At 62.4% G+C, this 115,343-nt stretch carries 97 protein-coding genes, 1 tRNA gene and 1 other RNA gene (1 of these 99 cut by a window edge); 58 read left to right on the plus strand and 41 right to left on the minus strand.

The window, feature by feature from the left end; genetic code table 11:
- Window positions 1–24: 24 nt before the first annotated feature.
- The 4 genes from rplI (at window position 25) to KHO31_RS05955 (ending at window position 3,774) form a co-directional block, all read left to right on the plus strand.
- A complete protein-coding gene (gene rplI / locus KHO31_RS05940) occupies window positions 25–477 on the plus strand; it encodes a 50S ribosomal protein L9 (RefSeq protein ID WP_063495981.1) in 453 nt (150 codons plus the stop codon).
- Between the two features lie 147 nt (window positions 478–624).
- Complete coding sequence (locus KHO31_RS05945) at window positions 625–2,010, plus strand: replicative DNA helicase (protein ID WP_063495982.1); 1,386 nt, start codon at window positions 625–627, stop codon at window positions 2,008–2,010.
- A 127-nt stretch (window positions 2,011–2,137) separates the two neighbouring features.
- Complete coding sequence (locus tag KHO31_RS05950; RefSeq protein ID WP_028196679.1) at window positions 2,138–2,764, plus strand: DUF47 domain-containing protein; 627 nt, start codon at window positions 2,138–2,140, stop codon at window positions 2,762–2,764.
- On the plus strand, window positions 2,764–3,774 hold the full coding sequence (locus KHO31_RS05955; RefSeq protein ID WP_201085703.1) for an inorganic phosphate transporter: 1,011 nt from the start codon (window positions 2,764–2,766) through the stop codon (window positions 3,772–3,774). The genes KHO31_RS05950 and KHO31_RS05955 overlap by 1 nt, the downstream gene beginning before the upstream one ends.
- Window positions 3,775–3,848: 74 nt before the next feature.
- Here the strand turns inward: KHO31_RS05955 and KHO31_RS05960 are convergent, their stop codons facing one another.
- From KHO31_RS05960 to KHO31_RS06015, 12 genes are all read right to left on the minus strand, one after another.
- Entirely contained in the window at window positions 3,849–4,655 is an 807-nt protein-coding gene (locus tag KHO31_RS05960) for an SDR family oxidoreductase (protein WP_201076462.1), read from the minus strand.
- Window positions 4,656–4,816: 161 nt separating this feature from the next.
- Window positions 4,817–6,025 (minus strand): C40 family peptidase, encoded by a 1,209-nt coding sequence (locus KHO31_RS05965; RefSeq protein ID WP_201085704.1) that lies wholly within the window; start codon window positions 6,023–6,025, stop codon window positions 4,817–4,819.
- Between the two features lie 205 nt (window positions 6,026–6,230).
- Window positions 6,231–8,120: a PhoH family protein gene (locus tag KHO31_RS05970; RefSeq protein WP_201076155.1), complete on the minus strand. Its 1,890-nt coding sequence runs from the start codon at window positions 8,118–8,120 to the stop codon at window positions 6,231–6,233.
- A 347-nt stretch (window positions 8,121–8,467) separates the two neighbouring features.
- Window positions 8,468–8,929, minus strand: a complete 462-nt coding sequence (locus KHO31_RS05975; RefSeq protein ID WP_201076154.1) for a peroxiredoxin — start codon at window positions 8,927–8,929, stop codon at window positions 8,468–8,470.
- 144 nt (window positions 8,930–9,073) lie between these two features.
- On the minus strand, window positions 9,074–9,967 hold the full coding sequence (locus KHO31_RS05980; protein ID WP_201076152.1) for a polysaccharide deacetylase family protein: 894 nt from the start codon (window positions 9,965–9,967) through the stop codon (window positions 9,074–9,076).
- A 10-nt stretch (window positions 9,968–9,977) separates the two neighbouring features.
- On the minus strand, window positions 9,978–11,024 hold the full coding sequence (locus KHO31_RS05985) for a bifunctional UDP-4-keto-pentose/UDP-xylose synthase (protein WP_211622894.1): 1,047 nt from the start codon (window positions 11,022–11,024) through the stop codon (window positions 9,978–9,980).
- Entirely contained in the window at window positions 11,021–11,968 is a 948-nt protein-coding gene (locus tag KHO31_RS05990) for a formyltransferase (protein ID WP_211622896.1), read from the minus strand. The genes KHO31_RS05985 and KHO31_RS05990 overlap by 4 nt, the downstream gene beginning before the upstream one ends.
- A complete protein-coding gene (locus KHO31_RS05995) occupies window positions 11,965–13,008 on the minus strand; it encodes a glycosyltransferase (protein WP_201076148.1) in 1,044 nt (347 codons plus the stop codon). Before KHO31_RS05995 ends, KHO31_RS05990 begins: the two co-directional genes overlap by 4 nt.
- A 6-nt stretch (window positions 13,009–13,014) precedes the next feature.
- Entirely contained in the window at window positions 13,015–14,166 is a 1,152-nt protein-coding gene (locus KHO31_RS06000) for a DegT/DnrJ/EryC1/StrS family aminotransferase (protein ID WP_201076146.1), read from the minus strand.
- Window positions 14,167–14,422: 256 nt separating this feature from the next.
- Window positions 14,423–14,794, minus strand: coding sequence for an EamA family transporter (locus KHO31_RS06005; protein ID WP_201076144.1), 372 nt, complete (start codon window positions 14,792–14,794; stop codon window positions 14,423–14,425).
- A 25-nt stretch (window positions 14,795–14,819) separates the two neighbouring features.
- Window positions 14,820–16,571, minus strand: a complete 1,752-nt coding sequence (locus KHO31_RS06010; protein ID WP_201076142.1) for a glycosyltransferase family 39 protein — start codon at window positions 16,569–16,571, stop codon at window positions 14,820–14,822.
- Window positions 16,572–16,783: 212 nt separating this feature from the next.
- A complete protein-coding gene (locus KHO31_RS06015; RefSeq protein WP_201076140.1) occupies window positions 16,784–17,158 on the minus strand; it encodes an Mth938-like domain-containing protein in 375 nt (124 codons plus the stop codon).
- Window positions 17,159–17,690: 532 nt separating this feature from the next.
- On the opposite strand from KHO31_RS06015, the gene KHO31_RS06020 reads away from it, so the two are divergent.
- The 6 genes from KHO31_RS06020 (at window position 17,691) to KHO31_RS06045 (ending at window position 24,310) form a co-directional block, all read left to right on the plus strand.
- Complete coding sequence (locus KHO31_RS06020; RefSeq protein ID WP_321207314.1) at window positions 17,691–18,938, plus strand: pyridoxal phosphate-dependent aminotransferase; 1,248 nt, start codon at window positions 17,691–17,693, stop codon at window positions 18,936–18,938.
- A gap of 76 nt (window positions 18,939–19,014) precedes the next feature.
- A complete protein-coding gene (locus KHO31_RS06025; protein WP_201076138.1) occupies window positions 19,015–20,346 on the plus strand; it encodes a homoserine dehydrogenase in 1,332 nt (443 codons plus the stop codon).
- Between the two features lie 8 nt (window positions 20,347–20,354).
- Window positions 20,355–21,806: a threonine synthase gene (gene thrC, locus KHO31_RS06030; protein WP_211622898.1), complete on the plus strand. Its 1,452-nt coding sequence runs from the start codon at window positions 20,355–20,357 to the stop codon at window positions 21,804–21,806.
- Between the two features lie 452 nt (window positions 21,807–22,258).
- Window positions 22,259–23,491: a molybdopterin molybdotransferase MoeA gene (locus KHO31_RS06035; RefSeq protein WP_201076460.1), complete on the plus strand. Its 1,233-nt coding sequence runs from the start codon at window positions 22,259–22,261 to the stop codon at window positions 23,489–23,491.
- Between the two features lie 26 nt (window positions 23,492–23,517).
- On the plus strand, window positions 23,518–23,775 hold the full coding sequence (gene moaD / locus KHO31_RS06040) for a molybdopterin converting factor subunit 1 (RefSeq protein WP_172171862.1): 258 nt from the start codon (window positions 23,518–23,520) through the stop codon (window positions 23,773–23,775).
- Between the two features lie 58 nt (window positions 23,776–23,833).
- The gene (locus KHO31_RS06045) at window positions 23,834–24,310 is read left to right on the plus strand and encodes a molybdenum cofactor biosynthesis protein MoaE (protein ID WP_201076136.1); all 477 of its coding nucleotides are present in this window, start codon (window positions 23,834–23,836) and stop codon (window positions 24,308–24,310) included.
- 25 nt (window positions 24,311–24,335) lie between these two features.
- Here KHO31_RS06045 and KHO31_RS06050 read toward each other — a convergent pair whose 3' ends face one another.
- On the minus strand, window positions 24,336–24,896 hold the full coding sequence (locus KHO31_RS06050) for a group III truncated hemoglobin (RefSeq protein ID WP_201076135.1): 561 nt from the start codon (window positions 24,894–24,896) through the stop codon (window positions 24,336–24,338).
- A gap of 303 nt (window positions 24,897–25,199) precedes the next feature.
- On the opposite strand from KHO31_RS06050, the gene KHO31_RS06055 reads away from it, so the two are divergent.
- Complete coding sequence (locus tag KHO31_RS06055; protein ID WP_201076133.1) at window positions 25,200–25,697, plus strand: Rrf2 family transcriptional regulator; 498 nt, start codon at window positions 25,200–25,202, stop codon at window positions 25,695–25,697.
- Between the two features lie 119 nt (window positions 25,698–25,816).
- Window positions 25,817–28,414 (plus strand): ATP-dependent chaperone ClpB, encoded by a 2,598-nt coding sequence (gene clpB, locus KHO31_RS06060; protein ID WP_201076132.1) that lies wholly within the window; start codon window positions 25,817–25,819, stop codon window positions 28,412–28,414.
- A gap of 142 nt (window positions 28,415–28,556) precedes the next feature.
- Here clpB and KHO31_RS06065 read toward each other — a convergent pair whose 3' ends face one another.
- The gene (locus tag KHO31_RS06065) at window positions 28,557–29,114 is read right to left on the minus strand and encodes a YidB family protein (protein ID WP_407945922.1); all 558 of its coding nucleotides are present in this window, start codon (window positions 29,112–29,114) and stop codon (window positions 28,557–28,559) included.
- A gap of 50 nt (window positions 29,115–29,164) precedes the next feature.
- Window positions 29,165–29,761 (minus strand): ComEA family DNA-binding protein, encoded by a 597-nt coding sequence (locus tag KHO31_RS06070; protein WP_201076128.1) that lies wholly within the window; start codon window positions 29,759–29,761, stop codon window positions 29,165–29,167.
- Window positions 29,762–30,075: 314 nt separating this feature from the next.
- Between KHO31_RS06070 and KHO31_RS06075 the strand changes: the two genes are divergently transcribed.
- A complete protein-coding gene (locus tag KHO31_RS06075; RefSeq protein WP_201076126.1) occupies window positions 30,076–30,582 on the plus strand; it encodes a MerR family transcriptional regulator in 507 nt (168 codons plus the stop codon).
- Window positions 30,534–30,962: a carboxymuconolactone decarboxylase family protein gene (locus tag KHO31_RS06080; protein ID WP_201076124.1), complete on the plus strand. Its 429-nt coding sequence runs from the start codon at window positions 30,534–30,536 to the stop codon at window positions 30,960–30,962. Before KHO31_RS06075 ends, KHO31_RS06080 begins: the two co-directional genes overlap by 49 nt.
- 215 nt (window positions 30,963–31,177) lie before the next feature.
- On the opposite strand, the gene KHO31_RS06085 is transcribed toward KHO31_RS06080, so the two are convergent.
- From KHO31_RS06085 to trxA, 8 genes are all read right to left on the minus strand, one after another.
- Window positions 31,178–32,557, minus strand: a complete 1,380-nt coding sequence (locus KHO31_RS06085) for an MATE family efflux transporter (protein ID WP_201076122.1) — start codon at window positions 32,555–32,557, stop codon at window positions 31,178–31,180.
- Between the two features lie 2 nt (window positions 32,558–32,559).
- Entirely contained in the window at window positions 32,560–34,317 is a 1,758-nt protein-coding gene (locus tag KHO31_RS06090; protein ID WP_201076121.1) for an ArnT family glycosyltransferase, read from the minus strand.
- A gap of 304 nt (window positions 34,318–34,621) precedes the next feature.
- The gene (locus tag KHO31_RS06095) at window positions 34,622–34,888 is read right to left on the minus strand and encodes a type B 50S ribosomal protein L31 (RefSeq protein ID WP_201076120.1); all 267 of its coding nucleotides are present in this window, start codon (window positions 34,886–34,888) and stop codon (window positions 34,622–34,624) included.
- 272 nt (window positions 34,889–35,160) lie between these two features.
- On the minus strand, window positions 35,161–35,994 hold the full coding sequence (locus tag KHO31_RS06100) for a M90 family metallopeptidase (protein ID WP_201076113.1): 834 nt from the start codon (window positions 35,992–35,994) through the stop codon (window positions 35,161–35,163).
- Between the two features lie 15 nt (window positions 35,995–36,009).
- Window positions 36,010–37,566: an MFS transporter gene (locus tag KHO31_RS06105; RefSeq protein WP_211622900.1), complete on the minus strand. Its 1,557-nt coding sequence runs from the start codon at window positions 37,564–37,566 to the stop codon at window positions 36,010–36,012.
- Window positions 37,563–38,111 carry a MerR family transcriptional regulator gene (locus tag KHO31_RS06110; RefSeq protein ID WP_211622901.1) on the minus strand — a complete coding sequence of 183 codons (549 nt, stop codon included), beginning with the start codon at window positions 38,109–38,111 and terminating at the stop codon, window positions 37,563–37,565. Before KHO31_RS06110 ends, KHO31_RS06105 begins: the two co-directional genes overlap by 4 nt.
- A 206-nt stretch (window positions 38,112–38,317) precedes the next feature.
- Window positions 38,318–39,586, minus strand: coding sequence for a transcription termination factor Rho (rho, locus tag KHO31_RS06115; RefSeq protein WP_006048863.1), 1,269 nt, complete (start codon window positions 39,584–39,586; stop codon window positions 38,318–38,320).
- A 237-nt stretch (window positions 39,587–39,823) separates the two neighbouring features.
- Window positions 39,824–40,150: a thioredoxin TrxA gene (gene trxA / locus KHO31_RS06120; protein WP_054039468.1), complete on the minus strand. Its 327-nt coding sequence runs from the start codon at window positions 40,148–40,150 to the stop codon at window positions 39,824–39,826.
- 444 nt (window positions 40,151–40,594) lie between these two features.
- Between trxA and ffs the strand changes: the two genes are divergently transcribed.
- From ffs to KHO31_RS06160, 8 genes are all read left to right on the plus strand, one after another.
- Window positions 40,595–40,693: signal recognition particle sRNA small type (ffs, locus tag KHO31_RS06125), an RNA gene on the plus strand.
- Window positions 40,694–40,912: 219 nt separating this feature from the next.
- Window positions 40,913–43,600: a DNA polymerase III subunit gamma/tau gene (gene dnaX / locus KHO31_RS06130; RefSeq protein WP_211622902.1), complete on the plus strand. Its 2,688-nt coding sequence runs from the start codon at window positions 40,913–40,915 to the stop codon at window positions 43,598–43,600.
- 63 nt (window positions 43,601–43,663) lie between these two features.
- Window positions 43,664–43,990, plus strand: coding sequence for a YbaB/EbfC family nucleoid-associated protein (locus tag KHO31_RS06135; RefSeq protein WP_007182071.1), 327 nt, complete (start codon window positions 43,664–43,666; stop codon window positions 43,988–43,990).
- A gap of 267 nt (window positions 43,991–44,257) precedes the next feature.
- Window positions 44,258–44,854 (plus strand): recombination mediator RecR, encoded by a 597-nt coding sequence (recR, locus tag KHO31_RS06140; protein WP_172170184.1) that lies wholly within the window; start codon window positions 44,258–44,260, stop codon window positions 44,852–44,854.
- A gap of 107 nt (window positions 44,855–44,961) precedes the next feature.
- A complete protein-coding gene (locus KHO31_RS06145) occupies window positions 44,962–46,194 on the plus strand; it encodes a CaiB/BaiF CoA transferase family protein (protein WP_201082536.1) in 1,233 nt (410 codons plus the stop codon).
- A 47-nt stretch (window positions 46,195–46,241) separates the two neighbouring features.
- On the plus strand, window positions 46,242–47,279 hold the full coding sequence (locus KHO31_RS06150) for an ABC transporter substrate-binding protein (protein WP_201082543.1): 1,038 nt from the start codon (window positions 46,242–46,244) through the stop codon (window positions 47,277–47,279).
- A gap of 105 nt (window positions 47,280–47,384) precedes the next feature.
- A complete protein-coding gene (locus KHO31_RS06155) occupies window positions 47,385–48,197 on the plus strand; it encodes an ABC transporter ATP-binding protein (RefSeq protein WP_201082545.1) in 813 nt (270 codons plus the stop codon).
- Window positions 48,198–48,283: 86 nt separating this feature from the next.
- Window positions 48,284–49,108 (plus strand): ABC transporter permease, encoded by an 825-nt coding sequence (locus tag KHO31_RS06160; RefSeq protein ID WP_201082547.1) that lies wholly within the window; start codon window positions 48,284–48,286, stop codon window positions 49,106–49,108.
- Between the two features lie 230 nt (window positions 49,109–49,338).
- On the opposite strand, the gene KHO31_RS06165 is transcribed toward KHO31_RS06160, so the two are convergent.
- Window positions 49,339–50,313, minus strand: a complete 975-nt coding sequence (locus KHO31_RS06165; protein WP_211622903.1) for an NADPH:quinone oxidoreductase family protein — start codon at window positions 50,311–50,313, stop codon at window positions 49,339–49,341.
- Window positions 50,314–50,540: 227 nt separating this feature from the next.
- On the opposite strand from KHO31_RS06165, the gene surE reads away from it, so the two are divergent.
- The 6 genes from surE (at window position 50,541) to rlmD (ending at window position 56,743) form a co-directional block, all read left to right on the plus strand.
- Window positions 50,541–51,299, plus strand: coding sequence for a 5'/3'-nucleotidase SurE (gene surE / locus KHO31_RS06170; RefSeq protein WP_201082551.1), 759 nt, complete (start codon window positions 50,541–50,543; stop codon window positions 51,297–51,299).
- Window positions 51,296–52,387: a protein-L-isoaspartate(D-aspartate) O-methyltransferase gene (locus KHO31_RS06175; protein ID WP_201082553.1), complete on the plus strand. Its 1,092-nt coding sequence runs from the start codon at window positions 51,296–51,298 to the stop codon at window positions 52,385–52,387. Before surE ends, KHO31_RS06175 begins: the two co-directional genes overlap by 4 nt.
- A gap of 5 nt (window positions 52,388–52,392) precedes the next feature.
- A complete protein-coding gene (locus KHO31_RS06180) occupies window positions 52,393–53,319 on the plus strand; it encodes a peptidoglycan DD-metalloendopeptidase family protein (protein ID WP_211622904.1) in 927 nt (308 codons plus the stop codon).
- Between the two features lie 11 nt (window positions 53,320–53,330).
- Complete coding sequence (gene rpoS, locus KHO31_RS06185; RefSeq protein ID WP_201082557.1) at window positions 53,331–54,410, plus strand: RNA polymerase sigma factor RpoS; 1,080 nt, start codon at window positions 53,331–53,333, stop codon at window positions 54,408–54,410.
- Between the two features lie 4 nt (window positions 54,411–54,414).
- Window positions 54,415–55,191, plus strand: coding sequence for a 3'-5' exonuclease (locus KHO31_RS06190; protein WP_201082559.1), 777 nt, complete (start codon window positions 54,415–54,417; stop codon window positions 55,189–55,191).
- A 133-nt stretch (window positions 55,192–55,324) separates the two neighbouring features.
- Window positions 55,325–56,743: a 23S rRNA (uracil(1939)-C(5))-methyltransferase RlmD gene (gene rlmD, locus KHO31_RS06195; RefSeq protein ID WP_201082567.1), complete on the plus strand. Its 1,419-nt coding sequence runs from the start codon at window positions 55,325–55,327 to the stop codon at window positions 56,741–56,743.
- A gap of 121 nt (window positions 56,744–56,864) precedes the next feature.
- Here rlmD and KHO31_RS06200 read toward each other — a convergent pair whose 3' ends face one another.
- The gene (locus KHO31_RS06200) at window positions 56,865–57,725 is read right to left on the minus strand and encodes an outer membrane protein assembly factor BamD (protein WP_201082569.1); all 861 of its coding nucleotides are present in this window, start codon (window positions 57,723–57,725) and stop codon (window positions 56,865–56,867) included.
- 38 nt (window positions 57,726–57,763) lie between these two features.
- Here KHO31_RS06200 and KHO31_RS06205 point away from each other — a divergent pair, with 38 nt between their 5' ends.
- The 13 genes from KHO31_RS06205 to KHO31_RS06265 all read left to right on the plus strand — a co-directional run bounded on the left by KHO31_RS06205 (window position 57,764) and on the right by KHO31_RS06265 (window position 73,085).
- Window positions 57,764–59,032: an RluA family pseudouridine synthase gene (locus KHO31_RS06205; protein WP_201082571.1), complete on the plus strand. Its 1,269-nt coding sequence runs from the start codon at window positions 57,764–57,766 to the stop codon at window positions 59,030–59,032.
- Window positions 59,029–59,886 (plus strand): peptidoglycan editing factor PgeF, encoded by an 858-nt coding sequence (gene pgeF / locus KHO31_RS06210; RefSeq protein ID WP_201082573.1) that lies wholly within the window; start codon window positions 59,029–59,031, stop codon window positions 59,884–59,886. Before KHO31_RS06205 ends, pgeF begins: the two co-directional genes overlap by 4 nt.
- A 547-nt stretch (window positions 59,887–60,433) precedes the next feature.
- Window positions 60,434–62,272 (plus strand): class I poly(R)-hydroxyalkanoic acid synthase, encoded by a 1,839-nt coding sequence (gene phaC / locus KHO31_RS06215; protein ID WP_201082664.1) that lies wholly within the window; start codon window positions 60,434–60,436, stop codon window positions 62,270–62,272.
- 136 nt (window positions 62,273–62,408) lie between these two features.
- Entirely contained in the window at window positions 62,409–63,590 is a 1,182-nt protein-coding gene (locus tag KHO31_RS06220; protein ID WP_201082574.1) for an acetyl-CoA C-acetyltransferase, read from the plus strand.
- A gap of 190 nt (window positions 63,591–63,780) precedes the next feature.
- Window positions 63,781–64,521, plus strand: a complete 741-nt coding sequence (locus KHO31_RS06225) for a 3-ketoacyl-ACP reductase (RefSeq protein ID WP_074284259.1) — start codon at window positions 63,781–63,783, stop codon at window positions 64,519–64,521.
- Window positions 64,522–64,655: 134 nt separating this feature from the next.
- Window positions 64,656–65,273: a polyhydroxyalkanoate synthesis repressor PhaR gene (phaR, locus tag KHO31_RS06230; protein ID WP_201082581.1), complete on the plus strand. Its 618-nt coding sequence runs from the start codon at window positions 64,656–64,658 to the stop codon at window positions 65,271–65,273.
- Window positions 65,274–65,657: 384 nt separating this feature from the next.
- Entirely contained in the window at window positions 65,658–66,710 is a 1,053-nt protein-coding gene (locus KHO31_RS06235) for a tRNA dihydrouridine synthase (RefSeq protein WP_201082582.1), read from the plus strand.
- 117 nt (window positions 66,711–66,827) lie between these two features.
- Window positions 66,828–68,219 carry a 30S ribosomal protein S12 methylthiotransferase RimO gene (rimO, locus tag KHO31_RS06240; protein WP_201082584.1) on the plus strand — a complete coding sequence of 464 codons (1,392 nt, stop codon included), beginning with the start codon at window positions 66,828–66,830 and terminating at the stop codon, window positions 68,217–68,219.
- Between the two features lie 3 nt (window positions 68,220–68,222).
- Window positions 68,223–69,203: a sugar kinase gene (locus KHO31_RS06245; RefSeq protein ID WP_407945923.1), complete on the plus strand. Its 981-nt coding sequence runs from the start codon at window positions 68,223–68,225 to the stop codon at window positions 69,201–69,203.
- A 77-nt stretch (window positions 69,204–69,280) separates the two neighbouring features.
- The gene (gene bktB / locus KHO31_RS06250) at window positions 69,281–70,465 is read left to right on the plus strand and encodes a beta-ketothiolase BktB (protein WP_201082586.1); all 1,185 of its coding nucleotides are present in this window, start codon (window positions 69,281–69,283) and stop codon (window positions 70,463–70,465) included.
- A 126-nt stretch (window positions 70,466–70,591) separates the two neighbouring features.
- A complete protein-coding gene (locus KHO31_RS06255; protein ID WP_201082588.1) occupies window positions 70,592–71,257 on the plus strand; it encodes a hypothetical protein in 666 nt (221 codons plus the stop codon).
- Between the two features lie 14 nt (window positions 71,258–71,271).
- On the plus strand, window positions 71,272–72,456 hold the full coding sequence (locus tag KHO31_RS06260) for a cystathionine beta-lyase (protein ID WP_201082591.1): 1,185 nt from the start codon (window positions 71,272–71,274) through the stop codon (window positions 72,454–72,456).
- 179 nt (window positions 72,457–72,635) lie between these two features.
- On the plus strand, window positions 72,636–73,085 hold the full coding sequence (locus KHO31_RS06265) for a hypothetical protein (RefSeq protein WP_201082593.1): 450 nt from the start codon (window positions 72,636–72,638) through the stop codon (window positions 73,083–73,085).
- Between the two features lie 233 nt (window positions 73,086–73,318).
- Here KHO31_RS06265 and serB read toward each other — a convergent pair whose 3' ends face one another.
- Window positions 73,319–74,158, minus strand: a complete 840-nt coding sequence (gene serB, locus KHO31_RS06270; RefSeq protein WP_201082595.1) for a phosphoserine phosphatase SerB — start codon at window positions 74,156–74,158, stop codon at window positions 73,319–73,321.
- A gap of 267 nt (window positions 74,159–74,425) precedes the next feature.
- Here serB and KHO31_RS06275 point away from each other — a divergent pair, with 267 nt between their 5' ends.
- From KHO31_RS06275 to ligD, 3 genes are all read left to right on the plus strand, one after another.
- A complete protein-coding gene (locus tag KHO31_RS06275; RefSeq protein ID WP_201082597.1) occupies window positions 74,426–75,673 on the plus strand; it encodes a cytochrome P450 in 1,248 nt (415 codons plus the stop codon).
- 173 nt (window positions 75,674–75,846) lie between these two features.
- Window positions 75,847–76,839, plus strand: a complete 993-nt coding sequence (gene ku, locus KHO31_RS06280; protein ID WP_211622905.1) for a non-homologous end joining protein Ku — start codon at window positions 75,847–75,849, stop codon at window positions 76,837–76,839.
- A 55-nt stretch (window positions 76,840–76,894) separates the two neighbouring features.
- Window positions 76,895–79,828 carry a DNA ligase D gene (ligD, locus tag KHO31_RS06285; protein ID WP_211622906.1) on the plus strand — a complete coding sequence of 978 codons (2,934 nt, stop codon included), beginning with the start codon at window positions 76,895–76,897 and terminating at the stop codon, window positions 79,826–79,828.
- A 144-nt stretch (window positions 79,829–79,972) separates the two neighbouring features.
- On the opposite strand, the gene KHO31_RS06290 is transcribed toward ligD, so the two are convergent.
- Window positions 79,973–80,938 carry a LysR family transcriptional regulator gene (locus tag KHO31_RS06290; protein WP_201082609.1) on the minus strand — a complete coding sequence of 322 codons (966 nt, stop codon included), beginning with the start codon at window positions 80,936–80,938 and terminating at the stop codon, window positions 79,973–79,975.
- A 167-nt stretch (window positions 80,939–81,105) separates the two neighbouring features.
- On the opposite strand from KHO31_RS06290, the gene KHO31_RS06295 reads away from it, so the two are divergent.
- Complete coding sequence (locus tag KHO31_RS06295; protein ID WP_201082611.1) at window positions 81,106–82,122, plus strand: zinc-binding alcohol dehydrogenase family protein; 1,017 nt, start codon at window positions 81,106–81,108, stop codon at window positions 82,120–82,122.
- A 279-nt stretch (window positions 82,123–82,401) separates the two neighbouring features.
- Window positions 82,402–82,965, plus strand: coding sequence for a DUF6013 family protein (locus KHO31_RS06300; protein ID WP_201082613.1), 564 nt, complete (start codon window positions 82,402–82,404; stop codon window positions 82,963–82,965).
- Window positions 82,966–83,159: 194 nt separating this feature from the next.
- On the opposite strand, the gene KHO31_RS06305 is transcribed toward KHO31_RS06300, so the two are convergent.
- Window positions 83,160–83,966, minus strand: coding sequence for an ABC transporter permease (locus KHO31_RS06305; RefSeq protein WP_201082615.1), 807 nt, complete (start codon window positions 83,964–83,966; stop codon window positions 83,160–83,162).
- Window positions 83,963–84,673, minus strand: coding sequence for an ABC transporter ATP-binding protein (locus KHO31_RS06310; protein ID WP_201085708.1), 711 nt, complete (start codon window positions 84,671–84,673; stop codon window positions 83,963–83,965). Before KHO31_RS06310 ends, KHO31_RS06305 begins: the two co-directional genes overlap by 4 nt.
- 185 nt (window positions 84,674–84,858) lie before the next feature.
- Here KHO31_RS06310 and KHO31_RS06315 point away from each other — a divergent pair, with 185 nt between their 5' ends.
- Window positions 84,859–87,348 (plus strand): AsmA family protein, encoded by a 2,490-nt coding sequence (locus KHO31_RS06315; RefSeq protein WP_201085709.1) that lies wholly within the window; start codon window positions 84,859–84,861, stop codon window positions 87,346–87,348.
- Between the two features lie 134 nt (window positions 87,349–87,482).
- On the opposite strand, the gene KHO31_RS06320 is transcribed toward KHO31_RS06315, so the two are convergent.
- Entirely contained in the window at window positions 87,483–87,977 is a 495-nt protein-coding gene (locus KHO31_RS06320) for a hypothetical protein (protein ID WP_201082626.1), read from the minus strand.
- Between the two features lie 391 nt (window positions 87,978–88,368).
- Here KHO31_RS06320 and KHO31_RS06325 point away from each other — a divergent pair, with 391 nt between their 5' ends.
- From KHO31_RS06325 to KHO31_RS06335, 3 genes are all read left to right on the plus strand, one after another.
- Complete coding sequence (locus KHO31_RS06325; protein ID WP_201085710.1) at window positions 88,369–89,979, plus strand: sensor histidine kinase; 1,611 nt, start codon at window positions 88,369–88,371, stop codon at window positions 89,977–89,979.
- Window positions 89,980–90,058: 79 nt separating this feature from the next.
- On the plus strand, window positions 90,059–90,538 hold the full coding sequence (locus KHO31_RS06330) for a response regulator (protein WP_201085711.1): 480 nt from the start codon (window positions 90,059–90,061) through the stop codon (window positions 90,536–90,538).
- Window positions 90,539–90,617: 79 nt separating this feature from the next.
- Window positions 90,618–92,591, plus strand: a complete 1,974-nt coding sequence (locus KHO31_RS06335; RefSeq protein WP_201082631.1) for a hybrid sensor histidine kinase/response regulator — start codon at window positions 90,618–90,620, stop codon at window positions 92,589–92,591.
- 137 nt (window positions 92,592–92,728) lie between these two features.
- On the opposite strand, the gene mscL is transcribed toward KHO31_RS06335, so the two are convergent.
- The 4 genes from mscL to mfd form a co-directional block, all read right to left on the minus strand.
- Window positions 92,729–93,175, minus strand: a complete 447-nt coding sequence (mscL, locus tag KHO31_RS06340) for a large conductance mechanosensitive channel protein MscL (protein WP_201082633.1) — start codon at window positions 93,173–93,175, stop codon at window positions 92,729–92,731.
- Between the two features lie 87 nt (window positions 93,176–93,262).
- Window positions 93,263–94,297 (minus strand): threonine/serine dehydratase, encoded by a 1,035-nt coding sequence (locus tag KHO31_RS06345; RefSeq protein ID WP_201082635.1) that lies wholly within the window; start codon window positions 94,295–94,297, stop codon window positions 93,263–93,265.
- Window positions 94,298–94,380: 83 nt separating this feature from the next.
- Window positions 94,381–95,625, minus strand: a complete 1,245-nt coding sequence (gene argE / locus KHO31_RS06350) for an acetylornithine deacetylase (protein ID WP_201082637.1) — start codon at window positions 95,623–95,625, stop codon at window positions 94,381–94,383.
- 181 nt (window positions 95,626–95,806) lie between these two features.
- Window positions 95,807–99,289, minus strand: a complete 3,483-nt coding sequence (gene mfd, locus KHO31_RS06355) for a transcription-repair coupling factor (RefSeq protein ID WP_201082639.1) — start codon at window positions 99,287–99,289, stop codon at window positions 95,807–95,809.
- A gap of 121 nt (window positions 99,290–99,410) precedes the next feature.
- Between mfd and ispD the strand changes: the two genes are divergently transcribed.
- Window positions 99,411–100,127 carry a 2-C-methyl-D-erythritol 4-phosphate cytidylyltransferase gene (gene ispD, locus KHO31_RS06360; protein ID WP_201082641.1) on the plus strand — a complete coding sequence of 239 codons (717 nt, stop codon included), beginning with the start codon at window positions 99,411–99,413 and terminating at the stop codon, window positions 100,125–100,127.
- A gap of 45 nt (window positions 100,128–100,172) precedes the next feature.
- Window positions 100,173–100,652, plus strand: coding sequence for a 2-C-methyl-D-erythritol 2,4-cyclodiphosphate synthase (ispF, locus tag KHO31_RS06365; protein WP_211622908.1), 480 nt, complete (start codon window positions 100,173–100,175; stop codon window positions 100,650–100,652).
- A gap of 464 nt (window positions 100,653–101,116) precedes the next feature.
- Here ispF and KHO31_RS06370 read toward each other — a convergent pair whose 3' ends face one another.
- The 3 genes from KHO31_RS06370 to ompR form a co-directional block, all read right to left on the minus strand.
- On the minus strand, window positions 101,117–101,665 hold the full coding sequence (locus tag KHO31_RS06370) for a peroxiredoxin (protein ID WP_201082645.1): 549 nt from the start codon (window positions 101,663–101,665) through the stop codon (window positions 101,117–101,119).
- Between the two features lie 190 nt (window positions 101,666–101,855).
- The gene (locus KHO31_RS06375; protein WP_054039512.1) at window positions 101,856–103,205 is read right to left on the minus strand and encodes an ATP-binding protein; all 1,350 of its coding nucleotides are present in this window, start codon (window positions 103,203–103,205) and stop codon (window positions 101,856–101,858) included.
- Window positions 103,206–103,249: 44 nt separating this feature from the next.
- Window positions 103,250–103,984: an osmolarity response regulator transcription factor OmpR gene (gene ompR, locus KHO31_RS06380; RefSeq protein WP_006048917.1), complete on the minus strand. Its 735-nt coding sequence runs from the start codon at window positions 103,982–103,984 to the stop codon at window positions 103,250–103,252.
- Between the two features lie 229 nt (window positions 103,985–104,213).
- Between ompR and KHO31_RS39160 the strand changes: the two genes are divergently transcribed.
- From KHO31_RS39160 to KHO31_RS06390, 3 genes are all read left to right on the plus strand, one after another.
- On the plus strand, window positions 104,214–104,546 hold the full coding sequence (locus KHO31_RS39160) for a hypothetical protein (protein ID WP_236061321.1): 333 nt from the start codon (window positions 104,214–104,216) through the stop codon (window positions 104,544–104,546).
- Window positions 104,547–104,716: 170 nt separating this feature from the next.
- Window positions 104,717–106,345, plus strand: a complete 1,629-nt coding sequence (locus tag KHO31_RS06385) for a DUF1800 domain-containing protein (RefSeq protein ID WP_201082647.1) — start codon at window positions 104,717–104,719, stop codon at window positions 106,343–106,345.
- 119 nt (window positions 106,346–106,464) lie between these two features.
- Entirely contained in the window at window positions 106,465–107,682 is a 1,218-nt protein-coding gene (locus KHO31_RS06390) for a DUF1501 domain-containing protein (protein WP_201082649.1), read from the plus strand.
- Between the two features lie 53 nt (window positions 107,683–107,735).
- On the opposite strand, the gene KHO31_RS06395 is transcribed toward KHO31_RS06390, so the two are convergent.
- Window positions 107,736–108,560 carry a squalene/phytoene synthase family protein gene (locus KHO31_RS06395; RefSeq protein ID WP_201082651.1) on the minus strand — a complete coding sequence of 275 codons (825 nt, stop codon included), beginning with the start codon at window positions 108,558–108,560 and terminating at the stop codon, window positions 107,736–107,738.
- 219 nt (window positions 108,561–108,779) lie between these two features.
- Between KHO31_RS06395 and KHO31_RS06400 the strand changes: the two genes are divergently transcribed.
- A tRNA-Leu gene (locus KHO31_RS06400) sits at window positions 108,780–108,866 on the plus strand.
- Between the two features lie 95 nt (window positions 108,867–108,961).
- Here the strand turns inward: KHO31_RS06400 and KHO31_RS06405 are convergent.
- Window positions 108,962–109,255, minus strand: coding sequence for a hypothetical protein (locus tag KHO31_RS06405; protein WP_201082653.1), 294 nt, complete (start codon window positions 109,253–109,255; stop codon window positions 108,962–108,964).
- Between the two features lie 189 nt (window positions 109,256–109,444).
- Between KHO31_RS06405 and KHO31_RS06410 the strand changes: the two genes are divergently transcribed.
- Both KHO31_RS06410 and KHO31_RS06415 read left to right on the plus strand, forming a co-directional pair.
- Window positions 109,445–112,258 carry a DUF2339 domain-containing protein gene (locus tag KHO31_RS06410; RefSeq protein ID WP_211622910.1) on the plus strand — a complete coding sequence of 938 codons (2,814 nt, stop codon included), beginning with the start codon at window positions 109,445–109,447 and terminating at the stop codon, window positions 112,256–112,258.
- Window positions 112,255–113,790, plus strand: coding sequence for a DUF3999 domain-containing protein (locus KHO31_RS06415; protein WP_201082657.1), 1,536 nt, complete (start codon window positions 112,255–112,257; stop codon window positions 113,788–113,790). Before KHO31_RS06410 ends, KHO31_RS06415 begins: the two co-directional genes overlap by 4 nt.
- Before the next feature lie 104 nt (window positions 113,791–113,894).
- Here the strand turns inward: KHO31_RS06415 and KHO31_RS06420 are convergent, their stop codons facing one another.
- Both KHO31_RS06420 and KHO31_RS06425 read right to left on the minus strand, forming a co-directional pair.
- On the minus strand, window positions 113,895–114,347 hold the full coding sequence (locus tag KHO31_RS06420; protein WP_201082659.1) for a MarR family winged helix-turn-helix transcriptional regulator: 453 nt from the start codon (window positions 114,345–114,347) through the stop codon (window positions 113,895–113,897).
- A 63-nt stretch (window positions 114,348–114,410) separates the two neighbouring features.
- A protein-coding gene (locus KHO31_RS06425; protein WP_201082660.1) for a glycerate kinase crosses the window boundary here: on the minus strand, window positions 114,411–115,343 show its 3' portion. The gene runs 213 nt beyond the window's last position; the window shows 933 of its 1,146 coding nt (coding positions 214–1,146); its start codon lies beyond the right edge, outside the window; the stop codon is at window positions 114,411–114,413.

The raw sequence follows: 115,343 nt of genomic DNA on the forward strand, positions 1-115,343 counted from the left end.
GACGACGCGATAAGGAGTATCCGAATGCAAATTATTCTTCTGGAAAAAGTCGTCAATCTGGGCAACCTGGGCGATATCGTGAAGGTCAAGGACGGTTACGCACGTAACTTCCTGATCCCGAACAAGCAAGCTCGCCGTGCAACGAAGGAAGCCCTGGCTGAATTCGAAGTTCGCCGCGCTGAACTCGAAAAGATCGCCGCTGAAAAGCTGGCTATCGCTCAAGCTCAAGGCGAAAAGCTGGCAGGCTCGACGGTTCAGATCAATCAGAAGGCTGGCGTCGACGGCCGTCTGTTTGGTTCGGTGACGAACGCCGACATCGCTGACGCTTTGGTCAAGCAAGGCTTCGCAGTGGAAAAGGCGCAAGTGCGTCTGCCGGAAGGCCCGCTGAAGCTGGTTGGCGACCACGCTGTTCAGATCTCGCTGCACACCGACGTGCTCGTCGATGTGAACGTGGCTGTGATCGGCGAACACGTCTAAGCATTTAGCAGCATCTGCCAGGTAGTTGCTGGCAAAAGGCAGGGGCCGGGTGACCGGCCCCTGCCTTTTTTATTGCCCGTTTTCGACGCATCGAAGTATCGGTTTTTGATTTCCATCCGCGCGCATTTACCCCGATAATTCCTCTCCATGAACGCACCGTCCAAAGATCCCCAAATCGAGTCGCTGAAAGTCCCGCCGCATTCGATCGAAGCCGAGCAGTCGGTGCTGGGCGGCCTGCTGCTCGACAACGCGGCATGGGACCGCATCGCCGACTTCCTGTCGCAGAGCGATTTTTACCGATACGACCACCGCATCATTTTCGAGCACATCGGCAAGCTGATCGCGGCGACGCGTCCGGCCGACGTGATTACCGTGTACGAGGCGCTCGGCACCTCGGGCAAGGCGGAAGAGGTCGGCGGTCTCGCGTACCTGAATGCGCTGGCACAGAACACGCCGAGCGCGGCCAATATCCGCCGCTACGCGGAAATCGTGCGCGATCGCGCGGTACTGCGCCGCCTCGTGTCCGTGGCCGACGAAATTTCCGCCGACGCTTTCAACCCGCAGGGTAAGGAAGTCCGCCAGTTGCTGGACGAGGCCGAATCGAAGGTGTTTTCGATCGCCGAAGACGGTGCGCGCGGTACGCAGGGCTTCCTGGAAATCGGGCCGTTGCTGACCGAGGTGGTCGAGCGAATCGACACGCTGTATCACACCGCCAATCCGAGTGACGTGACCGGCACACCGACCGGTTTTGTCGACCTGGACCGCATGACCTCCGGTATGCACGGCGGCGAGCTGATCATCGTGGCAGGTCGCCCGTCAATGGGTAAAACGGCGTTTTCGATGAACGTCGGCGAATACGTGGCGGTCGAGTATGGCCTGCCAGTCGCTGTGTTCTCCATGGAAATGCCGGGCTCGCAACTCACCATGCGTATGCTGGGCTCGGTCGGCCGGCTCGACCAGCACCGCATGCGGACCGGGCGCCTGACCGACGAGGATTGGCCGAAGCTCACGCACGCGGTGCAGAAAATGAGCGAGGCGCAGATTTTCATCGACGAAACCGGTGGCCTGAACCCGATGGAACTGCGTTCGCGCGCGCGTCGGCTGTCGCGCCAGTGCGGCAAGCTTGGCCTGATCATCATCGACTATTTGCAGCTGATGAGTGGTTCGTCGTCGGGTGAAAACCGCGCGACCGAAATCTCGGAAATCTCGCGTTCGCTGAAGAGTCTCGCCAAGGAACTCGACGTCCCCGTAATTGCGTTGTCGCAGCTCAACCGGGGTCTCGAACAGCGCCCGAACAAGCGGCCGATCATGTCCGACTTGCGCGAATCCGGCGCTATCGAGCAGGATGCGGACGTCATTCTGTTCATTTATCGCGATGAGGTGTACAACCCGGACAGCCCGGACAAAGGCACGGCGGAGATCATCATCGGTAAGCAGCGGAATGGTCCGATCGGCCCTGTTCGGCTCACGTTCCATGGGCAATTCACGAAGTTCGATAACTTTGCGGGCGCGCAGAATTTCTACAGCGAGTAAAAAATAACCGCGGAGCGAACTGCTGGACCTGTTGTAACGGCGCTTTCAGAAGCACGACATTGATCCCGGAACGGTACAATGTGGCGGTTTTATGTCAGCCATAATGTGACCAATTTCCGGGATCCCAATGTTCGGTCGTTTCATGCCCACCGAGGGCAAGTTCTTTGAAATTTTCAATGCGCACGCAACGTGCATCGTCTCGGCAAGCCGTGAACTTGAGCTGCTGATCGACAATCTGCAGGACGCGGAGACCCACAAGCAAAACGTGCAGAAGGCCGAAAAGGCCGCGGACAAGCTTACGCACGAAGCCATCGACCTGCTGCACAAGACCTTCATCACGCCGCTCGATCGCGACGAGATCCACAAGCTGATCACCACGATGGACGACATCCTCGATCTGATGGAGGACGTCGCCACCGCTATCTCGCTGTACGACGTGCAGGCGGTGACCTCTGAAGCGAGCCAGTTGGCGCACATCTGCACAGCTACCTCCGAGCGCGTGCAATTCGCCGTCAGCCTGCTGTCGGACATGAAGCAGGCGAGCCAGATTCTGAAGGCGTGCGAGGACATCGACCGTCTGGAATCGGAAGCCGACCGCGTGCTGCGCTCGGCCATGTCGAAACTTTTCCGTGAAGAAGACAACGTCAAGACGCTGATCAAGCTGAAGGCGATCTACGAACTGCTCGAAACCATCACCGACAAGTGTGAGGACGTGGCGAACATTATCGAAGGCATCGTGCTGGAAAACGCATAATGCAATCGATACAACTTGCTATCTGGGTCGTCGCCGGCCTGGTCGCCGTCGCGCTGATTTTCGATTTCATGAATGGTTTCCACGACGCGGCGAATTCGATCGCCACGGTCGTGTCGACCGGCGTGCTTAAGCCGCAGCAGGCCGTGGCCTTCGCGGCCGCGTTCAACGTTATCGCGTATTTCGTGTTCCACCTGAAAGTGGCGCAGACGGTCGGCAAAGGCACGATCGATCCGAATATCGTCGACCACTACGTCATTTTTGGGGCGTTGGTCGGGGCCATCGGCTGGAACATCATCACTTGGCATTACGGTATTCCGTCCAGTTCGTCGCATGCGCTGATCGGTGGGCTGGTGGGCGCGGCACTCGCCAAGTCGGGCTGGGGTTCGCTCAATATCGACGGATTGATGAAGACGGTTGCCTTCATTTTCATCTCGCCGCTACTCGGTTTCGTACTGGGCTCATTCTTCATGCTGGCGGTGTCGTGGATCTATTTCCGCACGCCACCGAGCAAAGTCGACCGGCGGTTCCGGCGTCTGCAACTGGTCTCCGCCGGCTTGTATAGCCTCGGTCACGGCGGTAATGACGCGCAGAAAACCATCGGTATCATCTGGATGCTGCTGATCGCGACCGGCTACGCATCCTCAATTGCAGATGCGCCGCCGCTGTGGGTGATCGGCGGCTGCTATCTGTCGATGGGTATTGGCACGTTGTTCGGCGGCTGGCGGATCGTCCGCACGATGGGCCAGAAGATCACCAAGCTGAAGCCGGTCGGCGGTTTCTGCGCGGAGACGGGCGGTGCGATCACGCTGTTCACGGCGTCCTGGCTCGGTATTCCGGTATCTACCACGCATACGATCACCGGCGCGATCGTCGGTGTCGGCGCGACGCAGAAGTTGAGCGCGGTGCGTTGGGGGGTGGCCGGCAACATCGTCTGGGCATGGATTCTGACGATCCCGGCCTCCGCGGCGCTCTCCGCGGCTGCCTGGTGGCTCGGCCACCGCTTCCTGTAAGCGCGCGGCGCGGACGGCGTGGCTGTCAAGCCGCCAGGCTGTTCGCGCTGTAAAACTGTAAAAAAGCGCGCCGCTTAGATCAGCGGCGTGCTGCCTCCATCCATCGGGACGATCGCGCCCGTCACATAGCTCGCGCGGCGGCTCGCCAGAAACAGCGCGACGTCGGCAATTTCCTCCGGTTTTGCATAGCGCCCGAGCGGCACTTTGGCTTGCCCGCGCGCCAACGCGTCCGCGCTTTCGATGCCTTGCTGCGACGCTTCCAGCTTGACCGCTTCTTCGACGCGCTCGGTCAGTGTCGAACCCGGATTGATTGCATTGATGCGAATGCCGTAGCGCGCGTAGTAGTGCGCGAGGCCGACGGTGGCGAGCATCAGTGCGGCGTTCGCGGCACCACCGGCGATATGGATGTCGCTCGCGATCTTGCCGCCCATGCCGATGATATTGACGATCGTGCCGGGTGCGGTGCCGTCCCCAGCCTTCACGCGTTCGGCCATGCGCCGCAGCACTTCCTGCTGCGGGTAGATGTAGGGGAAATACTTTGCTTCCATGGTCGCGCGAAACGCATCGGCGTCCAGCGTTTCCGGATCATAGCGGCGGGCTGCACCGGCGCTGTTGATCAGCACGTCGATGGGGCCGACCGCAGTGCTGACTTCCTCTACGATGTCCGCTGCACTGTGCGGTTCGTGCAGGTCGGCACGGGTCCGATGCACGTGCAGGCCCTCTTGCTTCAACTGTTCATAAGCGCGTGCGAGATTCGCGGGGTCGCGCGAAACGATCGCCACTTTCGCCCCTTCCAGGGCAAACGCTCGGGCGCAGGCGAGCCCGATCCCTTTGCTGCCGCCCGTGATCAACACCACTTTGTCTTTCAGCCCGAGATCCATCGTCATCACCCGCTGTCAGAAGAATATCGATGACGATAGCAGATCGGCAGCGCAGCGGGGATGGACTGGTTCGAGGTGAGCCGTGTGGGCGCTGCCGCGCGACTAACTGTAGGCGGCACGGTCACGAGTCGCGAACGAGCCGCCGGCCACGGCCCGCGCCGCTAGAAATTGCCGTTGGCGAAGCGCGCGATTGGATCGTCGGTGGTTTGCGTCGGGGCAGGGATGCCACGCGACGCCGTCGAGGCGCGCATGATCTGCACACCTGTGTTCCCATCAGTCTGCTGGGCCTGTTGGGCCTGGCGCGCTGCGACGGAAGCGGGAGGCGGCGGCTCGAATGCATCGGCAGCGGCGTCGATCGGATCCGGCGCGCGGGCGGCAACCGTTGGCGCTTCAGCGCGTACAGCCGGCGCCTGCTGATTTGTAGCGCCCGCAGCGGCATCGTACGTGCTTGCTTGAGTGGCCGGAACGGGCAGCGGAGACGCCGCGCCTGCCGCGCGCGCCTGCATCTGCGCGGCGCTCATGCCGGGCGGCGGCGGTTCGAACGGATCAGCTTGCGGTGACGATACGAAAGCCGTAGCAACCGCGGGCTGGGTGGCTGCAGTCAGCGGCACCTGACTGGTCGCCGCGACACGAGCCGACTGCTGCGGAGCCACCGGATTCGCGGCATAGCCCGAAGGCCGCGTTGCCACCGTGTTCGCCGAGGAGCCCGCAGATTGTGCCGTTACCGCGGCGCCGGCATAAACCGGTGCTGCCTGAGCCACCGGCGTGACGCGTTCGGGTTGCGGCGCCGTAGCCTGATAGCTCGGTGTATCGAACGGCGCTGGTGTCGCTGCCGGCGCTGCAACACGACGAATACCGTCGAAGCGCTTGGCCCAATAGGGATTGGTCAAATAGTCGAGACGCACGGTGCCACCCGTCGATGGCGCGTTGACAAAGCGCAGCTTGCCCACATAAATGCCGACGTGCGAATGCGCGCGCCCGGTGGTGTTGAAGAAAATCAGATCACCCGGCGCGATTTCATCCGGTTCGATCGATTCGCCGCGACCGCTCATATCCGCGGTAGTCCGCGGCAGATTCACAGAAGCGGCGCGTGACACCACGTAGCGAACCAATCCGCTGCAATCGAACCCACTATCCGGCGTATTACCACCCCAACGGTATGGAATACCGACCAGACTCATCGCCTGGATCGAGATTTCCTCGCGGCCAATGCTGTGGTCGACGAAATTCGGGAAGCCCGGCGGTGGCGGATGATAAGCGCCGTTCGTGACCACGACCGAAGAACCCGGCCCGCGCGACGTCTTTTGCGGCGTGCCGGCGCAAGCGGCGAGCAGCAAAACGGTCAGCAGCGAAAAGGCGAGTCGGCGCATGGAGACGACGGAAGCGGTAAACGCTCGTTTAATGGCGGACGATTTCGGGATGGTAGCCCGTCGAACATGGCTCAGGCAAGATTTCTTGACAAATTACTTGAAGTTTGCGCGCTAAGTGTGGCCGGAACGGAACGTGCCGCCAATGAAAAAGCCGCGTCCGGAGCAATCCGGACGCGGCTTCGCGGCAAAACTAAGGCGTTGAAACTTAAAGGATTTCCGACGCGTAATCCGCCAGACGCGAGCGTTCGCCGCGTGCCAGCGTCACATGCCCGCTATGCGCCCAGCCCTTGAAGCGGTCGACCACGTATGTCAGACCCGAGCTGCCTTCTGTCAGGTAAGGCGTATCGATCTGCGCAATGTTGCCCAGACAGATGATCTTCGTGCCCGGACCGGCACGCGTGACCAACGTCTTCATCTGCTTCGGCGTCAGGTTTTGCGCCTCGTCGATGATCAGGTACTTGTCCACGAACGTACGGCCGCGCATGAAGTTCATGCTCTTGACCTTCAGGCGCGAGCGGATCAGTTCCTGAGTCGCGGCACGGCCCCATTCGCCAGCGGCGTCGTCGGTTTTCTGCAGGACTTCGAGGTTGTCGTCGAATGCACCCATCCACGGCTGCATTTTTTCCTCTTCCGTACCCGGCAGAAAGCCGATGTCTTCACCGACCGGCACCGTTGCACGCGTCACGATGATCTCGTTGTAGCGCTTGTCGTCGAGCACCTGCGCCAAGCCGGCCGCGAGCGCGACCAGGGTCTTGCCGGTACCGGCCTGACCCAGCAGCGTGACGAAGTCGATCTCCGGATTCATCAACAGGTTCAGCGCGAAGTTCTGCTCGCGATTGCGTGCGGTGATGCCCCACACGTTGTTCTTGTGGTGGCCGTAGTCGCGCAAGGTTTGCAGCAGCGCCGTCTTGCCGTTCAACTCGCGCACCAGCGCATGAAACGTCGGCTCGCCGTTCTGCGGCTCCAGGTAGACGAACTCGTTGACCAGCATCGAGGCGCACAGCGGACCCGTCACACGGTAATACGTGGTGCCGGTTTTGGTGTCCTGCCAGCTCTCCATGCCTTTCGCGTGCTTGGTCCAGAAATCCTGCGGCAGCGCGCGGATGCCTGAGTACAGCAGATCGCTGTCTTCGAGCACCTGGTCGTTGAAGTAATCTTCCGCGGGCAGGCCTAGCGCGTGCGCCTTGATACGCATGTTGATGTCTTTCGACACCAGCACGACCTGGCGATCCATCCGGTCGCGCTGCAACGCACGCACCACGCCGAGAATCTGGTTGTCGGCCTTGCCTTCCGGCAGACCTTCGACCGGCTCGATGGCGTTGAGCTTGGTCTGGAAATACAGGCGCCCGGACGCCTCACGGCTGCCGAGACGCGCAAGCGAAATGCCGTCCGAGATGTTGCCGGCGTTCGCCACCAAGGCGTCCAGCGTGCGGCTCACCTGGCGAGCGTTACGCGCGACTTCGGACATGCCTTTCTTGTGGTTGTCGAGTTCTTCCAACGTCATCATCGGCAGATAGACGTCGTGTTCCTCGAAACGGAACAGGCAGCTTGGATCGTGCATCAGCACGTTCGTGTCGAGCACGAAAAGCTTCTGCATTTCGAGCGGGTCGGTGGACGCGCCGCGCTTCTTGCTGGTGCCGCGCGTGCTGGGTGCTACGGCTGCGGGTGTGCTTGCGGCCGGGTCTTTCGCGCTTGGCGCGCGCGCGACGACCGGCTGCGATTTGGCAGCGGGCGTGGGAACAGCAGCCGGTTCGGCTTGCGGACGGGCAGCGGGAACCGGTTGCAGCAATGCGGCGGTCTGTTTCGCTTTGCGGCCGGGAGCCGCTGTGCTGCGCGCCGGTGCAGCTTGCTCGGCGGATGCAGACGCAGCGGGGGAGGCCGACGCTGCCGGCACGGGCCGCAAGGTGGTCGCGGCATTGGCGGCGTGCGCCATCGGTGTGGCGACGTTCGCGCGGCCGTAATCGGCCGACTCTGCTGACTCCCCTCCGACTGCCTGTTTCTTCGCGGCGGAGCGCGCCGGCGTGGCGGCTTTGGCCTTGTATTCGTCAGGCGGCAGGAGATTGCCGAGCTTGCTGGGGGGGGTAGGCAAAGGCATGGTTTCCCTCGAAATAATCGGGTCACATTTCGTGCGCCGCCTGTCGCATTCTGCCGGTGCCAGTGAGTGCACACGCAGTTTGCGCCCGGAGGCGCGCATTCGGTCTAGAGATGCCGGTTCGCCTGGTTTTCGATCGGCTCCTTAACGGAAACGCGTGGCCGAGTGAACGAACGGCTGCGCGCAATTAAAAAAGCCGCCGCCCCGGCGTACGGGACAAGCGGCTCGCCTTCGGTTATCGCGTTGCGCCTCATGACTTCGACGGAACCGACAAAACGGCCGTCAAGTCTGGCGCAGTTGCGAAAAGTGTGGGGTGGACAGGCACTCATTGGAACCCAATATAACGCGCCTCAAAGCGCTTGTACAGCCTCCAGAATGTCATCGACGTGCCCTGGCACTTTCACGCCGCGCCACTCCTGGCGCAGCACGCCTTCGGCGTCGATCAGGAACGTGGAGCGTTCGATCCCACGTACTTCTTTGCCATACATTTTCTTCAATTTCATGACGCCGAAGAGCAGACACAACGTTTCTTCCGGGTCTGAGATCAACGCAAACGGCAGTTCGAGCTTTGCCTTGAAATTGTCATGCGAACGCAGGCTGTCGCGCGACACGCCGAGAATTTCCGCGCCGGCTTTTTTGAACTTCGGATACAGATCGCGGAATTGCAGACCTTCGGTCGTGCAGCCCGGCGTGTTGTCCTTCGGATAAAAATACAGCACCACCTTCTTGCCCCGCAGCTTGGACAGCGTGATATCGCCACCGGTAGCGGGGGCGGTAAAGTCGGGGATGGGTTGGTCGACTGCGATAGGCACGAGGTTCTCCGGTTGTTATGGCCGCCGGTGCCGCATGACTGCGGCACCGGCGGCCTGGCATCGAGGCTTTTGGGGAGGTCAACCGATGCGCTGCTTACTCTCGCGCGGTGGTTGGGTCGTCAGGGCCGGCGATGGATTGGCCAGTCAGGGCTGAACAATCAACTCGCCGGAGCGGCCAGGAATTTCGCCCCACGTAACAGGGTACGATGGCAGCGTGCTGCGGTCTAGCGTGGCGTAGTAATCACCCATGGTCGCGAAGGTGTGGCCTTGCGCGCGCCAGCCTTCCAGCAGCTGTTCGAAAATCGGTGCGAGCTTTTGCCCTTCGAGTTCCGCGTGCAGCGTGAACACCTGATCGTGCGGATTGTTTTCGGTGTGCTTCAGCATCCATGCGGCGACGTTGTGCTCATCTACGCCATCCACGCCCAGCACTTCATCAAGCGTGGGCAGGGTGGTGGGCATTTGCACGTGTGACAGTTGCCTGCCCCCGACCACCGGAAGATACGGCGAGTGGCCGCGCCCGTCGGACGCGTAATGCATGCCCCAGGCGTCGATCTGTTCGAACGCATGGCCATTCATCTGCCAGCCGGCCGCACCGTGCGTGACGGGCGGTGCACCGAAGATCGCGACGAAGCGGTTGAAGCTCTTCTGCATCTGCTTCTCGGTCCACTCGCGGTCTTGCGAACGCACGTTGTCCTGCCAATAAACGTGGTCCCACGTGTGAATGCCGCATTCGAAACCGGCTTCATGAATCGCGCGCATTTCTGCGGCGGTTTTCACACCGATGTCCGGTCCAGGCAGCAGCACGCCGTACATCAATTGCTTGATGCCGTAATGTTCGACCACCGACGTGCGCGACACTTTCTTCAGAAAGCCCGGCCGCAACACGCGGCGCATCGCCCAACCGGTGTGGTCGGGCCCGAGGCTGAAGAGGAAAGTGGCGCGCGCCTTGAAGCGATCGAAGATGCGCGCGAGATTCGGCACGCCTTCGCGGGTGCCGCGTAGCGTGTCGACGTCGATCTTCAGGACGATACGAGCCAAGGATCAGGCCTTATTGTTGTTCGACGAGGGCGCGAGCTTCGGCGACATGGCCACGATACGCTTCGAAAATCTTGCGCAGCGCTTCGTCGAACGTCGACTTCGGCGCCCAGCCGAGTTCCTGCATCGTGTTGTCGATCTTCGGCACGCGGTTCTGTACGTCCTGGTAGCCCGCACCGTAGTACGTGCCCGACGACGTTTCGACCAGCTGCACCTTCTTTGCGAGCTCGGCGTATTCCGGGAATTCGGCGGCCAGGGTCAGCATCTTGTGCGCGAGCTCGCGCACCGAGAAGTTGTTGGTCGGGTTGCCGATGTTATAGATCTTGCCCGTGGCGACGCCGTCCTTGTTCTCGATGATTTTCATCAGCGCGCCGATGCCGTCGTCGATATCCGTGAACGCGCGCTTTTGCGCGCCGCCGTCCACCAGACTGATGTTCTCGCCGCGCACGATGTGGCCGAGGAACTGCGTGACCACGCGCGAGCTGCCTTCCTTCGGCGTGTAGATCGAGTCGAGGCCCGGGCCGATCCAGTTGAACGGACGGAACAGCGTGAAGTTCAGGCCTTCCATGCCGTAACCCCAGATCACGCGGTCCATCAACTGCTTGGAGCACGCGTAGATCCAGCGCGGCTTGTTGATCGGACCGTACGACAGTTGCGACTCTTCCGGATCGAACTGTTCGTCCGTGCACATGCCGTAGACCTCGGAGGTCGACGGGAACACGAGGTGCTTGCCGTACTTGACGGCCGAACGCACGATCGGCAGGTTCGCTTCGAAATCCAGTTCGAACACGCGCAGCGGCTGCTTGACGTAAGTGGCGGGCGTGGCGATCGCGACCAGCGGCAGGATCACATCGCACTTCTTGATGTGATACTCGACCCACTCCTTGTTGATCGTGATGTCGCCTTCGAAGAAGTGCATCCGTTCATGATTGATGAGGTCGCCCAGACGTTCGGTCTGCATGTCCATCCCGAAGACTTCCCAATCGGTCGTTTCGAGAATGCGTTTGGACAGGTGATGGCCGATGAAGCCGTTCACACCCAGAATCAGGACTTTTTTCATGAGTAACGGGGAGTTTGGAGGGGAGTTTGGATGAGCCGGGCGAATTCGGCCGGAGCGACAACGGTTTCGTTGCCGTCATGCTGGTGCCGCAATTCGTGGATGGCGATCGAGCGGCCGTCGCCGCATATCGCAAAAACGGCATTATCGCTTACGTGCAGGCCCGGCGGCAAATCCGAGCGAAGTGCGCCGGGCGCTGCCAGACGCGCACGGGCGATGATGAAACGCTGCCCTTCGATATCGGTAAAAGCGCCGGGATAGGGCGGAGCGACCGCGCGGATCAGGTTGTAGACCTGCTGCGCGGGTTGCGTCCAGTCGATCCGGCCGTCTTCAGGCTTGCGCCCGCCGTAGTAGCTGCCGTGCGTCAGATCGTTCGGCAGATGCGGTGCTTCGCCCGCGAGCAGCGCCGGGAGCACGCGCCAGAGGGTTTGCTCGGCGGCCACCGTGACCTTGTCGAACACTTGCGCGGCGGTGTCGTCGGGCAGGATCGGCACCGGCGTTTGCGCGATGATCGCACCCGCGTCGGGCTTGGCGGCCATTTCGTGCAGCGTCGCGCCGGTTTCGGTTTCGCCGTGGATCACCGCCCAGTTGGTCGGCACGCGGCCGCGATATTTCGGCAGGAGCGAGCCGTGCATGTTGTAAGCGCCCCGTGCGGCGAGCGCCAGCAGGTCGACCGGCAACATGTGGCGGTAGTAGAACGAAAAGATGAAGTCCGGCCGCGCCGCGCTCACCGCTGCGCGCAATTCGGCGCTCTTCGGATCGGCCGGCGTGACGACCGGAATACCGTGTTCGCCCGCCACCGAGGCGACGCTGCCGAACCAGATATTTTCGGTCGGGCTGTCCTCATGCGTGACGACCAGCGCCACCTCGACACCTCGCGCGAGCAGCGTCTGCAGGCAGCGCACGCCGACGTTGTGATACGCGAATACGACGGCACGTGGCTTCATGGGTTCGGGCCCTGATCGACTAGCGGCGCGGCTTGCACGGCCTGCACAACCGCCTGGCGCGGCGCTTCGGTCACGGTGGTGCCGTCGCGCTGCTCGAGAATCGTCTGTACCAGATAACGCGGACGCGCGCGCACCTGTTGATAAATCCGGCCGATGTATTCACCCAGCAGGCCCAACGCGAAGATGATCACGCCGAGCAGGAAGAAGATGACAGCGAACAGCGTGAACACACCTTGCACTTCCGCGCCGATGATGAAGCGGCGAATCAGCAGCAGCACGAACAGCGCCGCGGACCCGAGCGACAGGATCACACCGATGAACGACAGCCATTGCAGCGGCACCACCGAGAAGCCGGTGACCAGGTCGAAATTCAAACGGATCAGCGAATACAGCGAGTACTTCGATTCGCCTGCAAAACGTTCTTCGTGCGCGACTTCGATTTCGACCGGATTCTGCGCGAATGTGTAGGCCAGCGCCGGGATGAACGTGTTGATTTCACCGCAGCGATTAATCGTGTCGATGATGTGGCGGCTGTACGCGCGCAGCATGCAACCCTGATCGGTCATCTTGATGCGCGTGATGCGCTCGCGCAGGCGGTTCATTGCGCGCGACGCCTTGCGGCGCCACAAGCTGTCCTGGCGTTGCAGACGGATCGTGCCGACGTAGTCGTAACCTTCGCGCATCTTGTTGACGAGCTTGGCGATTTCTTCCGGCGGATTTTGCAGGTCGGCGTCGAGCGTGATGACGATCTCGCCGCGCGATTGCTCGAAGCCCGCCAGAATCGCCATGTGCTGGCCGTAGTTGCCGTTCAGCAGGATCACGCGCGTCGTGTCGGGCCGCGCGCGAAACTGCTCGGCGAGCAGGGCTGCGGATTTGTCGCGGCTGCCGTCGTTGATGAAGATGACTTCATAGCCGGTGCCGAGCGCGTCGAGCGCCGGGTACAGGCGCGCGAACAGCGCGGCCAGCCCGGCTTCCTCGTTGTACACCGGGATGATGATCGACACTTCCGGTGCGACGGCGCGATGTTCCGAATAACTCATTTCCGCTTATTTTCCGTATTGTTCGCAAATTTCATTGACCGCTCGGCAGACCCGTTCCACGTCGCCTTCGTTCATCAGCGTGAAGAGCGGCAGCGTGACCGTGCTGGCGCCGTAGCGCTCCGCATGCGGGAACATGCCTTCCTTGAAGCCGCGCGCACGGTACAGCGAAAACAGATGAATCGCAGGATAGTGCACGCCCGAGCCGATGCCACGCTCTTTCAGCGCACCCATGAAGCCGGCGCGGTCGATCGAGAGCTTCTCGAGCGGCAGCGTGATCAGGAACATGTGCCAGTTGCTGTTCTCGAAGTCCGCCAATGGCAGGCCGACGCCCAGTTTGACTGCCGCGCCGCCTTCGAAGCCGGCGAAGTACGCGCGCGCCAGTTTTTTGCGCTGCGCAATGAAGCGCTCGAGATGCGGCATCTGGCCGAGGCCGACACGCGCGGCAACGTCCGTCAGGTTGTACTTGCCGCCGAGCAGATCGCAGTCCATGCCGTCGAAGCCCGTGCGCGTGATGCCTTGCAGACGGTACTTCTGCGCGAGGATGGCTTCTTCCTCGTTGTTCAGCACCAGTGCGCCGCCTTCGATCGAAGTCAGATTCTTGTTCGCGTGGAAGCTGAACGACACGATATCGCCGAGCTTGCCGATCCGCTCGCCTTTCCACGTCGAACCGAATGCCTGGGCGGCGTCTTCGATCACACGCAGTTTGTGCGCGCGGGCGATGGCATACAGACGGTCCATGTCGACCGGCAGGCCCGACAGATAGACCGGAATGAGCGCCTTGGTGCGCGGCGTGATGGCCTTTTCCAGCAGATCGAGGTCGATATTGCGGGTGGCTGGGTCGATGTCGACGAACACCGGCGTCGCGCCGACTTCGTAGATCACGTTGCTGGTCGCGACCCACGAGGCGGGCGTGGTGATGACTTCGTCGCCTTCGCCCACGCCGGCGATGCGCAGCCCGATTTCGAGCGTCGCGGTGCCGGAATTGAACGTACGCACCGGACGGCCGCCGCAAAACTCGGACAGCGCCGCTTCGAATTTCTGATTCTGCGGGCCGGTGGTGATCCAGCCGGAGCGGAGCACGTCAGCGACGCCCTGAATCGTTTCTTCATCGATTTCGGGTTTGACAAACGGCAGGAACGGGACTGTTGACTGGCTCATGAATGCTTCGCTCGATTGAAAGGGGCGCAACCCGAAGGGCGCGAAGTAAAGCACAAACTACGCGCAAACCCAAGGCCACGGCTAAAAAAGGACGCAACCGCAAAGGATACCGCGGTCAACTCTACATTCTGTCTGGCCGGAGATGAGGCCCGGCTTACGGCATCTTTTGTCGCCGGTATTCTCGCCGCGCATGCACCGGTACCGCAATAAACGGTAATAAATTGTGCCCGGCAAAGCGCTGCCGGGGCCGTGCCGCCTAGCTGCGCGCCAGGATGAATACGCCGACCAGGATGATGCCGATCCCGACCAGCTTCTGCACTGACATGACTTCGCCGAACAGATACCACGCTGCGAACGCGTTGACGACGTATCCGAGCGACAACATCGGATAGGCAATGGACACGTCCACCCGAGAGAGTCCGACCACCCAGACGCCCACGCTGATCACATAGCAGGCCAGCCCGCCGATGATCGGCGGCTGGAACGCGAGCTTCAGGCCAATGGGCAGGATGTTCGCACGGGTGAATTCGAAGTGTCCAACGGCATTCGTTCCGGCTTTGAGCAGCAACTGTGCGCAGGCGTTCAACGTGACACCTGCGAGGATGCAAAAGAGCGAAATCGGGTTCATCGAACGGTCAGATCCTGAGATGGGGTCATTGTTGTGGTTTTTCTACTGCCGCGGGTGTATTGGACGCCGGTGCGCCCTGTGCTGCGGCGCCGGATGCGGCCAGCGGCTTCATCACGACCACCCGGCGCGAGTCGCGCGCGATCACTTGCATCGGCAGTCCCTCTTTGAGCAGCCTGTCGTAAGTCTGCGGCGGGATCAGCGCGAGCGCATAGCGGTCAGCCTTCCAGCGCTCGATCCACGCGTCGACCGAAGGCACCCATTTCTGCGGTTCGACGGACACGCCGAACGCCAGTTCGTCAGGATGTTCGACCATGATCATCGTGTGGTCGACATAGAACGGCAGCGTGTGGTCGAGCACGCCGACCGAGTAGAACGGCGTATCGGCCGGCAACTTTGCGATCTCAGCCTTGATCGCGGGCGCGAGCGGCGCGCCGGAGCTCAGGCGGCCGAACACGTCGTGCCCCGTCCCGGCGATCGTGCCGAGCAGCAGCCACGCCGCGCCAAAGCTCGCGACGGCGCCGAGAGTGCCGGCGCGGCTGCGGCGGTTCAGCCACAGCGCGGCCAGCGTGAGCAAGAAGGCGACGCCGATTGCCGCCAGCACCCAGGTGCGGTATTCGACATACAGCTCGGTCGGGTTGCGCGCGTTGCCGAAGCGCGCCATGAACAGCGCGCCAAACGCCGCCACGACGAGAAACAGCGCGTAGCCGGCCAGATGGCGGCGCAGCTGGTCACGTGTGACGAGCGGCAGGTACATGCCGATCAGGAGCGCGATCGGCGGGGCGATCGGCAGCGTGTAGGACAGGAGCTTCGAGTGAGACGCGCTGAAGAACAGGAAGATGAACGCGGTCCACACCAGCATCAGCGTGACCGGCGCGAAGCCGTTGGGCTGGCGCGGCAGGCGCCACGCGTGGCGCACGCTCTGGAAGGTCACGGACAACCACGGCAGGAAGCCGACCAGCAGCACCGGCACGAAGTAATAGACTGGCCCCGGGCGGTTCTGCTCAGGCGTCAGATAGCGCTTGAACTGTTGAACGATGAAGAAGAAGTTCAGAAATTCCGGGTTGCGCTGCTGCACCAGCACGAACCACGGCGTGACGATCGCGAAGAACACGATCAGGCCGCCGATCAGATGCAGACGCTTCCAGACGGCCCAGTCGCGTGCGGCCAGGGTGTACAGCACCAGCACCGCACCCGGCAGGATGATGCCGACCAGTCCCTTGGACAGCACCGCCAGCGCCATTGCCCCCCAGCACACCCACATCCATGCCCGCACGTTGGCTGTCGGCAGGTTGGGGCGCTGCGCCAGCAGCAGTGCGCAGAGCGTCAGCTCCATCCAGAACGACAGGCCCATGTCGAGCGTGTTGAAGTGGCCCATCAGGTTCCAGTAAGGCGACGTGGCCAGCACGATCGCCGCGAACACGCCGGTCGCCGCGTTGAACACGCGCGCGCCGGTGAAGCCGATCAGCAGCACGCCGGCAAAGCCCGTCAGCGCGGTGTAGAGCCGCGCCTGCCATTCGCCGATGCCAAACCACGCGAACGTGAGCGCGTTCGTCCAGGTTTGCAGCGGCGGTTTCTCGAAATACTTGTAGCCGTTGTAGCGCGGCGTGATCCAGTCACCGGTGACGAACATTTCGCGCGCCATTTCGGCGTAGCGGCCTTCGTCGCTCGGCAGCAGATGGCGCCAGCCGAGTGGCACGAACCAGATTACGGCGAGGGCCAGCACCAGCAGCAGGATCGTGGTGCGATTGAGCGGTAGCCTCGACGGCGTATCGTTCATGGATTTCAACCTTTTGTGCGACGCGGCATGAGCAGCGAAGCGTTGTTATCTGGAAATGACGGTTGTCGGTAAGGCACCAACGGCGCGCAGTGTACGTTATCGGCCGTGACGCGGCCAGGGCGCGCGGCCGGTCGCGGCCGCGCGAACGCTGTGGGGCCGTGCGTGGGCGGCGTGCGCCTGTACGCTAACTACCCGGCGGCCGCGCGGCACCGCTATGCTTCGATCAGCAACGCGGCCGCGACCTTGCGGCCCTCGGCCATCAGAATGTTGTAGGTCCGGCAAGCAGCCTTGAAGTCCATCGTTTCGACGCCGATGCGTTTGGCGGTAAGCGCGGCGGTCAGACGCGGATGCGGGAAACGCAGCCGTTCACCGCTGCCGAACACGACCACTTCGGGCGCTGACTCCACCAGCATGGCGAAGTGCTCGGCGCTCAGGTCCTCGAACGAGGAGACCGGCCAGGCGATGACGGGCGTTTCCGGCAGCACGAGAATGCTGCCCGAATGGCGCACCAGATTGATTTCGACATAGTCGGCGCCGTAACCGGTGACGGTGTTCAGGGCGCCGCTGGAATCCTGATGTAATTTCAAATTCGTTTTCCGAAGTCGTCGTGAGACATCATGCGTGTTGGCGGCCTGACCGGGCAGAACCGAAGCAGGGCGGTTTGACGCGAGTGAGACACGCGAGTGGGACAGAAGCGGCCGAAAAGGCTTGCCGTTGCGGTTTGTGCATTGCGGAAGTCGGCCAAAATCCGCTAAATTATAACTTTTTAGCCGCCTTGCGGCGCCCCTCGCTCAAGTGCCACCTCATGCGCTGCCATAAGCCACGCTGAGGGCACGGGCGTGGCCCACCGGCTACCTGCCTCGGTTCTGCCCGCTTTTCGACTGTTTTTTGCCTGCTTTTGGTCTGCTTTGGGTCTATTTAAGGCCCACTTTGAGTCTGTTTGGCAGCTCCACCGGCGCAATCCGCCGGACGCGCGCCTAACCGGCCCGGGAAGTCAGCCCAATCGCCGTATCCGCGTCTGGCGGCCGCGCCGCGTCATAATTCCCCGTATCGGCGGACTTGCCGGGCGCGGCGTTTTTTCGCTCCCGCTTGTTCGCCCAAGCCCAACAACAGGATGAAGTGCCCGCCGTGAAACCGATTCTCAAATCCAACAAGTTGTTGAATGTCTGCTACGACATTCGCGGGCCCGTCCTCGAACATGCGAAGCGGCTCGAAGAAGAGGGCCACCGCATCATCAAGCTGAACATCGGCAATCTCGCGCCGTTCGGCTTCGACGCGCCGGATGAAATCATCCAGGACATGATTCTGAATTTGCCGGGCTCGTCCGGCTACTCGGATTCCAAGGGTGTGTTCGCCGCGCGCAAGGCGATCATGCATTACACCCAGCAAAAGGGCGTGCACGGCGTCGAACTGGACGACATCTACATCGGTAATGGCGCCTCCGAGCTGATCGTGATGGCGCTGCAGGGCCTCCTGAACGACGGCGACGAAGTGTTGCTGCCCGCGCCGGACTATCCGCTGTGGACCGCCGGCGTCAGCCTGTCGGGCGGCACGCCGGTGCATTACATCTGCGACGAATCGAACAGCTGGATGCCGGACCTGGACGACATTCGCGCGAAGATCACGCCGAATACGCGCGCGCTCGTCGTCATCAACCCGAACAACCCCACCGGCGCGCTGTACTCGGACGAACTGCTGCTCGGCCTGATCGAGATCGCCCGCCAGCATGGCCTCGTCATTTTCGCCGACGAGGTTTACGACAAGATCGTCTATGACGGCAAGAAGCACACGTCGATGGCCGCGCTCTCCGAAGACGTGCTCACCGTCACGTTCAACAGCCTGTCGAAAAGCTACCGTTCGTGCGGTTATCGCGCCGGCTGGATGTTCATCTCGGGTCTGACCGGCGAGAACCGCCGCAATGCCAAAGACTATTTCGAAGGGCTCGGGATTCTGGCCTCGATGCGCTTGTGCCCGAACGTACCCGGCCAGTACGCGATCCAGACCGCGCTCGGCGGCTATCAAAGCATCAACGACCTGATCGTGCCGAGCGGGCGCCTGTACAAACAGCGCGAACTCGCGTATGACATGTTGACGGCGATCCCCGGCGTGAGCTGCGTGAAGCCCGAAGCGGCGCTGTACATGTTCCCGCGCCTCGATCCGAAGATTTATCCGATCAAGGACGACCAGCAGTTCATCCTCGACCTTCTGCTGGAAGAACGCGTGCTGCTGGTTCAAGGCACCGGTTTCAACTGGAAGACGCCGGATCACTTCCGCGTCGTGTTCCTGCCGAACGTGGACGACCTTGCGGATTCGATCAACCGGATCGCGCGCTTCCTCGACGGCTACCGCAAACGCCACACGGCTTGAGATGGACGGCGCGCCCGGCGCGCGCCGCTGCCAGCCCCCGTTTCCTTTTAATCACTTACTCGAAAACACACGCTGCATGGAACCGATCAAAGTTGGACTGCTGGGCTTCGGCACGGTAGGCAGCGGCACCTTCACGGTACTGCGCCGCAACCAGGAAGAAATCAAACGCCGCGCGGGCCGCGGCATCGAGATCGCGCGCATTGCCGTGCGCAATCCCGCCAAGGCGACTGCGGCGCTCGGAAGCGCTGCCGGCACAGTGGCGGTGACCGATGACTTCAACGCGGTGGTCGACGATCCGTCGATCGATATCGTGGCGGAAATGATCGGCGGCACGGGCGTGGCGCGCGATCTCGTCCTGCGCGCGATCAAAAACCGCAAGCACGTGGTCACCGCCAACAAGGCGCTGCTCGCCGTGCACGGCACGGAGATTTTCGAAGCGGCGCGCGCCAACGGTGTGATGGTGTCGTTCGAGGCGGCGGTGGCGGGTGGCATTCCGATCATCAAGGCGCTGCGCGAAGGGCTGACGGCCAATCGCATCCAGTACATCGCCGGCATCATCAACGGCACGACGAACTACATCCTCTCGGAGATGCGCGACCGTGGGCTCGACTTCGCGACCGCGCTGAAGGCCGCGCAGGAACTGGGTTACGCCGAAGCCGATCCGACCTTCGACATCGAAGGTGTCGACGCCGCCCACAAGGCGACGATCATGAGCGCGATCGCATTCGGCGTACCGGTGCAATTCGACAAGGCGTACGTCGAAGGCATCAGCAAACTGGCTGCAATCGACATCAAATACGCCGAGGAACTCGGCTACCGCATCAAGCTGCTCGGCATCTCGCGCCGTACGGACAAGGGGATTGAGCTGCGCGTGCATCCCACGCTGATTCCGGAAAAACGCCTGCTGGCGAACGTCGAAGGCGCAATGAACGCGGTGGTCGTGCACGGCGACGCGGTTGGCTCCACCCTGTACTACGGCAAGGGCGCGGGCGCGGAGCCGACGGCGTCCGCCGTGGTGGCTGATCTGGTCGATGTGACGCGTTTGCATACGGCGGACCCGGAGCATCGCGTGCCGCATCTGGCATTCCAGCCGGACAGCCTGTCGAGCACGCCGATCCTGCCGATCGACGAAGTGACGAGCGGCTACTACCTGCGTCTGCGGGTGGCCGACGTGACGGGCGTGCTGGCCGACATCACGCGCATTCTGGCGGATACGGGCATCTCGATCGACGCGTTGCTGCAGAAGGAATCGGAGCAGGTCGACGCGAACGGCAAGGGCGAAACCGACATCATCCTGATTACGCACGAAACGGTTGAAAAGAACGTCAATGCCGCGATCAAGACGATCGAAGCGCTGAAGACCGTTGTCTCGCAAGTCACGAAGCTGCGCATGGAAGCGCTGAACTAGGCCGAACTATGAACTACCTTTCTACGCGCGGCGCCGGAGCCGGCGAGCACCATACCTTTTCCGAGATTCTGCTGGGTGGTCTTGCCAAAGATGGCGGCCTGTACCTGCCGGCGGAATATCCGCGCGTCACGGCTGACGAACTGGCGCGCTGGCGCACGCTGCCGTATGCGGACCTCGCCTTCGAAATCCTGTCGAAATTCAGCGACGACATTCCTGCTGAAGACCTGCGTGTACTGACACGCAAGACCTACACGGCCGAGACGTACTGCCACGTGCGCAACGACGAAAGCGCCGCACAGATCACGCCGTTGAAGACGCTGGGCGTCGAGAACGGCGCGCCGCTGTCGCTGCTGGAACTGTCGAACGGTCCGACGCTTGCGTTCAAGGACATGGCGATGCAGTTGATCGGCAACCTGTTCGAGTACGCGCTGGCGAGGCACGGCGAGACGCTGAACATTCTGGGCGCGACGTCCGGTGACACCGGCAGCGCCGCCGAATACGCGATGCGTGGCAAGAAGGGCATTAGCGTGTTCATGCTGTCACCGCACAAGAAGATGAGCGCGTTCCAGACTGCGCAGATGTACAGCCTGCAGGACCCGAACATTTTCAACATTGCGGTTGAGGGCGTGTTCGACGACGCGCAGGACATCGTGAAGGCGGTGTCGAACGATCACGCGTTCAAGGCGAAGTACAAGATTGGCACGGTCAACTCGATCAACTGGGCGCGTGTGGTGGCGCAGGTCGTGTACTACTTCAAGGGCTACTTTGCCGCGACGAAGTCGAACGACGAGCGCGTGTCGTTCACGGTGCCGTCGGGCAATTTCGGGAACGTGTGTGCGGGTCACATCGCGCGCATGATGGGTTTGCCGATTGAGAAGCTGGTGGTTGCCACGAACGAAAACGACGTGCTGGACGAGTTCTTCCGCACCGGCATTTATCGTGTGCGCAAGGCCGCTGAGACGTATCACACGAGCAGCCCGAGCATGGACATCTCGAAGGCCTCGAACTTCGAGCGTTTCGTGTTTGACCTGTTGGGCCGCGACCCGGCGCGCGTGCTGCAACTGTTCCGCGACGTCGAAGAGAAGGGTGGTTTCGACCTTGCGGCGAGTGGCGATTTTGCACGCGTGAAGGAATTCGGTTTCGTGTCGGGTCGCAGCAGCCACGAGGACCGCGTGGACGCGATCCGCGACGTCTTCGAGCGATACGACACGATGATCGACACGCACACGGCAGACGGCCTGACGGTGGCGCGCGAGCATTTGCAGGTGGGCATCCCGATGATCGTGCTGGAGACGGCGCAGCCGATCAAGTTTGGCGAGACGATCCGCGAAGCGCTGCAGCGCGAACCGGAGCGCCCGTCCGCGTTTTCGGGGCTCGAGTCGCTGCCACAGCGCTTCGAAGTGTTACCGGCTGACGTGCAGCGCGTAAAGGACTTCATCGCAGCGAACACGAGCGAGTAAAACCGTGAGTATCGAGCGCGACAGAGTCGCGCTCGATGCGACGGCGAGACTGAGAGGAAGCACCGCCACGGCGCGCGCAGCGCCGCCGGAAGTATGACTGCCTTGTCACCGGGGCTGAATGTGCGAGAGCACAGATTCCAGATGCACCACTGCCGCGACTGCGCGGGGGACCCACTTATGAGCTAGCGGTGTGAGCTGCTTTCTTTTGCCTACTTTTCTTTGCAGCAGGCAAAGAGAAGTAGGTGCCGCCCCGCACAGGGGCAACGCTAATAGACCAATAACAAATCAAGGAAAGGCCAACGCCTCAGGCACACAGCAAACCCCCACCGCCAAAGGCAAAAACCCCACCATAACCCCCACCCGCCACCGCCCATCCCAATCGACCGCTACAATATTCCTTTAACCCGCGGCTCCGAGACCAAAAGATGTCCACCCCAACGCCCCGCGCTCCGATGCTCTCCACTGCCGAAGCGTTGGCGACCCTGCTCAGCGCAGCGAGCCCGATCACCGGCACGGAATCGATCCCCACGCTGGACGCGCTCAACCGCGTGCTATCGGCAGACGTCATTTCGCCGCTCGACGTCCCTCCGATGAACACCAGTTCAATGGACGGCTACGCGATCCACGCGGACGATCTGGCGACGAATGGCAATCGCCGCCTACCGGTGTCACAACGCATTCCAGCCGGCCACGCGCCCGAGCCGCTAAAACCAGGCACGGCAGCCCGTATCTTCACAGGCGCTACGGTACCGCGAGGCGCTGACGCCATCGTGATGCAGGAGCAAACCGAGGCCGCCGGCAACGAAGTCACCATCCTCCACAGCCCGGCACCCGGTGAATGGATCACGGCCCAAGGCGCCGACATCCGCAGCGGCTCAGTCATTCTTCCAGCGGGCACGCGCCTGACGCCGCAAGCATTAGGACTCGCCGCCTCAGTCGGCTGCGCTGAGCTTCAGGTGCGCCGCCGCGTAAAAGTCGCCGTGTTCTTCACTGGCGACGAACTGACCATGCCTGGCGAGCCACTGAAGCCCGGCGCGATCTACAACTCGAATCGTTTCACGCTGCGCGGTCTGCTGGAAAAACTGGGCTGCGACGTCACCGACTACGGCATCGTCCCCGATAAACTCGACGCTACCCGCGCCACCCTGCGCGAAGCCGCGCAAGCGCACGATCTGATTCTCACCTGCGGCGGCGTGTCGGTAGGCGAGGAAGATCACGTCAAGCCGGCAGTCGAGGCGGAAGGGCGCCTGTCGATGTGGCAGATCGCGATGAAACCAGGCAAGCCGCTCGCGTTCGGCGCTGTGCGCCGTGCGGCGCAGCAGACAGATGCGGCTCCGTCGGCCGAAACCTTCTTCATCGGCCTGCCGGGCAATCCGGTGTCCAGCTTCGCGACCTTTTTGCTGTTCGTTCGCCCCTTCGTCCTGCTTCTGGCCGGCATGCGGACGGTGGCGCCGCGCGCGCTGTCGCTGCGCGCCGATTTCACGCAGAAGAAGGCCGACCGTCGCAACGAATTCCTGCGCGCGCGCATCAATGCGGCCGGCGGCCTCGATCTGTTTCCGAATCAGAGCTCGGCGGTACTGACATCGACCGTATGGGGCGACGGCCTGATCGACAATCCGCCGAACCACGCAATCAGCGTCGGCGAGACCGTGCGTTTCATCCCCTTTTCCGAATTGCTGAACTGAGGCCGGCAACGGCCGGCGGCTTACCGATGAAGATTCAACTCCGATACTTTGCAAGCGTGCGCGAAGCGCTTGAAACAGCCGACGAAACGGTCGATCTGCCCGACGGCATTGCGACCGTCGGCGACGTGCGCGCCTGGTTGCGCGTGCGCGGCGGCATCTGGGCCGACACCCTCGCCGAGGGCCGCGCGCTGCGCATGGCCTGCAACCACGTAATGACCGATGCCGGCACGCGCATCACCGAAGATTGCGAAGTCGCATTCTTTCCGCCCGTCACCGGCGGTTGAGCCGCGCCGGATCGTCGCTCAACCACGCCAAACGCGCTAAGCCGCACAGGAGCAAGAGATGCCCGTTCGCGTCCAGACGGAAGATTTCGACCTTACCGCCGAGGTTGCCGCGTTGCGCGCGCGCAATCCGAAGATCGGCGCGGTGGCCTGCTTTGTCGGCACCGTGCGCGATCTGAACGACGGCAGCGCGGTTGAAACCATGGAGCTCGAACACTATCCGGGCATGACGGAGAAGTCGCTGGAAGCCATCGTCGTGAGTGCGTGTGAACGTTGGCCGGGAATCGAAGTGCTGATCGTGCACCGGGTAGGCAAGCTTTATCCGCTTGACCAGATCGTGCTGGTGGCGACCACCGCCGCACATCGGGGCGACGCTTTCGCGTCATGTGAGTTCGTGATGGACTATCTGAAGACTCAGGCGCCGTTCTGGAAGAAAGAGAAGACTGAAGAAGGCGAGCGCTGGGTCGATGCCCGCGTCGCCGACGACGCGGCGCTGGCCAGGTGGGGTGTCGAATCAGGTAACCAGGAAGCGGACTAAGGCGCGTGCTGCTCAAGCACTCGCGTCAATCGTCTTTCGCCTTTCCGATGATCCGCGTCGGAAACGGCTCGCCAGGCGGCCGCCTCGAGACGACGCCGGCATGCCCATCGTGTGGCTCATCGTCGCGCGGGCGCCGCTTCGGCGCGACGCGCTCCAGCAATGCCTCCTGTTCCGCTGGAATCTTGTAATCCCAGCCGAAGCGGCTCAACTGCAAGCTCTGCGCGATGCGCAGCGCCGGCTCCATGAAACGGACCGCCGCAGCCGGCTCATAGCGCGACTCCACGGTGTCCAGAAACAGGTACAGCCAGCGGCTGAAATGCTGCGGCTCGACACCCTCGAGCGGTTGATGCGCCTGCTGAACATTGCCGCGATATTGCTTCGCGCCCAGAACAAGGCTTCCCCAGAACGTGCACATCTTGGGCAGGTGGTCATCCCAGCGACCCGCCAGCGTCGCTTCGAATACGGGGCCGAGCAACGGGTCGGCGCGCACGCGGTCGTAAAAGCCATAGACGAGTTCGCGAATATTCGACTCGGTGGGCTCGGCGGCGCGTTCAACAACCGGTGCGGGAGGGAAAGACGGATTCATGCAAATTCCATATATTGAAACTATTCATTATGAATCGCCACACAGCGCCACAGACCGTCACGAATGGCCTCAAACCGCGTGTAACCAAAAGAAACTAGACCACGAATACCCCGCTTTTCGTATGAATGGCCTATGCGGGAAACGTTACCATTACTGCCGAGAGACAAACATCGCCTGTCAGCGCAGAATAATAAAATATGCGTATTGCCTGCATGTTATGGCGAGGCGACGGCCCCCGCAACCCTTGCGTCGACGCGGTTATCCCCTGGATCGCGGCTTGCGCTCATCGTGACACCTGCACTTATGAGACTGACCGACTATACGGATTACTCGCTACGCGTCCTGATGTATCTCGCCGTTCGTGGCGAGGGCCTATCGACCATCCAGGATATCTCGGACGCGTACGGGATCTCCAAGAACCATTTGATGAAGGTGGTGCAGCAACTTGGCGAACTCGGCTGGGTTGAGACCGTGCGCGGGCGTAACGGCGGCCTACGGCTCGCTGAACAAACCAGCACGTTGACCGTGGGCGAGATCGTTCGGGCTACAGAAAGCGACTTTGCGCTGGTCGGCTGCTTTCCGGACCAGCAAGGTGAGCGCCGGGCCTGTGTCATTACACCGCACTGCCGTCTGCGTGGCGCGCTCGAGGCGGCGCGCAACGCGTTCCTCGCTGAACTCGACCGCCACACCATCGGCGAGGTTGCAACACCGCACGGCCCGCTGGCTGCGCTGCTTGGTTTAAGCACCGTCATCCCGATTGTGCCGGTCTCGCCTGCTGACGGCGCGGCGCCGTTCTCCTGAAATCCGCCGGCAAGTTCTCGCGCGTCAAATGTTAAATAGTTGTTGCTGATTGCAAAAAAGCGCTTGAAACCTGCGTAAAACGCCTCAATTTGGTGGTAATCGAAATTGGAGGTCTCTTGATGAGAATCGACAAACTTACCACTAAGTTCCAGGAAGCACTGGCCGATGCGCAGAGCCTCGCGGTCGGTCATGACAATCAATACATTGAACCGGTTCATGTCCTGTCGGCGCTCGTCGCCCAGCAGGATGGGTCGGCGCGCTCGCTACTGTCACGTGCCGGCGTGCATGTCCAGGCGCTGCAAACCGCGCTGAACGATGCCATTACGCGCCTGCCGCAGGTGCAGGGCACCGACGGCAACGTGCAGATCGGCCGCGAACTGACTGGTCTGCTGAATCAGGCGGATAAGGAAGCGCAAATACTCAACGACACGTTCATCGCGAGCGAGATGTTCCTGCTCGCGGTCGCCGACGATAAAGGCGAAGCAGGCCGTCTCGCTCGTCAGCACGGGCTGTCGCGCAAGTCGCTGGAAAGCGCGATTGTGGCGGTGCGCGGCGGTTCGCAAGTGCATAGCCAGGACGCCGAAAGCCAGCGTGAAGCGCTGAAGAAATACACCGTCGATCTGACCGAGCGCGCGCGGGCGGGCAAGCTCGATCCCGTGATCGGCCGTGACGACGAAATTCGCCGTTCGATCCAGATCCTGCAGCGTCGCACCAAGAACAATCCGGTGCTGATCGGCGAGCCGGGTGTGGGTAAGACCGCGATCGTCGAAGGCCTCGCGCAGCGTATCGTCAACGGCGAAGTGCCGGAAACGCTGAAAGGCAAGCGCGTGCTGTCTTTGGACATGGCGGCGTTGCTGGCCGGCGCAAAATACCGCGGCGAGTTCGAAGAACGCCTGAAGGCCGTGCTGAACGACATCGCGAAAGACGAAGGCCAGACCATCGTTTTCATTGACGAAATTCATACGATGGTCGGGGCGGGCAAAGCCGAAGGCGCAATGGACGCGGGCAATATGCTCAAACCCGCGCTCTCGCGCGGCGAACTGCATTGCGTCGGCGCCACCACGCTCGACGAATATCGCAAGTACATCGAGAAGGACGCCGCGCTCGAGCGCCGTTTCCAGAAGGTGCTGGTCGACGAACCGTCGGTCGAGGCGACCATCGCGATCCTGCGCGGTTTGCAGGAGAAGTACGAACTGCATCACGGCGTCGACATCACCGACCCGGCGATTGTCGCCGCGGCCGAACTGTCGCATCGCTACATCACGGATCGTTTCCTGCCGGACAAGGCCATCGACCTGATCGACGAAGCCGCTTCGAAGATCAAGATGGAAATCGATTCGAAGCCGGAAGAGATGGATCGGCTCGACCGTCGTTTGATCCAGTTGAAGATCGAACGCGAAGCGGTCAAGAAGGAAAAGGACGAGGCGTCGCAAAAGCGTCTGCAACTGATCGAAGAAGAAATCGAGCGGCTGGATCGTGAGTATTCGGACCTCGAAGAAATCTGGACCGCGGAAAAAGCGGCGGTGCAGGGCAGCGCGCAGTTGAAGGAAGACATCGAAAAAACGCGTGCGGAAATCATTCGCTTGCAGCGTGAAGGCAAGCTGGAGAAGGTCGCCGAGTTGCAGTACGGCAAGCTGCCGGGTCTTGAAGCGCAGTTGAAGGAAGTGACCCAGGCCGAAGCGAAAGAGCAGAACAACCCGACACGGCCGCGTTTGTTGCGCACGCAGGTGGGCGCGGAGGAAATCGCGGAAGTCGTCTCGCGTTCCACCGGCATTCCGGTGTCGCGCATGATGCAGGGCGAGCGCGAAAAACTGCTGCAGATCGAAGAGAAACTGCACGACCGCGTGGTCGGTCAGGACGAAGCGATCACCGCGGTAGCGGATGCAATTCGCCGTTCACGCGCGGGTCTGGCGGATCCGAACCGGCCGTATGGCTCGTTCCTGTTCCTCGGGCCGACCGGTGTGGGCAAGACTGAGCTGTGCAAGGCGCTGGCGTCGTTCCTGTTCGATTCGGAAGATCATCTGATCCGTATCGACATGAGCGAATTCATGGAGAAGCATAGCGTCGCGCGTTTGATCGGCGCGCCGCCGGGCTATGTCGGCTACGAGGAAGGGGGTTACCTGACCGAAGCCGTGCGCCGCAAGCCGTACAGCGTGATCCTGCTGGACGAAATCGAGAAGGCGCATCCGGACGTGTTCAACGTCCTGTTGCAAGTGCTCGACGACGGCCGCATGACCGACGGCCAGGGCCGTACTGTGGACTTCAAGAACACAGTGATCGTGATGACGTCGAACCTCGGTTCGCAAGTGATCCAGGCGATGGTCGGCGAGCCGCAGGAAGCGGTGAAGGACGCGGTCTGGGAAGAAGTGAAACTGCATTTCCGGCCCGAGTTCCTGAACCGGATCGACGACGTCGTGGTGTTCCATGCGCTCGACCGCTCGAACATCCAGTCGATCGCGCGGATTCAGCTGCAGCGTCTGCATGAACGGCTTGCCAAGCTCGATATGCAACTGGTGGTGTCGGACGCGGCCCTCGAGCACGTCGGCAAGGTTGGTTACGATCCGCTGTTCGGGGCGCGGCCGTTGAAGCGGGCAATCCAGCAGGAGATCGAGAACCCGGTCGCCAAGCTGATCCTGGCGGGCAAATTCGGTCCGAAGGATGTGATTCCGGTCGAAGTGGAAGACGGCAAGCTGGTATTCGACCGCGTCGTGCATTAAGCGAAACGCATTGAGCCTATCTACGGAACGGCAGTAGTCGGGTCGTTCCAGCCCACGTTAAAAAGCGGCAACGAAGTCACCTTCGTTGCCGCTTTTTTTCGCCCGAATTCGCCAGTTATAAGGCGGTGACGGTTGACGCTGCTTACGCGTTGCCCTTGCCGAACAGCGCTGACAGGCCGCCGAGCGCGCCCAGCACGCTCGTTGCATTCAATTGGCCCTCGGCGGGTACTTCGCCTTGGGGCGTTGCTGCGTTGACGACGTGCGGCAGAATCTGCGAGAGCAGACCGGTGACCTGGTCCGGCTGCACACCCGCTTTAGCGGCGAGGCTGGCGACAGCATCCGAGCCGAGCACGTTATGGAGTGCATCGGGTGCAATCGCCTGGTTCTCACCGTTACCGACCCACGATGAAACGACGTCGCCGAGGCCTTTTTCTTTAAAGCTGCTGATCAGGCCGTTCAGGCCACCCGGCTGGTTATTGACGAACTCCAGTGCAGCTGAAATAAGGGCTTGCTGGCCACCGCCCTCAGGCGATTTGCCAACCAGGGAACCGATAGTGTCGAGTAGGCTCATGACGGTCTCTCTTGAATGCCGACCCGTGTTCGACGAGTCAGCGGGTGAAAACGCCGCGCGGTCGCGCGGCGCCAGTGGAAGGGAGGCGGACGGGAGCGGGCGGCGCTTGTGTGTCCATCGACCACGCATGCATCACACGTGACCAGCGCTGCCGCCATGCTGCCGGCGCTCTACCCAGTTTACGCGCCGCCCGAGGCAGCCGCGGCCGATGCAGCCTTGCTCTTCTTCGCCTTCTTCTTCGACGCTTTGGTGCCGGATGCGTCGGCCGGCGCGCTGGCAGCGGCCGCCGTGGCCGGCGCGGAAGCTGCCGCTGCGTCGGACGCCGCAGCCTTGCTCTTTTTCTTCGACTTCGAAGCCTTGGTGCCGGATGCCTCGGCCGGCGCAGCCGGTGCCGCGGGTGCTGTTGTTGCGGCCGTGGTAGTCGTCGCAGGTGCGGCTGCCGGCGCTGCCTTGGTGCTTGCGGTGCTACTGGACTTCGAGGCGGCCTTGGCGCCCGAAGGCGGCGTGGACGAGCCGTTGATCGTCAAACCGGCCGCTTCGAGATTGGTCACCGATTTGGTGCCGATGCCTTTGACGCGGCTGGCGAGATCGTCGGCGTCCTTGAACGGGCCGTTCTTGGTGCGTTCGTCGATGATCGCCTTTGCATGCACCGGGCCGATACCCTTGACTGATTCGAGCGCCGCCTGATCGGCGGAATTCACTTCGACGGCCGACGCAAATCCGGCCGACAGCGACAAAGCCAAAGCAACGCAAAGCATCAAAAACTTCTTCAGCATGGCAAGCACTCCATTGAGAGGGCAAAAAAAATTAGCCGCAAAGGGAAAACTCGGGACGACGCATCCTGTCAGCAGGCGCTGCGCTTAAGCATAGAACAAATTGCGTGCCCTTATTTGCAAACGCCGACGATTTATACCGATCGATTCATGACAAGTAAATCAGGGCGGACAATATTTAAAGCTTTTGCCTGGCAATTAAGCCGATATGAGTTTATCGATCAACGTTGCTCACCGTAAATAATCGCGCCGCAGACAAATGACAGCGTCGCCCACTTGACTTAGAGTGCACTCGAAGTCCTAACCTGAGTTCAGTCATGTCGAAAATGTCAAAAGCACTCACGATCGGCGAGGTCGCCGGGACGATCGGCGTCTCCACCCATACGCTGCGTTATTACGAGCAGGCCGGGCTGATTCGGGCGGTTGGGCGCACGCAGGCGGGGCATCGCCTGTATTCGCCGGCCGATCTCGACTGGCTGCAGTTCGTGATGCGCTTGAAGGCGACGGGTATGCCGATCGCCGGGATGCAAGCGTTCGCGGCGCTGCGGGCAGCAGGTCAGCCTACAGTGGGCGAGCGCCGCGACATGCTGGTGGCGCACCGGGATGCGGTTCTGGCGCGGATCGCCGAGTTGCAGAGCAATCTCGGTGCGATCGTCGACAAAATCGCTTACTACGAAGCCGCTGAGCAATTCGCTGGGCAGATGCCCGCCACTGGCACTCCGACACGACAAATCGACGAAACCCAATCGCTTTCGCATTCGGAAAAGGACTCACCATGGAACACGCACAAAACGATCGCTACACCCGAGGCTGGAACAAACTGAAGGAAATCGACGGCTCGACGGGCGAGCAGGTGATTGCCGCGCTCGCGCCGATCGCGCCGGATTTCGGACGCCTGCTGATCGAATTCGGCTTCGGCGATATTTACAGCCGGCCGCAACTCGATCTGCGCGCGCGAGAGATCGCGACGATTGCGTCACTGGCGACGCTCGGCTGCGCGCAACCGCAGTTGAAAGTGCATATCGAGGCGGCATTGAATGTCGGCTGCACGCGCGAGGAGATTGTCGAGGTGTTCATGCAGATGGCGCTCTACGCAGGTTTTCCGGCGGCGCTGAACGCACTGTTCGCGGCGCGGGAGATTTTCGAGCGGCGTGATCAGGCGTTGGAACAGGGGCAAGCGTTGAAGGAGACGCAGGCGGCTTGAAGCAATAGAGAAGGGCGGCTGCCAGACGCAGCCGTTTTTTGCAGGCTTAAGACGCAACTAACGGTCAGCTGTTGCCTGCGACTTCGACAGGGCACCGGTGGTACAGCCTGCAACCCCAGCTAGCATAAGGGGCCATGCTCAAGCAGTCTCGCACGTTAGCTCCTGGGATTCGGCCGACCAACCCCTATCAACGCCAACCAGCCCAAGTCGTCCCGTCAAACTGCCGAATCCGCCCTGACTACCGTTTCGGCGCGCAAATACCGCTTGCTCACGCTGCGCCAGTACAGCAGCAAACCGGTGCCGGCAATCGCGAGGCTCACCGTATTGGCGACCCAGAAGCCGCGCGCACCGGTCAGCCATTCCGGCGTGGTGCCGGACACATTGAAGCCGAGCAGATACCCACCGCCGAGCCCAACGCCCCATAGGGCAACTGCATAGATGACGGTCGGAACGACCGCCACCTTGTACGCGCGCAGCACGAACGCGGTAGTGATCTGCAACGCGTCGAACAGGTGATAGCACACGACGATCAGCACCAACGGCATCGCCGCCGCCGCCACCTGCGCATTCGGCGTATAGCCTTCGATCACGTACGGCCGCAGCACCAGCACGATCGCTCCGTAACAGCAGGCGATCGCCGCGGCCATCATGATGCCGTGCCGCGACAACGTGCGCGCTGCTTCCGGGCGATGCGCGCCGAGCGCCTGGGCGACCAGCGTCGACGAAGCGATGCCGATCGACAGCGGCGTCATATAGAGCACTGCGCCGATGTTGCCGGCGATCTGGTGACCGGCGAGCGTCGTGGTGCCGAAGCGCGCAATGAAGAGCGCCATGAACGTGTACGAGGTCACTTCGATCAGGTACGACAGACCCATCGGAATGCCCAGACGCAGCTGCGCTGCCTGCCGGCGCCAGACCGGCCAGCAGAAGTGCGCAAAGATCGCGAACGGTTTGAACACGTCGACGCGCGTCAACAGCAGCATCCCAACCACGGCCAGCCCCCAGTTGATCGCGGTGCTGGCGAGCGCGCAACCTGGCCCGCCGAGCGCCGGCACACCGAGCCCGCCGAAGATGAACCACGTATTGAGCGGAACCTTGAGGAGTAGCGCGCCAATCTGCAGGATCATCACAAGCCTGGGTTTGCCGACCGCATTCGTGATCGAGCTGTAGACGCGAAAGGTGAGGCCTGCCGGCAAGCCGAACGCCAGAATCTGCAGATACGCGACCGTGCGCTCATGCAGCGCTTCAGGCACGCGCGCCAGTCGCAGGACATGCCCCGGAAAGTAGAGAATCAGAAAGCCGATCGTAGTCAACGCGAGCGCGAGCCACAAGGCCTGGCGCACTTCTTCGCCGATCTCGCTGTAGCGGCGTGCGCCGTAGAGTTGCGCGGTGATCGGTTGCAGCGCGGTCAGGATGCCGGTCAGGCCGATGTAGACGGAAATATAGATCGACGAGCCAAGGCCGAGTGCGGCGAGATCGACGGCTGAATAGCGGCCGACCATCGCCGTGTCAATTACGCCGAACGCGATGATCGCCAGTTGGCCGATCAACACGGGCCATGCGAGCCCGGCGATTTTCCGTACGTCGGCGAACATGATCAGTCCGGCTTCTTGTGCCAGTTGGGGCGTTTGACGAGCGGCGGCTTCGGACGGTCGATCCGCACGTACAGGCGGAAACGTTCGTCGCGGTCGGCCGCGCGACGGCCTTCCCACACCAGCTTCCACACGAAGTCCGACATCGCGCTCGGGTCGCCGTAGTCCTGGGTGTCCTGACGCAAGATCACGTCGCAATCCTCGTTGAACGAGAAATGCATGTCGCCAAAATAGGCGAAAGTCGCGATCTGCGCGTTACCGAGACGCACAGGCGAGATGCAGGTGTAGTCATCCGGCAAATGGCTTGCGATCTGCTCGGCGACGTCCTTGTAGGTCCGGCTGTAGTTGACGACCGGCAGCCACAGCGTCATCAGCAGCACCCACATCAACGTCGTACCGGCGCTGGAAAGCACCACGCTGCGCCACAGGACTTTCGGATGACGTGCGAGGCGCCATTGCACCAGCACGAACCAGCAGATCGTCACGGCGACTGCGCATACAAACGACAGAATCTTGAACTGCGGCGCAAAACCTGGGGCTAGACGCGCGAGGTTGCGCGCGAGCGGATGCGGGAAGCCCGTCAACCCAGCCACGTACACCAGCCAGACGAAGCTGCCGAGGATCGTGAAGCTCAACAGTGCGAACCAATCGATTGCGTTGATCGCGCCGCGTTTGAGCGTGGGCAGCGCGAAGGTTGCCAGCACCGCGAGCGCGGGCAGCAGCAGCATATAAAGCCGGTTCGATTGATGGCTCTGCAATACGACCAGCACAAGCAGCGGCCCGATCACCGACAGCGGAATCGCCACATGCGGCGCGCGCCGCAGACCCGACCAGCTGAACCACGCCCAGAGCGCCAGCGGCCAGGCCGGCCACGTGAAGAGCGGCAGGTTCTTGAACGCGTAGGCGGCCACCGAGCCCGGCGGCCCGGCGAACGACGACAGGCTGACATGCACCCATTGGTTCAGGTACCAGACAGCGTCATCGGGAAAGGCGGCGAGTGCGGCAATCGGCCACGCGACCGAGAGCGCGAGCGCCACCGGCAAACCGGCCAGCAGCAGCCAGCGCGAACGCGCTTCGCGTACGACCAGCGCCATCGCCAGAGTACCGAGCAACAGTGCGCCAACCAGTACCGGGCTGCTTGCGAGGGTGACGAGGCCTAGCGCCAGGCCCCAGATCAACGCGCCCTGGATCGGCTTGTCGATCATTCGCACAAGCCCATAGACGAGCATGGCGATGCCGAAGAACTGCGCCAGCTGCGGCGTGGTTTCGTGGCCACGTTCGGCAAGGCCGAAGCAGGCGAGCAGGATCAGCAGTGCGCCGTCGGCGAGGGTGCGGCCATAGTCGCGCGGCTCCGGCTCGCCGCCGAACGCGTACTTGAACGGCTGCACTTCGGCGCGCCGGCCGAGCAGGTAGGCCGCGTACCAGACGAACGCACAGGCCGCGCAGAACAGCAGGCCCGTAAACACCCGTGACGCGTTGCTCGCGTCCACCCATGGCGCGAGCGCGCGGATCGCGCTGGCGCCGAGCCAGTAACCGAGCGGGCCGTCTTCCGTCATGTACTTGCCGACCAGATTCGGCAGCAGCCAGTCGTGCGCGCTTCCGTTGGCCATCGTCCACATGACGCCGAAGCCGGCTGCGTCCTCGTTCTTCCACGGATCCCGGCCGAACAGGCCGAAGAATGCGTAGACGATACAGATAGTCAGCAGCAGCCAGCGCGGCAACGCACTGGTCGCAGAGGCAGTGAGGCGAACGACAGGTCTCATGCGGTGTGTGGATATTGGATAAGCGGTGCAGCCGGGACCGGACGGGGTGTCCGGCTGGAATGGCCATTTTGGAGCATCCGGCATTGTAGTCGTGCCGTGCGATGCGCGTCACGGCCAGTAATGGCTCGCAACGTCATGGGGGAGTCTGTAACACGCCGCTGCAACGTGCGGCCTCGCGCAATCAGGCGTCCGGAGTAAGGAGGCAAAAAAGCGAGACAAAGAAGCGGAGACAAAAAAGGGCAGCTCGCGCTGCCCTTTTTTGCTGCTGCTTCGTTGCGGGCCAAGGCCGGCGACGAGGCGGGTATTACTTCGCTGCTGCCTTGCCGGTAGCGCGCGTGCCGAACTTCTTGTTGAACTTTTCGACGCGGCCTGCCGTGTCCATGATCTTTTGTTGACCGGTGTAGAACGGATGCGATTCCGACGACACTTCGATCTTGGCGAGCGGGTAGGTCTTGCCGTTGAATTCGCCAGTTTCACGCGTCTGGATGGTCGAGCGCGTTACAAACTTGAAGTCGATCGACATGTCGATGAACAGGACTTCGCGGTAATCCGGGTGAATGCCTTCTTTCATGGTCTTTCCTTTAATCTGGCGGTAGCCAACCCGCGAGCAGCCGCTACGAATGCGGACAGCATCTAGGCGCGAGCCACTTGCCTATGGTCGAAAAACGGCGATTATGCCAGAAAATCAGTTGCTTGACGACCTTTCTACTACCTTTTTGCCAGCTGTTTGCGTCGCTTTCGCCGCGTTTTTTGCCACGTTTTGTCCACTCTGGCGCTGGTTCGTTTCTCGCGGGTGGGCGGCGGCAGCCCTTATCCGGTGGGCCCTTGCGCGGTGGGTGTCGGTCAGGCCGGTGCGAATGCGATTCCGACCCGTGCCGGGTCCTGGCGGTAAAAGCGCGCCAGCAACCGGTATAGCTCCGGATACTCCGCCTCGAAGGCCTGTGGCTGGACGAACAGCGCCTCGCTACAAACGGCAAAAAATTCCGATGGATGGTCCGCTGCGTACGGATCGATCAGCGAATCGCGCTCGAAACGCGCCCAGCGCCGTTCCGGCACGGCATCCACTTTGGCGCAGAAGTGGTCGTATGCATGGTCGAAGACATCGGCCCATGCCTGTGAGTCGAGTGGGGCATGCCAGCGGCGCATGAGCGGTGGGTGGCCGTCCGCCTCGCCGGTCAGCATGTCGATCTTGTGTGCGAATTCGTGAATCACGACGTTGTAGGCGTCCGTGCCGCCGGCCATCTGGGCGTCTTCCCATGACAACACCACCGGGCCGCCTTCCCACGCTTCGCCGCTCGCGTCGTGCTCGACCTCGTGCACCACGCCGTCTTCGTCCTCAACGGTCTTGCGGATCACGAATTCGCCTGGATAGACGATCACGCCGACCCAACCGCGATACAGGTCGAGGCTTAGATTCAGTACAGGCAAACAGGCTTGCGCGGCGATCGCCACGGTCATGGCGTCGGTTAGCTCGAGTTCGTGCGCGGTCGAAAATTCCTTTTGCGCGATGAAGAGGCTGGTCAGCTCACGCAGACGCACGCGATCCGGCGCCTCGAGGTGGGCGAGGAACGGCAGGCCGTCGAGTGTGGCTTGCCAAAGGGCGTCGTCGATCGCGTAGTCGCGTAGTGCGCGGTCGCGGCGGCGCCTGCCGAACCATTGGGTGAGTTTCGAAAGCATGGCCTGATGAAACCCTTAGTCGATCTGCTTTTGCCAGGCGGCGAAAATGCCGCCGCATATCGCAATGCCGATCAGGAAATAGAAGCCGTCCAGCGAGGTCAGGAAGCTTGCCTGCTGCGCGACCGTCCGGCTGATTTCCACTATCGCAAGCGAGTGCGCCTCGGCCGGCGAGCGGCCGGCGGCGCTGAAGCCTCGGGTCAACACAGCGAGCGAATTCTGGAACAACGGATTGTACGGATTCACGAACTCCGCGAGGCGAGCTTGATGCAGCGCCTGTCGATGTTGTTCGACGATGATCACCGAGGCCGTCGCGAACGAGATCGTCAGTTGCCGCACGATGTTTTTTAGCCGGTAGCCATGCGTGAATTCTTCGATAGCAAAGATTCTAAACGTCAGATTGGCGACCGGCAGCACGATGAAAAGCAATAGCAACCCGCGCAACAGCAGCGGCACGACCAGCGCGGCTTCGCCCACGCCCGGTGACATGCGCGTCATCCATGCCGCGGCGAGCGCGGCCACCGCGAAGCCCGGCACGATGATCCACTTCTTGCGCGGCAGGAGCTTCGCGTAACGCAGGTAGACGAACAGCGCACTCGCCGAAATCAGCGATGTTACGCCGACCAGTTGCCCGGTGTTTTCGACCGGATAGCCGAGGCCGCTCTCGAGAAAGCGCGACGTCAGATAGCTGAACACGGTCGAGATGTAGTAGTAGAACATGTACAGCACGAGTCCGACCTGGAACACCTTTTCGCGCAGCGCGTGCAGGCGCATCAGCGGCGCGGGATGATGCCATTGCTGGTAGGCGAACCAGCCGAGCCCGACCACCCCGGCGACCGTCAGCAGAATCAATCCCGGCGACGCGCTGAACAATTGAAACCGCACTTGTTGCATGACGATCTGCAGCGCGCCTTGCGCGAACGCGAAGATCAGATAGGGCCAGAAGTGCGCCGTGCCGCGTTCTTCCGGCAGGCGGTTGCCGGTGTCGGGAAGGGCGAGCAGGGCGAGAACGGCAAACAGCACACCGGCCGGCGCGGTGCAGGCGAACAGCGCACGCCAGTCGAAATGTGCGACCAGCTGGCCGCCGATCAGCGGCGCGAGCGCACTGCTCAACACGATCAGCACGAGAAAGGCACGGGTTGCCGCGGGTCGCTGCTGCGGCGTAAAGCTCATCTGGATCAGGATGCGGCAGGTGCCCATCATCGGGCCGATGAAGTAGCCCTGAAAGCCACGCACGAACGCGAGTTCGATCGACGACTCGCACAATGTGGCGGCGATTGCTCCCGCTGAATAAAGCAGCATGCAGCCGGCCACGTAGCGCCGGTAACCGAAGCGCTCGACCCACCATTGCTGCTGCAGGATGCCGAGCACGGCCGCTACCGCATAGGCACTCGACGCCCATACCAGTTCATCCGGCGACGCGTTGATGCCGCCCGCGATGTAGCTGGTGAAAAACGAAAAAATCGAGTTGTCGAAATAGTCGAGGCCGGTGACGACGGCCAGCACCCATGGGAAAAAATCGCCGCGCAGTTTTGCCGCGCTAAACAACGGTACGCGGGACGAGGTCGCGCTCATGTGGATTTGTCCGGCGTGGCCGCGCCGGGTACTGCGTCATCCTGGGGCTTCCGGCGTTTCGCGGATGGGTCCGCCATCTTGGCGCGCGCGTTGCGCCGTTGCTCGAGCAGGAAGTCGGCGTTTTCGCCCGCAAGCCGGCGCTCGAGATAGTCGAGATCGGGCGCCAACTCGGATCGCAGCTTCTGCGCCTCCTTGAGTTCGCGGCGCATCGCCTCGATACGCGTGTCGAGGGCGTCGACCTGTTGCGCGAGGGCATCGTGAATCTGCTGCAGCGATTCGTGAGAGTAGCGGTGGCCGCCGTCGACTGCTTCGAGCGGGCGCTTGAGCATCTCGGTGACGCCATGGAGCGAGAAACCGAGGGAACGCAAACGCAGGATGCGGCCGAAGCGCTTGAGATCGTCCTCGTCGTACAGCCGGTAACGGCCTTCGCTGCGGCTGGGTGAGACGAGGCCACGCTCTTCATAGTATTTCAGCGTGCGCGGTGTGACGCCGAGGCGCTCGGCGGCGTCTCGCACGGTCAGCAGAGTGGGCGGGTCCTTCGGCATAAGGGATGGCAGGCTGGGCGGATTGATCGCATTATAGTACAACGTGTACGTTCACGTTCAGGTTGTCCGGGTCGCCTGCATTTGAATGAGCGCGATGGTTGTATGTCGTTGCAGATGCTGCGGACGAAAAAAAGCCGCTCGTTTGCGGCGAGCGGCTTTCTTTTGCGTGCGGGTAGTTGCTTTGGCGCAACCTTACGGTTTAGGCCTTAGCTGCCGCCGCCACGACGCATCATGTCGAAGAACTCGGAGTTGCTCTTCGTCTGGCGAATCTTGTCGAGCAGGAATTCCATCGACTCGACTTCGTCCATGTCGTGAATGAACTTGCGCAGCACCCAGATCTTTTGCAGGACTTCGGGCTTGATCAGCAATTCTTCACGGCGCGTGCCGGACTTGTTCAGGTTGATCGACGGATAGACGCGCTTTTCAGCAAGGCGACGCTCCAGGTGCACTTCCATGTTGCCGGTGCCCTTGAACTCTTCGTAGATCACGTCGTCCATGCGGCTGCCGGTTTCGATCAGCGCCGTGCCGATGATGGTCAGCGAGCCGCCTTCTTCGATATTGCGGGCCGCGCCGAAGAAGCGCTTCGGCCGTTGCAGCGCGTTCGCGTCGACACCGCCCGTCAGCACCTTGCCCGAGGCCGGCACCACCGTGTTGTATGCACGCGCGAGACGCGTGATCGAGTCGAGCAGAATCACGACGTCGTTCTTCATTTCGACGAGGCGCTTGGCTTTTTCGATCACCATTTCGGCGACTTGCACGTGACGCGCAGCCGGTTCGTCGAACGTGGAGGCGATCACTTCGCCGGCCACCGAACGCTGCATTTCGGTCACTTCTTCCGGGCGTTCGTCGATCAGCAGCACGAACAGCACGACGTCGGGATGGTTTTGCTTAATGGCGTGCGCGATGTGCTGAAGCATCACGGTCTTACCGGACTTCGGCGAGGCAACCAGCAGGCCGCGCTGACCCTTGCCGATCGGCGCGATCATGTCGATGATGCGGCCCGTGACGTTTTCTTCGCCACGCATTTCACGTTCGAGCAGCAGCACCTTGTTCGGGTGCAGCGGCGTCAGGTTTTCGAACATGATCTTGTGCTTCGAGGCTTCCGGCGGCTGGCCGTTGACCTTGTCTACCTTGACCAGCGCGAAATAGCGTTCACCGTCTTTCGGCGTACGCACTTCGCCTTCGATCGTGTCGCCCGTGTGCAGGTTGAAGCGGCGAATTTGCGACGGGCTGATGTAAATATCATCCGTGCTGGCGAGATACGAGGTTTCCGGCGAACGCAGGAAGCCGAAGCCGTCCGGCAGCACTTCGAGCGTGCCGTCGCCGAAGATCGTGTCGCCCGTTTTGGCGCGTTTTTTTAGAATGGCAAACATCAGTTCCTGCTTGCGCAGGCGGTTTGCACTTTCGATCTCGAGGCCATTGGCCATCTCGATCAATTCGGACACGTGCAGAGTCTTAAGCTCGGATAAATGCATACGGAGAACCCGCAGGAGAAGGTGCGACGAAATGAAATCTGGGAGGAGAGTGAGCGGAACCGCTCAAGGACTTACACGTCTTTTCGACGTTTTGCGGATTCTAGCATAGCACACGCCAATTTCCGCCAGTGCGACGGCATGGCATCTTTCTTATTGAGCGTGTTGCCAGCTGACAACACGCCTAAGACAGCGCGCCTGAAGGGCTCAAGGGACCTGGGGCGCGCCGATGCAACCGTTTTACAGGTTGCCGTCGAGGAACGCGGTGAGTTGCGACTTCGACAATGCGCCGACCTTCTGCGCGGCGACAGCGCCATTCTTGAAGAGGATCAGCGTGGGGATGCCGCGCACGCCGAACTTGACCGGCGTCGATTGATGTTCGTCGACGTTGATCTTGGCGATTTGCAGGCGATCAGCGTAATCCTTCGCGACTTCGTCGAGGATCGGCGCGATCATCTTGCACGGACCGCACCATTCAGCCCAGAAATCGAGCAGCACGGGTTTATCGGATTTCACGACGTCCTGTTCGAACGATGCGTCGCTAATATGCTTGATTGATTCGCTCATTGTATGAATACCTCTATCGGTTCGAGGCCCGCCTGAATTGCTCGCCACGATACGTCAAAATCTAGGGAAACTTCCGTTCGCTTTGCCGCAATCGGAGCCTTGCCTGCGCACGCCTGAAACAGTCGAAAGACCATTTCCGGAATGCGCGGAAAGCTCGCGTTTGCGGGTCATCCGTATGGCAGTTTAGCTTAATTCGCTATGCGTTGCCGGTGGTGATAGTACTCATCAAGGGCAGTGGGGCCAAAGGCTGCCGGTGAAGTACCACTACGTTTTAACAACCGCGACGCAGCTTATCTGGTGGCTGGCGGCGCAAACTCAAGTGCCCGGGGCACGGACTTTCAGTGTCTTGCCTATATAGTGCGAAGCTCCTGATTCAGCGCGTCGATGTCGGTTTGGTCGTATTAACAGTCGCGCGACGGGGCAAGCGGTGATAGAATGTTTCGTGACGGGCCTCCTCGCATGGAGGGATGGTCAACCTGGTCAGGTCGGGAACGAAGCAGCCACAGCCGTTTTCCACCAGTGCCGAGGGTCAGGCTCGTCACCTTTCTTTTTCTTGTTTTTCGTCCGCATTTTCGTCAGTAGCACCTCCCATCTCCTGTTTTACCCTTGGCGCTGTCACGCAGATGCTGCAGTGGCGTTTCTCGCGCGCTACATCTATTTTTTTCTATCGGTCCGTTAGCCTGTTTCAATGAAGCGGCAACACGCGTTCGCGCGCCGTCTCGATTCGGTTTTGCGCGCCATCGTTACTGATACAATTTCCCGATGACCTATCAAGTTCTCGCACGCAAATGGCGGCCGAAGGATTTCGCTTCGCTCGTCGGACAGGAGCACGTGGTGCGCGCGCTCACGCACGCGCTCGACGGTGGCCGTCTGCATCATGCCTATCTGTTCACCGGCACCCGCGGCGTCGGCAAAACGACGCTGTCGCGCATCTTCGCCAAGGCGCTGAATTGCGAAACCGGCGTGACTTCCACGCCGTGCGGCGTGTGCCGCGCGTGCCGCGAGATCGATGAAGGCCGCTTTGTCGATTATGTCGAGATGGACGCAGCGAGTAATCGCGGTGTCGACGAAATGGCAGCGCTGCTGGAGCGTGCGGTTTACGCGCCGGTCGACGCGCGCTTCAAGGTCTACATGATCGACGAAGTGCACATGCTCACGAACCACGCCTTCAACGCGATGTTGAAAACGCTGGAAGAGCCGCCTTCGCACGTCAAATTCATTCTCGCCACCACCGACCCGCAGAAGATTCCAGTCACGGTGCTGTCGCGCTGTCTGCAGTTCAATCTGAAGCAGATGCCGGCTGGGCACATCGTGTCGCATCTCGAGCACATTCTCGGCGAAGAGAAGGTGCCGTTCGACGCCCAGGCGTTGCGCCTGCTCGCGCGCGCAGCCGACGGCTCGATGCGCGACGCGCTCTCGCTGACCGATCAGGCGATCGCCTATTCGGCCAATCAGGTGAATGAAGACGCGGTGCGCGGCATGCTCGGCGCGCTCGATCAAAGCTATCTGATTCGCCTGCTAGATGCGCTTGCCGACGGTGATGGCGCCGCCGTGCTGGCGGTCGCGGACGAGATGGCATTGCGCAGCCTGTCGTTTTCGACGGCGTTGCAGGATCTGGCGAGCTTGTTGCACCGAGTCGCGTGGGCGCAGTTCGCGCCGTCGTCGGTGTTGGACGAGTGGCCCGAAGCGGGGGATCTGCGTCGTTTTGCCGAAACATTGAGCGCCGAGCAGGTGCAGCTGTTCTATCAGATTGCGACCATCGGCCGAAGCGAACTGGGTCTTGCGCCAGATGAGTATGCTGGTTTCACGATGACGCTGTTGCGCATGCTGGCGTTCGAGCCGGCGCCCACCGGTGGTGGTGGCGGCACGGCTGCGGCGCGTGCGCCGGGACAAGCGGGGGCAGGCGGCGCTAAACGCTCGGGGTCCCCAGCGGTGGCTGCGCAGCAGGCGGCGGCGCCGTCGCGTGCGGTTGAAGCAGCCGCCGCCGTGCCGGTCCGCTCCGCAAATCCGGTGGCAGAAGCGACGCCCGCCACGCCGGATTCGCCGCACCTGGCGTCGGCGGGGTCTGCTGAAAACGCCGGCATGCCGAACTCCACTATTGCTGACGCGGCGAGCGTTGCGAGCTCCGCATCCGCGTCTGGCGAAGCGAGCGCGAAGCCGGCGCCTACGGCGGCCGACGTCGTTGCCGCACCGGCTTTAGCGCCGTGGCAGGATGAGACGTCCGTCGATCCGGTTCTGAGCGATCCGGCGCCTGCACCTACGGACACGAGCGCGCTCCGAGCAGCCCCGATGCCCGAAGCGCCATCGCCAACGCCGGCGACCGAAGCGCCAACGCCGGCGACCGAAGCGCCTGAATCGATCAAAGCAACGAAAGTAACGGCTGCGCCAGCCTTGGCGCCGTGGGACGACGCGCCCAGCGAGCCGGCCTCGAACGAACCACCCGCCGCGATCGCTCCTCAGGAATTGGCACCCGCATCTTCGCTCGCTGCTCCGGCCGCGGCCGCGTTTGCACGGGCAGAAGAGGTTGCGCCCGCACCGGTATCGCAAGCGCCGTCGCCCGCGGCCGACACGCCGCCGCGCCGTGCAGGCGGCGCGAGCGACGCGCTCAACGTATTGCGCAGCGCCGGGCTGAAAGTGTCGTCGGACCGTGGCCGCGCCACGGCGGCAGCCGCCGCCAAGCCCACGGCGGCTCCGGCCACGCCGAAGCCGGCCGCACCACACGTCGTCGTCAATGTGCCGACACCAGGCGCCCCGCGCCGCGCGTCGGCACAAGACGCCGCGCCGGCAGCGCGTGCGCCGTCGCCGCAGGTCGAGCAGCAAAACGGCTCGCCGAGCGCGCCGTGGGACGACATGCCGCCCGATGAATACATGCCGCTCACGGCAGCGGACGAAGGCTATTACGGCCTGCCGGACGACAACTACATGCCGGTGTTCGACAGCGGACCCGACGACGTCCGCGTGAACGCCGCGCCTGCGTCGACCTCCGCGCCGGTGGTCGACAAGCGGCCGTTGCCGCCCGCCGTGCCGCTCGATTCGCTGGGTTTTCAGGGCGATTGGCCGGCGCTTGCCGTCGATCTGCCGCTCAAGGGCATTTCGTATCAACTCGCGTTCAACAGCGAACTGATGGCACTCGAAGGCAGCACGCTCAAACTGAACGTGCCGGTGCCGCAGTACGCGGAAGCTTCGCAGGTCGCCAAACTGAAAGTCGCACTCGCTGAAAAGCTCGGCCAGAATGTCGACGTATTGGTCGAAGTCGGCCTGGCGCGCCGCACGGCAGCCGCGCACGACGCCGCCGTGCGCGCCCAGCGCCAGCAGGAAGCGGAGCGCGAAATCGGCGCCGATCCGTTCGTGCAGTCGCTGATCCGCGAGTTCGGCGCGAGCATCGTGCCCGGTTCGATCCGCCCGATTACTCAGGATGCCGGCCCGAACGGCGCGCCGTCCGTCCACTGATTCGCCGCGCCGTGTGGCGCACCCGATTTTCCGGATTTCACGCTATCAAGAAGGAGCATGTCCATGATGAAAGGTCAACTCGCCGGGCTGATGAAGCAGGCCCAGCAGATGCAGGAAAACATGAAGAAGATGCAGGAGCAGCTTGCATTGATCGAAGTCGAGGGACAGTCGGGCGCCGGTCTCGTGAAGGTGACGATGACCTGCAAGAACGACGTGCGCCGCGTATCGATCGATCCGAGCCTGCTCGCCGACGACAAGGACATGCTGGAAGACCTGGTCGCCGCTGCGTTCAACGACGCCGTGCGCAAGGCCGAAGCCACCGCTCAGGAAAAGATGGGCGGCATGACCTCAGGTCTGCCGCTGCCGCCGGGTTTCAAGCTGCCGTTCTGAACGACGTCGCTGCAAGAAGGGGCTCACGCCGTTGCTGTGACCGCGGCGTGAGTTGGATACGCGAGCCGGGCTCGTTCAAACGCTCGCACCGGCTCGTGCAAGTGTGCATCGGTGCAGTTCGCGGCAGGTCGTTCGCTAAGCGCGCTTGCCCGAATCGTTATCGAGCTGATAGAAGTAGAAGCAACCGAAGTAACTGACGCAAGCGCATCGCGCCACCCGCATACCGGGCCATACCGGGCAACCCCCACTTCGACACCGCCGATCCGCATGAAACAACCTTCCGCCTTGTCGGCGCTCGTCGAAGCGCTGCGTGTGCTGCCCGGTGTCGGGCCTAAATCCGCGCAACGCATGGCGTACCACCTGATGCAGCACGATCGCGACGGCGCTGAAAAACTCGGCCGCTCGTTGTTGTTCGCGACTGAACATCTGCAGCACTGCGAGAAGTGCAACACTTTTACCGAAGCGCAGATCTGCGAGGTCTGCCTCGATGAGGAGCGCGATCCAACGTTGTTGTGCGTCGTCGAGACGCCCGCCGACCAGATCATGCTCGAACAGACGATGACCTATCGCGGTCTCTATTTCGTGCTGATGGGGCGGCTCAGTCCGCTCGACGGCATCGGTCCGAAGGAGATCCATTTCGATCGCCTGGTCAAGCGCGCGTCGGATGGCATCGTCAAGGAAGTCGTGCTCGCAACCAATTTCACCAATGAAGGCGAGGCCACCGCGCATTACCTCGGGCAGACGCTCAAGGCGCGCGGTCTTGCCGTGACGCGCCTCGCGCGCGGCGTGCCAGTGGGCGGCGAACTCGAGTACGTCGACGCCGGCACGATCGCCCGCGCGATGCTCGACCGGCGCTCGATGTAACGCAAAGCGCCACGTCGCCGCGCCTGCAAGGCCTGAGCGAGCTGCGCGAGACCGATCCGCAACGCCTCGCGCCGCGCCTCTTCAAGAACAGAACACAGAGGAGACATATGAGCGTCACCCCAGACCCCAAGGCCACCGCCACACCTCAAGGCCCGCTTGCCGGCGTCAAGGTGCTCGAGCTCGGCACGCTGATTGCCGGTCCGTTCGCCGCACGCTTTCTCGGCGAGTTCGGCGCCGACGTCATCAAGATCGAAGATCCCAAAGGCGGCGATCCACTGCGCAAATGGCGCAAGCTTTATCCGGAAATCGGCGGCACCTCGCTATGGTGGGCCGTGCAGGCGCGCAACAAGAAATCCGTCACGATCAATCTGAAAGCCGAAGAGGGCAAGGAGATCGTGCGGCGTCTGGCGAAAGAAGCCGATATCGTCGTTGAAAATTTCCGGCCAGGATTGTTGGAGAAGCTCGGGCTCGGTTATGACGTTTTGTCGGCGGAGAACCCTGGGCTCGTGATGGTGCGTCTGTCCGGCTACGGCCAGACCGGGCCGTATCGCGACCGGCCTGGATTCGGAGCGATCGCCGAATCGATGGGCGGGTTGCGCCACATCACCGGTTATCCGGATTTGCCGCCGCCGCGCATCGGTATTTCGATCGGCGATTCGATTGCCGCGCTGCACGGCGTGATCGGCGCGTTGATGGCGCTGCATCACAAGCAGGTGAACGGCGGCAAAGGGCAGGTCGTCGACGTCGCGCTGTACGAGGCGGTCTTCAACATGATGGAGAGCGTGGTGCCGGAGTACGGTGTGTACGGCATGGTGCGCGAGCGCACCGGCGCGTCGCTGCCGGGCATCGTGCCGTCGAACACGTATCCTTGTCGCGACGGCAGCATCGTGATTGGCGGCAACAGCGATCCGATCTTCAAGCGTTTGATGATCGCGATCGAACGCGAAGACCTGGCGAACGATCCAGCCTTGGCGCACAACGATGGCCGCGTGCCACGAACCCAGGAAATCGACGGCGCGATCGCCGCGTGGCTCGCCACGCGCACCATCGACGAAGCGCTTGCCGTGCTGAACGCCGCTGACGTGCCGGTCGGCCGCATTTACAGCGTCGCAGACATGTTTACCGATCCGCAATTCATTGCGCGCCAGATGATCCAGCGCTTCAAGTGGCAGGACGGTCAGGAAATCACACTGCCTTCGGTGACGCCGAAGCTCTCGGCAACCCCCGGCGAGACGCGCTGGTTAGGCCCGGAACTGGGTGAACATACCGATGAAGTCCTGCAATCGCTAGGTTATGATTCTGACCACATTGCAAGGTTGCACGCGCAACAAGTTGTGTAAGTGAGCGTCGCGACAAAAAGACAACAAAAATTTGGAGACGACAGACCATGCAACGCAGAACCTTCCTCGCCGGTACCGCCGCACTCGCGGGCGCCACGTTCGCTGCCACGCCGCTCGCATTCGCGCAGGGCAAACCTGAAACCAGCAAGGTGGCGATTGCCGTCGGCGGCAAGAACCTCTTCTATTACTTGCCGCTCACGATTGCCGAGCGCCGCAATTACTTCAAGGACGAAGGGCTCGACGTCGAAATCTCGGATTTCGCCGGCGGCTCGCAAGCACTGAAGGCGGCAGTCGGCGGCAGCGCGGACGTGGTTTCTGGCGCGTTTGAGCACACTTTGCTGTTGCAGGCGCAAAAGCAGTTGTTCCGCGAATTCGTGCTGCAAGGGCGCGCCCCGCAGATCGTGCTCGCGGTGTCGAAGAAGGCGATGCCGAACTACAAGTCGATCGCGGATCTGAAGGGCAAGAAAATCGGCGTAACCGCGCCGGGGTCGTCGACCTCGATCATGGCCAGTTTCGTGCTCGCGAAAGCCGGATTGACCGCGAAAGACGTCGCGTTCATCGGTGTGGGCGCTGGCGCGGGTGCGATCGCGGCGCTCCAGTCGGGGCAGATCGATGCCATCGCCAATCTCGACCCGGTGATGACCAAACTCGAGCGCACCGGCGAGATTCGCGTGGTGTCGGACACGCGTACGCTGGCCGACACGCGCAGCGTGTTCGGTGGCGATATGCCGGCAGGTTGCCTGTACGCGTCGCAGAGCTTCATCACGAAGAATCCGAACACCACCCAGGCGCTGACCAATGCGATGGTGCGTGCACTCAAGTGGTTGCAAACGGCGACCGGCAGCGAGCTGATCAACACGGTGCCGGAGGGCTATCTGCTCGGCGACCGCGCGGTGTATCTGGACGCGTGGCAGCACGTCAAGGAGGCGATGTCGCCGGATGGCCTGATGCCCGCCGATGGCCCGGCCACGTCGCTGAAGACCTTGCAGACATTCGATCCGAATGTGCAGGGCAAGCCGATCGATCTGTCGAAGACATGGACCAACGACTTCGTCAAGAAAGCGCTGGCGACGGTCAAGGCCTAAGCGCCGTCAGTGTGGGGCCGGGAGCGGCACATGCCGCTCTCGCCTCGACCACGGCCGTCATGACGGCATGACAAACTGAAACCGATCTTCGAAGCGAGTCGAACGATGACCGTTGCCGCCCTGGCGCTCGACAACATCACCTGCACGTTTGCTGCGCGGGACAACCGCGCACAGCGCTATACGGCGGTCAAGGACACGACCTTGCGCATCGCGCCGGGCGAATTCGTTTCGGTGGTCGGCCCGACCGGTTGCGGCAAATCCACGTTGCTGAACGTCGGCGCGGGTTTGCTGGGACCATCTTCGGGAACGGTCAGTGTGTTTGGCGAGCCGCTCAAGGGGATCAACCGGCGCGCCGGCTATATGTTCCAGGCCGATGCACTGATGCCGTGGCGCTCGGCCATCGACAACGTGATGGCCGGCCTCGCATTTCATGGCGTGCCGCAAGCCGAAGCCCGCAGCAAAGCCGAAGAGTGGTTGAAGCGCGTCGGCCTCGGCGGTTTCGGCGACCGCTATCCGCATCAATTGTCGGGCGGCATGCGCAAGCGCGTCGCGATGGCGCAGACGTTGATTCTCGATCCGGACATCATCCTCATGGACGAGCCGTTTTCGGCGCTCGATATCCAGACGCGTCAGCTGATGGAAAACGAGCTGCTCGACCTGTGGGCGGCCAAACGCAAAGCGGTGCTGTTCATCACGCACGATCTCGACGAAGCGATCTCGATGTCCGACCGTGTGGTGGTGCTGTCAGCGGGGCCGGGCACGCATCCGATCGGCGAATTCACGATCGATCTGCCGCGCCCGCGCGACGTCGCCGAGATTCGCGCACATCCGCGTTTCGTCGAGTTGCATGCACAGATCTGGAGCGTGCTGCGCGATGAGGTGCTCAAGGGTTACCAGCAGCAACTCACGGCCGTTTAATCGCGGTTCCCGGCTGCGTCCTGTTCTTGCGTTCGCTAGCTGCGCTCAGTCGTTGCGTCGATCAATCGTCTAAGGCAAACCGAGTCATGTGGAAGACGTTGCGCCCGAACCGGGCGAACCTGGTGATCTGGCAGTGGCTGCTGCTCGTGCTGTGCTTCGTGCTCTGGTACGTGCTGACCAGTCCGACACTGCTGCCGGCATTCTATTTCGACGACCCGAACAAGGCGGCGTTCTTCTTCGGCGAGCCGCAGAAGGTGCTGCAGCGCATCTGGGAGTGGTTCACGGGCGGCGAAATCTATCTGCACCTGTGGATCACACTGGTCGAAACGGTGCTCGCGTTTGTGCTCGGCACCGCGCTGGGGCTCGGGGTCGGTCTGTGGCTGGCGCTGTCGCCGCTCGCGAGCGCGCTTTTCGATCCGTACATCAAGGCCGCCAACTCGATGCCGCGCGTGATTCTCGCGCCGATCTTCGGGGTGTGGTTTGGCCTCGGCATCTGGTCGAAGGTGGCGCTGGGCGTCACGCTGGTGTTCTTTATCGTGTTCTTCAACGTCTACCAGGGCGTGAAGGAAGTGAGTCCAGTCGTGCTCGCCAACGCGCGCATGCTCGGCGCGAACCGCAAGCAGTTGCTGCGGTTTGTCTATCTTCCGAGCGCGATGAGCTGGGTGTTTTCGAGCCTGCATACTTCGGTGGGCCTGGCGTTCGTCGGCTCGGTGGTGGGGGAATATCTCGGTTCGGCGCGCGGCGTCGGTTATCTGATTCTGCAAGCCGAAGGCACCTTCGATATCAACACCGTGTTCGCCGGGATTCTGGTGTTGACCGCGTTCGCGCTGATTCTCGATGCCATCGTCGGGCTTGGCGAGCGGCGGCTGATGAAGTGGCAGCCGAAGTCGGGTGATACGGAAAAGCTTTAGGCCCGCAACGGGCGAGCCTGGCAAGCGCAGGACGCGTCCCGCGAGGGTGGGGCTCAAGGCCGGCACGGTTCAATGAGTCTGGCGCACCGCTAGCTCGTGGGCCAACAAACGCATGGCTTGGCAGGTGTAAGCTCCATCGTCCCAAAGGCTCAGCAAAAAACGGCGTGAGGTTGTCGACCTCGCGCCGTTTTCTTTCCCGCTCAAAGCAGCGCCGCTTCAGCGCTCACCTGCTAAGGCGTAATCACCACCTTCCCGATCACCCGTCGCTCCGCCATATCGCGCAACGCGCGGCCGGTGTCTTCGAGAGAATAACGTTCCGACACATAGGGCTTGAGCTTGCCCTCGCCGATCCAGCCGGTCATCTGCTCGAACGCGGCGTGATTGCGCTGCGGCTCGCGTTTCGCAAAGTCGCCCCAGAACACGCCGACCAGACTTGCGCCTTTGAGCAGCGTCAGGTTGAGCGGCAACTTCGGGATTTCGCCGTTTGCAAATCCGACCACCAGATAACGCCCGCGCCAGCCGATGCTGCGAAACGCCGGTTCCGCGTACACCCCGCCGACCGGATCGTAGATCACGTCCGGACCCTTGCCACCGGTCAGCGTCTTGATGCGCTCGCGCAAGTCTTCCGTGCTGTAGTTAATGGTGGCGTCCGCACCATGCTTCACGCAGGTGGCGAGCTTCTCGTCGCTCGATGCCGCTGCGATCACGCGTGCGCCGAGCGCCTTGCCGATCTCGACCGCGGCCAGCCCAACGCCGCCTGCCGCGCCCAACACCAGCATCGTCTCACCGGCCTTCAACTGGCCTCGATCGACCACCGCATGATGCGACGTGCCATAGGCGAGCGTGAACGCCGCAGCCAACTCGAATTCGACGCCGTCGGCCAGCGGCACGCACGCCTCGACCGGCGCCAGCGCCTGCTCGGCAAACCCGCCCGAGCCGGTGAATGCGACCACCCGTGAGCCGGGCTTGAACTGCGTCACACCAGCACCGACCGCGCGCACGACGCCCGCGACTTCCGAGCCGGGCGTAAAGGGCAGGGGTGGTTTGAACTGGTATTTGTTCTCGATGATCAGCACATCGGGAAAATTGACGGCCGCGGCCTTGACGTCGATCACGACGTGGCCGGGCGGCGGCTCGAGGTCCGGCAGATTTTCGACGACCAGGCTCTCCGGCGGCCCGTATTGATTACAGCGAATCGCGCGCATCGTGTCTCCATATCGATCAAGGTCCCCCAAGAGAATTTCCTTCGGGGCGTCGCAAGCATTCTGAGTGTAAAACAATCCGCACGATCGTGCGTTTTTATTGCTCGCAGCCTGGTGCCTGCGCGATCGATACCCGTCGGCGAAGGGCCCGGCGCGTGCGCTTTGCATGTGATGCGCGCACCGCCTGCCGTGTCGTTCGCGTGCCTTCTTTCCTCGGTTACAATCGCCGCATGCGAATCCTACTCAGCAATGACGACGGCTACCTGGCGCCCGGCCTTGCGGCGCTTTACGAAGCGCTCAAACCGATCGCGGACGTCACCGTGATGGCCCCCGAGCAGAACTGCAGCGGCGCGTCCAATTCCTTGACGCTGTCGCGCCCGCTTTCGGTGCTGCGCTCGGCGAACGGTTTCTACTACGTCAACGGCACGCCAACCGACTCGGTGCATATCGCGCTGACCGGCATGCTGGACCACACGCCGGACCTCGTCGTCTCGGGCATCAACAACGGCCAGAACATGGGCGAGGACACGCTCTATTCGGGCACCGTCGCCGCCGCCACCGAAGGCATCATGTTCGGTGTGCCGGCCATCGCCTTCTCGCTGGTCGACAAAGACTGGGTGCATCTCGAAGACGCAGCGCGTGTTGCTGCCGAGATCGTCGCGCATTACCTCAAACAACCGTTGCCGGGGCATCCGCTCCTGAACGTCAATATTCCGAACCTGCCGTACGAGCAACTCGGCGGTTGGCATATCACGCGGCTTGGCAAGCGGCATCCGTCGCAGCCGGTGATCCGCCAGACCAACCCGCGCGGCGAACCGATCTACTGGATCGGCCCGTCGGGCAGCGCGCGCGATGCGAGCGAAGGCACGGATTTTCACGCCGTCGCCAACGGCCAGGTGTCCATCACGCCGTTGCAGCTCGATCTGACCCACACGCAAATGCTGCCCGCAGCGCGCGACTGGGCGCGCGCCGGCAACAGCGCTTCATGACCAGCGAGCGCGCAAAGCGCTTTCCGCTCGGTCTCGAGGATCTGGTGCGCGAACCGCGCCGACCCGAAGGGCGGCCGGGCGAAGTGCGCGCGGCGGTACTCGCCGCAAGCGCGGCACTGAACGCACGCCAGCAACCGGCGAAGAACTCGCCGCTCGGCTCCGCCGGAAAGACCCAGGCGAAGCCGCCGGCGCGGGCGCAGACCCAACCGCAAGCGACGCCGCAAGCAAAGCCTCAGGCTAAGGCTCCAATCAAGGCACCGGTGAACGCGTCAGTTAGCCCGCAGGCCAAGTCGCAAGCAAAACCGCAGGCCAAACCACACGCAACAGCCGTCGCTCAAGGTTTGGCCGTGCGCGTCGCGCCAAAACCGGCGCCGGTGAACAAGGCCGCCGCCAAACTCAACGAGCGCGCCGCTGTGCCGAACGTCGCGTTGAACGGTGCTTTAGCGCTGACTTCGGAACGGGTTCGCGAACGGATGGTCGAACGCCTGCGTGCGAACGGCGTGACCGATCAGCGCGTGTTGAACGCGATGTCGGTGGTGCCGCGTCACATGTTCGTCGACCCGGGTCTCGCGGCCCAGGCCTATGAAGATGCCGCGTTGCCGATCGGCCATCACCAGACGATTTCCAAGCCCTCCGTAGTGGCGCGGATGATTGAACTGGCGGCCGCCGGCCGCGCGTTGAACAACGTGCTCGAAATTGGCACCGGGTGCGGCTACCAGGCGGCGGTGCTGAGCCAGGTTGCGCGGGACGTCTACTCGATCGAACGCATCAAGCCGCTGTCCGAACGCGCGAAGACAAACTTGCGTCCGCTGCGCATTCCGAACATCCGGCTGCACTACGGCGATGGCCGCCTGGGGCTGCCGTCGGCGGCGCCGTTCGATGCGATCGTGATCGCCGCGGCCGGGCTCGATGTACCGCAAGCATTACTTGAACAACTCGCGATCGGCGGCCGTCTGGTCGCGCCGGTCGGCTCGCAGGAAGGCCAGAACCAGGTGCTGACTCTGGTCGAGCGCCTCGGACCCGCGCAGTGGCGCGAGTCGCGGCTTGATCGCGTTTTCTTTGTACCCTTAAAATCCGGAGTGATTTGACACCGATGAGTATGTTGCGCGCGATGCAAAGAACCAGACTGAATATCCCCATGACCGTAACCCAGCGTAGCGTGTGCGTGCTCGCCTTGTCCCTGTTGATGTCGGCTTGTGCGACCCGCCTCGACCAGGCACCGGTCGTCGACCGCTCCGGCAGCGGCGCGCTCGGCACGCAAGCCGCGCAGCAGCCGGCTGTCCCGCTCGGGCCGCCCCCGCCGGGCTACTATCGCGTGAAGCCGGGCGATACGCTGTATCGGATCGCGTTGGAGAACGGCCAGAATTACCGCGATATCTCGACGTGGAACAATCTCACTAACCCGAATCAGATCGAAGTCGATCAGTTGCTGCGTGTCGTGCCGCCGGGCGCGAACACCGCCGCACTGACGCCGGGTGTGTCGACGGCGCCGATCGGCAGCGGTGGTGCGGTGCAGAGCGCACCGCTTGGCAGCACGCCGCCGTCGGCAGGCGTCGCGACGCCGCCGATCTATGGTTCGGGTGCGAACAACGCTTCGCTGACGCCGCCGGCCAATCCGGGTGCCGCGAGCGATTCGAGCGCCGGCGCATCGGGCAACGTCGCGTTTGCATGGCCGGTGCGGGGGCCGATGCTCGGCACGTTCAACGATTCGACCAACAAGGGGATCAATATCGGCGGCAACGCGGGCGATCCGGTCAAGGCTTCGGCGGATGGACGCGTGGTTTACGCTGGAAATGGGCTGCGTGGTTACGGCAATCTCATTATCATCAAGCATGATGCAACTTATCTCACAGCGTATGCACACAACCGCGCTTTGATGGTAAAAGAGGGAGATGCGGTGACCAAAGGGCAGAAGATCGCTGAGATGGGCAATAGCGATTCCGACCGCGTGATGTTGCATTTCGAAGTTCGCCGCCAGGGTAAACCTGTCGACCCACTGAAGTATTTGCCGCCGCAATAAGCGATACGACCATGCCGAAATCGAAGCGCCGCCCGCCGCAAGCCGAGTCTGAGACGATCAGCCGCGTCACGCCCGCTTCGGTGGAGGACGGCGCTTCGGAAGTGGAAGAAGAGATCGCAGAGGAGCGCGATCTCGACGAACGCCAAGGCGGCGCGGAAGAAGCCGGCGAGGCCCGTGAAGGCGTGAGCGAAGCGCCGCCCGACGCAGACGATTTTCGCGCGCTGCTGCAAGCCGAGCTGACGGCTGACACGATTCAGCATTACCTGAACCGCATTAGCGTCAAGCCGCTTCTGACCGTCGAAGAAGAGCAGAAGTATTCGCGTCTGGCGAAGGCAGGCGAGTTCGAAGCGCGGCAAGTGATGATCGAGCGCAATTTGCGGCTGGTCGTCAGCATCGCGAAGGGTTACCTGAACCGCGGCGTCCCGCTGCTCGATCTGATCGAAGAAGGCAATCTCGGCCTGATGCACGCGATCGAGAAATTCGATCCTACGCGCGGCTTCCGTTTCTCTACCTATGCCACGTGGTGGATTCGCCAGAGCATCGAGCGGGCGATCATGAATCAGGCGCGCACAGTGCGTTTGCCGGTGCACGTGATCCGTGAGCTCAACCAGGTGCTGCGCGCCAAGCGCCATCTGGAAAAAAATTCGATGAATTCCGGCGAAGCGGCCGAGCGCCGCGATGCCAGTATCGACGACATTGCCTATCTGACCGGCAAGACCACCGACGAAGTCACCGACATTCTCGCGCTGAACGAACACACCGCGTCGCTCGACGCGCCGCTCGATCTCGACCCGGCGAGCAGCCTGCTCGATCTGCTGTCCGACGACCAGAGTCAGTCGCCAGATGCCGAAGTGCAGCACCGCGAGCTGGAAACGCTTACGCGTGCGTGGCTCGCGCGGCTGTCGGACAAGCATCGTCATGTGATCGAGCGCCGCTTCGGGCTGAACCACATCGAGCCCGCCACGCTCGAAGAGCTGGCCGACGAAATGGGCCTCACGCGCGAGCGTGTGCGCCAGATCCAACAGGAAGCGCTGGTGCGGCTAAAGCGCTTCTTTGCCTCCAACGGTGTTCGGAAGGACGCCGTTCTATAACCTGATGACACCGATTCTTGTTTTCGACATCGAGACGATTCCCGATGTCGCCGGCATTCGCCGCCTCGAAGACTTGCCTGCCACGCTGAGCGACGCCGAAGTCGCCGAGCACGCTTTTGCGGCGCGGCGCGAAAAGACCGGCGGCGATTTCCTGCCGCACCACCTGCAACGGATCGCGGCGATTTCCTGTGTGTTCCGCGACAACAACGGTTTCCGGGTGCGCTCGCTCGGCACGCTGGAAGACGGCGAGGCGGCGCTCGTGCAGTCGTTTTATCGCGTGATCGAAAAGTACACGCCGCAGCTCGTGTCGTGGAACGGCGGCGGGTTCGACTTGCCGGTGCTGAATTACCGCGCGCTGATCAACGGCATCCCGGCCTCCCGTTTCTGGGACCTCGGCGAGGATGACCGCGAGTTCAAGTGGAACAACTACATCAGCCGCTACCATGCGCGTCACACCGATCTGATGGACGTGCTGGCGATGTATCAGGCGCGCGCCAATGCGCCGCTCGACGCGCTCGCGAAGATGTGCGGGTTCCCAGGCAAGATGGGGATGGACGGCAGCCAGGTATGGCACGCGTACCAGGAAGGCCGCATCGAGGAAATCCGCAATTATTGCGAGACCGACGTCGTGAATACCTACCTGTTGTATTGCCGCTTCCAGTTGATCCGCGGCGCGTTTTCCGCCGAAGAGTATGCGGATGAAATCAACCTGGTCAAAAATGCGCTGGCGCTGGAAACGGCGCCGCAATGGGCCGAGTATCTGGCTGCATTCGATCAGTAGGCCGCCAGCCGGTCTTGTGGCGAAACGCCGCGCGGGCTAATCCCGTTCGAGGCGCCAGCCGCGCCGAATCCTTGGCGAGTGCGGCGCTTCGTCTACAATCTCGCCTTTCCCCAAGTTTGTCAGGAAGTCGCAGGTGTCCCGAACTGCCCCCCAACGTCGTTCGCCCAAGCGCCAGAAGGCGCCCGCTCCAGTCAAAGCGCGTGTCGTCACCGGCAATGAGCCGATCATCGAAATCGTTTCGCTCGATATGGAAGCGCGCGGCGTGGGCCGCGTCGAGAGCGAAGACGGCACGCCCGGCAAGGTGATTTTTGTCGAAGGCGCGTTACCCGGCGAGCGTGTCAGCTACTCGACGCATCGCAGCAAGCCGAAATTCGAGCAGGCTGAAGTCGTCCAGGTGTTCCGCGAAAGCGTGCTTCGCACCAAGCCGAAATGCACCTACTTCGATGTCTGCGGCGGCTGTTCGATGCAGCATCTCGACATCCGCGCCCAGATCGCCGTCAAGCAGCGCGTGCTCGAAGACGATTTCCAGCACCTGGCGAAGCTGCGCCCGGAGACGGTATTCCGGCCGATTCAGGGGCCGGCCTGGGGTTATCGCTACCGCGCGCGTCTGGCTGTGCGCTATCTGCCGGAAAAGGGCGGCATGCGCGTCGGCTTCTACGAGAAGAAGAGCGGCAATATCGCCGACATGAAGACCTGCGAGGTGCTGCCGCCGCATGTGTCGGCGATGCTGATGCCGCTGCGCTTCATGATCCGCAAGCTGTCGATTTACGATCGTATGCCGCAGATCGAGCTCGCGGTCGGCTCGTCAGTCACGGCGCTGGTGCTGCGCAATCTCGCGCCGCTCACCGCCGCCGACGAACAGGTGCTACGCGATTTCGCCGACGAGCACAAGGTGCAGTGGTGGCTGCAGCCGGGCGCTGCTGACACGGTCACACCGTTCTATCCGCTCGACGCGCAGCTCGACTACACGCTGCCGGAGTTCAACATCCGGATGCCGTTCAAGCCGACCGATTTCACCCAGGTGAATCACGCGATCAATCGCGTGCTGGTGAGCCGCGCGCTGCGTCTGCTGGCCCCGGCCAGCACTGACCGCGTGCTCGATCTGTTTTGCGGAATCGGCAACTTCACGCTGCCGCTCGCGCGGATTTCGAAGGAAGTGGTGGGTATCGAAGGCAGCGACGTGCTGACTTCGCGCGCGCTTGCCAATGCCGAACTGAACGGTGTGGCGGGCCACACGTCGTTTGCCTGCCGCAACCTGTTCGAAGTCACCGCCGACGACATGCGCGCCCTCGGTCATTTCGACAAATTCCTCATCGACCCGCCGCGCGAAGGCGCGCTGGCTGTCGCCAAGGCGCTCGTGGAGATCGCGCAGAGCGGCAATGGGCCGCTGCCCGGGCGCATCGTCTACGTGTCGTGCAACCCGGCGACGCTCGCACGCGATGCGAGTCTGCTGGTGCATGATGCGGGCTACCGGCTGGTCGGCGCGGGTGTGGTGAACATGTTCCCGCACACCTCGCATGTGGAGTCGATTGCGTTGTTCGAGCGGGACTGAGCGCCTGTTGCCAGCTTGTGGTGCATAGATGGGCTGGCGGCGCTCCACAAACAGAAACGCCACGACCGAAGTCGTGGCGTTTTTGTTTAAAGCCTTTATGTTGAAAACGTCCGGTCGAGGCTTAGAACTGCCACCACGACTTTTCCTTACCCGGCCTTGCGTGGCCCGTGATGTACGGACTGTCGGGGAAGGTGCCAGCCAGAATACGCTTCGTGTCGTCGGCGAGTTGTGGCTGATTCAGCTTCTCGTACGACAGCATCATGATGTGCAGTGCGTCTTCGATAGCCGGCGCGTTCTTGTATTCCTTCAACGCCAGTTGCGCGCGGTTGATCGCAGCGACGTAGGCGCCACGGCGGTAGTAATAATCCGCCGCATGGACTTCGTGCGCCGCCAGTGCGTTCACGATATAGCGCATGCGTTGCGCGGCGTCCGGCGCATACTTGCTGTTCGGGTATTTGTCGACCACGATCTTGAACGCGTCGTACGACTCGCGCAGCGACTTCGGATCGCGCTCGCTCATGTCCTGGCCGGAGAAGCGGCCGAACAGACCGAGGTCGTCGTTGAAGTGAATCATGCCCTTCAGGTAGTACGCGTACGCGATGTCCGGGTGATCCGGGTGCAGCTGGATGAAGCGGTCGATTGCCTGGTCGGCGGCGGCGTTTTCGTTGTCTTTCCAGTTGCAATACGCAACGTTGATCTGCGCTTGCTGTGCAAAGTGGCCGAACGGATCACGGCCTTCGAGCATCTCGAAATACTTGGCGCACTTGCCGAAATCACCACCGGTCAGGGCGTCGTTCGCCTCCGTATATAATTTGTTGTTGTTCCACGTAGCCGTCTCGTCGGTTTTTTCCGGCAGGCCGTGGCAAGCCGCAACAACGGCGACGGCTGCGGCGCACGCAATGTATCCGGCCACTTTCCGGGCCGCCTTCTTGATGGCCGCCAAATTGATCGCCGCTTTAGTGATGGTGTTCAAGGCTCGCATTTTCCAGTCTAGCTTTACGTCCAGGTGACCCAGACTCAATGACCCGCTCAAATACTCCAGGCGCCTCAACCGGTGCCGGGAATAGCAACAAAGATTATAGCGTAAGCGCTGACCCCTCCGACGCGTTGGGCGTCGATTCACTCGACGACGATCTCGGCAGCGACGCGCTCGCCTCCGGCGGCCTGCCAAGCAGGGTGCCGACGGTGGCGAGCCCCGTGGCGGACGAGTCGCCGCGCAGCGTCGTCGTACCCGACGAAATGGCCGGCGAACGCCTCGACAAGGTGCTCGCCCGCGTGTTTCCGGAGTTTTCACGCAACCGGCTGCAAAGCTGGATCGAGTCGGAGCGGGTGCGCATCGACGGCAAACCGGCGAAGATTCGTCAGCCGGTGCCGCTTGGCGCCACCATCGAGCTCGTGCCCGATTTGCTGCCTGAGCAGCTCGCGTTCACACCCGAGCCGGTGCCGCTCGAGATCGTCTACGAGGACGACACGCTGGTGGTCATCAACAAGCCGGCCGGCATGGTCGTGCATCCGGCTGCGGGCAACTGGAGCGGCACCGTCCTGAACGGTCTGCTATACCGCTACGGCGACGCTGCGGCGGGCCTGCCGCGTGCCGGCATCGTCCACCGGCTCGACAAGGAAACGTCTGGCCTGATGGTGGTGGCGCGCACGCTCGAGGCGCAGACCGATCTGGTGCGCCAGCTTCAGGCGCGCACGGTGAAGCGCCGTTATCTCGCGCTGGTGTGGGGCAACATGCCCGAAGAAGGCACGATCGACGCGCCGATCGGCCGCGATCCGCGTGAACGCACACGCATGGCGGTGGTGACGAGCGCATCGGGCAAAGCGGCCCGCACGCATTTCCGGCGCGTGGATACGGCGATCTGGCAGCGTCAGCCGGTCACCGCGATCCATTGCGATCTCGAAACTGGCCGGACCCATCAGATTCGCGTGCATTGCGCGCATATCGGCCATCCACTGCTCGGCGATCCGGTCTATGGGCGTGCACGCGGCAAGCGCTCGGTGACGCCGCTGCCGGACGGTTTCGCGCGTCAGGCGCTGCATGCATGGCGTCTAGGCCTGATCCATCCGCGAACGGGCCGGACCATGCAATGGCGCGCCGATGCGCCGGAAGACATGCAGGTGCTGTCGGCGGCCCTTGGCCTCGGGCGTGACGATGCGGGCGAGTTCGACGAGACGTACTATGAGGAAGAGGACTACGACGCCTCGTTGGACGATGATTCCGACGAAGACGCAGCCCACGGCGACGGCGATTACGACGAAGGCGACGACGAGGACGGTCACGCATGAGCTTGCCCCAGCTGAGCTTTGCCGATGTTGTGCAACCCGCGTGGAACGTGTCGCCGCGGGTGCGCGCGCTTGTCACCACGCGCAACGGCGGCGTGAGCGAGCCGCCGTTCGGCCGCTGGCAGGATGGTGCGGACCAGCCCGGCGGCCTGAATCTGGGGATGAAAACCGGTGACGACCCCGCCTCGGTCGCGACCAATCGCGCACGGCTGCTGAATCTGGCGGGCGTAGGCGAGGCCGCATGGCTCGAACAGATTCACGGCGCCGGCATCGTGCGCGCTGAAGATGTGCTCGCACAGGCTCGCGCAATTGGCACGCCAACACGTGCCGATGCCAGCGTCACCGATCGGCCCGGCACGGTGTGTGTCGTGATGGTGGCCGATTGCATGCCGGTGCTGTTGTGCGACGAAGCGGGCCGCGCGGTCGGTGCGGCCCATGCCGGATGGCGTGGGCTGGCGGCGGGAATCGTCGAGCAGACCGCGCAGCGCGTCGCCGGCCTTGCCGGCGTGGAGGCCGCGTCGTTGCACGCCTACCTCGGCCCGGCGATCGGGCCGGACGTCTTCGAGGTGGGGGCAGATGTGCGTGACGCCTTCATGAACGGCGTGGACGGCGCGCAACGCGAAGCCACCGCGAATGCGTTCGTTACGCATCCGCAAAACCCCGGCAAATATCTGGCCGATCTTGCCGCGCTGGCGCGCTTGCGCTTGCAACGGCTCGGCGTGACGCGCATTGTCGGCGGCGATCTGTGTACGGTCACGCAACGTGAGCGTTTCTATTCCTATCGCCGCGATCGCGAGACCGGCCGCATGGCTGCGCTGATCTGGCTGGACGATCAGGCGCAGACGATTGCGGAATAGAGTAGGTAGCCGCTGTCGCGCCCGCTACGGCGGGCGCGACGTCGTCCTGCGAGCACGCGTATGAGGGTTTATTCGGAGGCGCGGCACACTTTTTTGCTGCGCTGCCGGAATGAGCTGCCCTTGCGTGAATCTGCCACCAAAAGTGTTTGCGGGCGAACGGATAAATACACATAAACCCATGCAATATGGACGCTTTTTTCGCATGCGTCGGCCCTTATCAATCCATGTCCCGAAAGCGCGATCTGCTACACAGGGAAAACGATAATTAAAAAACTATCGCACTGCGGCAAAATCGGGAACAAGCATTGACATGCCTTGCGATGGGGAGCAAGAATGTTCCTCACAGCTCCTCGTACATGGGACAGGGCGTGACGAGGTTGCGAGCAATCGCCCACGTGCGCATGAACCTGCCTCTCAACCCGTCCGCAAGGACTTACCGGTAAAAGCAGGTATGGCAGCATCACATTCCTCGGCTTCCCCCAGCACGGACTCCTCGACGGAGCATACGCAGCAGGCCGGTACGAGCGGCGCAACGTCAGCCGCAGGCATGCAGCAATTATTCGACGCCTGGATGAACGCATGGCGTTCGCTCGGCACGCCGCCCGGCGGCAACGGCGTACCTTTCCCGATGCCGCAAATGCCTCAGATGCCGCAAATGGGCATCCCCCACATGCCGCAAATGGGTCTGCCGCAGATGCCGTCGTTCCCCGGCATGCCTGATTTCAGCAAACTGGCGGCGGGATCCCTGCCGTCATTGCCTTCATTCGCCGGACTCAATATTCCCGCCGCCGCGATTCCGTCGGAGCGTCTACAAAAGCTGCAAGCCGATTATTCGCGTGAGGCGATGGAGCTGATCCAGCAGGCGACAACCTCCACGACGAAAGCGCCCGAACTCAAGGATCGCCGCTTCAGTTCCGACGCGTGGAGTTCGACGCCGGCCTATGCATTTACTGCTGCGTGGTATCTGTTGAACGCACGCTATCTGCAGGAAATGGTCGACGCGCTCGAAACAGAACCGAAGATGCGTGAGCGCGTCCGTTTCGCGGTTCAGCAATGGACCGCCGCGGCATCGCCGAGCAACTTCTTCGCGTTGAATCCGGAAGCGCAAAAGACCTTGCTCGATAGCAAGGGAGAGAGTTTGCGCCAAGGCGTGATGAATCTGCTGGGCGACATGCAGCGTGGCAAGATTTCGCAGACGGACGAATCGCGTTTCGTGGTCGGCGAAAATCTCGCGAACACTGAAGGCTCGGTGGTGTTCGAGAACGACCTCATTCAGTTGATCCAGTACAAGCCGCGCACGGCCACTGTGCGTGAGCGGCCGCTGCTGATCGTGCCGCCTTGTATCAACAAGTTCTACATTCTCGATCTGCAACCGGAGAACTCGCTGGTTGCGCACGGGCTTGATTCGGGCCATCAGGTGTTCCTGATTTCGTGGCGCAACGCGGATGCGTCGATTGCGAGCAAGACGTGGGACGACTACATCGGCGAGGGCGTGCTCAAGGCGATCGACACGGTCTGCAAGATCAGCGGACGCGAGCAGATCAACACGCTTGGTTTCTGCGTGGGCGGCACCATGCTCGCCACGGCGTTGGCGGTGGCGGCAGCGCGCGGCGAGCATCCGGCTGCGTCGATGACCTTGCTCACTGCGATGCTCGACTTCTCGGACACAGGCGTGCTCGACGTGTTCGTCGACGAGTCGCATGTGCAGATGCGCGAGCAGACCATAGGCGGTAAGAACGGCAGCGCGCCCGGGTTGATGCGCGGCATCGAATTCGCCAACACCTTCTCGTTCCTGCGGCCGAACGATCTGGTGTGGAACTACGTCGTCGACAACTATCTCAAAGGTCGCACGCCGGTGCCGTTCGATCTGCTGTATTGGAACAGCGATTCGACCAGTCTGCCGGGACCGATGTATGTCTGGTATCTGCGCAACACGTATCTCGAGAATCGTCTGCGCGAGCCGGGTGCGTTGACCACTTGCGGCGAGCCGGTCGACCTCTCGAAGATCGATGTGCCCACCTTCATCTACGGTTCACGCGAAGACCATATCGTGCCGTGGCAAACCGCGTATGCGTCGGTGCCGCTGCTTTCCGGGCCGCTGAAGTTCGTGCTCGGCGCGTCGGGTCATATCGCGGGGGTGATCAATCCGCCGGCGAAGAAGAAGCGCAACTATTGGACACTGGAAGGCGACGTCAAGACGTTGCCGGAAAGCCCGGACGAATGGCTCGATCAGGCGGCCGATGTGCCAGGCAGCTGGTGGCCCGAATGGACCACGTGGCTCGACCAGTATGGCGGCAAGAAAGTGAAGCCGCGCGCTGCAGCCGGGTCTGCTGAGTTCCCGGTTATCGAGCCGGCGCCGGGGCGTTATGTGCGGCAACGGGAGTAGGCTTTAGCGCGCGCTGAAGGCGCGGGTTGTATGGCGGTATGAATGAGAGCCCGGATATGCAAGGGCGCAGGAGCAACAAGATTTTTAACTTGACGGGCTGCGGCGTATTTAGCCGATGTGCCCGGAGGATATGGAAATGACTGATGTTGTGATCGTATCGGCCGCCCGTACGGCAGTAGGCAAATTCGGTGGGTCGCTGGCGAAGATCGCTGCGCCCGAACTCGGCGCGACGGTGATTCGTGCCGTGCTCGAACGGGCTGGCATGAAGCCTGAGCAGGTCAGCGAAGTCATCCTGGGGCAGGTGCTGACGGCGGGTTCGGGTCAGAACCCGGCGCGTCAGTCGCTGATCAAGGCGGGGCTGCCCGCGGCCGTGCCCGGCATGACGATCAACGTGGTGTGCGGCTCGGGCCTGAAGGCCGTGATGCTGGCGGCCAACGCGATCATCGCGGGCGATGCGGACATCGTGATCGCCGGCGGTCAGGAAAACATGAGCGCCGCACCGCACGTGCTGCCGGGCTCGCGCGACGGTTTCCGCATGGGCGACGCGAAGCTGATCGACTCGATGATCGTCGACGGCCTGTGGGACGTCTACAACCAGTACCACATGGGCGTGACGGCGGAAAACGTCGCCAAGGAATACGGCATCACACGCGAGCAGCAGGACGCGTTCGCGGCGCTGTCGCAGAACAAGGCGGAAGCCGCGCAGAAGTCGGGCCGCTTCAACGACGAAATCGTGCCGGTCGAGATTCCGCAACGCAAGGGCGAGCCGCTGCGTTTCGCAACGGACGAGTTCGTGCGTCACGGCGTGACGGCTGAATCGCTGGCGGGCCTGAAACCGGCTTTCTCGAAGGAAGGCACGGTCACGGCGGCTAACGCGTCGGGTCTGAACGACGGCGCGGCGGCGGTGCTGGTGATGTCGGCGAAGAAGGCTGAAGCGCTCGGCCTCACGCCGCTCGCGCGCATCAAGGCTTACGCCACCTCGGGTCTGGATCCGAAGGTGATGGGGATGGGCCCGGTGCCGGCATCGCGCCGTTGCCTGGAACGTGCAGGCTGGTCGCCGGCCGATCTCGACCTGATGGAAATCAACGAAGCGTTTGCGGCGCAAGCGCTGGCCGTGAATCAGCAGATGGGCTGGGACGCGTCGAAGATCAACGTAAACGGCGGCGCAATTGCGATCGGTCACCCGATCGGTGCGTCCGGTTGCCGGGTTCTCGTCACGCTGCTGCACGAAATGCAGAAGCGCGATGCGAAGAAGGGCTTGGCGTCGCTGTGTATCGGCGGCGGCATGGGCGTAGCATTGGCGCTCGAGCGCGCTTAACAGGCCTCAAGCAGGCTCTGGTCGGTTTTAGCAGGCGGTAAGCAGGGTAGTCGCGCGTCACGTTGCAGGAGGTGGCGCGCGGCGAGCAGTGGCCTCGTCGGCCGGTCGCCCGGCGGCAGTGGAGATGAAGCACCAGGCGAGGGAAGAGGCAGCCGGTCGGCGCCTCGAAAACGATAACGGAGTGTAGTTTATGACACAGCGAATTGCGTACGTAACGGGCGGGATGGGTGGCATCGGCACGAGCATTTGCCAGCGGCTGCACAAAGAGGGCTTCAAGGTGGTCGCAGGCTGTGGCCCGAACTCGCCGCGCCGCGTGAAGTGGCTCGAAGAGCAGAAGGCGCTTGGCTACGATTTCATTGCGTCCGAAGGCAACGTCGGCGACTGGGAATCGACCAAGGCAGCATTCGACAAGGTCAAGGCTGAAGTCGGCGAGGTTGATATTCTGGTGAACAACGCCGGTATCACGCGCGACGTCGTATTCCGCAAGATGACGCACGAAGACTGGACGGCGGTGATCGACACCAACCTGACCAGCCTCTTCAACGTCACCAAGCAGGTGATCGATGGTATGGTCGAGCGCGGCTTTGGGCGAGTCATCAACATTTCGTCGGTGAACGGCCAGAAGGGCCAGTTCGGCCAGACCAACTACTCGACCGCGAAAGCCGGCATTCACGGATTCACGATGTCGCTGGCGCAGGAAGTGGCCACCAAGGGCGTGACAGTCAACACTGTGTCGCCTGGCTACATCGGCACGGACATGGTCAAGTCGATCCGCCCGGACGTGCTGGAAAAGATCGTTGCGACGATTCCGGTGCGCCGTCTCGGTCAGCCGGACGAAATCGGCTCGATCGTGGCATGGCTCGCTTCGGACGAATCGGGTTTCTCCACGGGCGCTGATTTTTCGCTGAACGGCGGATTGCATATGGGCTGAGTGATTGGCGCGCCGCTCACAAGGCAGCGCGCTTCTGCTCAGATGGTTCCGGCGGCGTCTCGACTGTGCAATTGCCCGATTGCGCAGTCGGTATGACGCCGTTTCGGCGCTCAACTTGCGCGCAAAGGCGTTACATGACCACTACTACAAAGAAAACAGCCGAACGACTGATCAAGAAGTATCCGAATCGCCGGCTCTACGATACCGAGACAAGCACGTACATCACGCTGACGGACGTTAAGCAGCTCGTGCTGGATCAGGAGGATTTCAAGGTCATCGATGCGAAGAGCAACGAGGATCTGACGCGCGCCATCCTGTTGCAGATCATTCTCGAAGAGGAGAGCGGCGGCTTGCCGATGTTCTCGTCGTCGATGTTGTCGCAGATCATCCGCTTCTACGGCCATGCGATGCAGGGCATGATGGGCACGTATCTGGAAAAAAATATTCAGGCCTTCATCGACATTCAGGCGAAACTCGCCGACCAGTCGAAAAATCTGTACGAAGGCAAGGCGATGAACCCCGAAGTCTGGTCGCAATTCATGAACATGCAGGCGCCGATGATGCAGGGCATGATGACCAGCTACATCGAACAGTCGAAGAACATGTTCGTGCAGATGCAGGAGCAGATGCAGAACCAGGCGAAATCGATGTTCGCCACCTTCCCGTTCACGCCAGGTGGGCCGGTGAATGCAGCCGGAGCGCCGGCCACGCCAGCTAATCCGCAAACCAATCCGGAACCGGAGAAGAAGTAACGGCGCAGCGCTACGCCGACGTGGCGAGCGCGTCTTTGCGCGTCCGCCGCATGGCCGCGGCGGAGCGGTGTGCACGCCGCCGCGCCACGAGGTGCTGGGTGCACCCGCGGCGACTCGCGCGCAGAGCGCAGCTGACGGGCGCGGTACAATTCTGGGTTGTGTGCGCTGACGTTGTCCCGGTGTGTGGTCCTCGTGGTCTCCTTGATCCTGTCGCCCCTCAGCCCCTGCCGCACCTTCCCCATTTGCCGCCACTGCTGTATCCCAGCCCTACCTATGTCGCACACCCGTTTCCCCCACCGCGCCACGCCTTCGATTCCGAGGGTCGGATTTGTCAGTCTTGGCTGACCGTAAGCTTCGCAACAGCAGCTTAGGCGGCGTTCCCTTATGAGCCGGTTGTTTCTTGCGCCCATGGAAGGGCTTGCGGACTACGTGTTGCGCGATGTGCTGACCAGCACGGGCGGATTCGACGGGTGTGTATCGGAGTTCGTCAGGGTGACGGGCTCGGTGCTTCCCGAGCGTGTTTACGAGAGGGATACGCCTGAAGTCCTCCACGGTGGCCGTACACCTTGTGGCACGCCGATGGTGATCCAGCTGCTCGGCAGCGATCCTGAATGGATGGCGCTGAATGCGGCCCAGGCGGCCAGTCTTTCGCCGCATGGACTCGATCTGAACTTCGGCTGTCCCGCCAAAGTTGTCAACCGGCACGGTGGCGGCGCGATGCTGCTGGCGCACCCTGAACAACTGAACCGGATCGTTTCGTCTGTTCGCGCGGCGGTGCCTGCCGGCATTGCCGTGACAGCAAAAATGCGGCTCGGCGTGTCCGATACGTCGCTCGCGATCGACTGCGCCACGGCGCTGGCAGAAGGCGGCGCGGCCTCCCTCGTCGTGCACGCCAGAACACGCGATCATGGCTACCGCCCACCAGCCCACTGGGAGTGGATCGCGCACATCGACGCCGCCGTGGACGTGCCGGTCATTGCCAACGGAGAAGTCTGGACGGTGGCCGACTGGGAGCGGTGCCGGGCGGTCAGCGGCTGCGAGGACGTGATGATCGGGCGCGGTGCCGTGTCGGATCCTTTCCTGGCCTTGCGGATACGCGGATTGATGGACCGGACGCCTTCCGGGGAGGAGTGGCCGGCTGTCCTCGGTCATCTCGCCGATTACCTGAAAAAACTGCAAGCCCGTGTCGCGGCCCGTCATGAGCACGGACGCGTCAAAATGTGGCTCAGCTATCTGAAGCGGACCTGGCCGCAGGCTGCCGAGCTGCATGCTGCCATCCGGCGTCTGCATGATTCGCGCGAAATTCTTGAAGTGATCGAGCGAGCTCTGGCATTAAACGGTTTGATGCCGGCGCGACAATGCGCGGCCCGCGGCCTGCTCGATCCGGCAACGCCCCGCCACCTGGCAGACTGCACGGTCGCGAGCGCGGTACAATAAAGGGTTGCGTGCGCGGGACGTTGATGGGGCTGTGGTTTTGATGACCATCGGACCCCTTGGCCTTGCCGCACCGTCCCCATTTGTCGCCATCGTCACCGCTATACGCCGGACCCACCTATGTCGCAGACCATTTCCCCCGCCGTGCCGACCCCTTCGACTCCGAAGGTCGGTTTCGTCAGCCTAGGCTGTCCTAAAGCACTCGTCGACTCCGAACAGATCATCACGCAGCTGCGCGCCGAGGGCTACGAGATCTCCGGCACGTACGACGGCGCGGACCTCGTGGTCGTCAACACCTGCGGCTTCATCGACGAAGCCGTGCAGGAAAGCCTCGACGCGATCGGTGAAGCGCTCAGCGAAAACGGCAAGGTGATCGTCACGGGTTGCCTCGGTGCAAAGCAGAGCGCGAGCGGCTCGAACCTGATCGAAGAAGTGCATCCGAAGGTGCTGGCCGTGACCGGTCCGCACGCGCTCGGCGAAGTGATGCAGGCGGTGCACAATCATCTGCCGAAGCCGCACGATCCGTTTATCGATCTGGTGCCGGCTGCCGGCGTGAAGCTCACGCCGCGCCACTATGCGTACCTGAAAATTTCCGAAGGCTGCAACCACCGCTGCACGTTCTGCATCATCCCGTCGATGCGCGGCGACCTCGTGTCGCGTCCGGTTGCCGAAGTGATGCTCGAGGCGGAGAACCTGTTCAAGTCAGGCGTGAAGGAACTGCTGGTGATTTCGCAGGACACGAGCGCATACGGCGTCGATGTCAAATACCGTACCGGTTTCTGGAACGGCAAGCCGATCAAGACGCGCATGACCGATCTGGTCGGCGCGCTTGGCGAACTTGCGGCGCAATACGGCGCATGGGTACGTTTGCATTACGTGTATCCGTACCCGAGCGTCGACGAAGTCATTCCGATGATGGCCGAAGGTCCGTTCAAGGGTCATGTGCTGCCGTATCTGGATGTGCCGTTCCAGCACGCGCATCCGGAAGTGTTGAAGCGCATGAAGCGCCCGGCCAACGCCGAGAAGGTGATGGAGCGCGTGAAGGCGTGGCGCGAAATCTGCCCCGACCTGACGATCCGCAGCACGTTCATCGCCGGCTTCCCGGGCGAGACTGAAGAGCAATTCCAGACGCTGCTCGATTTCATCCGCGAGGCGGAGCTGGATCGGGTCGGCTGCTTTGCTTACTCGCCGGTCGAAGGCGCGACGGCCAACGAACTCGACGGTGCCTTGCCCGACGAAGTGCGTGAAGAACGCCGCGCGCGCTTCATGGAAGTGGCCGAAGAAGTGTCGGCCAAACGTATCGCGAAGAAGGTCGGCAAGACGCTGAAAGTGCTGGTCGACGAGATCAATGCCGACGGCGGCATCGGCCGCACCGCGGCGGATGCGCCTGAAATCGATGGCGTCGTCTATATCGCACCGGCCACCAAGGCGTCGAAGCGTTACAAGGTCGGCGATTTTGTGTCGGTGAAGATCACTGGCGCTGACGGCCACGATCTGTGGGGCGAGGTATAAGCGATGACGGCGAGCATGGCCGGCACGCCGGCTGCCCAGACCCCGGAAAGCCGGGCCTCGGACGCCCGGCGCCCCGAGATTCTCGCGCTCGGCGAGGCGATGATCGAATTCAATCAGTCGGCTAAAGATCAGCCGAACTATCTGCAGGGCTTCGGCGGCGATACGTCGAACTTCTGCATCGCAGCGGCACGGCAGGGCGCGAAGACAGGTTTCGTGTCGGCTGTCGGCAGCGATCATTTCGGACGTCTGCTGATCGATCTGTGGGAGCGCGAGCAGGTTGAGACGTCGCTCGTGCGCGTCGATCCGCACGCACCCACCGGGGTCTATTTCGTTTCGCACGGTCCTGAAGGTCACGCGTTCGACTACCTGCGTGCGGGTTCGGCCGCGAGCCGTTATGCGCCGGACGATCTACCGCTCGATGCGATCGCCGCAGCCAAAGTCATCCACCTGTCCGGCATCAGTCTCGCGATCAGCGTGAGCGCCTGCGACGCCGCTTTGGCGGCGATTGGGCATGCGCGAGCGAACGGCGTGCTCGTGAGCTTCGACACCAATCTGCGCCTGAAGCTGTGGCCGCTCGCGAGAGCGCGCGCGGTGATGCTCGAAGCCATTCGTCAAACCGACATTTGTCTGCCGAGCTGGGACGACGTCACTGAACTCACCGGCTTGACCGGTCGAGACGAGATCGTCGATTTTCTGCTGTCGCACGGTCCGCGTGTCGTAGCGCTCAAGCTCGGCAAAGAAGGCTCGTACATCGCCACGCCTGACGAACGGCGCGTCGTGCCGGGCCATGTCGTCAACGCGGTCGATGCGACCGGCGCGGGGGACTGTTTTGGCGGCGCGTTCATCGCGCGTATCGTCGCGGGTGACGATCCGTTTCAAGCGGCGCGTTATGCGAACGTCGCCGCGGCACTGTCCACGCAAGGCTACGGCGCGGTCGCGCCGATTCCTTCGCGGGCGACGGTCGAACACATCCTGGCCGGCTGACAGCAACGCGCTGCGAGGCGCGCGCCGCAACCCGCCAGGGCAAGATTATCTTTAGAGACTAAAGAGAGGAGCGAGCGATGCAACGAGACGTAGTGGTGGTAAGCGGTGTACGTACCGCAATCGGCGGTTTTGGCGGCAGTCTGAAGGACTTTCCGCCGACGGATCTTGGCGCACGCGTCGTGCGTGAAGTGCTGGCGCGCGCAAACGTGTCGGGCGACGAAGTCGGCCATGTGGTGTTCGGCAATGTCGTGCATACCGAACCGAAAGATATGTATCTGGCCCGCGTGGCGGCGATCAATGGCGGCGTCGCGCAACATGCGCCCGCGTTGACTGTCAACCGCTTGTGCGGATCGGGCTTGCAGGCAATCGTCTCGGCCGCGCAAAGCGTGCTGCTCGGCGATGCCGACATCGCAATCGGCGGCGGCGCGGAAAACATGAGCCGCGCGCCGTATTCCATGCCGGCTGCGCGCTTTGGTCAGCGCATGGGCGATGCGCGCCTCGTCGACATGATGGTCGGCGCGCTGAACGACCCATTCCAGTCGATCCATATGGGCGTAACCGCCGAGAACGTCGCGCGCAAGTACGAAATCTCGCGAGAAACGCAGGACGCGCTCGCGCTCGAATCGCATCGCCGCGCAGCTAACGCGATTACAAGCGGCTACTTCAAGGACCAGATCCTGCCGATCTCGATTCCGTCGAAGAAGGGCGATGTCGTGTTCGACACGGATGAGCACACGCGCATGAACGCAACGGCAGAAGACTTCTCCAAGTTGAAGCCGGTGTTCGCGAAGGAAAACGGCACGGTGACGGCCGGCAACGCGTCGGGAATCAACGACGCCGCCGCGGCGGTCGTGCTGATGGAGCGCAGCGTCGCCGAGAAGCGCGGCATCAAGCCGCTGGCACGGCTGGTTTCGTACGCGCACGCAGGTGTCGACCCGGCATACATGGGCATCGGCCCTGTGCCGGCGACGCGCAAGGCGCTTGAGCGCGCCGGCCTGACAGTCGCCGATCTGGACGTGATCGAAGCGAACGAAGCGTTTGCCGCTCAGGCATGCGCAGTCAGCAAGGAACTTGGTTTCGATCCGGCCAAGGTCAATCCGAACGGATCGGGCATTTCGCTCGGCCATCCGATCGGCGCGACCGGCGCGCTGATTACCGTCAAGGCGTTGTATGAATTGCAGCGAGTCGGCGGCCGCTATGCGCTGGTGACGATGTGTATCGGCGGCGGACAGGGTATCGCGGCGATCTTCGAACGGATCTGAGGCCGAGGCTGAGGCTGAGGCGGGGCAACGCGACGCGAGGCGTCGACTTTCCCCGCCGAACGAAGCCCAGCGGTAGGTGGGTAGGAAACTGGCATCGAGCGGTAGCGGGCAATAAGGAAAGAACGGATGCAGGGATCGAAAGCGATGAAGGGTACGATGCGGCGGCGCGCTTGGGCGGTGATGGGCATCGCTGCATTGCTATGTGCCGGCGCCGGGGCTGTGCTGCCCGCGCAGGCATGGGCGCAAAGCGACGCGGTGAAGGAGTTGGCGGCGCCCCCGCCGATTCAGTTGCCGCTCAAGCCGAGCCCCGAATTCGCAAAGTTTCCGCGCTACGCCGGCATGCTGGGCGCACGTCAGATCGTACTGCGCCTCGGCGCGAAAACCGACGACCCCGCCGGCGTGCACGGCGAGTATCAGTACACCGATACCGGCGAGGTGATCCTGATCGCGGGCGACCGTGACGGCGACACGCTCGAAGTCGAGGAATCGAACGACGGCACGCATATCACAGGCAACTGGGTCGGCAAATTTGCCGCTGACGGTTCGGTAGCGGGCGACCGGATGAATGTCGACGATTCCGACCCGCAGCCGTTCGATCTGAAACCACTGGCGGCGGGGCAGGCCGTGCCGGCTGCATCGGCTGGTGCAGGTGCTGCTGCTGGTGCCGGTGCGGCGGCCAACAAGGCAGCGGTCGCGCCACAATCGTCAGCCGGCGGGGCAGCAGCGCCCGCTGCGGCAACGAGCAGTGGTCACGCCGTCGGCGGGGTTAGCAATCTGCAAACCGGCGAATAACGTCTACCTACACCATGACCCAATCCAAACTCAAACGCGGCCTGCAAACTCACATCGTGCGTCACGAAGACCAGCTCACGCCGGGCTTCGAGTCGTTCTCGACGCCGGTTACGCGCGCTTCGACGGTCGTATTCCCCGATCTCGCGACAATGCGGTCGCTCGACTGGAAAAACGACGCGCAATGGCGCTATGGCCTGCACGCCACGCCGACTTCGTTGGCGCTGGCGCAGCGGCTTGCCACCATCGAAGGCGGCAATCACGCGTTGTTGCAGCCGTCGGGGTTGTCGTCGATTTCGAATGTGTACTTCGGCCTTGTGAAGGCCGGCGACGACGTGCTGATCCCCGATAACGTCTACTCGCCGAACCGCGATCACGGCGACTGGCTGGCGCGCGATTTCGGCGTCACGGTGCGCTACTACGATCCGATGATCGGCGCGAGGATCGCGGATCTGATCCAGCCGAATACGCGTTTGATCTGGCTCGAAGCACCCGGCTCGGTCACGATGGAAGTGGCCGACGTGCCCGCCATCACCGCGGCGGCACGTGCGCGCCACGTCGTCACGGCGATCGACAATACCTGGTCTGCGGGGCTCGGTTTCCGACCGTTCGACCATGGCGTCGATATCTCGGTGCAGGCGTTGACCAAGTACCAGTCGGGCGGCGGCGACGTGCTGATGGGCGCGACGATCACGGTCGATCGCGAGTTGCATCTGAAGTTGAAGGCAGCGCGCATGCGCATGGGTATCGGCGTGTCGTCGGATGACTGTTCGTTGATTCTGCGCAGCCTGCCGACTATGCAACTGCGCTTCGAACAGCATGACCGTGCAGCGCTCGGTCTGGCCAAATGGCTCAAGACGCGTCCGGAAATTGCCGCGGTCTTGCATCCGGCGTTACCTGACTGTCCAGGGCATGAGTTTTTCAAGCGCGACTTTACGGGCGCGGGTGGACTGTTCTCAGTGGTGTTCGATGCACGTTACAGTGCGGCGCAAATCGACACGTTCTGCGAGTCGCTTGAGCTGTTTTCGCTCGGCTGGAGTTGGGGTGGCGCGCACAGTCTCGCGATGCCGTACGACGTCGCCTCGATGCGCACGGAAGGTCAATGGCCGCATCGCGGCACGTTGGTGCGGTTCTATATCGGTCTGGAAGAAGAGGCCGATTTGCGCGCGGATATCGAGCAGTGTCTGGAGGCGCTGGGCTAAGCGCCAGCGAGCGGGTTGCTGAAGATTGCGTAAGCCCATCGGGACGCGTTCCCGATGGGCTTTTTATTTTGTCAAGATAGCCAGTAAGCCTAACCATTCGGCCGAATGGCCGACGCCGGATCTCGACGCTACGATGGTGCACGTTATGACTAACGATTACCGCACGATGGTGGACTTCGATGAATCTATTTTTCTGGGCGTTGCTGAATCTTGGCGTGCCGATTGTCGGCCCGATCTTTACGTTAGCGCTCGTCGCACCCACACACGGCTGGCGCGTCGCGAAGACGTTGATCGCCGCATCAGTGAAAGACGGCCAACTATTCTGGTGTTCGATCGGGCTGTGCGCGGCCGCGGTTTATGAGGCAATGACCGCGCTGGAAAGAGGAGGTGGTGCGGTGCCTGTCTTGGAATCCGCCATTGCTGGATTCTGCATGCTGGCTTTCTCCTGTTCCATTATCGTGATGTCGGCCCTGGTCAATACACATCATGACCGGGCGAGCACATACATTCGCCACAGGCAGAAACGGTTTGTTACGGGGTCGTTGTCGCGCGTGGCCATCGGAACTTCGATTCTTGCAACGTCCGTTGCTGCCATTCTGTTTGTAATCCTACACGTGCGCCTGATTTAGATTTTTTAGATAACGTAGCTCTTATACTGATCGACTTACAGGAGGCACGCATGGACAAACTATTTACGTTTCTGGAATCTGACCAAAATTACGCTCGTGTTCTGAAGTGGGCTAACGTCGTGATAGTCGCCGTTGCGATCTACATGTTGGGCGTGTTGCTATTCGCCTTTCCGAACAAATAATACTCGTGTCCAGCGCTGGCCGCCATTGCGTCGGCCAGCGCAAATTTTGCTTCAGAACAGCCGCAGCAACCCATCCAGCCCAACGTGGTTGAACGCCACGCTGGCGGCTTCGCGCACCACCGGCTTCGCGCGGAATGCTACTGAGAGTCCCGCAGCGGCCATCATTTTCAGATCGTTCGAACCGTCGCCCATCGCAATTGCGCGGGCCGGCTCGATGCCTAGTTGGACGCACGTCTCGCGCAGTGTGCGTGCCTTCACGTCGGCGTTGACGATCTCGCCGATTACGTTGCCGGTCAACTTGCCATCAACGATTTCGAGCGTGTTCGCCCGCGTGAAATCGAGGCCGAGCCGGGCCTTCAGTTTTTCGGTGAAAAACGTGAAGCCGCCGGACACCAGCAGCGTTTTCAATCCCGCCGCTTTCGCGCCGGCGAGCATCTGTTCGGCGCCCGGTGAGAGTTGCAGCCGCTCTTCATAAACGCGTTCGAGCGCGCCGGCGTCGAGTCCCTTGAGCAGTGCCACGCGGCGCGTCAGGCTCTCGTTGAAGTCCTTGATTTCGCCGCGCATCGACGCTTCCGTGATCGCTGCGACTTCCGCCTTCAACCCGCAGAAGTCGGCGATCTCGTCGATGCATTCGATCGTGATCAGCGTGGAGTCCATGTCCATCGCGACGAGGCCGAAATCACGCAACTGGCGGCCGGGTTCGACAAACGCATAGTCCAGTTGATGCGTGCCGCAATAGACCTCGAGGTCGGCGCGCTGCGCGATGTTCGCGTTGGCGATGCGAATCGCGTTCGTGTCGATGACGGCGGCGTGCGATCCGCGCGCGAGCGCGACGAGCGTCTTGTGGTGGTCGGCGGAAAGGGGCGCGGTGCTTTGGATGACGAGGTTCATGGACGACGCATTGGCGCAGAAAAGGACGGGCGCGCGGCTCGCGCGGAAAATCCCGTCATTGTAACGGTTCGGCGGCACGCAGCCCGCCGCGCGGTCCGCCAGACAATCCACCGTGCAATCATCAGGCACCCGCGTCATACTGGCGCTTCGAATGACGCCTCGCTGCCAACGAGTCTGGCGAGCTTGCCGCGCTTATGAGGCGCGCGGCACACCGCACACGCACGCATTGGCACAAGCCGACGAGGCGCACCACCACGGAGACAAGTCATGACCCCCGCGACCGCCAGCGACGCGTCCACCCTTGCGCGCGACTTCGATCTGCGCCACCTGAGCCCCGCGTTCTATGCTGATCCGTATCCGGTCTATCATGCGCTGCGCACCCATGAGCCGGTCAAACGCATGCCGGACGGCTCGTTGTTCCTGACGCGTTTTCGCGATGTGCAGGCGGTCTACCGCGACCCGAAAACTTTCAGTTCCGACAAGACCGTCGAATTCAAGCCGAAGTACGGCGACTCGCCGCTCTACACCCATCACACCACGAGTCTTGTCTTCAACGATCCGCCTCGTCACACGCGGGTGCGCAAACTGATCGCCGGCGCACTGACGGCGCGCGCCATCGCGGCCATGGAGCCGGGGTTGATCCGCCTCGTCGATGGCTTGCTCGATGCTGCCGCGGTGCGCGGCCGGATCGATCTGATCGGCGAGTTCGCGTCGGCGATTCCGGTCGAGATCATCGGCAATCTGCTGGATGTGCCGCACGCTGAGCGCGAGCCGTTGCGCGACTGGTCGCTGGCGATACTCGGCGCGCTGGAGCCGTCGCTGACCGACGCGCAACTCGAACGAGGAAGCCGTGCGGTCAGCGAATTCGTTGAGTATTTGCGCGATCTGGTAGGGCAGCGCCGGCGCGAACCCGGTGACCCGCAGCACGACGTGCTGACGCGCCTGATCCAGGGCGAAGCGGGCGGCGAGCAGTTATCGGAGGCGGAGTTGCTGCAAAACTGCATTTTCATCCTGAACGCCGGTCATGAAACCACGACGAACCTGATCGGCAACGGTCTCGTTACGCTGACCGACTGGCCGGAGCAGCGCGCCGCGTTACTGCGCGAACCGTCGCTTATCGAGTCGGCGATCGAGGAGTGTCTGCGGTTCGAGAGCTCGAATCAGCTGGGCAACCGCATGGCGACCGTCGATACCGAAATCGGTGGCGTCGCGGTGGCACGTGGCACGCCCGCCACGCTGTGCATTGGCGCGGCCAATCGCGACCCCGAGCAGTTCGCGGAACCGGACCGCTTCGACATCCACCGCGATCCGAACCGGCATCTGGCGTTCGGCTTCGGCATTCACCAGTGCGCGGGGTTGTCGCTCGCGCGACTTGAGGCGCGCATCGCCATTGGACGCTTCGTGCAGCGCTTTCCGGCGTATCGGCTCGACGGCGAACCGACGCGCGGCGGACGCGTGCGGTTTCGCGGCTTCGCGGTGGTGCCGGTCGAGCTCGAGCCGTCGAGCGCCGGTTGACGCGGACGATCCATCGAGTCACAAGGGTGCAGAGCGCCGTATCTTTTGCCGACATGACGCAAGACTTACAGCCGATATCTGTGGCGGCCGGCACGGCGCCGCGCCAGTCATAGCGCGAAAACCGTGGCACGCTTGCTGCTTCACTGAGGTGCCTGGGCCTTGGGGAGCGCACGATGGCACACATGATCTGGAAGGGCGCAATCAGCTTCGGCCTCGTTCACGTGCCGGTTCAGTTGTATCCGGCGACGCAGTCGGAGAAAGTCGGCTTCAATCTGCTGGACAAGCGCACGATCGACCCAATCGGCTACAAGCAGATCAACAAGCGCACCGGCAAAGAGGTGACGCGCGAGAACATCGTGCGCGGCTTCGAGTACGAAAAGGACAAGTACGTCGTCCTTTCGGACGAGGAGATTCGCGCGGCCAATCCCGAGTCGACGCAGACGGTCGATATCCTCGCATTCGTCGACGCACCGGACATCTCGTTCCTCTATCTCGACACGCCGTACTTCCTGACGCCCGACCGCAAGGGCGAAAAAGTGTACGCGCTGCTGCGCGAAGCGATGAAAGCGACGGGCAAAATTGGTGTGGCGAGCGTCGTGCTGCATAACAAGCAGCATCTCGCGGCGCTGATTCCGGTCGGGCCGATGCTGGCGTTGGACACCCTGCACTGGGCCGCTGAGGTCCGCGACTTCGACGAATTCAAACTGCCGCCCGAAAGTATGAAGGCGGCCGGCGTCACCACGCGCGAACTCGACATGGCGAAAAAACTGATCAACGACATGAGCGGCGAGTGGGATCCATCGCAGTATCACGACACGTTCCACGACGACATCATGACGTTGGTCGAGCGAAAGATTCGCGCGGGTAAGACCGAGGAAATCACCGAAGTCGAGGCGCCACGCGAATCGCGTCAATCAGCCGACATTCTCGATCTGTCCGACCTGCTCAAGCGTAGCCTCGGCCGTGGCAAAGGCAAGCCGGCGGCGGGTGCGCGCAAGAACGCCACGGATGATGAAGACGAGGCGGCCGGTGCGGAGACAGCCGCGCCAGCCCGCAAGAAGCCGCGGGCGGCGAGTTCGGCAGGTACGGCGAGCCGCAGCGGCAAGCGCAGTGGCGCCAGTGCCAAGGGGGCGACGGCGGCACGCAAACGGCGTGCTGCCGTCTGATCGCACGCTTGATAAATAACACGGCGCCAACTTGATCCGCGACGAGTTCACCTCCATGAACGACAGGCTCGATCGCTACAACCGCAAGCGGCGCTTCGACGAAACGCCGGAGCCATCGGGCACGGCTGCGCGCAAGGAAGCCAACCGCGGGACGGCAGCGCGCGATACGGCGCGCACATCGAAAGAGGCGCTGTCGTATGTGATCCAGGAACACGACGCACGGCGTTTGCATTACGACTTCCGGCTCGAACTGAACGGCACGCTATTGTCGTGGGCGGTGCCCAAGGGGCCGAGCCTCGACCCATCGGTGAAACGGCTCGCGGTGCATGTCGAAGATCATCCTGTCGAATATGGCTCGTTCGAAGGCGAGATTCCGCCTGGCAACTACGGCGCGGGAACGGTGATCGTATGGGACCGCGGAACGTGGGAGCCGGTCGGCGGCGCGGCGGAGGCGGCCAGATCGTATAAGGCGGGCAAGCTCAAATTCAGGCTCTTCGGCGAAAAACTGCATGGCGGCTGGGCGCTGGTGCGCAGTCATATGCGCGGCAGCGGCGACAAGGAGCAGTGGCTGCTGATCAAGGAGCGTGACGACGAAGCTCGCAATGAGAGCGAATACGATGTCCTGAAGGCATGTCCGGGCAGCGTGCTGGGCGGCGGTGCGCCGATTGGCAGGGCCGCAGGGTCCATAAGGCGCGCGGCGAGGAAGACTGCGAGCGAGCCTACGCGCGACGAGAGTGCAAGTGCAAAGAGGATGGCAAATACAACGCATGCGACGAGTGCAAGGACGGTAGCAGGCAGGCACGCCGTCATGAGCTCGAGCACCACCGGCAAGAACAGAACGAAAGGCTCGTCGTCAAACCGCACCGACCCGAAGAAAACCGACATCGTATCGACCCGCAGCGCGCAGTCGCTCCTTGAGCTTGCCGCATCCCCCTCGATCGAAGGAGCGGTCAAAGCCGTGTTGCCCGCCGCTTTCAAGCCGCAACTGGCGACGCTCGTCGACGCCGCGCCACCCGGCGATGAATGGGCATACGAAATCAAGTTCGACGGCTATCGCGTGCTGATCCGCATCGATCGAACGACGAAGGCCCGTGCGATCAAGCTGTTCACGCGCGCGGGCAACGATTGGACCGCGAAGTTCGGCAAGCAGGTGAAGGCGTTCGAACGACTCGACATCGAAAGCACATGGCTCGACGGCGAAGCGGTGGTGCTCGATGAAAACGGCGTGCCGAGTTTTCAGGAACTGCAAAATGCGTTCGACCTGGACCGCCCACAGGACATCGTCATCTATCTGTTCGATGTTCCGTTCCTGAATGGCTACGACTTGCGCGGCGTGCCGCTCGAACAACGCCGCGCGATTTTGCGCGCGTTAATGGACGGGCACAACGGGGAAGGACACGACGACAGCGTATTGCGCTTCTCCAACGACTTCGCGTTCAGCGCCGATGAGCTGCTGAAGAGCGCGTGCGACATGGCGCTCGAAGGCATCATTGGCAAACGGCGCGATAGCGGCTACAAATCGGGGCGCTCGTCGGCATGGATCAAATTGAAGTGCCGGCGGCGCCAGGAGTTCGTGATCGGCGGCTATTCGGAGCCGTCCGGCAGCCGTGTGGGGTTCGGTGCGCTGTTGCTCGGCATCTACGACGAAAAAGGCAAACTGCAATACGCCGGACGCGTCGGTACAGGTTTCGGCGCTACGTTGCTGCGCTCGGTAAAGAAGGCGCTCGACGCGCACGAGATCAAGCGCATGCCGTTCTCCAGCGCGCCGCGCGAGCGCAGCCGCACGCCGGTTCATTGGGTTGAACCGGTGCTCGTCTGCGAATGCAATTTCGCTGAATGGACGAGCGACGGCATCGTGCGGCAGGCCTCGTTCGTGAGTCTGCGCAACGACAAACCGGCGCGGCAGATCATCAAGGAAGCATCCCGCAAAGGAGCCGACGTGCCAACGCAAACCGATACCGCATCCGATAAGGTGCCGAAGAAACGCACGACGAAAAAGGCCATCGAAACTCCCGCGACCGAGCCCGCTGGAAAAAGCTCAGCGAAGACGTCTGCAACGAAAGCGGCCTCAGCGAAATCAGGAACCGCCACAACGCCGGCCGAAGTCGCCGGTGTCCGCATCTCTCATCCCGACCGCATCGTCGACAAAAGCACCGGCACCCGCAAAATCGATCTCGTAAAGTACTACGAGGCGATCGCCGACTGGATGCTGCCGCATCTGCAAGACCGGCCGGTGTCGGTGGTGCGCGCGCCCGAGGACATTGGCGGCGAGCTGTTTTTCCAGAAGCACAGCCAGAAACTGTCGATCCCGAACGTCACACAGCATCCCGGACTCGACCCCGGCCATCCGCCGCTGATCACCGTCGATACGCTCAAGGCTTTGGTCGGTGCGGCGCAAATGGGCACCGTCGAATTTCATACGTGGAATGCCGTGGTGTCGAACATCGAAAAACCCGATCGCATGGTGTTCGATCTCGATCCGGATGCGTCGCTCGGTTGGGAGCGGATGATCGAGGCCGCGCAACTGACGCGCTCGTTGCTCGAAGAACTCGGCCTGGCGTCTTTCTGCAAGACGAGCGGCGGCAAGGGATTCCACGTGGTGGTGCCGCTCGCGAAGCACGCCGGCTGGGACGAAGTGAAGGCGTTTTCGCAAGCGGTCGCGCAGCATATGGCGACAACGCTGCCCAAGTACTTCAGCGCGAAGATGGGCGCGCAGAATCGCAAGCGGAAGATCTTCGTCGATTACCTGCGCAACAATCGCGGCTCGAGTACGGTGGCCGCATTTTCGGCCCGTGCGAGGCCGGGGCTGGGCGTTTCAGTGCCGCTCTCGTGGGACGAAGTGGCCACCACGACGAGCGGCGATCAATGGACCATCGAAAACGTGCACGAGCGTCTTCAGAATCTTAAGCGCGACCCGTGGGCGGACTATGCCAAGACGCGTCAGAGCATTACCGCGGCAATGAAAAAACGTCTGGATGAAGCGGAATGAGCGCGATCCAGCCAGCCTCATCCAACCTGAAAAAGGAGCAAGCCATAAAGACCTCAGCGCAATCGTCCGACGGCGACAAGCAAGCCGACCCGTATGCAAAGACGCATCCGCAGTCGCACCAGGATCCTCGACTTCCGCTCCAGTTCAGTCCGGCTCCACGTCCCAATAAGGCGGATCGCCGAAATGAGCAGCAAGGAACTCGATGAACGCGAGCGTCCTCGGCGGCACGAACGCGCGGCTCGGGTAGACCGCCCAGATCGCCACATTTTCCGCGAGCGGATAGGCGTCGAGCACGCTCACCAGTTCGCCGCTGCGCAGATACGGCGCCACGTCCCATGTCGATTTGAGCGCGATGCCGAAACCGGCTAGCAAGCCGTCGCGAATAACTTCACCGTTGTCGACGACGAGGCGCCCGCTTACGCGTACCTCGAGCGGTCCCGCGGGCGTCACGAAGGCCCAGTCGCGCTGGTCTGACAGGATCATGCATTCGTGCTGTGCGAGGTCCGAAGGATGGTGTGGTGACCCACGCGCGGCGAGGTAAGCGGGCGCGGCGCACAGCACGCGGCGATTCACCGCGAGGCGCCGCGCCACCAGTGACGAATCCTTGAGCGCGCCGACCCGGATCGCCACGTCGATACCTGCGTCGACCAGATCGACTACCTGATCCGTCAGCCGAAGATCGACGCTGACGCCCGGATAGCGGCGCAGAAATTCGCTGATCACCGGCGATACGTGCTGCCGCCCGAACGACGACGGCATCGATACCCGTAAGCGTCCCTGCGGCTCGGCCTGCGCGCGGCCGACCGAGGCGCGTGCGGCATCGGCCGCATCGAGCAGCGCCTGGGCGCGTGTCATGAATACTTCGCCGTCCTGCGTGAGACTGATGCGGCGGGTGGTTCGATGCAGCAGGCGCGCGCCGAGGCGCTTTTCCAACTGGGCGATGCGCGAGCTCGCGACCGCCGCCGACAGGCCGAATTCGCGGCCCGCCGCCGAGACATTGGCGAGCAGGGCGGCCCGCACGAACAGGGCGACGTCGAGTAGATCGAGTCGTTCCCGCTCGCCGGGCGAGGGTTTTACGGCGGGTTTTACCGCATCGTCAGGATGGTCCATTCTTCTGAAATTCAAAAAGATGTTTCAGTCATTATGATGGTTTTATAAGAATAAGAACCGACTTAGGATGACGCCAATACGATCGATTGCTCCGCATGGCGCCAGCCGCTGCGCTGCCAGCAACGATCGCCGGTCCCTCAACCTCATCTGAAAGAACAGGAGCTGTGATGAAAGCCGTAGGCCTCTATCGCTATTTGCCGATCGATCAAACCGAATCGTTGATCGACGTCGACATTCCTAAACCCGAAGCCTCGGGCCGCGACCTACTGGTGAAAGTCGAAGCCATTTCCGTCAATCCGGTCGACACCAAGGTGCGCGCCCCGAAAGACACCGTCGAGAAAGCGCCGCGAGTGCTCGGCTGGGACGCCGCCGGCACGGTGGTGGCGGTCGGCCCGGACGTCACGCTGTTCAAGGTCGGCGACCCGGTGTTCTACGCGGGCAGCATCACGCGCCCGGGGGCGAATAGCGAGTTCCATCTGGTCGACGAGCGCATTGTCGGGCGCAAGCCGGCGTCGCTCGATTTCACACACGCGGCCGCGCTGCCGTTGACTGCGATCACCGCCTGGGAGGCGCTGTTCGACCGCCTCGGCGTATCGCCGCAAGGCGCGGACGAAGGCCGCACGGTGCTGATCATCGGCGGGGCGGGTGGTGTCGGTTCAATCGGCATCCAGTTGGCGAAGCAACTCGCGAAGCTGACAGTGATCGCGACCGCGTCGCGTCCTGAATCGGCGAAGTGGGCGACGGAGTTGGGCGCGGATCATATCGTCGATCACTTTGGCGATATGCCCGCGCAGTTGAAAAAGCTTGGCATCGACCAGGTCGATTACGTGCTGATTTTCAACGATACCGACAGGAATTTCCCGGCGGCCGCTGAAGTGATCAAGCCGCAGGGCGGCATCTGCACGATTGTCGAAAACAGCCAGCCGCTGCCGGTCGAACTGTTGAAGGCAAAAAGCGCCGCATTCCACTGGGAGTTCATGTTCACGCGTTCGATGTTCGGCACGCCGGACATGATCGAGCAGCATAAGCTGCTGACCGAGGTGGCGCGTCTCGTCGATGCGGGCACCTTGCGCACGACGCTCGGGCAGGATCTCGGCAAGATCAACGCCGGGAATTTGCGCCGCGCGCATGAGCTGCTCGAAGAAGGGCGCGCGATCGGCAAGCTGGTGCTGACGGGCTTCTAGACCGCGCAGAGTTTGCACAGTGTCTGGCGGTTCTGTCAGATCGCGCGCGCAGAATACGCGTCATTGCAAGCGGGTTAACACCCGATTCGTATGAAGCGCGCGCAGCGCCGCTTGGCGGTAGACTGGTGGGGCATCATGCTAAAACAGTTGCGTGTCTCGCAGCTCGTCTGGCCGGGCCTCAACCAGGCATCAACCAGGTATCAATCAGGCTCTAGTCAGGCGGTGCATTGGCAGTAGCGCTTGAGCGAGCGCGCAGCGGCACAACAACGAGGTGACAGTATGAGCTCCAGCTTCAAACTCTCCGCCGTTTCAATTGTCGCTTCTCTCGCCTGCGCGCTCGCGCCCGGCATGCTCGTGCCGGCGGCTTACGCCGCTACGCCGATCACCGTGACGTCGCAGTCCGCCCTCGACGGTCCGATCCGCTACACGGTCCGCGTCACGTCGAAACAGTTCGGCAATTCACAGGAAACGCGCACGATTCGCTCTGGCGAATCGGACGACTTCACGTGGAAAACCGTGCCGCCGGGCGGCCCTGTGCCCGCGTCGGATACCTGCCCGAATTATTCGTCGCTACCGACCGATACCAACGGCGCGATGATTCGTCAGACGCAGATCCGCTTTGCGCCGGTTGTCGCCGGTGACGGCACCGCGTCCGTGCAATTGAGCTTCCAGGCGCAGACACCGCACGGCGTGAAGACGGTGACGAGCGGCGGCAAAACGCTCAAGTGTCCGAACGACGTAAGCGTCAGCCAGATTGTGCGTTTTACGATGCCGACTAATGGCAGTACGAAAACGCTGACGCTCAATGACGGCACCGAACTGGCGGTCACCGCGAAACGTTGAATTTGCGCGGTGAGTTGTGCGTGACACAACAGCGGTAGCGGCCGCTCGCGGGCCGCTACCGCTGCCAGTACGCAAGCCGAGGCCTGCGATGCGGTCGCGTTGCGTGACGATGTGCATCGCATAGGCCGCATCCATGACATGCGGTAGGCAAGTGGTGACGCAAACCGGCGTCGCGCTGCTTATCCGTTCGCCCTTCAACGCCCCGCCGCAGGTCGCTCTACCAGGCGCGACGACAGAAACCGGTGCTCCGCCGAGAAGAGCCGCCGATACGTGAGCAGCACCGCGCCCACCGTCCCCAAGGCTGACGCCGCCGCGATCAGGAACATGATCACGATCTGATAGCGCACCGCCTGCAATGGCGACTGCCCGGCCAGCACCTGCCCGGTCATCATGCCGGGCAAGCTCACTACGCCGACCACGGCCATCTGATTCAGCGTGGGCATCATGCCCGCGCGCACCGCCTGGCGTGCCGGCGCTTGCGCCGCTTCCCAACGTGTCGCGCCGAGCGCGAGCGCCATGTCCACGCGGTCACGCCGCGCCGTCAGTTCCTCGGTCATCCGTTCGATGCCGAGCGATACGCCGGTCAGCGTATTGCCGAGGATCATGCCGAGAATCGGAATCGCGTACTGCGGCTCGTACCACGGGTGAATACGGATCACGACGAACAGTCCGACCGCGGCTACCAGCCACGAACTGACCCAGATCGACAGCACGCTGTCCGCACGTTGGCCCGCATACGTGCGACTGCCGCGCTGCGCGCCCGCGAAGCCTGCGATCAGCGTCATCACGATCATCAAAGGCAGCACGACGAACCAGTGGTCGTAACGGAACACCCAGCCGAGCACATAGCCGATCGCGAGTAACTGAACGACGGTGCGTACCGCCGCCCACGCAAGCTTGCGTTCGAGATCGAGCTTGAGCGCGACCGACACCACACCGTTCACCACGATCAGCAACGCGGCGATCGCGACGTCCCAGAGACTCAGGTTTTGCAAAGTCATTGGCCGAGCTCCTGATGCGCGGGCGTCACCGCGGATTCGTCGAGCACACCGGCGCGCATCGTGAGGCGCCGCTGGCTCATGCGCGCGGCTTGCGCCGGATCGTGCGACACCCACATCGACGCGTGCCGGCCGGCTTCGGCATCGAACCACGCGTGCACCAGAGCCTCGATCGCATGCGATGACTCCGGGTCGAGCGACGCGGTGGGTTCATCCAGCAGGAGCACTTCGGGCGCGAGTTGCAGAACGCGAATCAGCGCGGTGATCTGCGCTTCTCCGCCGGACAACTCGCTTGCGCGCTTGTCGAGAAAATCGTCGCCGCGGCCGGCCTGAGCGGCGAGGCTCGCCGCGCGCGCGCGATCGAAGCGCACGTCGCGATAGGTCCGCAATTCGAACGGGTAACGCAGATTGTCTTCGACACTGCCGTCGAGCAGCGCGGGCCGCTGCCGGATATAAGCGACGTTGCGCCGGTAGCGTGGGATGGCGGCGCGCTCGACCGGCGCGCCGTGCCACATGATGCGTCCGGCATCGAGCGGATCGAGCAGGGCGAGCGCGCGCAGAAACACGCTCTTGCCGGAACCCGACGGGCCGGTGACCGCGACGCGGTCACCGGCGCGCAGAGCAAAGGTTGTGGGTTGCAGCAGCGTTTGCCCGCGCAATGCATCGCGCCGGGCGATGCCGTCGGCGAGGACGAAGGGAACATCGGTCATGGTTTCTATCGTGGTGGATTCTTGTGTGGATTAGGAGGCCGCCATGACATTTCCTTACGTTTCCATGGAAGGGAAACCTGTGCCTGAGCTGTGCGGCATGATAAAACGACGCCTATTAGACAATACTACCGGGCACGATATGTGCTGCCCTAATGCACAACGAAGAACAACGGCGGAGCTTCTCAATGGCAGTGTCGAGTACGATCGGAAGACGGATAGGAAAAATCATCGCATGGCTGGTGGCGATCATCGTCATTCTGATTGTCGCGTTGGCCATTTTCATTCTGACCTTCGACTGGAACCGGGCCCGGCCCTACATCGATGACAAGGTCACGCAGGCAATCGGCCGGCCGTTCGCGATCAATGGCGATCTGAAAGTAGGGTGGCAGCATCCGGTCGGCGAGACCGGCTGGCGTGGCTGGGTGCCCTGGCCGCGTTTTTCGGCGGCCAATATCACCGTGGGCAACCCCGACTGGAGCAAACAACCGCACTTCGCGACGCTCGACGAAATCGACTTCGAGGTCAAGGTGCTGCCGCTGCTCGCGCACGACATTGTGATTCCCGCGATCAATCTGGTGAACCCGTCGGTCGACCTCGAACGGCTGCTCGACGGGCGTAACAACTGGACCTTCAAACTGGCGTCTTCCAGCGGACCGTCCGAATGGAGGCTCGATCTGCATGACATCGCGTTTGCCAAGGGCAATATCGCGCTGTCCGATCAGCAGAAGAAGGTCGAGATGCAGATGGCGATCGACACGCTCGGCCAGCCGATTCCGATCGGCGAGGCGATGAAGCAGCAGGAGGCGGCGTCGCGCAGTGCGTCGGCTGAGGCGGTCGGCAAAGCGGGCGCGAGCAAGCTCACCGCCCAGGCTAACGCGCAGGCCGCATCGGAGGCTGCGGCGGCATCTGCTGCGGCGGCTTCCGCGGCGGAGGCTGTCGGCGCTTCGTCGACGGAGATCACCGCTTCGGGTCCGACGGCGGCGAATGGCGCATCGGGTGCACGGGTTGCCGGCGGCTCGAACGGTGCAAGCGAAGGCGCGAGCGGCGCGGCGGTGGCTTCGGCGTCGAACGCCAGCGAGGCAGGCACGGCTAATGGTGCGAAGCCTGAGATTCCGCCGTACGCGATTGGTTGGACCATCAAGGGGACCTACAACAAGACGCCGGTGTCGGGCAGCGGCAAGGTAGGCGGCGTGCTGGCGCTGCAGGACGCGAACCGGCCGTTCCCGGTGCAGGCCGATGTGAAGGCAGGCGATCTGCGTGTCGGCCTCGTGGGCACGATCACCGACCCGGCGCATCTTGCCGCGGTCGATCTGCGCCTCTGGCTGCAAGGCAACAGCCTGTCTCGGCTCTATGCGTTGACAGGCGTGACCTTGCCTGACACGCCCCCGTATGCAACCGATGGACGCCTTGTCGGTCAGTTCAAGTCCAGCGGCAACGTCTTCAAGTATGAAAATTTTACGGGCCGGGTGGGCGGCAGCGATCTGAATGGCTCGTTGACCTACACCGCACGTGAGCCGCGGCCGCTATTGCAGGGCGAGTTGGTGTCGCATCTGCTGCAATTCTCGGATCTGGCGCCGGTCATCGGCGCGGATTCGAACGCCAGCAAGGCGAGGCGCGGCGATGCGACGGCGCAGCCGGGCAACAAAGTGCTGCCCGTCGAAGAGTTTCGCACCGACCGCTGGCAGGCAATCGACGCCGACGTGAAGTTCACGGGCCGCCGCATCGTCAAGGACACCAACCTGCCGATCACCGACTTATACACACACGTCGTGTTGACCGACGGCGTTCTCTCGCTCGAACCGCTGAAGTTCGGCGTGGCGGGCGGCTCGCTGTCATCGGATATTCAGTTGGACGGCAGCACCACGCCGCTGAAGGGCCGCGTCGCGACCTCGGCGCGGCATCTGAAGCTCAAGCAGTTGTTCCCGAACTTCAAGACGATGCAGAACGCGCTCGGCGAAATCAACGGTGACGCCGCGCTGAGCGCGACCGGCAATTCGCCGGCGGCGTTGGCGGCGACTTCGAACGGCGAGGTGAAGGCATTGATCACCGAAGGCACGGTGAGCCGGCTCCTGATGGAAGCAGCGGGGCTGAACGTGGCGAACGTGGTCTATGAAAAGCTGTTCGGCAATCGCGACGTGAAGATCAACTGCGCGGCCGCCGATTTTGTCGCGACCAACGGTGTGCTGGATTCGCGCGTCTTCGCGCTCGACACGGACGACGCGGTGATCAACATCGACGGCAAGGTGAATCTGCGCGACGAATCGATGGATCTTGGCGTCCATCCGCATACCAAGGGCTTCCGGGTGTTTTCGCTGCGCTCGCCGCTGTATGTGAAGGGGACGTTCAAGGATCCGCACGTGGGCGTGGATGCCACCGCGCTGGCGCTTCGAGGCGGCGCCGTTATCGGGCTCGGCTTGATCAATCCGTTCGCGGCGCTGATTCCGCTGCTTGCGCCTAGCAATAACAAACCGCTGCCGTGCGGGCAGTTGCTGGCGCAGGTTCGTCAGGCGCCGACCGCTCCGCCGCCGGGTGTGAAGCAGCAGCCTAAACCGGCCATTTCCCTCGATGGCGCGCCGGTGAACAAGTCTTCCGCTGGCGCTGACTCGCCGGCTACGGCCGAAAAGAAGCCTGCGGCCATGTCGCCGGCCACGGCGGCCGAATATAAGGGGAGCTGATGTTTTTGCTTGCCCGCTGACAAACAGGCGACAAACAGGCGACACGCGGGCGAACGAGAAAAACAGGGAATCGGCGCCGCGTGCTTAGAGACATCGGCGCCGATAAAGAAGAGAAGAGAACTATCTGAGCGAGCCTATCTTAGCGAGCGCGGAGCGGCATCCCCCGCAGCATCCTGCCTGCGAACCCCGCGGCGGGCGCTGCCAACGCGGGTGGCGCCGAACTCCGTAAGGATCTTGCCTCTGGCCCGGCTGGCAAAGACCAGGAACCCAAACCCATCGGCTTCATACCAATACCCGCCGTTCTCGAGCCCGTCGAGCGGCTGTTCCAACGCATTGGTAATGGATTCCATACAACGCCGCCGCAATTCGGCGGGGGCGGGATAGGGGGGCTGTGCGCCTCGTACGCTGCACAGGAGAACGTCGAGCCCGGGCAGGACATGTGCATAGAGCACCGGCTCATCCTGCGCGCGAGCGCGCGCAATTTTGGTGTCGAGCTGGCCGAACGGCTTGAAATGCCGTAGTACCGCGAGGAACGACTCATCGCCGTCCACCTTCGCGCGCCTACGCTTTTTCGGGAAGGACATAAAAATTCGCCTGAAAAAGAATTGCAAGAAACGCAGCGTCCTCATGCGACAACTCCCGGCTTCGCGCGCCGCACGTCGATCTTTTATAGCATACGACAAGGCCGGATTCACGGTGATTCGACGTCTACGCCGCCCCACCGCCTCCCGCACGAATCATGCCGAACCGCCTCGCCGCGCGCTTTCGCTTCCCAGCACATCTGTTTCCATCATAGACGCACGCGCCGCTGAAAAAACATCTCATACCAATAAAAAAGTCATTTTTATGTGGGCGGGCGCATCTTGCCGCTACGTTGAAATATCTCACATTCACGTCGATAATGGCCCGTCCGGCCGCGCTGCGGCGTGCCCGCCAGTCCGGCACCGCAACAACCGGCCCGCATGGCGAGGCGCGCGGACGAGGCGTGCCGCCGCGGCTTGATCGACCCTTCGGGCGAACATGAAACTATTCACCAAGGGTCTGCTGCTGATTGCAGTGCCGAGCGTGGTCGAGCTGGCGCTTCTGGGCGTCGTCTTCGATACCCAGGAGCAAACAGCGCAAGCCGCGCAGTGGGTCAGCAACAGCAAGCAGATCCTCTATCAGTCGTCGGCCATTGTCGATCCGCTGCTGCGTCAGGCCGCGCGGGTTCGCACGGGTATGGTCGTCGGCGATCCGTCGTTTATCGACCGCCATACCGTATGGGTCGATCTCGGCGACCGGCTTTCGAATCTCGAAACGCTGGTGGCCGATACGCCGCAACAGGTCGAGCGCGTGCGCAAGATGCAACAGGCGATTGACGCGTATCGCCTGCAGGCCGCCACGATCTCGCGGGCGCTGCACGCTGGACGCAATCTGAACTCGTTTGCAGCGCAAGATACGGGCGAGCTCCCCCAGCAGATTGCTCTGTTTCGCGATCAGCTCGCCGAGTTCAGCAACGAGGCCGCGCGGCTCGACACCGAGCGCGGCGCGGCCCTGGCACGGCGCCGCGAACGCCAGCAATACGCGCTGATCGCCGCCGTGTTGGGCTCGATGCTGATCTGGGCGGCCACCGCCGTGGTGTTTGCGCGGAGCATTGGGCGGCGCCTGGAGGTGTTGACCGGTAATGCCGAGCGTCTGGGCAGTGGCCGGCAGCTCGCCGCGCCGCTGTCCGGCAACGACGAAATTGCCGCGCTCGACGCGGTGCTGCATCAGACGGGTGCGCGCCTGCGCGAGGCCGAAGGCGACCAGGCCTTGCTGAAAGCGCGGCTCGAAACACGCGCACGGGAATTGGCGGCCGTCAACGAGGAGCTGCGCCAGGAGACGCAAGACAACGAAATGTTTATCTACAGCGTGTCGCACGATCTGCGCTCACCGCTGGTGAATCTGCAAGGCTTTTCGAAAGAATTGCAGGTGTCGTGCGACGAGCTGGACAGCATCGTCGAGGCGGCGAAACTGCCGGAGGCCGAACATCGGCGTATGGCGCATATCCTTGACTGCGACGTGCGCGAATCTCTGCAATATCTACGCACCGCGGTGACGCGGGCGGCGGCGATCATCGACGCGCTATTGCGGATTTCGCGCGCCGGCCGGCTCGAATACCAGTGGCAGCGGGTGAGCGTCGGACGGGAGGTGGGCCGCGTGGTCGACGCACTGCAGGGCGCGATCAGGCAGCATGCGGCGGTGGTCACCGTGCGCGAGTTGCCGCCCGCCTGGGGCGACCCGGGCGCGATCGAGCAGATTTTCAGCAACCTGATCGGTAACGCGCTCAATTATCTCGACCCGGCGCGCAGCGGGCGCATCGAGGTCGGCGCGCTGGACCCGGAACCGGTCGACGAGACCGAGCCGCGCGCGTTGCGTACGCGCACCTATTATGTGCGCGACAACGGTCTCGGGATTCCGGCGGCGTATATGTCGAAGGTGTTCCGCGCGTTTCAGCGTCTGCACGGCGACGTTGCGAACGGCGAGGGCATCGGCCTCGCGGTGGTGCGGCGCATGGTGGAACGGCACGGCGGCCGCGTTTGGGTCGAGTCGGCGGAAGGCGCGGGGTCGACCTTTTTCGTCGTGTTGCCGGAACAGCCTGCGCGCAATTGAGCCGGGACACGCACCAGGGAAAACGGTGAGGATAGTTAAAATCACTATGGAAAAACGGATCGCCAGCACGGGGGAGCAAATGAACCAAGGGGAAACGGTCAGTATCGTACTGATCGAAGATGACGACGGCCACGCCACGCTGGTCGAGCGAAATCTGCGTCGTGCCGGAATTTCAAACGGATTCGTGCGCTTTCGCGACGGCCAGCAGGCACTCGACTACTTCTTCGGCCCGGCGCCGGTGGACGCCGCCGCCAGTCCTTATCCGCCTCGCGAAGATCTGACGAATTTCGTCGTGCTGCTCGATCTGAAAATGCCGCGCGTGGATGGTTTCGAGGTGTTGCGGCGTCTGAAGGATTCGCCGCAGACAGCCGCGGTGCCCGTGATCGTGCTGACCACGACCGACGATCCGCGCGAAATCACGCGCTGCTATGAACTCGGTTGCAACGTCTATATCACCAAGCCGGTCGAATACGACGCGTTCATCGAAGCGGTGCGCCGCCTTGGCTTTTTCCTGCAGGTGGTCAAACTGCCGTCGGGACACCGGCTGACCGCGCCGTGACGAAAGGTTCGTGTGAAGGCGCTCCGAAAGCGGCCCATGACAAGATAGCGACACCAGACCTAGCCAGAGAAGACCCCGCATGACCGAAGAAGTGTCCACGCAGCCCGCCGCGTATGTCCTTGTCGTCGATGACGACGAAGGTATCTTGCGGCTCGCGCGCAAGTCGCTCGAACGCGCCGGCTGCCGGGTGGCGATCTGCGCGGGTGTCGAGGCGGCCCGCGAGCGGCTCGCCGCGGGTGCGCCAGACCTGCTGGTGCTCGACTACCAACTCAGCGGGCCGGAGACCGGCCTCGACTTCTTTCGTCGCTTGCGCGCGGAAGGCGTGCGCATACCCGCCATTCTCGTCACCGGTTTCACTGACGAATCCCGCGTGATCGAGGCGTTGCGTGCGGGCGTGTCCGACGTGGTGCCGAAATCCGGTGATTACCTCGATTACCTGCCCGAAGCCGTCGAACGGGTACGCTCGCAGGTGCGTTTGCAGAAGGCGTCGGACGAAGCCTTGCTGCTGCGTGACCGCGAGCAGCATTACCGGACACTGTCGGAAGCCTTGCCGCACCTCGTGTTGACTTGCGACGCCGCGGGCGATTGCGATTTCCTTTCCAAACAGTGGTTCGACTACACGGGGTTGGCGGAAAGCAGTTCGTACGGCCTCGCGTGGCTCGACGCGGTGCATCTCGACGATCGTGAAGAAATTCGCCGCACCTGGCTCAAGGCGGTGACAGGCGGCGCCGGCGATTACCGGCACGAATTGCGGATTCGCCGCCACGATGGCGCCTATCGGTGGTTCGACATCCGTGCGGTCGCCATGCACGACGCCGAAGGCAACGTCAGCAAATGGTTCGGTAGTTGCACGGACATTCATCCCCAGCGCGAGGCGATCGAGGAGCGCGAACGGCTGCTCGCTTCGGCGCAGGCTGCCCGCCAGATCGCCGAAGAAGCCAATCGTGCGAAAGACCGCTTCCTCGCCATGCTGTCGCACGAATTGCGCACGCCGCTCACGCCCGTGCTGGCGGGCGCCAGCGTGCTGGAGATGATCCCGGATCTGCCCGATCAGGCGCGCGCGAGCGTGCGCATGATCCGTCGCAATGTCGAGCTTGAAGCGCGGCTGATCGACGATCTGCTCGATCTCACGCGCGTAGCGAACGGCAAGCTGCGTCTGTCGCTTGAAACCGTCGACGTGCACGAGGTGATGGACAGCGTGCTCGAACTGTTTCGCAGCGAGATCCAGGTCAAGCAGCAGGACGTGCACGTCAGCAAGAATGCGCAGCACCATTACGTGCTCGCCGACCGCGCACGGCTGCAACAGATGCTGTGGAACCTGATTCGCAACGCCGCCAAGTTCACGCCTGACGGCGGCCATATCTACGTGCGCACGCACGACGAACGCATGCACGTGCAGATATCGGTCGAGGACACGGGCATCGGCATCGAGCCCGAGCAGATCGGCAAGCTTTTCAACGCGTTCGAGCAAGGCAATCAGAACATGACGCGGCAATTCGGCGGCTTGGGCCTGGGTCTCGCGATCACCAAGGCATTGACCGATGTGCACGGCGGGACGGTGATCGCGCAGAGTCCGGGCGCGCACTGCGGCGCGACCTTTACGATTACGCTGCCGACCGCCGCCGCGCCTCTTGAATCAACGCCCGTTGCCGCGCCTGACGACGTGCGTCCTCACGGCCTGCTGACCATTCTGCTGATCGAGGACCACGTGGATACCGCCGAGGTGATGGCGCAGCTGATTCGCGGCCTGGGTCACGACGTGACCACGGTGGGCCGCGTGGACGATGCCTTGGCCGCCACCCAGTTGCAGACGTTCGATCTGGTGATCAGCGATGTGGGCTTGCCCGACGGCACCGGTCTCGATTTCGTCAAAGCGTTCCGCGAGCATTCGGATGCGCCGGCGGTGGCGTTGACCGGCTTCGGTACGGACGAAGATGTACGCCGTTGCCTGAGCGCGGGCTTTACTTCGCACCTGACCAAGCCTGTCAATTTTGGACAGCTCGAGACGATGATTGAAAGTGCGCTGAATCTGAAGGCGGGGAAGGACGCTTAGCGTGTTTGCGGCGTCGACTGAGGCGGCGTAATTTGCACGTGGCATGAAAAAGGCCTGTGGCGATTTTCTCGCGACAGGCCTTTTTACTTGCGCCGGCTAATGTGCAAGCGCGAACGCTTTATGTGGCTTAAGGCGGCTTAACGCAGCGATGGATTTTTCAGCGAATCGCGGATTTCACGCAGCAGCACAACCTCTTCCGGTGTCGGCGGCTCTGCCGCCGCTGCTTCAGCCGGCTTGCGCAGATTATTGATGAACTTGACCATCAGGAAAATGATGAACGCGAGAATCACGAAGTTGATGGCCACCGTGATAAACGAGCCATAACCGAACACTGCCACGCCTGCCGTCTGCAAGTCTTTATACGACTCAGGACTGCCTTTGAAGCTAGCGGGAATATCGCCGAGGCGAACGAACTTGTTGGAGAAGTCGAGGCCGCCGGTGGCAACGCCGACAACCGGCATGATCAGGTCTTTAACAATTGAATTGACGATGGTGGAAAATGCGCCGCCGATAATCACCCCGACGGCAAGATCCATTACGTTGCCTTTGAGGGCAAATTCCTTGAATTCCTTGATCATGCTCATATACGTTCCTCCCAGAAGTCGATAATCGAATCATACCAATCTGAGAAGGATAGGCTAGTCTTTTGGCACGGAAAGAGCGGATCGGCTTTATTCTGGAACCTGTGACTGGCTATGGCGCGCCCGTTCGATATGCGCGGCAAAACTGACCGGATCGGTATTGGTGCCGCACAACAGCACGCCGACGCGTTTGCCTTGCAGCGTTTCGCGCAGTGGTCCAAGCAGCGCCGCCGTCGCTGCGGCGCAGGCCGGTTCGACAGCTAGCTTAAGTTGTCCGAACAAGGTCAGCATGGCCGCGCGCAACTGGTCGTCGGATACGGTGACGAGCTGGTCGATATGACGGCGGCACAACTCGTAACTGTATTCCTCGGTATGCGGCGACGCCAGCGAATCGGCAATGGTGTGCATATGGCCCATCTTGATCGTGTGATTGGCGGCAAAGCTTTTGCCCATCGCATCCGATCCTTCCGGTTCGACGCCGTACACGTGCACCCGCGGATTCGCGAGCCGCATGGCGGTGGCCACACCGGCAGCAAGACCGCCGCCGCCGATCGGCACGATCACCGCTTCGAGGTCGGGCGTTTGCGTCGCCCATTCGTAGCCGAGCGTGGCCGAGCCCAGCACGGTGCGATAGCCGTTGAACGGGTGCACGAAGTACCGGCCTTCCTCTGCCTCGATACGGCGCACCAGTTCAAATGCCTCGGCAATGTTCTCCGCGAACACGATGTCGGCGCGATATTGCCGGCACAAGGCGACGCGTGCCGGATTGGCCGCGCGAAACAGCACAACCTTCGCGCTGATGCCAAGGCGCATTGCGGCGTACGCGACCGCCACAGCGTGATTGCCGCCCGAAACACAGGTGACACCCGCGCTGCGTTGCGCCTCGTCGAGCGCGAGCAGGTTGGTAAACGCGCCGCGCGCCTTGAAGCTGCCGCCCGCTTGCAGCAATTCGAACTTGAAGTTCACGACCGTGCCTTCCAGCGACGGAAAGTCGAGCCGGTCGAATACCGGCGTTCGCGTCACCCACGGTGTCAACGCAAAATGCTGTGTGGCGATGTCGTCGAGTGTGGGGATCGGCTCGCCGTTGATCGTATGGTCGGTGTGTTGCGGCGTGGCGGTTGACATGGCGTGGGTGTGTTTTTCCTCGATATACCTAAGACTTTTTTTCGCTCGTCGGTTTCAGTACGCGTGCGCCCCAAGGGGACGCCCTACCGGGCGTCGACCGACATGCTGTGGATGAATTTTTGCAGGAAGCGTTCGCACGCCACGAGCTGGTCCAGCGCGACAAATTCATTGGCTTTGTGCGCCTGCTGGATGTCGCCCGGGCCACACACAATGCTCGGAATGCCCGCCAGCGAAAACAGCCCCGCTTCGGTGCCGTAGGCGACCTTGCGCTTATCCTGGTCTGCGGTCAGCGCGCGCACGAGTTGGGTGATCGCAGCTTGTTCAGACGAATCGAGGCCGGGCGCTGCGGCGATCTTCGTGATTTCGATGGCGGCGGATGGGTGCTCGCGCAACATTTTCGGCAGCAGCGTTTCGCGTGCGTATTGATCGATGCGCGCGAAGATCGGTTCGGGGTCGAGCGTGGGCAGATTGCGGAATTCGAACTGGAACTTGCATTCGGCCGGCACGGTATTGATCGCGTTGCCGCCGATAATCGTGCTGGTTTGCGAGGTGGTGAAGGGGACGTCATACAGTTCGTCGAACGGACCTTGCTCGCGGAATTGATCGGCCATGTCGCGGATGTAGCAGATCAGGCGCGCGGCGTATTCGATGGCGTTCAAGCCCTTCGGCGTGAGCGACGAATGCGCGGCCTGCCCGCGTACGCAGCACTCATACGCGTTGATGCCTTTGTGTGCCACGATCGGGCGCATGCTGGTCGGCTCGCCGACGATGCAGCCGTCCGGCTTCACGCCACGCTTCATCAGATCGGCAATCATGAGCGGCGCACCGGCACAACCCACTTCCTCGTCGAATGACAAGGCGAAGTGAATCGGCTTGGCGAGCCTGGTGCGCTGCATATCGGGCACGAGCGAAAGCGCCGCGCCGATGAAGCCTTTCATGTCGCAGGTGCCGCGGCCGTACAGCTTATCGCCGCGAATTTCCGGCTTGAACGGATCGCTGTCCCATTGCTGACCGTCTACGGGCACGACGTCCGTATGGCCCGACAGCACCACGCCACCGTTGGTCTCACCGTCGTGGGCGGGAATCGTTGCGAACAGATTTGCCCATTTGCCGCTTTCGTCGTGGGTGAGCGTGGCTTCGATGCCGACCGCGCGCAATTCGTCGCGCACGGTTTCGATCAGACCGAGGTTGGGATTGCGGCTCACCGTGTCCATCGACACGAGACGGGTCACCCAGGGAAGCGAGGCGGGAAGCGTTGCAGGCGAGGAAGAATCCGATTCAGAGGCGGGCGTTTGCGAGGGCTGCGCTGTTTCAGCGACGTGAGACATGACAAGACTCCAGCATTTGAGTCTTTCGATCATACCCAAAAAAACCTCACGCGTATGCTGCGGCGCGCGTTTGCGCACCGCAGCATGAACGGGAAACGGCTAGACGTACCCCGGCTTTTTACTCGTGCCGGCGCCGGTGCTGGCACGATACCGGCCCGTCAGGACGCAACGGCACGACACCTTAGCGCGCAGCAGCCGTGGTCGCCGTGCCGCGGCTAGGCGTTCCGAGTGCGCGCAAAGTTTCCTTCACCGTCGCCACACGCACCGCCAGATCCGGACTGCGCGTTTCAATACGCAACTTGTCCTGTCCCGCGAGCTTGATGTGCTTGTGCTTCTGCACCATCTCGATGATCCGCATCGCGTCGATCGGCGGATTGGGGATGAACTGCAAGCCGATTACGCTTTCGCCCGCGTCGATTTTCGAAATACCCAAGGGCTTGGCGGCCAACCGCAGACGATGTGTCTCGACGAGCGCATGCGCTTGCGGCGGTAACTTGCCGAAGCGGTCGATCAACTCTTCCTGAATGCCGTCGATCGAATCGTTGTGTTCGCAATTGGCGAGGCGCTTGTAGAGAGACAGACGTTCCTGCACGTCGCCGCAATAGTCCGCAGGCAGAATCGCGGGCGCGTGCAGATTGATCTCGGTGGTCGCGGCGAGCGGTGCGGTGAGGTCCGGCTCCCTGCCTTCCTTGAGCGCCTTCACGGCGTCGTTCAGCATGTCGGTATAGAGCTGGAAACCGATCTCCTGAATCTCGCCCGATTGCTTGTCGCCGAGCACTTCGCCCGTGCCGCGAATCTCGAGATCATGCATCGCGAGATAGAAGCCCGAACCGAGTTCCTCCATCTGCTGGATCGCTTCCAGACGGCGTTGCGCCTGCTTGGTCAGTCCTTGCGGGTCATGCACCAGCAGATACGAGTACGCCTGGTGATGCGAGCGGCCTACGCGGCCACGCAACTGGTGCAATTGCGCGAGGCCGAACTTATCGGAGCGGTGAATCAGGATCGTATTGGCGCTCGGCACGTCGATGCCGGTTTCGATAATCGTCGTACACAGCAGCACGTTCGCGCGTTGCGCAACGAAGTCGCGCATCACGCGTTCGAGTTCGCGCTCATGCATTTGTCCATGCGCGACGGCGATACGTGCTTCAGGCACGAGCGCTTCGAGCATCTGCCGGCGGTTTTCGATCGTCTCGACTTCGTTATGCAGGAAGTACACCTGGCCGCCACGTTTCAACTCGCGCAGCATCGCTTCGCGAATCACGCTGTCTTCTTCGCGACGCACGAAGGTTTTGATCGCGAGGCGCTTTTGCGGCGCGGTGGCGATCACCGAGAAATCGCGCAGGCCTTCGAGCGCCATGCCGAGCGTACGCGGGATCGGCGTCGCAGTGAGCGTGAGCACATCGACTTCGGCGCGCAGCGCTTTCAACGCCTCTTTCTGACGCACGCCGAAACGATGTTCCTCGTCGATGATCACGAGCCCCAGCCGCTTGAACTGCACATCCGACGACAGCAGCTTGTGCGTGCCGATCACGATATCGACCGTGCCTTCGTTGATCTGCTGGATCGCCGCGTTGACTTCCTTGGTCGATTTGAAACGCGACAATTCGGCGATTCGCACCGGCCAATCGGAGAATCGGTCGGTAAAGGTTTGCGTGTGCTGTTCGGCGAGCAGCGTGGTGGGCGAGAGCAGCGCAACCTGTTTGCCGCCCATCACCGCTATGAACGCCGCACGCAATGCCACTTCGGTTTTGCCGAAGCCGACGTCGCCGCACACGAGACGGTCCATCGGTTTGCCGCTCGTCATGTCGCCGATCACCGCTGCGATGGCCGCGGCCTGGTCCGGCGTCTCCTCGAAGCCGAAACTCTCGGCGAACTTCACATAGTCTTTCGGTTCGAGCGCGAATGCATGGCCTTCGCGCAGGGCGCGGCGGGCGTACAGGTTCAGCAGCTCAGCCGCGGTGTCGCGGATCTGCTGCGCGGCTTTGCGCTTGGCCTTTTCCCACTGACCTGATCCGAGCGAATGCAGCGGCGCACTTTCCGGATCGGCGCCGCTGTAGCGCGAGATCACGTGCAACTGCGCGACTGGCACGTAGAGCTTGCTGTCGCTCGCGTATTCGAGGTGCAGGAACTCGGTCTCGCCTTCGCCGAGGTCCATTGTGACGAGGCCCATATAGCGGCCGATGCCGTGCTGCGAATGCACGACCGGATCGCCGATCTTCAGTTCGGACAGATCGCGCACCATCGAATCGACGTTGCTCGCCTGTTCCTGGCGGCGCCGTCCTGCGCGGCGCGCGAGCGGGCCGTAAAGCTCCGTCTCGGTGATGATCGCGATGCCGTCGACGGGCACTGCAAAACCGTTGGCTAAAGGCGCGACGCCAAGCGAAAAACGTTCGTTGCTCGTGAGCCAGTCCTGGAAGCTGTCGCTCGATACCGGCTTCAGGTGATTGTCGGCGAGCAGTTGCAACAGCGTTTCGCGCCGGCCTGCCGATTCCGTGGCGAACAGCACACGGTTCGGCGTGGTGTCGAGATAGGTGCGCAACGCCGCCACCGGATCTTCCGCGTGACGGTCGATCGCAAGATTGGGCAGCGGGGTTGACCAGCCACCCCCCGCGTTGGCGGGCAGCACGAGCCGCGCGAACGGCTTGGCGAACGTGAAGAAATCCTCGTCCGAGAGGAACAGGCGCTGCGGCTCCAGAATCGGCCGGTCGCGATCATGCGACAGGAAGTTGTAGCGCTGCCTGGTGTCGTTGGTGAAGCGTTTGATCGCCGCGTCCAGATCGCCGACGAACGCCAGTTGCGCACCTTCGGGCAGGTAGTGGAACAGCGTCGCCGTCTCGTCGAAGAAGAGCGGCAGATAGTATTCGATGCCCGCCGACGGCACGCCGTTGCCGATGTCCTTATAAATCGACGCGCGGCTCGGATCGCCTTCGAAGGTCTCGCGCCAGCGGCTGCGGAAGGCCGTGCGCGCGGCTTCGTCGAAGGGGAATTCGCGGCCGGGCAAGAGGCGCACGTCCTTCACCGGATAGAGGCTGCGCTGGGTGTCCGGATCGAATGCGCGGATCGAGTCGACCTGATCGTCGAACAGATCGATCCGGTACGGCAGGGGCGAGCCCATCGGATACAGGTCGAGCAGCGAGCCACGCACACAGTATTCGCCAGGCCGCACCACCTGGCTCACGTGTTCGTAGCCGGCGAGCGTCAATTGCGCTTTGAGTCTGGCTTCGTCCAGGCGCTCGCCTTGCGAGAAGGCGAACGTGTAGCCCGCCATGAACGAGGCAGGCGGCATCCGGTACAGGGCGGTGGTGGCGGGCACCAGCAGGATGTCGCAGCGGCCTTCGCCGAGATCGTGCAGCGTGGCGAGGCGCTCGGAGACCAGATCCTGGTGCGGCGAAAAAGTATCGTAAGGCAGCGTTTCCCAGTCGGGCAGCAAACGCACGCGTGCCTCGGGCGCGAAAAAGCCGATTTCCTGCGATAGCCGCTGCGCGTCGACGGCGCTTTCGCAGACAACCGCCAAAAGCGGCACCTTCTCACGATACGCGAGATGGTAGCGGGCGATCAGCAGCGCGTCGGACGAGCCGTGCGTGCCGTCGAAGGCAAAACGCTGGCCGGCCTTGACGAGCGCGACGGGCGGGGAGTACTGCGATGTTGCGGCGATGTCTGGCATAGAAGAGAAAAGGCGGCCTCAGGCTCACACGTGATCGGCAAGTTTACGCGTGTCAGGGCGTAGATGCGAAGGACCTATTATAAAATCCGTCCTTTACTTTGACCTCGCGGCATCCGCACTCGTGACTTCCCGCCTATTTGCCCTGATTCCGTGCGCTGGTACCGGCAGCCGTTCCGGCGCCGCGATGCCCAAACAATATCGCACTGTCGCCGGCCGCGACATGTTGCATTACTCGCTGGCAGCTTTCGACGCCTGCAGCGAATTTGCGCAAACCCTTGTGGTGATTGCCCCGGACGACCAGCACTTCGACGCGCGCCGCTTCAGCGGCTTGCGTTTCGCCGTGCGCCGCTCGGGCGGGGCCTCGCGCCAGGCGTCGGTGCTGAACGGGTTGCACGCGCTGGCCGAGTTCGGCGCGCATGACGACGACTGGGTGCTGGTGCACGACGCGGCTCGGCCTGGCATTACACCTGGCTTGATCCGCACGCTGATCGGCGCGCTGAAGGACGACGCCGTGGGCGGCATCATGGCGTTGCCGGTGGCAGATACCTTGAAGCGGATCGATTCAGGTTCGTCCGACGGCCGGATCGCCCGTACCGAGGCGCGCGACGGCTTATGGCAAGCGCAGACGCCGCAGATGTTCCGCATTGGTATGTTGCGCGAGGCGATTCTGCGCGCGCAGGCGGACGGTCACGATCTGACCGACGAAGCGAGCGCGATCGAGTGGCTGGGGCACGCGCCCAGGTTAGTGCAGGGGAGTTTGCGTAACTTCAAGGTCACTTATCCGGAAGACTTTGATCTGGCCGAGGCGATTTTGTGCCGGCCGTCTTCGGCTTCCTGACTGGATAATCAAATTTTAATGAATGGGCTTGAGGACTTGACGCATATGAATTTCAGAATTGGGCAGGGTTATGACGTGCATGCGCTGGTGCCGGGACGTCCGTTGATTATTGGTGGCGTGACGATTCCGTATGAGCGCGGGCTGCTCGGGCATTCCGATGCGGATGTGCTGCTGCATGCGATTACTGATGCTATTTTTGGCGCGGCCGCGATGGGGGATATTGGGCGGCATTTCTCCGATACGGATGCTAAATTCGCTGGCGCGGATAGTCGGGTTTTATTGCGTGAGTGTTTTGCTCGCGTTAAAGCTGCCGGATTTTCTATTGCTAATGTGGATAGCAGTGTGGTTGCGCAGGCTCCCAAGCTGGCAACGCATATCGAAGGGATGCGGGTGAATATCGCTGCGGATCTTGACCTGCCGGTTGAGCGGGTTAATGTTAAGGCTAAGACTAATGAGAAGTTGGGTTATCTCGGGCGTGGGGAGGGGATTGAGGCGCAGGCTGTGGTTTTGTTGATCAAGAATTGAGGGTGGGTTTTTTGCCGTTGTGGCGCTTTTGTCTGTTTGCCTACGGCGTTGGCCTTTCCTTGAATTGTTAGTGGTCTATTAGCGTTGCCCCTATGCGGGGAGCACTTACTTTCTTTGCCGCCGCAAAGAAAGATAAGCAAAGAAAGCGGCTCAACCCGCTAATTCTTAAGCGGGTCCCTCGCGCAGTTGCGGTAGTGGTGCATCTGGAATCTGTGTTCTCGCACATTTTGCGTGAATGACAAGGCAGTCATTCTTCCGGCGGCGCTCCGCGCGCCGACGCGGTACTTCATGAAATTCGCCACTGCGTTTTGCGATCCTGTCGTACTTGATTCAGTCGAATATACTTCGCGTAGTCAGGCAGCTTGACCTTAATTAAAGACCGAATTTTTTGGCATCTTCCATCGGGTTGTCGATAAAAAAACCCGCTGCCTTTTTCAGGCGCAGCGGGTTTTTGACGGCACGGCTCACAGGGTTGCGCCGCCGACCTCGCGGTTGCAAGGACACTCTTCGCCCGTTTGCAGAGCGTCGAGAAGACGCAGCACTTCCTCCGGGTTACGACCAACATTCAGGTTGTTTACAGAAACGTGTTGAATCGTGTTGTCCGGATCGACGATGAACGTTGCGCGTAGCGCCACGCCAGCTTCCTTGTCGCGTACGCCGAGCTGGTCGATCAACTCGCCCTTCACGTCGCCGAACGAATAGTGGTTCAGCTTGTTCAGATCCTTGTGCTCCCGGCGCCATGCCAGTTTGACGAACTCGTTGTCCACGCTGCCGCCAAGCAGCACCGCGTCGCGCTCTTCGAAATCCTTGGCCAGCCTGCCAAATTCGATGATTTCCGTCGGGCACACAAACGTGAAATCCTTCGGGTAGAAATAGATAACCTTCCACTTGCCGGGAAACGACTGTTCGGTGATCTCTTCGAACGCCGACACGCCGTTTTCTTCATGATGGTTGAAACCGGGCTTGGCTGCAGTAACGGTGAACGCTTCGAGTTTATCGCCGACGGTTTTCATGCGAATGCTCCTTCGTGTGATCGAAAAACAGCCTGTTGAAGCCCGACGCTATCAGCCCGTCGCAATGAGTACCTTACACTTTTCCTTTGATGCTATAGGGTCATCGGTTCGATAGTTTTTATAGTGTTATGAGTGGCCGCGATTTAATAACGCGGTCGACATTCGCAGGGGCGGCGCAATGCTCGTCCGGTCAGGCGCCTTTTGCCAGCGGAAACTCGATCGTCACCTCGAGACCCGGGCCTGGCGTGCGATTGCGCAGGCGCAGCGCGCCACGATAACGGCCTACCAGCCGCTGCACAATGGCCATGCCAAGGCCCGTGCCGTTTGCCTGGGTGCGCGCTGAATTCACACGATAAAACGGCCGTGTGACAAGTGCCAGTTGGTCTTCAGGAATGCCGGGCCCTTCATCGACAACCGATAACTCGACCCGCGAGTGGGATACCCGCGTTTCCAGAATCACATGCGGTATGCCGTCGCCGTCGCTCAAGCCGTACTTGCGCGCGTTTTCCAGCAGATTGCCGACCACGCGCCGCATATCGGTTTCATCCGCTTCAATCACCGCTGAGGGCGCGAGGCGCGTGATCAGGCGCATGCTGTCTTCGCTCTGCATCCGCGCGGCAAGCTCGCCTGCGATCACCGAGAGGTCGACAGGCTCCGGCACGCGCTGTACCGGACGAGCGTAATCGAGGAACCGGCCGATGATCATGTCCATCTGCTCGATGTCGTCGACCATCGCATCTTTGGTCGCCTGGTCGGACGGGCTCATTTCGGTTTCGAGCCGCAGGCGCGCGAGCGGCGTGCGCAGATCGTGCGAAATACCGGCGAGCATCAGCGCGCGGTCGGCCTCGAGTTGTTCGAGGTCCTGCACCATCTGGTTGAAGCTGCGATTGGTTTCGGCGGCCACGCCCATGCCGCGCTCAGGCAGCGGCTCCGGTGACTGGCCGGAGCCGACCTTGCGCGCGGCCATGGCGAGCCGGGCGAACGGACGGTTCACGAGACTTGTGATGAACGCCGCGCCGAACAGCGATAGCGCCAGCGCGAACACGCCCCAGCCGGCCCATTGCAAGCCCGTCGCGTTGTCCAGTTGATCGCGGTCGAGCGCCACCCAGTAATCGTCGTCGTCGATCTTGAAGCTGATCCAGACGCCGGGGATGTCGTTGACACTCTGTGCAATGACCGTGTCGTCGCCGAGGCGGCCGCGAATGTCGTGTTCGATCAGCCGGTTCAGTGACTCGTCGGGCTGTAGTTTGTACTTGTCGGTGGTTTCGCGCGGGTACACGCGCACCCCTTCATTGCTCTCCAGATCCTGCAGCAGTGCGCGCCGCAGGTCGGGATCGGAATAGAGGAGCGCGGTGCGCGTGAGCTTGACGATGGCGACCAGCTGCAAAGCCACGCGCTGTGCGCGCGGCTCGCGTTCGATCACCCGAAAGCTCTGGAACCACGCGGCGAGACTGACTGCGATCAACAGCGCGATCAACAGAAAGGTCCGCCAGAAAAGGCCACCGAACGCGAGCGTCAGGAGGCGCCGGTCGATCCGCATGGGCCCTTCTTATCTGAAATCAAAAGCGGGAGATGAGAACAAACTCAGGCTGCACCGTCAGGAATGAACACGTAGCCGAGACCCCAGACGGTTTGAATGAAGCGCGGGCTGCCCGGATCAGGTTCGATCAGCTTACGCAGACGCGAAATCTGCACGTCGAGGCTGCGATCGAAGACTTCGTATTCACGGCCGCGGGCAAGCTCCATCAGCTTTTCACGCGATAGCGGCTGACGCGGGTGACGCGCAAACACCTTGAGCACCGAGAACTCACCCGTGGTCAGCGGAATTTCCTGGCCGGCCTTGGTGAGCGTGCGGGTGGCAAGATTCAGCGCGAACTCACCGAACTCGAACACTTCGGTAGTTTCGGACGGCGCGCCCGGCAACTCCGACGGCGACTGGCGGCGCAGTACCGCATGAATTCGCGCGACCAGCTCGCGCGGGTTGAACGGCTTGGGCAGATAGTCGTCGGCGCCCATTTCGAGGCCAACGATACGATCGACGTCTTCACCCTTGGCCGTCAGCATGATGATCGGCGTGCGGTCGTTGCTGCCGCGCAAGCGGCGGCAGATCGACAGGCCGTCCTCGCCGGGTAGCATCAGATCCAGCACCAGCAAGTCGAAGCGCTCACGCACCCAGAGCTTGTTCATGGACGGCGCGTTCTCGGCAACGTAGACATTGAAGCCCTGTTCACCGAGGTAGCGGCGCAGCAGATCGCGCAGGCGCGGATCGTCGTCGACGACGAGGATTTTCGAAGGGTTTTTAGTTTCCATGGTCGGCATCTTAGCGCGATTAGAAAGTAGCGCGCGGTTGCATCATTTGTCGGGTTACAGTCAGTTACAAAATTTACCCGCACTGTGGCACGACGTAAAGCACGGGCAGGTAGACTCCTTTACTGAATGCGGCTGTTCGGTGGATACTTCACTCGACTAAAACTCTCGCACCCGGCTCGCTACCGGGGTTTGTATACGCATTTGAGGTAGCCGGTTGCCGCGCCACGAAGGGAACAACATGAAGGGAGGGGTTTGGCCGAATGTGCGCCTAAGCGTAATTGCACTGGCGATAGCCGGGACGCTTGCAGGCACACTTGGACCAACGCTCGCCCACGCCCAGCCTTCGGTCGACAGAGCTGCGAGCGAACGCGCGCCCAAGCTGCCTAATTCCAAGGCGAATCGCCGCAACCCCAACGTCAACAACGACCGCCCTGCGTCAGACGTCATGTTGCGCACTGCAGTTCCCCCCGATCTTGATCAACGCCGCCGCGACGGCCATATGACACCCGACGAACGGCGTCTGTTACGGCAGCACATCGAAGACGCTGTCCGCGAGCTCTACAAACGCTAGCTATTTCCGTGCCCGCTCTGGGCACGCCGCTCGCGCCTTCTCTGCGCGTGAAAGATTTCGTTGCACTTCCCCCGTCAACTTTGCCGCTCCGTCTGCCGTTGAGTCGCCAGAGCACAGCGCGTTTTGCATGCGCGAACGCCTTTTCGTGACGCCCCGCAACCGGATGATCGATGATGAAATTGCTGACAGGCGGTAATCCTGGGCGATGGCTAGCCGTCACGGCCACTGCGCTCGCGGCAGCGACGTGGTGTGCGCCGGCACCGGCCGAGCAGCAAGGTGTCTCTCATGCTTCTCCGCACAACAGGCATCGGGCGCCGTCTGCCGCGTCTGCCGCTTCCCCGGCCGAGCAGGACATCCTCGACGCCGATGACGCGCGCTTCTTCCTGACGCGCGTCGGCTTTGCACCGGATAGCGGCGAGGTCGCGCAATACGTTGGACTCACGCGCGAGCAGGCGGTCGACAAGGTGCTGGCGACAGCCCGAACCGAATCGGTCACGCCGCTGCCGGAGTGGGTGCTCGAACCGATCCCGACACGCGAAATCCGCAAGACGTGGACGGACGATCAGCGCCGCGATGAGCAGCGACTGCGCGGCCAGCGTTACGAATTATTACGTGCGTGGTGGGTGCGCGAGATGTTGAGCACGCCGTCGCCGCTGACGGAGCGTATGACGCTCTTCTGGCACAACCACTTCACGTCAGGCCAGGACAAGGTCCAGTATCCGCAGCAGATGGCGCAGCAAAACATGCTGTTGCGCCGGGACGCGCTCGGCAACTTCGGCGAGCTGTTGCACGACGTCGCGAAAGATCCGGCGATGCTGCAATACCTCGATGGCGCGAGCAATCGCAAGGGCAAGCCCAATGAAAACTTCGCCCGTGAAGTGATGGAGCTGTTCACGCTCGGCGAAGGGCACTACACGCAGCGCGACGTATCGGAAGCGGCACGTGCCTACACGGGATGGAGCCTCGATCCCGACACTCAGGCGTACGTATGGCGTGCCAATCAGCACGACGACGGCGACAAGACCGTGCTCGGTCAAACCGGTCCGTTCGACGGCGATCAGGTGCTCGACATCCTGCTTGCGCGACCGGAAACCGCGACCTTCGTCACGACGAAGCTATGGCGCGAGTTCGTCTCCGACACCCCGGACCCGGCCCGCATCGCTCCGATCGCCGCGCAGTTCCGCGCGAGTCACTACGACATCAAGGTCGCGCTGCGCGGTCTCCTCATGAGCGACGCGTTCTGGAATGACGACGATCGCGGCGTCCTCGTGAAATCACCGGCTGAATTCGTGGTCGGGACGCTGCGTGCGTTCGACATCGGCTATGACAACACTGGGCCGTTCGCCGCGCAGATCCGCACGCTCGGCGAGAACCTGTTCTATCCGCCGAACGTCAAAGGATGGCCGGGCGGTACGATATGGATCAATAGTTCGACACTGCTTGCGCGTAAGCAATTCGTCGAGCAACTGTTTCGCGCGACGGAAACCGCCGGTCCGCGGCGCATGAACAATCCGATGAGTGCGAAGACCGCTGCGAGCGGCGCGCCGGGCAATATGCAGGCTATCGCGCCGTTGCAGCGGACGGCGGCGCGTGTCGGCCAGGGCGGCGTACGCTTTGACATCGACACGTGGCTTGCGCATTACAACACCGCGCCGACGGCGAAGCCGGGGCTGTCGGCGGAGCTTCAATTGCAGCACGCGGTCTTGCCGCTTACGCCAGTCGACGCGATCGAAACCGATTCGACCGCCAGCGCTTATCTGGAGGCCTTGCTGATGGACCCGGCTTATCAGTTGAAGTGACCAACAGAAGCAGGCAACGGCATTGCGCAACTCAACCGTTTAACCCGGATCAGCCGCGCAAATGAGTGGTCCGTCGACGGCGGCAAGTCGCGCGCCATGACAATCGAACGAGGTGCAGGATGAAACGACGCAGCTTTCTCTCGATCGGCGCAGCCGCCGGCGCGACGCTCTGGTTGCCCCGGGCTTTCGGCGCGCAAGCGGCAGCCCCGGGCGCCCCAATGAGTCGCGGCTACGGCAACCTGCTGATTCTCGTCGAACTGAAGGGCGGTAACGACGGATTGAATACCGTGATTCCGTTTGCCGATCCCACTTACTATCAGCTGCGCAAAAACATCGGCATCAAACGCGAGCAGGCGATTCAGCTCGACGAGCGCACCGCGCTGCATCCGTCGTTGCAGCCGCTGATGCCGCTTTGGCAAAGCCAGCAGTTGGCGATCGTGCAGGGCGTCAGCTACGCGCAGCCGAACCTGTCCCATTTCCGCTCGATCGAGATCTGGGACACCGCGTCGCGTTCGGATCAATATTTGCGCGAGGGCTGGCTTACGCGTGCATTCGCGCAGGTGCCGGTGCCCGCTGGTTTTGCCGCTGACGGGGTGGTGATCGGCAGCGCCGAAATGGGACCGCTCGCCAACGGCGCACGCGCGATTGCGCTGGTCAACCCGGCGCAGTTCGTCAAGGCTTCGCGCCTTGCCACGCCGGTCTCGCTGCACGAGCGTAATCCGGAATTGGCGCACATTCTCGACGTCGAGAACGACATCGTGAAAGCCGCCGACCGCCTGCGTCCCACACAAGGTCAGGCGCAATTGAAGACCGTGTTCCCCGGCGGCGCATTCGGTAGTTCGATCAAGACGGCGATGCAGGTGCTTGCCGCGGGTGATACGCCACAAGGGCAGCCGAAGAGCGGGCAGGGCGTCGCGGTGATCCGTTTGACGCTGAACGGTTTCGATACGCATCAGAACCAGCCTGGTCAGCAGGCGGCGCTGCTCAAGCAACTGGCCGAAGGGTTTGCGTCGATGAAGTCGGCGCTGGTGGAGCTCGGCCGCTGGGACGAGACACTGGTGATGACCTATGCCGAATTCGGCCGGCGTCCGCGTGAGAATCAGAGCAACGGCACTGACCACGGCACCGTGGCGCCGCATTTCGTGATGGGCGGGCGAGTGCGGGGCGGTTTGTATGGCGTGCCGCCGGTGCTCGCGCGGCTCGACGGCAATGGCAACTTGCCGGTCGGCGTCGATTTCCAGCAGCTCTACGCGACGGTGCTCGGGCCCTGGTGGGGGCTCGACGCGTCCGCGATCCTGCAGCAGCGGTTCGAGCCGCTGCCGTTACTACGCGTCTGATAGTGAGCGGAGCGTGCTCATCAGCATGAGGTGGCGGCCGTTGCGTTGCTGGCTTACCGGGCGCGCCATGCGATCCAGAGTTTGCGGATCGGCGTCAACGCGATGCGCTGATGCAGCACGTGATAGCCATCACGCTCGATTTCGTCCAGTAGCGCTAATGCCAGTGCTGCCTGCGCGACCAGCGTGCGCTGCGAGCGGCGCTCATTCTCCGGTATGGCGACAAGCGCCGCACGCAAAGCATCGCGGGCCCGCTTGGTCTCGAAGCGCATCAGCTCGGTAAATGCGTCGGAATATTTCCGATTGATCAGATCCGCGGCGGTGACGTTAAAGCGCTGCATTTCGTCGATCGGAATATAGATGCGGCCGTGACGCGCATCATTACCGGTATCGACGACGAATTGCGCAAGCTGCAGCGCCTCACCGAGCGGCGCCGACCAGCTTGACGCCTGAGCGCTGTCTTTCGCCGTAGCACGCGCTGTTAGCGACGCGAAAGTGCCGCCGACGCCTTGCACATAGCGCCGCAGATTCGGGTAGTCGAGGTAGCGTGCCTGGTCGAGGTCCATTTCGAAGCCGGTCAGCAACGCCTGCAGCTGTGGGTACTCGGCCTGCACGTCGGGCAGATAGGCCGCCAGCGCCTTTGACACCGGATGCGACGGCGAGCCCGAGGCCAGCGCTGCGAGCTCGTTTTGCCACCACGCGAGTTTGGTGCGGCCGATGGCCGGATCGCTGGTTTCTTTAACGGTTTCCTCGAACTCGCGGCGCAGTGCGAACAGCGCGGTCAGGAGCGGTTGGCTTGCCGCGGGCGCTTGCCGAAGCGCATAGTAAGTGCTCGATCCGGGCGGCGCCGCTTTCTGCTGGCAGTATTCGTCGAAATTCACGGGATTGGAATGTGGGGAAGGGCAGGCGAAGAGGGCACGGTGTGCGTGCGTTTAGCCAAAAATTGTAGCATCGACGCCCCTTGGGCCGATGCATGAGCAAATGCAGACAAGCGCGAATCAATCGGTTAGAATCTCGCGCTTACGCTTTCGGGCACGGGTTTTTAACGCGGCCGCAAGCATGCAGGACATCGGGCAGAACGCACGGCGCTTTGTCCGGCTGCGAGGGTGGCGAAATTGGTAGACGCACCAGGTTTAGGTCCTGACGCCCGCAAGGGTGTAGGGGTTCGAGTCCCCTCCCTCGCACCATCTATATGTAGCAGAGAACCCCGTTAAGTCTTTGGACTGACGGGGTTTTTTGTTTTTCGTGTGATTTGCGTCGGGCCTTGCGTGCCCCGCAGCGCTCAGGCGTCCGGCGCTGGCGATTGCTGTTCGGCTTGTGTGCCTGGCAACTCGGCAAGTACCGCGCCTTCGAGAAAGCGGCGGGTCGATTCGAACGCCTGCAGCATCGGATCGGGCCACGGCGTTTGCAGCATGACTGCCTGGTGGTTTTCGAACGCCGACGACAACAGTTTTGCCAGCTCAGGCGAGCGCAAATGACGCAGCAGCACACTGACGGCGATCGCCGTCGCCTGGCTCGCACCGGCGGTTTGAAGTTCCGAGGCGGTGAGGGCCGCTACCTGTTTGTTGATGTCCACTGAAACTTCCCTGGATGAAATGTGGGTGATTGAAGACCTGATGGCCGATCCCGAATTTTGACACGGTTGGCGGGTTGCAGCGAACGCGGCCGCCTGGCCGGGCGCCGATTTACGCCTTATTGCTAACCTCGTGGAATAATCGGAGCGACAAACGGATCTCGCAACAGAAGACAATAAAAGAGGGATGCGATGAGCGTGATATTTGCCGTGCTCGGCGCGGTGGTCGGGATGTTGATCGCCTTGTCGAACGATTTCTCGATCGGCTACGGCGCACTGATGGGCGGGGTGGCCGGCTTTGCGCTCGCACGTCTGCTGCAAAAGAAGTCCCCGGACGCCGCGAGCGAACCCGCGTCAAAACCGGTTGCGACCGATGGCTGGAACCCGTCCGGCAGCCCATCCGGCGAACTCGCCGCGCGCGTCGAGCGACTCGAGCATGAGATCGTCGTTTTGCGCAGTGAGATCCGCGAGTTGCGGGCCAACGTCACCGGCGTATCGGCGACCGGGAGCGCGGATGGCAAGCCTGCAACGTTCGAACCACGACCGGCCGATTTTGTGCCGCATCCATACGCGATCCCGCCTGCGCCACCGTCTCCGCCCGCACCGCCCGCACCGCCTGCACGACCTGCACCGCCGCGCGGTCCCGGTTTCGCGGAACGCCTCTTCAAAAGCGCCCGCGACTGGCTAGTGGGCGGCAACACGGTCGTGCGGGTCGGCATCATCGTGCTGTTCTTCGGCATTGCGTTCCTGCTCAAATACGCGGCCGACAACAGTCTGCTACCGATCGAATTCCGCCTCGCCGGCGTTGCGTTCGCCGCGACCGCCTTGATCGGGCTCGGCTGGCAAATCGGCGAGCGCCGCGGCGCGTATGGACTGATCTTGCAGGGCGGCGGCGTCGGCGCACTCTATCTGACCGTGTTCGCCGCAACGAAGCTTTACCCTCTGCTGCCGGCGGGCGCGGCCTTGCCGCTGATGATTGCGATCTGCGGCCTGAGCGCGTTTCTGGCGGTGCGTCAGAATGCGTCGTCGCTGGCCTTCATGGGGAGTGCGGGTGGCTTCCTCGCGCCGGTGCTTCTGTCGACCGGCGCCGGCAATCACGTCATGCTGTTCAGCTACTACGCGCTGCTCAACGCGGGCATTTTCGCAATTGCATGGTTCAAGGCGTGGCGGCCTCTGAATCTGCTTGGCTTCGTGTTCACGTTTTCGATCGGCGCCGTGTGGGGCGTGACGGCGTACCGGCCTGAGTTGCTTGCCAGCACCGAGCCGTTTCTTATCCTGTTCTTCCTGATGTATGTCGGCATCGCGTTGCTCTACGCGGTGCGCCGCGAGGTCGCGCTCAAGCATTACGTCGACGGCACGCTGGTGTTCGGCACGCCGCTCGTCGCGATGGGTCTGCAAGCGGCGCTGATGAAGGGCACCGAATTCGGTCTGGCGTGGAGCGCGGTGGCGCTGGCTGCGTTCTATCTCGCGATCGCGGGCTGGCTGGCGCGTCGGCGCGCGAGTCTCGGCATGATGTTCGAGGCCATGCTCGCGCTGGCCGTGATCTTCGCGACGCTTGCTGTGCCGCTCGCTTTCACCGGGCCGACCACGAGCGCGACCTGGGCAATCGAAGGCGCCGCCATCACGTGGCTCGCTGTGCGTCAGCGGCGCCTTGTGGTATTTGGCTTCGGCTTGCTGATGCAAGTGGCCGCAGCGGGTGCGTACGTTGTCGGCATGCTTGCGCAGATCGACCACGCGCATGCATGGCCGGTGCTGAACGGCGCGTACATTGCGACCGTGCTGATCGCGGCCGCGGGCATGTTCACGGGATGGCGGCTGCATGGACGCAGCGAAGCGGGCGCGTGGCACGCGTGGATGCCGCAGATCGGGCTCGTTGCCGGCGTGTGGGGGCTGTCGTGGTGGATCTCTGGCGGCCTTCACGAAATTGACGCGTACGCGCAGGCGCATCTTGCGTATGACCACGACCGTTTCGAAATTGCCGCCATCGCACTGTTCGCCGTTCTAACGGCGTGGCTCGCGCACGGCGCGCAGCGCAAGCTGCGATGGCAGCTCGCCGGACTGCCGGCGCTGGCGCTCGTGCCGGTCCTCGCATTACTTACGTTGAGTCTGTTCATGTTGAGCGTCGCGCCGGTCAGCGGTTACGGTTGGCTGGTTTGCGCGGTCGTCGCGGCGTCTACCTATGTGTTGCTGTGGCGTCAGCAGCGCGACGTCGGCGATCGGGTGCTCGCGCCGCTGCATACGCTGATGTTCTGGACAGCTGGCGCGCTCGTCGCGCTCGAGGGCTATTGGGGCTTGCGCGCATACGTGCCGGAAGGCGCATGGAGCTGGAGCGCATGGGCTTATGGCTTCGGCATTCTGCTGCTGTTGGTAGCGGGCGTCGGCCACCGCTTGCGCTGGCCGGTCGCGCGCTTTGTGCAGGCCTATCAGGTGTGGGCCGCGGCGCCGCTCGCCGCCTTGCTATGGGTGTGGAGTATCGCGAGTGTGACGAGCGACGGCAGCGCCGCGCCGCTCTTCTGGCTGCCGATCGCGAATCCGCTGGATGTGGCGCAGATCCTCGGGTTCATCGCCTGCGCCGTGTGGTTGCGGCGCCTTCGCGCACTGGGCGTGCACTGGCATCCGCGGGCTTTCGACTATGCGGTGCTCGCTACGCTGTTCCTGTGGTTCAACGCGTTGCTGCTGCATACACTGCATCATTGGATCGGCGTGCCATATCAGCTCGACGAAATGTCGCACTCGATGCTCGTGCAGGCTTCGCTGTCGGTATTCTGGACGGTCTGCGCGTTGGCTATGATGATCTGGGCGACCCGCCGGTCCAGCCGGATATTCTGGTTCGTCGGCGGCGGACTGCTGGCCGCGACCGTCGTCAAGTTGTTCCTGTTCGATCTGTCGCACGTGACGGGTGTCGAACGGATCGTTTCGTTCATCGGTATCGGCCTGATGCTGCTGCTGATCGGTTACTTCTCGCCGTTGCCGCCCAAGGCGGCAGTTCTGGAAACTGAGCAATGAAGCGTGTCTTGATAGTGACGGGGTGGTGTCTTGCGATCGCGTCCGTGTGGGTGTCGACGGCGGCCGTAGCGGCCGATCGTTTTGCGCAGCGCTTTGCGCTCGAACTCGATAGCGGCGCCGCTTACTACAGCGTGACACTTCCGGCGGCCGTCTACGCCGCCAGCCAATGCAGCGATCTCGGCGATGTGCGCGTGTTCAATGGCGCCGGCGAACCCGTGCCGTATTCGCTCGACACACCGCGTGAGCCTTCCCGCACGCCGGCGACGTTGCGTCCGGTGCGCTGGTTTCCCATGCCGCCTGCCGCGCCAGGCGGCACCGGTGCGCCACTTGGCGTAACGATCGCCGCCGACGGGTCGCTGCGTGCAACCTCGGCCCCGCCGTCCCGCGCGCAAGATGACGCTGACCTGATCGATATCGCGCGCGAGGCGCGTGCAGGATCTCGGGTAGAGGCATTGGTCGTCCATGTGCGTGACGACAATTACCAGGGGCGTGTCAACGTCGAATCGAGTGACGATTTGCGCAACTGGCAACCCGCGGGCGAGGCACAACTGCTCAAGGTCAGCTACAACGGCAGCACGCTAAGCCAGGACCGCATCGAGCTCAATGGCATGCGCGCGCGTTACCTACGTTTGCGCTGGCTTGACGGCGCGCCGTACATCGAGTCGATCGAGGCGCAGGTGCAGGCGGCCAGCGCCGATCACGCGCAGCGCGCGGGTACGCAACAGGAATGGCGCGTAGGTATCGTTGCCCGCACGGGGCCGAAAACTGGCGAGTATTTCTTCGAGACCGGCGGGCCTTATCCGATCGATCGTTTGCGCCTGAATCTGCCACAGCCCAATACCGTGGCGCCTGCTGTCGTCTATTCGCGCGCGGGTCTGGAGACGGCGTGGCGAGAAGTATCGAGCGCGACGTTGTTCCGGTTGCACAACGGCACGGTGGAACAAAGCAATCCATCGCTCGAAATGGCGCCCGACACGGACCGTCAGTGGCGCGTGGTGGTCGATACGCGCAATGGCGGATTGGGAAGCGGTGCATTGACCGTCGCCGCGGGCTGGCGTCCGGCGACACTCACTTTCGTCGCGCGTGGGGCTGCGCCTTTCACGCTGGCAGTGGGGAGTGCGGCTGCGGTGTCGTCGGCGGTGAGTCGGGCGGATCTGCTGATGGGTGCGTCATCGGTCGTCGTGGCAGCACGGCTGGGCGAGGTGCTGCCCGATGAGCAAGACGCCGACGCGCAGTCGCCGGGCAAAGACCCCGATGCGATGCGGCGCTATATGTTGTGGGCAGCCTTGTTGCTGGCCGTTGGCTCGCTCGGTGCGATCGCCTGGCGGCTTGTGCGCCGCGCCCAGTTCCAGGCTCAGGCCCCGAGTGGCAGTGCGCCTGTGGAAGTCCCCGATGGGGGCGGTGGAACTGGCGGAGTGGGCGGTACTGATGGATTGGCCGGCGATGTACCCAGTGGGTCAGGCGCGGCGAACGTTACGGTGAAAGATACAGGTGCTGCCGACGCCGACGGTCAAAGCACTGGAAAGAACTAACTTCGGCCCGGGAGTACGTCTGCGCAAAAGAATGCGCAGTATGGAGAGTTGCGTCGCGCCATGAAATCGCCAAGCGCGGGCGACCCGCGCTGACACGCCGTTGCTTACTCCTCGCGCGCCGTCATCGTGTTGATGATCTTATCGAGCGCCTGGCCGAACGCGAGCTTTTCCTGTTCGTCGAGGCAGTCGAACATATCCCCGTTCCACTTACGCGCGATCGGCATCACCTTGCGATAGAGTGCGCGGCCCTCCGGGGTCAGCGACACCAGCACGACGCGGCCGTCTTCGGCGCTCGGATCTCGCTTCACGAGTCCTTGCTTGATCAACGCCTCGGCCGCACGGCTCGCCTGGCTCTTGTCGAGGTTGGCGTGCCGCGCCAGTTCCATGATTGAAAACGGTCCGAACGAGCCCACCGACGCAACCACCCGCGCTTCAGGCAACGTCACGCCCAGCTTGTCCTGATAGCGCTCGCTGATGCCACGCTCGGCGAGTTTGTTCAGCACGTGCAGACGGTATGTGAGGAACTGTTCGAGTCCGGCTTTGGCGGAATCCTTCATGGTCTTCCCGTGATGAGTAGCGCGGTCGCGGCGCTGTGATTGTTGCCGCAACCGTCCCGCCGGTCAACGCGTGCCGTATTTCAGGCGCGTCAACTGTTCGGCCTCGTCGGCCAGCAAGCGCGCCGCGTCGCGAATCGCAACCTCGAGCGTGATCGGCCCGGGGGCCGGCGAGAAGCAGCCACTGAAGTGTTCGGCGAGGCGCGGTAGCGCCGCGGAGTCGACTCCGCCGGAGAGCAGCGTGGCCGGCACGCCCGCTGCCTGCGCGTGACGGCAAGCGATGAACGGCGCCTTGCCGTGCAGTGTTTGCACGTCCGAGCGGCCTTCGCCAGTGATCAGCCAGTTCGCGCCTTTAAGCGCCGCATCCAGCCCGATCTGCCGCGCGACGGTTTCCGCGCCCGGCTCAAACTGCGCGCCCAGCATGTGCAGCGCAAAGCCGAGACCGCCAGCCGCGCCTGCGCCGGGTTGGTCGCGTGCTGTGCGCCCCAGTGCCGCCTCGAGCAGATCGGCGAAACGGGCGAGGGCGGCGTCGATCGGCGCAATCTGTTCCGTCTTCACGCCCTTTTGCGGACCGAACACCGCGGTCGCGCCGTGATCGCCGGTCAGCGGGTTGTCCACGTCCGACATGCCGACGAACTGCGTGTCCGCGAGGCGGGCATCAAGCTGCGACACGTCGAGGCGGGCCACGCGAGCGAGTTGTTCGGGCGTGGCGTCGAGTTCTTTGTCTTGCGCGTCGAAAAGTTTTAGGCCGAGGCCGGCCAGCAAGCCGGCGCCGCCGTCGTTCGTGCTGCTGCCGCCGAGCGCGACAAAAAAGCGCCGCACGCCCGCGTCGAGCAATGCGCGAATCGCTTCACCCATGCCGCGCGTGCTGCGCGCTTCGACCGGCACGCCCATGCCGACCGGATCGGTAATACCGACGATTTCCGCCGTTTCGATGATCGCACTGCCATCCGCAAGCAGGCCGGTGATTGCTTCGCGCACCGGACCGGCCGCGCCGCG

This window comes from Paraburkholderia domus (assembly GCF_905220705.1).
GTDB classification, from domain to species: domain Bacteria; phylum Pseudomonadota; class Gammaproteobacteria; order Burkholderiales; family Burkholderiaceae; genus Paraburkholderia; species Paraburkholderia domus.

Bases quoted from the DNA above. Each gene is read 5' to 3' on its own strand.
- rplI (WP_063495981.1), top strand. From the start codon at position 25: ATGCAAATTATTCTTCTGGAAAAAGTCGTCAATCTGGGCAACCTGGGC.
- KHO31_RS05945 (WP_063495982.1), top strand. From the start codon at position 625: ATGAACGCACCGTCCAAAGATCCCCAAATCGAGTCGCTGAAAGTCCCG.
- KHO31_RS05950 (WP_028196679.1), top strand. From the start codon at position 2,138: ATGTTCGGTCGTTTCATGCCCACCGAGGGCAAGTTCTTTGAAATTTTC.
- KHO31_RS05955 (WP_201085703.1), top strand. From the start codon at position 2,764: ATGCAATCGATACAACTTGCTATCTGGGTCGTCGCCGGCCTGGTCGCC.
- KHO31_RS05960 (WP_201076462.1), bottom strand. From the start codon at position 4,655: ATGGATCTCGGGCTGAAAGACAAAGTGGTGTTGATCACGGGCGGCAGC.
- KHO31_RS05965 (WP_201085704.1), bottom strand. From the start codon at position 6,025: ATGCGCCGACTCGCCTTTTCGCTGCTGACCGTTTTGCTGCTCGCCGCT.
- KHO31_RS05970 (WP_201076155.1), bottom strand. From the start codon at position 8,120: ATGCCTTTGCCTACCCCCCCCAGCAAGCTCGGCAATCTCCTGCCGCCT.
- KHO31_RS05985 (WP_211622894.1), bottom strand. From the start codon at position 11,024: ATGAAAAAAGTCCTGATTCTGGGTGTGAACGGCTTCATCGGCCATCAC.
- KHO31_RS05990 (WP_211622896.1), bottom strand. From the start codon at position 11,968: ATGAAGCCACGTGCCGTCGTATTCGCGTATCACAACGTCGGCGTGCGC.
- KHO31_RS05995 (WP_201076148.1), bottom strand. From the start codon at position 13,008: ATGAGTTATTCGGAACATCGCGCCGTCGCACCGGAAGTGTCGATCATC.
- KHO31_RS06000 (WP_201076146.1), bottom strand. From the start codon at position 14,166: ATGAGCCAGTCAACAGTCCCGTTCCTGCCGTTTGTCAAACCCGAAATC.
- KHO31_RS06005 (WP_201076144.1), bottom strand. From the start codon at position 14,794: ATGAACCCGATTTCGCTCTTTTGCATCCTCGCAGGTGTCACGTTGAAC.
- KHO31_RS06010 (WP_201076142.1), bottom strand. From the start codon at position 16,571: ATGAACGATACGCCGTCGAGGCTACCGCTCAATCGCACCACGATCCTG.
- KHO31_RS06025 (WP_201076138.1), top strand. From the start codon at position 19,015: ATGGAACCGATCAAAGTTGGACTGCTGGGCTTCGGCACGGTAGGCAGC.
- thrC (WP_211622898.1), top strand. From the start codon at position 20,355: ATGAACTACCTTTCTACGCGCGGCGCCGGAGCCGGCGAGCACCATACC.
- KHO31_RS06035 (WP_201076460.1), top strand. From the start codon at position 22,259: ATGCTCTCCACTGCCGAAGCGTTGGCGACCCTGCTCAGCGCAGCGAGC.
- moaD (WP_172171862.1), top strand. From the start codon at position 23,518: ATGAAGATTCAACTCCGATACTTTGCAAGCGTGCGCGAAGCGCTTGAA.
- KHO31_RS06045 (WP_201076136.1), top strand. From the start codon at position 23,834: ATGCCCGTTCGCGTCCAGACGGAAGATTTCGACCTTACCGCCGAGGTT.
- KHO31_RS06050 (WP_201076135.1), bottom strand. From the start codon at position 24,896: ATGAATCCGTCTTTCCCTCCCGCACCGGTTGTTGAACGCGCCGCCGAG.
- KHO31_RS06055 (WP_201076133.1), top strand. From the start codon at position 25,200: ATGAGACTGACCGACTATACGGATTACTCGCTACGCGTCCTGATGTAT.
- clpB (WP_201076132.1), top strand. From the start codon at position 25,817: ATGAGAATCGACAAACTTACCACTAAGTTCCAGGAAGCACTGGCCGAT.
- KHO31_RS06065 (WP_407945922.1), bottom strand. From the start codon at position 29,114: ATGCGTGGTCGATGGACACACAAGCGCCGCCCGCTCCCGTCCGCCTCC.
- KHO31_RS06070 (WP_201076128.1), bottom strand. From the start codon at position 29,761: ATGCTGAAGAAGTTTTTGATGCTTTGCGTTGCTTTGGCTTTGTCGCTG.
- KHO31_RS06075 (WP_201076126.1), top strand. From the start codon at position 30,076: ATGTCGAAAATGTCAAAAGCACTCACGATCGGCGAGGTCGCCGGGACG.
- KHO31_RS06080 (WP_201076124.1), top strand. From the start codon at position 30,534: ATGGAACACGCACAAAACGATCGCTACACCCGAGGCTGGAACAAACTG.
- KHO31_RS06085 (WP_201076122.1), bottom strand. From the start codon at position 32,557: ATGTTCGCCGACGTACGGAAAATCGCCGGGCTCGCATGGCCCGTGTTG.
- KHO31_RS06090 (WP_201076121.1), bottom strand. From the start codon at position 34,317: ATGAGACCTGTCGTTCGCCTCACTGCCTCTGCGACCAGTGCGTTGCCG.
- KHO31_RS06095 (WP_201076120.1), bottom strand. From the start codon at position 34,888: ATGAAAGAAGGCATTCACCCGGATTACCGCGAAGTCCTGTTCATCGAC.
- KHO31_RS06100 (WP_201076113.1), bottom strand. From the start codon at position 35,994: ATGCTTTCGAAACTCACCCAATGGTTCGGCAGGCGCCGCCGCGACCGC.
- KHO31_RS06105 (WP_211622900.1), bottom strand. From the start codon at position 37,566: ATGAGCGCGACCTCGTCCCGCGTACCGTTGTTTAGCGCGGCAAAACTG.
- KHO31_RS06110 (WP_211622901.1), bottom strand. From the start codon at position 38,111: ATGCCGAAGGACCCGCCCACTCTGCTGACCGTGCGAGACGCCGCCGAG.
- rho (WP_006048863.1), bottom strand. From the start codon at position 39,586: ATGCATTTATCCGAGCTTAAGACTCTGCACGTGTCCGAATTGATCGAG.
- trxA (WP_054039468.1), bottom strand. From the start codon at position 40,150: ATGAGCGAATCAATCAAGCATATTAGCGACGCATCGTTCGAACAGGAC.
- dnaX (WP_211622902.1), top strand. From the start codon at position 40,913: ATGACCTATCAAGTTCTCGCACGCAAATGGCGGCCGAAGGATTTCGCT.
- KHO31_RS06135 (WP_007182071.1), top strand. From the start codon at position 43,664: ATGATGAAAGGTCAACTCGCCGGGCTGATGAAGCAGGCCCAGCAGATG.
- recR (WP_172170184.1), top strand. From the start codon at position 44,258: ATGAAACAACCTTCCGCCTTGTCGGCGCTCGTCGAAGCGCTGCGTGTG.
- KHO31_RS06145 (WP_201082536.1), top strand. From the start codon at position 44,962: ATGAGCGTCACCCCAGACCCCAAGGCCACCGCCACACCTCAAGGCCCG.
- KHO31_RS06150 (WP_201082543.1), top strand. From the start codon at position 46,242: ATGCAACGCAGAACCTTCCTCGCCGGTACCGCCGCACTCGCGGGCGCC.
- KHO31_RS06155 (WP_201082545.1), top strand. From the start codon at position 47,385: ATGACCGTTGCCGCCCTGGCGCTCGACAACATCACCTGCACGTTTGCT.
- KHO31_RS06160 (WP_201082547.1), top strand. From the start codon at position 48,284: ATGTGGAAGACGTTGCGCCCGAACCGGGCGAACCTGGTGATCTGGCAG.
- KHO31_RS06165 (WP_211622903.1), bottom strand. From the start codon at position 50,313: ATGCGCGCGATTCGCTGTAATCAATACGGGCCGCCGGAGAGCCTGGTC.
- surE (WP_201082551.1), top strand. From the start codon at position 50,541: ATGCGAATCCTACTCAGCAATGACGACGGCTACCTGGCGCCCGGCCTT.
- KHO31_RS06175 (WP_201082553.1), top strand. From the start codon at position 51,296: ATGACCAGCGAGCGCGCAAAGCGCTTTCCGCTCGGTCTCGAGGATCTG.
- KHO31_RS06180 (WP_211622904.1), top strand. From the start codon at position 52,393: ATGAGTATGTTGCGCGCGATGCAAAGAACCAGACTGAATATCCCCATG.
- rpoS (WP_201082557.1), top strand. From the start codon at position 53,331: ATGCCGAAATCGAAGCGCCGCCCGCCGCAAGCCGAGTCTGAGACGATC.
- KHO31_RS06190 (WP_201082559.1), top strand. From the start codon at position 54,415: ATGACACCGATTCTTGTTTTCGACATCGAGACGATTCCCGATGTCGCC.
- KHO31_RS06200 (WP_201082569.1), bottom strand. From the start codon at position 57,725: ATGCGAGCCTTGAACACCATCACTAAAGCGGCGATCAATTTGGCGGCC.
- KHO31_RS06205 (WP_201082571.1), top strand. From the start codon at position 57,764: ATGACCCGCTCAAATACTCCAGGCGCCTCAACCGGTGCCGGGAATAGC.
- pgeF (WP_201082573.1), top strand. From the start codon at position 59,029: ATGAGCTTGCCCCAGCTGAGCTTTGCCGATGTTGTGCAACCCGCGTGG.
- phaC (WP_201082664.1), top strand. From the start codon at position 60,434: ATGCAGCAATTATTCGACGCCTGGATGAACGCATGGCGTTCGCTCGGC.
- KHO31_RS06220 (WP_201082574.1), top strand. From the start codon at position 62,409: ATGACTGATGTTGTGATCGTATCGGCCGCCCGTACGGCAGTAGGCAAA.
- KHO31_RS06225 (WP_074284259.1), top strand. From the start codon at position 63,781: ATGACACAGCGAATTGCGTACGTAACGGGCGGGATGGGTGGCATCGGC.
- phaR (WP_201082581.1), top strand. From the start codon at position 64,656: ATGACCACTACTACAAAGAAAACAGCCGAACGACTGATCAAGAAGTAT.
- KHO31_RS06235 (WP_201082582.1), top strand. From the start codon at position 65,658: ATGAGCCGGTTGTTTCTTGCGCCCATGGAAGGGCTTGCGGACTACGTG.
- rimO (WP_201082584.1), top strand. From the start codon at position 66,828: ATGTCGCAGACCATTTCCCCCGCCGTGCCGACCCCTTCGACTCCGAAG.
- KHO31_RS06245 (WP_407945923.1), top strand. From the start codon at position 68,223: ATGACGGCGAGCATGGCCGGCACGCCGGCTGCCCAGACCCCGGAAAGC.
- bktB (WP_201082586.1), top strand. From the start codon at position 69,281: ATGCAACGAGACGTAGTGGTGGTAAGCGGTGTACGTACCGCAATCGGC.
- KHO31_RS06255 (WP_201082588.1), top strand. From the start codon at position 70,592: ATGCAGGGATCGAAAGCGATGAAGGGTACGATGCGGCGGCGCGCTTGG.
- KHO31_RS06260 (WP_201082591.1), top strand. From the start codon at position 71,272: ATGACCCAATCCAAACTCAAACGCGGCCTGCAAACTCACATCGTGCGT.
- KHO31_RS06265 (WP_201082593.1), top strand. From the start codon at position 72,636: ATGAATCTATTTTTCTGGGCGTTGCTGAATCTTGGCGTGCCGATTGTC.
- serB (WP_201082595.1), bottom strand. From the start codon at position 74,158: ATGAACCTCGTCATCCAAAGCACCGCGCCCCTTTCCGCCGACCACCAC.
- KHO31_RS06275 (WP_201082597.1), top strand. From the start codon at position 74,426: ATGACCCCCGCGACCGCCAGCGACGCGTCCACCCTTGCGCGCGACTTC.
- ku (WP_211622905.1), top strand. From the start codon at position 75,847: ATGGCACACATGATCTGGAAGGGCGCAATCAGCTTCGGCCTCGTTCAC.
- ligD (WP_211622906.1), top strand. From the start codon at position 76,895: ATGAACGACAGGCTCGATCGCTACAACCGCAAGCGGCGCTTCGACGAA.
- KHO31_RS06290 (WP_201082609.1), bottom strand. From the start codon at position 80,938: ATGGACCATCCTGACGATGCGGTAAAACCCGCCGTAAAACCCTCGCCC.
- KHO31_RS06295 (WP_201082611.1), top strand. From the start codon at position 81,106: ATGAAAGCCGTAGGCCTCTATCGCTATTTGCCGATCGATCAAACCGAA.
- KHO31_RS06300 (WP_201082613.1), top strand. From the start codon at position 82,402: ATGAGCTCCAGCTTCAAACTCTCCGCCGTTTCAATTGTCGCTTCTCTC.
- KHO31_RS06305 (WP_201082615.1), bottom strand. From the start codon at position 83,966: ATGACTTTGCAAAACCTGAGTCTCTGGGACGTCGCGATCGCCGCGTTG.
- KHO31_RS06310 (WP_201085708.1), bottom strand. From the start codon at position 84,673: ATGACCGATGTTCCCTTCGTCCTCGCCGACGGCATCGCCCGGCGCGAT.
- KHO31_RS06315 (WP_201085709.1), top strand. From the start codon at position 84,859: ATGGCAGTGTCGAGTACGATCGGAAGACGGATAGGAAAAATCATCGCA.
- KHO31_RS06320 (WP_201082626.1), bottom strand. From the start codon at position 87,977: ATGAGGACGCTGCGTTTCTTGCAATTCTTTTTCAGGCGAATTTTTATG.
- KHO31_RS06325 (WP_201085710.1), top strand. From the start codon at position 88,369: ATGAAACTATTCACCAAGGGTCTGCTGCTGATTGCAGTGCCGAGCGTG.
- KHO31_RS06330 (WP_201085711.1), top strand. From the start codon at position 90,059: ATGAACCAAGGGGAAACGGTCAGTATCGTACTGATCGAAGATGACGAC.
- KHO31_RS06335 (WP_201082631.1), top strand. From the start codon at position 90,618: ATGACCGAAGAAGTGTCCACGCAGCCCGCCGCGTATGTCCTTGTCGTC.
- mscL (WP_201082633.1), bottom strand. From the start codon at position 93,175: ATGAGCATGATCAAGGAATTCAAGGAATTTGCCCTCAAAGGCAACGTA.
- KHO31_RS06345 (WP_201082635.1), bottom strand. From the start codon at position 94,297: ATGTCAACCGCCACGCCGCAACACACCGACCATACGATCAACGGCGAG.
- argE (WP_201082637.1), bottom strand. From the start codon at position 95,625: ATGTCTCACGTCGCTGAAACAGCGCAGCCCTCGCAAACGCCCGCCTCT.
- mfd (WP_201082639.1), bottom strand. From the start codon at position 99,289: ATGCCAGACATCGCCGCAACATCGCAGTACTCCCCGCCCGTCGCGCTC.
- ispF (WP_211622908.1), top strand. From the start codon at position 100,173: ATGAATTTCAGAATTGGGCAGGGTTATGACGTGCATGCGCTGGTGCCG.
- KHO31_RS06370 (WP_201082645.1), bottom strand. From the start codon at position 101,665: ATGAAAACCGTCGGCGATAAACTCGAAGCGTTCACCGTTACTGCAGCC.
- KHO31_RS06375 (WP_054039512.1), bottom strand. From the start codon at position 103,205: ATGCGGATCGACCGGCGCCTCCTGACGCTCGCGTTCGGTGGCCTTTTC.
- ompR (WP_006048917.1), bottom strand. From the start codon at position 103,984: ATGCCGACCATGGAAACTAAAAACCCTTCGAAAATCCTCGTCGTCGAC.
- KHO31_RS39160 (WP_236061321.1), top strand. From the start codon at position 104,214: ATGAAGGGAGGGGTTTGGCCGAATGTGCGCCTAAGCGTAATTGCACTG.
- KHO31_RS06385 (WP_201082647.1), top strand. From the start codon at position 104,717: ATGATGAAATTGCTGACAGGCGGTAATCCTGGGCGATGGCTAGCCGTC.
- KHO31_RS06390 (WP_201082649.1), top strand. From the start codon at position 106,465: ATGAAACGACGCAGCTTTCTCTCGATCGGCGCAGCCGCCGGCGCGACG.
- KHO31_RS06410 (WP_211622910.1), top strand. From the start codon at position 109,445: ATGAGCGTGATATTTGCCGTGCTCGGCGCGGTGGTCGGGATGTTGATC.
- KHO31_RS06415 (WP_201082657.1), top strand. From the start codon at position 112,255: ATGAAGCGTGTCTTGATAGTGACGGGGTGGTGTCTTGCGATCGCGTCC.
- KHO31_RS06420 (WP_201082659.1), bottom strand. From the start codon at position 114,347: ATGAAGGATTCCGCCAAAGCCGGACTCGAACAGTTCCTCACATACCGT.